The sequence below is a fragment of the Brevibacterium salitolerans genome (assembly GCF_039531405.1).
GTDB lineage: Bacteria > Actinomycetota > Actinomycetes > Actinomycetales > Brevibacteriaceae > Brevibacterium > Brevibacterium salitolerans.
The window spans coordinates 625,752-740,812 of sequence record NZ_BAAAPZ010000002.1; the positions used below are offsets into that span (position 1 = coordinate 625,752).

103 protein-coding genes and 1 tRNA gene (2 of these 104 cut by a window edge) are annotated in these 115,061 nt (G+C 71.4%); 73 read left to right on the forward strand and 31 right to left on the reverse strand.

The window, feature by feature from the left end; translation table 11 throughout:
* The 28 genes from carB to pyk all read left to right on the forward strand — a co-directional run.
* Positions 1-1,190, forward strand: partial view of a carbamoyl-phosphate synthase large subunit gene (carB, locus tag ABD240_RS03900; protein ID WP_344335308.1) — the 3' end only. The gene continues 2,119 nt to the left of window position 1, outside the view; the window shows 1,190 of its 3,309 coding nt (coding positions 2,120-3,309); its start codon lies off the left edge, out of view; the stop codon is at positions 1,188-1,190.
* Entirely contained in the window at positions 1,187-2,041 is an 855-nt protein-coding gene (pyrF, locus tag ABD240_RS03905; protein ID WP_344335310.1) for an orotidine-5'-phosphate decarboxylase, read from the forward strand. Before carB ends, pyrF begins: the two co-directional genes overlap by 4 nt.
* Before the next feature lie 55 nt (positions 2,042-2,096).
* Positions 2,097-2,414: an integration host factor, actinobacterial type gene (gene mihF / locus ABD240_RS03910; protein ID WP_291798117.1), complete on the forward strand. Its 318-nt coding sequence runs from the start codon at positions 2,097-2,099 to the stop codon at positions 2,412-2,414.
* 29 nt (positions 2,415-2,443) lie between these two features.
* On the forward strand, positions 2,444-3,019 hold the full coding sequence (gene gmk / locus ABD240_RS03915; RefSeq protein WP_291798120.1) for a guanylate kinase: 576 nt from the start codon (positions 2,444-2,446) through the stop codon (positions 3,017-3,019).
* Positions 3,016-3,399 (forward strand): DNA-directed RNA polymerase subunit omega, encoded by a 384-nt coding sequence (rpoZ, locus tag ABD240_RS03920; RefSeq protein WP_291798123.1) that lies wholly within the window; start codon positions 3,016-3,018, stop codon positions 3,397-3,399. Before gmk ends, rpoZ begins: the two co-directional genes overlap by 4 nt.
* Positions 3,396-4,658 (forward strand): bifunctional phosphopantothenoylcysteine decarboxylase/phosphopantothenate--cysteine ligase CoaBC, encoded by a 1,263-nt coding sequence (gene coaBC / locus ABD240_RS03925; protein WP_344335316.1) that lies wholly within the window; start codon positions 3,396-3,398, stop codon positions 4,656-4,658. Before rpoZ ends, coaBC begins: the two co-directional genes overlap by 4 nt.
* Positions 4,659-4,667: 9 nt before the next feature.
* A complete protein-coding gene (metK, locus tag ABD240_RS03930; protein WP_291795349.1) occupies positions 4,668-5,873 on the forward strand; it encodes a methionine adenosyltransferase in 1,206 nt (401 codons plus the stop codon).
* Between the two features lie 11 nt (positions 5,874-5,884).
* Positions 5,885-7,942, forward strand: a complete 2,058-nt coding sequence (locus tag ABD240_RS03935) for a primosomal protein N' family DNA-binding protein (RefSeq protein WP_344335320.1) — start codon at positions 5,885-5,887, stop codon at positions 7,940-7,942.
* A 28-nt stretch (positions 7,943-7,970) separates the two neighbouring features.
* Positions 7,971-8,936: a methionyl-tRNA formyltransferase gene (gene fmt / locus ABD240_RS03940; RefSeq protein ID WP_344335322.1), complete on the forward strand. Its 966-nt coding sequence runs from the start codon at positions 7,971-7,973 to the stop codon at positions 8,934-8,936.
* Between the two features lies 1 nt (position 8,937).
* A complete protein-coding gene (locus tag ABD240_RS03945) occupies positions 8,938-10,434 on the forward strand; it encodes an RsmB/NOP family class I SAM-dependent RNA methyltransferase (RefSeq protein WP_344335324.1) in 1,497 nt (498 codons plus the stop codon).
* Positions 10,435-10,485: 51 nt separating this feature from the next.
* A complete protein-coding gene (gene rpe / locus ABD240_RS03950; RefSeq protein WP_291795357.1) occupies positions 10,486-11,151 on the forward strand; it encodes a ribulose-phosphate 3-epimerase in 666 nt (221 codons plus the stop codon).
* Positions 11,152-11,166: 15 nt separating this feature from the next.
* Complete coding sequence (locus ABD240_RS03955) at positions 11,167-11,832, forward strand: nicotinamide mononucleotide transporter family protein (protein WP_344335327.1); 666 nt, start codon at positions 11,167-11,169, stop codon at positions 11,830-11,832.
* A gap of 66 nt (positions 11,833-11,898) precedes the next feature.
* Positions 11,899-12,162 (forward strand): phosphoribosyl-ATP diphosphatase, encoded by a 264-nt coding sequence (locus tag ABD240_RS03960; protein WP_291795361.1) that lies wholly within the window; start codon positions 11,899-11,901, stop codon positions 12,160-12,162.
* 98 nt (positions 12,163-12,260) lie between these two features.
* On the forward strand, positions 12,261-13,109 hold the full coding sequence (hisG, locus tag ABD240_RS03965; RefSeq protein ID WP_344335330.1) for an ATP phosphoribosyltransferase: 849 nt from the start codon (positions 12,261-12,263) through the stop codon (positions 13,107-13,109).
* 28 nt (positions 13,110-13,137) lie between these two features.
* On the forward strand, positions 13,138-13,578 hold the full coding sequence (locus ABD240_RS03970) for a PH domain-containing protein (protein ID WP_344335332.1): 441 nt from the start codon (positions 13,138-13,140) through the stop codon (positions 13,576-13,578).
* On the forward strand, positions 13,575-14,774 hold the full coding sequence (locus ABD240_RS03975) for a CaiB/BaiF CoA transferase family protein (RefSeq protein WP_344335335.1): 1,200 nt from the start codon (positions 13,575-13,577) through the stop codon (positions 14,772-14,774). The genes ABD240_RS03970 and ABD240_RS03975 overlap by 4 nt, the downstream gene beginning before the upstream one ends.
* Position 14,775: 1 nt before the next feature.
* Positions 14,776-16,278 (forward strand): carboxyl transferase domain-containing protein, encoded by a 1,503-nt coding sequence (locus ABD240_RS03980; RefSeq protein ID WP_344335339.1) that lies wholly within the window; start codon positions 14,776-14,778, stop codon positions 16,276-16,278.
* The gene (gene hisF, locus ABD240_RS03985; RefSeq protein ID WP_291795221.1) at positions 16,275-17,045 is read left to right on the forward strand and encodes an imidazole glycerol phosphate synthase subunit HisF; all 771 of its coding nucleotides are present in this window, start codon (positions 16,275-16,277) and stop codon (positions 17,043-17,045) included. Before ABD240_RS03980 ends, hisF begins: the two co-directional genes overlap by 4 nt.
* Complete coding sequence (gene hisI, locus ABD240_RS03990) at positions 17,023-17,370, forward strand: phosphoribosyl-AMP cyclohydrolase (RefSeq protein ID WP_291795223.1); 348 nt, start codon at positions 17,023-17,025, stop codon at positions 17,368-17,370. Before hisF ends, hisI begins: the two co-directional genes overlap by 23 nt.
* The gene (locus ABD240_RS03995; protein ID WP_291795225.1) at positions 17,354-18,895 is read left to right on the forward strand and encodes an anthranilate synthase component I; all 1,542 of its coding nucleotides are present in this window, start codon (positions 17,354-17,356) and stop codon (positions 18,893-18,895) included. Before hisI ends, ABD240_RS03995 begins: the two co-directional genes overlap by 17 nt.
* Positions 18,892-19,398, forward strand: coding sequence for a Trp biosynthesis-associated membrane protein (locus ABD240_RS04000; protein ID WP_291795226.1), 507 nt, complete (start codon positions 18,892-18,894; stop codon positions 19,396-19,398). Before ABD240_RS03995 ends, ABD240_RS04000 begins: the two co-directional genes overlap by 4 nt.
* Before the next feature lie 65 nt (positions 19,399-19,463).
* A complete protein-coding gene (locus tag ABD240_RS04005) occupies positions 19,464-19,724 on the forward strand; it encodes an HGxxPAAW family protein (RefSeq protein WP_291795229.1) in 261 nt (86 codons plus the stop codon).
* On the forward strand, positions 19,721-20,521 hold the full coding sequence (gene trpC / locus ABD240_RS04010) for an indole-3-glycerol phosphate synthase TrpC (protein WP_291795231.1): 801 nt from the start codon (positions 19,721-19,723) through the stop codon (positions 20,519-20,521). Before ABD240_RS04005 ends, trpC begins: the two co-directional genes overlap by 4 nt.
* A 7-nt stretch (positions 20,522-20,528) precedes the next feature.
* Positions 20,529-21,779 (forward strand): tryptophan synthase subunit beta, encoded by a 1,251-nt coding sequence (gene trpB, locus ABD240_RS04015; protein WP_291795233.1) that lies wholly within the window; start codon positions 20,529-20,531, stop codon positions 21,777-21,779.
* A complete protein-coding gene (gene trpA / locus ABD240_RS04020) occupies positions 21,776-22,555 on the forward strand; it encodes a tryptophan synthase subunit alpha (RefSeq protein WP_291795235.1) in 780 nt (259 codons plus the stop codon). Before trpB ends, trpA begins: the two co-directional genes overlap by 4 nt.
* Positions 22,556-23,083: 528 nt before the next feature.
* Complete coding sequence (gene gltB / locus ABD240_RS04025; RefSeq protein WP_344335348.1) at positions 23,084-27,751, forward strand: glutamate synthase large subunit; 4,668 nt, start codon at positions 23,084-23,086, stop codon at positions 27,749-27,751.
* Positions 27,744-29,192, forward strand: coding sequence for a glutamate synthase subunit beta (locus tag ABD240_RS04030; protein WP_291795238.1), 1,449 nt, complete (start codon positions 27,744-27,746; stop codon positions 29,190-29,192). The genes gltB and ABD240_RS04030 overlap by 8 nt, the downstream gene beginning before the upstream one ends.
* A 30-nt stretch (positions 29,193-29,222) precedes the next feature.
* A complete protein-coding gene (gene pyk / locus ABD240_RS04035; RefSeq protein WP_291795240.1) occupies positions 29,223-30,689 on the forward strand; it encodes a pyruvate kinase in 1,467 nt (488 codons plus the stop codon).
* An 89-nt stretch (positions 30,690-30,778) separates the two neighbouring features.
* Here pyk and ABD240_RS04040 read toward each other — a convergent pair.
* Positions 30,779-30,860 (reverse strand) — tRNA-Leu (locus ABD240_RS04040).
* A 107-nt stretch (positions 30,861-30,967) separates the two neighbouring features.
* On the opposite strand from ABD240_RS04040, the gene ABD240_RS04045 reads away from it, so the two are divergent.
* Positions 30,968-31,597, forward strand: a complete 630-nt coding sequence (locus ABD240_RS04045; protein WP_425546984.1) for an ANTAR domain-containing response regulator — start codon at positions 30,968-30,970, stop codon at positions 31,595-31,597.
* Positions 31,598-31,618: 21 nt separating this feature from the next.
* On the opposite strand, the gene ABD240_RS04050 is transcribed toward ABD240_RS04045, so the two are convergent.
* Positions 31,619-32,065 (reverse strand): PaaI family thioesterase, encoded by a 447-nt coding sequence (locus ABD240_RS04050; RefSeq protein WP_344335355.1) that lies wholly within the window; start codon positions 32,063-32,065, stop codon positions 31,619-31,621.
* Between the two features lie 102 nt (positions 32,066-32,167).
* Here ABD240_RS04050 and polA point away from each other — a divergent pair, with 102 nt between their 5' ends.
* A complete protein-coding gene (polA, locus tag ABD240_RS04055) occupies positions 32,168-34,813 on the forward strand; it encodes a DNA polymerase I (protein ID WP_344335357.1) in 2,646 nt (881 codons plus the stop codon).
* Between the two features lie 43 nt (positions 34,814-34,856).
* On the opposite strand, the gene ABD240_RS04060 is transcribed toward polA, so the two are convergent.
* The gene (locus ABD240_RS04060) at positions 34,857-35,693 is read right to left on the reverse strand and encodes a class I SAM-dependent methyltransferase (RefSeq protein WP_291796603.1); all 837 of its coding nucleotides are present in this window, start codon (positions 35,691-35,693) and stop codon (positions 34,857-34,859) included.
* Between the two features lie 252 nt (positions 35,694-35,945).
* Here ABD240_RS04060 and rpsA point away from each other — a divergent pair, with 252 nt between their 5' ends.
* The 5 genes from rpsA (at position 35,946) to coaE (ending at position 42,394) form a co-directional block, all read left to right on the forward strand.
* Positions 35,946-37,424, forward strand: coding sequence for a 30S ribosomal protein S1 (gene rpsA, locus ABD240_RS04065; RefSeq protein WP_344335361.1), 1,479 nt, complete (start codon positions 35,946-35,948; stop codon positions 37,422-37,424).
* 30 nt (positions 37,425-37,454) lie between these two features.
* Positions 37,455-39,329, forward strand: coding sequence for a hypothetical protein (locus tag ABD240_RS04070; RefSeq protein WP_344335364.1), 1,875 nt, complete (start codon positions 37,455-37,457; stop codon positions 39,327-39,329).
* Positions 39,330-39,500: 171 nt separating this feature from the next.
* Positions 39,501-40,766 (forward strand): MFS transporter, encoded by a 1,266-nt coding sequence (locus ABD240_RS04075; RefSeq protein ID WP_291796612.1) that lies wholly within the window; start codon positions 39,501-39,503, stop codon positions 40,764-40,766.
* Positions 40,709-41,419 carry a GntR family transcriptional regulator gene (locus ABD240_RS04080; RefSeq protein ID WP_291796615.1) on the forward strand — a complete coding sequence of 237 codons (711 nt, stop codon included), beginning with the start codon at positions 40,709-40,711 and terminating at the stop codon, positions 41,417-41,419. The genes ABD240_RS04075 and ABD240_RS04080 overlap by 58 nt, the downstream gene beginning before the upstream one ends.
* A 30-nt stretch (positions 41,420-41,449) precedes the next feature.
* Complete coding sequence (gene coaE / locus ABD240_RS04085) at positions 41,450-42,394, forward strand: dephospho-CoA kinase (protein WP_344335369.1); 945 nt, start codon at positions 41,450-41,452, stop codon at positions 42,392-42,394.
* A 35-nt stretch (positions 42,395-42,429) separates the two neighbouring features.
* Here the strand turns inward: coaE and ABD240_RS04090 are convergent, their stop codons facing one another.
* Complete coding sequence (locus tag ABD240_RS04090; RefSeq protein WP_291796621.1) at positions 42,430-42,855, reverse strand: OsmC family peroxiredoxin; 426 nt, start codon at positions 42,853-42,855, stop codon at positions 42,430-42,432.
* Positions 42,856-43,075: 220 nt separating this feature from the next.
* Between ABD240_RS04090 and ABD240_RS04095 the strand changes: the two genes are divergently transcribed.
* Positions 43,076-44,335: an ABC transporter substrate-binding protein gene (locus ABD240_RS04095; protein ID WP_291796624.1), complete on the forward strand. Its 1,260-nt coding sequence runs from the start codon at positions 43,076-43,078 to the stop codon at positions 44,333-44,335.
* A 75-nt stretch (positions 44,336-44,410) separates the two neighbouring features.
* On the opposite strand, the gene ABD240_RS04100 is transcribed toward ABD240_RS04095, so the two are convergent.
* From ABD240_RS04100 to ABD240_RS04115, 4 genes are read right to left on the reverse strand one after another with little or no spacing between them, the layout of a single operon-like run.
* Positions 44,411-45,208: an ABC transporter ATP-binding protein gene (locus ABD240_RS04100; protein ID WP_344335374.1), complete on the reverse strand. Its 798-nt coding sequence runs from the start codon at positions 45,206-45,208 to the stop codon at positions 44,411-44,413.
* Positions 45,205-46,131 carry an ABC transporter ATP-binding protein gene (locus tag ABD240_RS04105; RefSeq protein WP_291796630.1) on the reverse strand — a complete coding sequence of 309 codons (927 nt, stop codon included), beginning with the start codon at positions 46,129-46,131 and terminating at the stop codon, positions 45,205-45,207. Before ABD240_RS04105 ends, ABD240_RS04100 begins: the two co-directional genes overlap by 4 nt.
* The gene (locus ABD240_RS04110) at positions 46,128-47,108 is read right to left on the reverse strand and encodes a branched-chain amino acid ABC transporter permease (protein ID WP_344335377.1); all 981 of its coding nucleotides are present in this window, start codon (positions 47,106-47,108) and stop codon (positions 46,128-46,130) included. The genes ABD240_RS04105 and ABD240_RS04110 overlap by 4 nt, the downstream gene beginning before the upstream one ends.
* A gap of 26 nt (positions 47,109-47,134) precedes the next feature.
* On the reverse strand, positions 47,135-48,568 hold the full coding sequence (locus tag ABD240_RS04115; protein ID WP_291796636.1) for a branched-chain amino acid ABC transporter permease: 1,434 nt from the start codon (positions 48,566-48,568) through the stop codon (positions 47,135-47,137).
* 198 nt (positions 48,569-48,766) lie between these two features.
* Here ABD240_RS04115 and uvrB point away from each other — a divergent pair, with 198 nt between their 5' ends.
* Together uvrB and ABD240_RS04125 are read left to right on the forward strand one after the other, a co-directional pair.
* The gene (gene uvrB, locus ABD240_RS04120) at positions 48,767-50,974 is read left to right on the forward strand and encodes an excinuclease ABC subunit UvrB (RefSeq protein WP_344335381.1); all 2,208 of its coding nucleotides are present in this window, start codon (positions 48,767-48,769) and stop codon (positions 50,972-50,974) included.
* A 203-nt stretch (positions 50,975-51,177) separates the two neighbouring features.
* Complete coding sequence (locus ABD240_RS04125) at positions 51,178-52,167, forward strand: TerC family protein (RefSeq protein ID WP_291796641.1); 990 nt, start codon at positions 51,178-51,180, stop codon at positions 52,165-52,167.
* Between the two features lie 99 nt (positions 52,168-52,266).
* On the opposite strand, the gene ABD240_RS04130 is transcribed toward ABD240_RS04125, so the two are convergent.
* Complete coding sequence (locus ABD240_RS04130; protein ID WP_291796644.1) at positions 52,267-52,554, reverse strand: YciI family protein; 288 nt, start codon at positions 52,552-52,554, stop codon at positions 52,267-52,269.
* A gap of 69 nt (positions 52,555-52,623) precedes the next feature.
* Between ABD240_RS04130 and ABD240_RS04135 the strand changes: the two genes are divergently transcribed.
* Positions 52,624-55,137, forward strand: a complete 2,514-nt coding sequence (locus tag ABD240_RS04135; protein ID WP_291796647.1) for a DEAD/DEAH box helicase — start codon at positions 52,624-52,626, stop codon at positions 55,135-55,137.
* Positions 55,138-55,151: 14 nt separating this feature from the next.
* Here ABD240_RS04135 and ABD240_RS04140 read toward each other — a convergent pair whose 3' ends face one another.
* The gene (locus tag ABD240_RS04140) at positions 55,152-56,045 is read right to left on the reverse strand and encodes a helix-turn-helix domain-containing protein (RefSeq protein ID WP_291796650.1); all 894 of its coding nucleotides are present in this window, start codon (positions 56,043-56,045) and stop codon (positions 55,152-55,154) included.
* 141 nt (positions 56,046-56,186) lie between these two features.
* Between ABD240_RS04140 and ABD240_RS04145 the strand changes: the two genes are divergently transcribed.
* The 13 genes from ABD240_RS04145 (at position 56,187) to secG (ending at position 72,481) form a co-directional block, all read left to right on the forward strand.
* Positions 56,187-56,987, forward strand: coding sequence for an SDR family NAD(P)-dependent oxidoreductase (locus ABD240_RS04145; protein ID WP_291796653.1), 801 nt, complete (start codon positions 56,187-56,189; stop codon positions 56,985-56,987).
* Between the two features lie 66 nt (positions 56,988-57,053).
* A complete protein-coding gene (dctP, locus tag ABD240_RS04150) occupies positions 57,054-58,385 on the forward strand; it encodes a TRAP transporter substrate-binding protein DctP (RefSeq protein ID WP_291796656.1) in 1,332 nt (443 codons plus the stop codon).
* 50 nt (positions 58,386-58,435) lie between these two features.
* A complete protein-coding gene (locus ABD240_RS04155) occupies positions 58,436-60,166 on the forward strand; it encodes a thiamine pyrophosphate-binding protein (protein WP_344335389.1) in 1,731 nt (576 codons plus the stop codon).
* Positions 60,166-61,173: a zinc-dependent alcohol dehydrogenase gene (locus ABD240_RS04160; RefSeq protein WP_344335392.1), complete on the forward strand. Its 1,008-nt coding sequence runs from the start codon at positions 60,166-60,168 to the stop codon at positions 61,171-61,173. Before ABD240_RS04155 ends, ABD240_RS04160 begins: the two co-directional genes overlap by 1 nt.
* Positions 61,174-61,300: 127 nt before the next feature.
* Positions 61,301-64,198 (forward strand): excinuclease ABC subunit UvrA, encoded by a 2,898-nt coding sequence (uvrA, locus tag ABD240_RS04165; RefSeq protein WP_291796665.1) that lies wholly within the window; start codon positions 61,301-61,303, stop codon positions 64,196-64,198.
* Positions 64,185-66,101 carry an excinuclease ABC subunit UvrC gene (uvrC, locus tag ABD240_RS04170; RefSeq protein ID WP_344335394.1) on the forward strand — a complete coding sequence of 639 codons (1,917 nt, stop codon included), beginning with the start codon at positions 64,185-64,187 and terminating at the stop codon, positions 66,099-66,101. Before uvrA ends, uvrC begins: the two co-directional genes overlap by 14 nt.
* Positions 66,091-66,984 carry an RNase adapter RapZ gene (gene rapZ, locus ABD240_RS04175; protein ID WP_291796671.1) on the forward strand — a complete coding sequence of 298 codons (894 nt, stop codon included), beginning with the start codon at positions 66,091-66,093 and terminating at the stop codon, positions 66,982-66,984. The genes uvrC and rapZ overlap by 11 nt, the downstream gene beginning before the upstream one ends.
* Positions 66,985-66,989: 5 nt before the next feature.
* Complete coding sequence (locus ABD240_RS04180) at positions 66,990-68,030, forward strand: gluconeogenesis factor YvcK family protein (protein WP_291796674.1); 1,041 nt, start codon at positions 66,990-66,992, stop codon at positions 68,028-68,030.
* 61 nt (positions 68,031-68,091) lie between these two features.
* Positions 68,092-69,075 (forward strand): DNA-binding protein WhiA, encoded by a 984-nt coding sequence (gene whiA, locus ABD240_RS04185; protein ID WP_291796676.1) that lies wholly within the window; start codon positions 68,092-68,094, stop codon positions 69,073-69,075.
* 73 nt (positions 69,076-69,148) lie between these two features.
* Positions 69,149-70,153 carry a type I glyceraldehyde-3-phosphate dehydrogenase gene (gene gap, locus ABD240_RS04190; protein WP_291796679.1) on the forward strand — a complete coding sequence of 335 codons (1,005 nt, stop codon included), beginning with the start codon at positions 69,149-69,151 and terminating at the stop codon, positions 70,151-70,153.
* 38 nt (positions 70,154-70,191) lie between these two features.
* Positions 70,192-71,415 carry a phosphoglycerate kinase gene (locus ABD240_RS04195; protein WP_344335400.1) on the forward strand — a complete coding sequence of 408 codons (1,224 nt, stop codon included), beginning with the start codon at positions 70,192-70,194 and terminating at the stop codon, positions 71,413-71,415.
* Positions 71,416-71,420: 5 nt separating this feature from the next.
* Entirely contained in the window at positions 71,421-72,227 is an 807-nt protein-coding gene (gene tpiA, locus ABD240_RS04200; RefSeq protein ID WP_291796685.1) for a triose-phosphate isomerase, read from the forward strand.
* A gap of 8 nt (positions 72,228-72,235) precedes the next feature.
* Positions 72,236-72,481: a preprotein translocase subunit SecG gene (gene secG / locus ABD240_RS04205; protein ID WP_291796688.1), complete on the forward strand. Its 246-nt coding sequence runs from the start codon at positions 72,236-72,238 to the stop codon at positions 72,479-72,481.
* A gap of 101 nt (positions 72,482-72,582) precedes the next feature.
* On the opposite strand, the gene ABD240_RS04210 is transcribed toward secG, so the two are convergent.
* From ABD240_RS04210 to tkt, 3 genes are read right to left on the reverse strand one after another with little or no spacing between them, the layout of a single operon-like run.
* Positions 72,583-74,304: a glucose-6-phosphate isomerase gene (locus ABD240_RS04210; protein ID WP_344335403.1), complete on the reverse strand. Its 1,722-nt coding sequence runs from the start codon at positions 74,302-74,304 to the stop codon at positions 72,583-72,585.
* 14 nt (positions 74,305-74,318) lie between these two features.
* On the reverse strand, positions 74,319-75,434 hold the full coding sequence (tal, locus tag ABD240_RS04215; RefSeq protein WP_344335405.1) for a transaldolase: 1,116 nt from the start codon (positions 75,432-75,434) through the stop codon (positions 74,319-74,321).
* Complete coding sequence (gene tkt / locus ABD240_RS04220) at positions 75,431-77,548, reverse strand: transketolase (protein ID WP_344335407.1); 2,118 nt, start codon at positions 77,546-77,548, stop codon at positions 75,431-75,433. The genes tal and tkt overlap by 4 nt, the downstream gene beginning before the upstream one ends.
* A gap of 227 nt (positions 77,549-77,775) precedes the next feature.
* Here tkt and ABD240_RS04225 point away from each other — a divergent pair, with 227 nt between their 5' ends.
* The gene (locus ABD240_RS04225) at positions 77,776-78,780 is read left to right on the forward strand and encodes a heme o synthase (protein ID WP_425546985.1); all 1,005 of its coding nucleotides are present in this window, start codon (positions 77,776-77,778) and stop codon (positions 78,778-78,780) included.
* A gap of 95 nt (positions 78,781-78,875) precedes the next feature.
* Here the strand turns inward: ABD240_RS04225 and sfnG are convergent, their stop codons facing one another.
* The gene (gene sfnG, locus ABD240_RS04230) at positions 78,876-80,087 is read right to left on the reverse strand and encodes a dimethylsulfone monooxygenase SfnG (RefSeq protein WP_344335409.1); all 1,212 of its coding nucleotides are present in this window, start codon (positions 80,085-80,087) and stop codon (positions 78,876-78,878) included.
* Positions 80,088-80,371: 284 nt separating this feature from the next.
* Between sfnG and ABD240_RS04235 the strand changes: the two genes are divergently transcribed.
* Positions 80,372-83,008, forward strand: coding sequence for a hypothetical protein (locus tag ABD240_RS04235; RefSeq protein WP_344335412.1), 2,637 nt, complete (start codon positions 80,372-80,374; stop codon positions 83,006-83,008).
* Positions 83,009-83,521: 513 nt separating this feature from the next.
* Here the strand turns inward: ABD240_RS04235 and ABD240_RS04240 are convergent.
* From ABD240_RS04240 to ABD240_RS04260, 5 genes are all read right to left on the reverse strand, one after another.
* Positions 83,522-85,417, reverse strand: a complete 1,896-nt coding sequence (locus ABD240_RS04240) for an ABC transporter ATP-binding protein (RefSeq protein WP_344335415.1) — start codon at positions 85,415-85,417, stop codon at positions 83,522-83,524.
* A complete protein-coding gene (locus ABD240_RS04245) occupies positions 85,414-87,141 on the reverse strand; it encodes an ABC transporter ATP-binding protein (protein WP_344335418.1) in 1,728 nt (575 codons plus the stop codon). The genes ABD240_RS04240 and ABD240_RS04245 overlap by 4 nt, the downstream gene beginning before the upstream one ends.
* Positions 87,142-87,172: 31 nt before the next feature.
* A complete protein-coding gene (locus ABD240_RS04250) occupies positions 87,173-88,129 on the reverse strand; it encodes a COX15/CtaA family protein (protein WP_344335421.1) in 957 nt (318 codons plus the stop codon).
* Positions 88,130-88,362: 233 nt separating this feature from the next.
* Positions 88,363-89,151 (reverse strand): ABC-2 transporter permease, encoded by a 789-nt coding sequence (locus ABD240_RS04255; RefSeq protein ID WP_344335423.1) that lies wholly within the window; start codon positions 89,149-89,151, stop codon positions 88,363-88,365.
* Positions 89,148-90,062, reverse strand: coding sequence for an ABC transporter ATP-binding protein (locus ABD240_RS04260; protein ID WP_291792188.1), 915 nt, complete (start codon positions 90,060-90,062; stop codon positions 89,148-89,150). Before ABD240_RS04260 ends, ABD240_RS04255 begins: the two co-directional genes overlap by 4 nt.
* A 120-nt stretch (positions 90,063-90,182) precedes the next feature.
* On the opposite strand from ABD240_RS04260, the gene ABD240_RS04265 reads away from it, so the two are divergent.
* From ABD240_RS04265 to abc-f, 10 genes are all read left to right on the forward strand, one after another.
* Positions 90,183-90,932: a helix-turn-helix transcriptional regulator gene (locus ABD240_RS04265; RefSeq protein WP_291792191.1), complete on the forward strand. Its 750-nt coding sequence runs from the start codon at positions 90,183-90,185 to the stop codon at positions 90,930-90,932.
* Positions 90,929-92,383 carry a Fe-S cluster assembly protein SufB gene (gene sufB, locus ABD240_RS04270; protein WP_425546986.1) on the forward strand — a complete coding sequence of 485 codons (1,455 nt, stop codon included), beginning with the start codon at positions 90,929-90,931 and terminating at the stop codon, positions 92,381-92,383. Before ABD240_RS04265 ends, sufB begins: the two co-directional genes overlap by 4 nt.
* Positions 92,384-92,444: 61 nt before the next feature.
* Positions 92,445-93,596, forward strand: coding sequence for a Fe-S cluster assembly protein SufD (sufD, locus tag ABD240_RS04275; protein WP_291792194.1), 1,152 nt, complete (start codon positions 92,445-92,447; stop codon positions 93,594-93,596).
* On the forward strand, positions 93,593-93,910 hold the full coding sequence (locus ABD240_RS04280; RefSeq protein ID WP_291792196.1) for a non-heme iron oxygenase ferredoxin subunit: 318 nt from the start codon (positions 93,593-93,595) through the stop codon (positions 93,908-93,910). Before sufD ends, ABD240_RS04280 begins: the two co-directional genes overlap by 4 nt.
* Before the next feature lie 106 nt (positions 93,911-94,016).
* Entirely contained in the window at positions 94,017-94,772 is a 756-nt protein-coding gene (gene sufC, locus ABD240_RS04285) for a Fe-S cluster assembly ATPase SufC (RefSeq protein ID WP_291792199.1), read from the forward strand.
* A gap of 18 nt (positions 94,773-94,790) precedes the next feature.
* Positions 94,791-96,047: a SufS family cysteine desulfurase gene (locus ABD240_RS04290; protein ID WP_344335431.1), complete on the forward strand. Its 1,257-nt coding sequence runs from the start codon at positions 94,791-94,793 to the stop codon at positions 96,045-96,047.
* Positions 96,044-96,565: a Fe-S cluster assembly sulfur transfer protein SufU gene (gene sufU / locus ABD240_RS04295; RefSeq protein ID WP_344335434.1), complete on the forward strand. Its 522-nt coding sequence runs from the start codon at positions 96,044-96,046 to the stop codon at positions 96,563-96,565. Before ABD240_RS04290 ends, sufU begins: the two co-directional genes overlap by 4 nt.
* Positions 96,562-96,897, forward strand: a complete 336-nt coding sequence (locus ABD240_RS04300) for a metal-sulfur cluster assembly factor (protein ID WP_291792207.1) — start codon at positions 96,562-96,564, stop codon at positions 96,895-96,897. The genes sufU and ABD240_RS04300 overlap by 4 nt, the downstream gene beginning before the upstream one ends.
* Complete coding sequence (locus ABD240_RS04305; RefSeq protein WP_344335439.1) at positions 96,894-97,592, forward strand: ribonuclease H family protein; 699 nt, start codon at positions 96,894-96,896, stop codon at positions 97,590-97,592. The genes ABD240_RS04300 and ABD240_RS04305 overlap by 4 nt, the downstream gene beginning before the upstream one ends.
* A complete protein-coding gene (gene abc-f / locus ABD240_RS04310) occupies positions 97,589-99,187 on the forward strand; it encodes a ribosomal protection-like ABC-F family protein (protein WP_344335443.1) in 1,599 nt (532 codons plus the stop codon). Before ABD240_RS04305 ends, abc-f begins: the two co-directional genes overlap by 4 nt.
* Before the next feature lie 2 nt (positions 99,188-99,189).
* Here the strand turns inward: abc-f and ABD240_RS04315 are convergent, their stop codons facing one another.
* Genes ABD240_RS04315 through ABD240_RS04325 form a run of 3 tightly spaced genes read right to left on the reverse strand, consistent with a single transcriptional unit; the run spans position 99,190 to position 100,740 of the window.
* Entirely contained in the window at positions 99,190-100,149 is a 960-nt protein-coding gene (locus tag ABD240_RS04315) for an SURF1 family cytochrome oxidase biogenesis protein (protein ID WP_344335445.1), read from the reverse strand.
* Positions 100,146-100,376, reverse strand: a complete 231-nt coding sequence (locus ABD240_RS04320; RefSeq protein ID WP_344335448.1) for a hypothetical protein — start codon at positions 100,374-100,376, stop codon at positions 100,146-100,148. Before ABD240_RS04320 ends, ABD240_RS04315 begins: the two co-directional genes overlap by 4 nt.
* Positions 100,360-100,740 (reverse strand): DUF3099 domain-containing protein, encoded by a 381-nt coding sequence (locus ABD240_RS04325; protein WP_344335451.1) that lies wholly within the window; start codon positions 100,738-100,740, stop codon positions 100,360-100,362. Before ABD240_RS04325 ends, ABD240_RS04320 begins: the two co-directional genes overlap by 17 nt.
* Before the next feature lie 70 nt (positions 100,741-100,810).
* Here ABD240_RS04325 and fabG point away from each other — a divergent pair, with 70 nt between their 5' ends.
* From fabG to ABD240_RS04340, 3 genes are all read left to right on the forward strand, one after another.
* Entirely contained in the window at positions 100,811-101,545 is a 735-nt protein-coding gene (gene fabG, locus ABD240_RS04330) for a 3-oxoacyl-ACP reductase FabG (protein ID WP_291794289.1), read from the forward strand.
* An 81-nt stretch (positions 101,546-101,626) separates the two neighbouring features.
* Complete coding sequence (gene fabI, locus ABD240_RS04335; RefSeq protein WP_291794287.1) at positions 101,627-102,385, forward strand: enoyl-ACP reductase FabI; 759 nt, start codon at positions 101,627-101,629, stop codon at positions 102,383-102,385.
* A gap of 62 nt (positions 102,386-102,447) precedes the next feature.
* The gene (locus tag ABD240_RS04340) at positions 102,448-102,942 is read left to right on the forward strand and encodes a SixA phosphatase family protein (RefSeq protein ID WP_344335455.1); all 495 of its coding nucleotides are present in this window, start codon (positions 102,448-102,450) and stop codon (positions 102,940-102,942) included.
* Here the strand turns inward: ABD240_RS04340 and serB are convergent.
* Positions 102,906-103,637, reverse strand: a complete 732-nt coding sequence (gene serB / locus ABD240_RS04345) for a phosphoserine phosphatase SerB (RefSeq protein WP_344335458.1) — start codon at positions 103,635-103,637, stop codon at positions 102,906-102,908. The two genes, ABD240_RS04340 and serB, sit on opposite strands and share 37 nt — an antisense overlap.
* Positions 103,634-104,443 carry a hypothetical protein gene (locus ABD240_RS04350; protein WP_291794282.1) on the reverse strand — a complete coding sequence of 270 codons (810 nt, stop codon included), beginning with the start codon at positions 104,441-104,443 and terminating at the stop codon, positions 103,634-103,636. Before ABD240_RS04350 ends, serB begins: the two co-directional genes overlap by 4 nt.
* 24 nt (positions 104,444-104,467) lie before the next feature.
* On the opposite strand from ABD240_RS04350, the gene ABD240_RS04355 reads away from it, so the two are divergent.
* The 5 genes from ABD240_RS04355 (at position 104,468) to ABD240_RS04375 (ending at position 107,713) form a co-directional block, all read left to right on the forward strand.
* A complete protein-coding gene (locus tag ABD240_RS04355) occupies positions 104,468-105,253 on the forward strand; it encodes an ABC transporter ATP-binding protein (protein WP_291794279.1) in 786 nt (261 codons plus the stop codon).
* Between the two features lie 37 nt (positions 105,254-105,290).
* On the forward strand, positions 105,291-106,109 hold the full coding sequence (locus ABD240_RS04360) for a sulfite exporter TauE/SafE family protein (RefSeq protein WP_344335463.1): 819 nt from the start codon (positions 105,291-105,293) through the stop codon (positions 106,107-106,109).
* A complete protein-coding gene (locus ABD240_RS04365) occupies positions 106,106-107,035 on the forward strand; it encodes a TrmH family RNA methyltransferase (protein WP_425546987.1) in 930 nt (309 codons plus the stop codon). Before ABD240_RS04360 ends, ABD240_RS04365 begins: the two co-directional genes overlap by 4 nt.
* 153 nt (positions 107,036-107,188) lie before the next feature.
* Positions 107,189-107,458: a type II toxin-antitoxin system Phd/YefM family antitoxin gene (locus ABD240_RS04370; protein WP_291794274.1), complete on the forward strand. Its 270-nt coding sequence runs from the start codon at positions 107,189-107,191 to the stop codon at positions 107,456-107,458.
* A complete protein-coding gene (locus tag ABD240_RS04375) occupies positions 107,459-107,713 on the forward strand; it encodes a Txe/YoeB family addiction module toxin (RefSeq protein WP_344335466.1) in 255 nt (84 codons plus the stop codon).
* A 32-nt stretch (positions 107,714-107,745) separates the two neighbouring features.
* Here ABD240_RS04375 and ABD240_RS04380 read toward each other — a convergent pair whose 3' ends face one another.
* The 4 genes from ABD240_RS04380 to arsB form a co-directional block, all read right to left on the reverse strand.
* Entirely contained in the window at positions 107,746-108,144 is a 399-nt protein-coding gene (locus tag ABD240_RS04380) for an arsenate reductase ArsC (protein WP_344335469.1), read from the reverse strand.
* Between the two features lie 65 nt (positions 108,145-108,209).
* Positions 108,210-109,433 (reverse strand): chromate efflux transporter, encoded by a 1,224-nt coding sequence (gene chrA / locus ABD240_RS04385; RefSeq protein WP_344335472.1) that lies wholly within the window; start codon positions 109,431-109,433, stop codon positions 108,210-108,212.
* The gene (locus ABD240_RS04390; RefSeq protein ID WP_344335475.1) at positions 109,430-110,482 is read right to left on the reverse strand and encodes a metalloregulator ArsR/SmtB family transcription factor; all 1,053 of its coding nucleotides are present in this window, start codon (positions 110,480-110,482) and stop codon (positions 109,430-109,432) included. The genes chrA and ABD240_RS04390 overlap by 4 nt, the downstream gene beginning before the upstream one ends.
* The gene (arsB, locus tag ABD240_RS04395; protein ID WP_344335621.1) at positions 110,479-111,624 is read right to left on the reverse strand and encodes an ACR3 family arsenite efflux transporter; all 1,146 of its coding nucleotides are present in this window, start codon (positions 111,622-111,624) and stop codon (positions 110,479-110,481) included. Before arsB ends, ABD240_RS04390 begins: the two co-directional genes overlap by 4 nt.
* A gap of 256 nt (positions 111,625-111,880) precedes the next feature.
* On the opposite strand from arsB, the gene ABD240_RS04400 reads away from it, so the two are divergent.
* On the forward strand, positions 111,881-112,684 hold the full coding sequence (locus tag ABD240_RS04400) for a phosphatase (protein ID WP_425546988.1): 804 nt from the start codon (positions 111,881-111,883) through the stop codon (positions 112,682-112,684).
* A 10-nt stretch (positions 112,685-112,694) separates the two neighbouring features.
* Here ABD240_RS04400 and ABD240_RS04405 read toward each other — a convergent pair whose 3' ends face one another.
* The 3 genes from ABD240_RS04405 to ABD240_RS04415 form a co-directional block, all read right to left on the reverse strand.
* Positions 112,695-113,045: a PKD domain-containing protein gene (locus ABD240_RS04405; RefSeq protein ID WP_291794264.1), complete on the reverse strand. Its 351-nt coding sequence runs from the start codon at positions 113,043-113,045 to the stop codon at positions 112,695-112,697.
* 553 nt (positions 113,046-113,598) lie between these two features.
* Entirely contained in the window at positions 113,599-114,174 is a 576-nt protein-coding gene (locus tag ABD240_RS04410) for a hypothetical protein (RefSeq protein ID WP_344335478.1), read from the reverse strand.
* A 399-nt stretch (positions 114,175-114,573) separates the two neighbouring features.
* Positions 114,574-115,061, reverse strand: partial view of a YbaK/EbsC family protein gene (locus ABD240_RS04415; protein ID WP_291794260.1) — the 3' portion only. It continues 76 nt past the right edge of the window; 488 of the gene's 564 nt are visible here — the last part of the coding sequence; its start codon lies off the right edge, out of view; it ends in the stop codon at positions 114,574-114,576.

Genomic DNA, 115,061 nt, shown 5'->3' on the forward strand with positions numbered 1-115,061 from the left:
CGGAGGGGATCGGCTACCCCGTGCTCGTGCGCCCCTCCTACGTCCTGGGCGGGCGCGGCATGCAGATCGTCTACGACCGCGAGCAGCTGCTGAGCTACATGGCGACGGCCACGGAGGTCTCCGCGGACCGTCCGGTGCTCGTCGACCGGTTCCTCGAGGACGCCATCGAGATCGACGTCGACGCGCTCTACGACGGCGAGGACGTCTACATCGGCGGCATCATGGAGCACATCGAGGAGGCCGGCATCCACTCCGGCGACTCGGCCTGCATCCTGCCCCCGCTCACGCTGGGCGAGGCGGTGCTGGAGCAGGTCCGGGCCGCCACCGCGCGGATCGCCGCCGGCACCGGCGTGCGCGGCCTGCTCAACATGCAGTTCGCCGTCTCCGCGGACGTGCTCTACGTCATCGAGGCCAACCCGCGGGCCTCCCGCACGGTGCCCTTCGTCTCGAAGGCGACGGGTGCGCCGCTGGCCAAGGCCGCCGCGCTGCTCGCGGCGGGCCGCTCCATCGCGGACCTGCGCGGCAGCCTGCTGCCGGCCTCCGGCGACGGCTCCCGCCTGCCGCTCACCCACCCCGTCGCGGTGAAGGAGGCCGTGCTGCCCTTCCGCCGCTTCCGCACCGTGGACGGCAAGGCGGTCGACTCCGTGCTCGGACCGGAGATGCGCTCCACCGGTGAGGTGATGGGCATCGCCCCGACCTTCCCGCAGGCCTTCGCGAAGGCGATGCTGGGCGCGGGCACGGCGCTGCCGACCACGGGCGCGGTGTTCGTCTCCGTCGCCGACCGTGACAAGCGGGCGCTCGTGCTCCCCGTCAAGCAGCTCGCCGACCGCGGCTTCGAGATCGTCGCGACGGCCGGCACGGCCGGGGTGCTGCAGCGCTACGGCATCGAGGTGCAGACGGTGGCGAAGAACTTCGAGGCGGCCGCCGGCGAGCGGACCGTCATCGACGACATCGTCTCCGGCCGGTTCGGCCTCGTCGTCAACGTGCCCGGCGGCCGCGCCGAGCGCGCCGACGGCTACGAGATGCGCGCCGCGGCCACCTCCTCCGCGGTGCCGCTGCTCACGACCGTGGCGGAGTTCGCGGCCGCGGTCTCGGCCATCGAGTCCATCCGCAGCGGGGACGCGGACGTGCGCTCCCTGCAGGACTGGGCCGTGGACGCGGACTGGGCCCCGGCGGCGAGCGGCGCATGAGCGGCGCACCCGCCCGCCTGCGGACCGCCCTCCTCGGCAGCCCGCTCTGCGTGGGCCTCGACCCGCACCCCGGCGAGCTCGCCTCCTGGGGTCTGCCGGACACGCCGGCGGGCGCCCGCGAGTTCTCCCTGCGTCTGCTGGGGGCCGTGGGCGCCTCCGGCCGGTGCCGGGTGGTGAAGCCGCAGGTCGCGCTCTACGAGCGGTTCGGCTCCCGCGGCTTCGCGGTGCTCGAGGAGGTCCTCGCGGCCGCTCGCGAGGCGGGCCTGTTCGCCATCGCGGACGCCAAGCGCGGGGACATCGGCTCGACCATGGCCGGCTACGCCTCCGCCTGGCTCTCGCACGAGTCGCCGCTGCAGGCGGACGCGGTGACCGTCTCGCCGTACCTCGGGTTCGGCTCGCTCGCTCCGGTCTGCGAGGCGGTGACGGAGTTCGACGGCATGGCGTTCGTCCTCGCGCTCACCTCGAACCCGTCCGGTCCGCAGGTCCAGCACGCCCGCACCGCGGACGGCGGATCCGTCGCCGGGACGGTGGTCGCCGAGGCCGCGGCGGCCAACGCCGTAGCGTCCGCGCCCCGCCTCGGGCTCGTCGTGGGGGCCACGGTGGGCGGGGCCGCACGGGAGCTCGGGATCGGCCTGGCGGACTTCGCCGGACCGATCCTCACCCCCGGCTACGGGGCCCAGGGCGCGAGCGCGGAGGATCTCCGCGCGCTGTTCGGCGAGGCCGGGGCGCAGGGCCGCCTGGCGGTCAACAGCTCGCGCGGGATCAGCGGCCTCGGCCCCTCGGACTCCGCGCTCCGGGAGGGGATCGTCCGCGCGGCGGATGACCTGGCGGCGGCGCTGGGCGTAGACTGAGCGGCAACCGCACAGCTCCACGCTCATCCACCACCTCACCAAGGAGACTGAAGCCGTGGCACTTCCGGATCTGACCCCGCAGGAGAGGGAAGCCGCACTGCACAAGGCGTTCGCGGCCAGGCAGGCGCGCGCCGCAGTGAAGACGGCCCTCAAGAACGGCGAGACCACGCTGTCGGACGTCCTCGCACGTGCGTCCGGCGACGAGGCGCTCGAGAAGATGAAGGTCCACGACCTGCTGAGGTCGATGCCGAAGGTGGGGGACCGGCGCGCCGCCGCCCTCATGGAGGAGTACGGCATCGCCGCCTCCCGGCGGATCAAGGGGCTGGGCGTCCATCAGCGCGCGCGCCTCCTCGAGCACTTCGAGGGCGCGTAGGCGCTTCCGCTTCCCGAGAGACAGGCCGAATGACACGACTGACAGTACTGGCGGGCCCCACCGCCGTGGGCAAGGGGACCGTCAGCTCCTACATCCGCGAGCACTACCCCCAGGTCTGGTTCTCCGTCTCCGCCACCACTCGCGCCCCGCGCCCGGGTGAGGTCGACGGGGTCCACTACCACTTCCTCAGCGAGGAGGAGTTCGACCGGATGGTCGAGTCCGGGAGCCTGCTCGAGTACGCCGTGGTGCACGGCCGCCACCGCTACGGCACGCCGCGCGCCGCCGTGGAGGAGGAGATCGCGCGGGGCGGGTCCCCGCTGCTGGAGATCGACCTGCAGGGGGCCCGGCAGGTGCGGGAGGCGATGCCCGAGGCGCTGTTCGTCTTCCTCGCCCCGCCCAGCTGGGAGGAGCTGGTCCGCCGGCTCGTGGGACGCGGCACGGAGACCGCCCAGGAGCAGGAGCGCAGGCTCGCCTCCGCGAAGGTGGAGCTGGCGGCCGAATCCGAGTTCGACCGCACCGTCGTCAACACCGACGTGAGCACAGCCGCGCGTGAGATAGTAGAATTGATGGGCTTGCAGCCGCAGACAACGAGGGAGAACCCGTGACCAGTACGCCCGAGGGAATCACCAACCCGCCGATCGACGATCTGCTCGACGTCACCGAGTCGAAGTACGAGCTCGTCGTCGAGGGCTCGCGCCGCGCGCGCCAGATCAACGCCTACTACGCCCAGCTCCAGGAGGGGCTGCTGGAGAACGTGGGCCCCCTCGTGACGCCGGAGCCCAACGAGAAGCCCCTCTCCATCGCCTTCCGCGAGATCCACGAGGGCAAGATCATCATGCGGGAGCCCACCGAGGCGGACTTCGCCCCCGTGGAGGAGCCCGTGTTCGCCGACGACTACGGCTTCGCGGACGCGCTGGGCGGCGAGACCCTCGACGCCTTCCCCGCGGCGGAGGACACGGACACCGCGGCCGGCGACTCGATGTGAGGATCGTCCTCGGAGTCGCCGGGGGCATCGCCGCGTACAAGGCGGCGCACGTCCTGCGGGGGCTGAAGGAGCGCGGACACGAGGTGCGGGTCGTCCCCACCCGGGCCGCGCTCCGGTTTGTCGGCGCTCCCACCTGGGAGGCCCTGAGCGGCCAGCCGGTCTCCGTCGACGTGTTCGAGCGCGTCGACGAGGTCGAGCACGTCCGGGTGGGCCACGAGGCCGATCTGGTGGTGCTCGCGCCCGCGACGGCGGACCTGCTGGCCCGGGCGCGCACCGGCATGGCCGACGACATGCTCACCGCGACGCTGCTCACCGCCACGTGCCCGGTGGTGGCCGCCCCCGCCATGCACACGCAGATGTGGGAGCACCCGGCCACGGCGGAGAACGTGGCCGTGCTGCGCTCCCGCGGTTGGACCGTCATCGAGCCCGCCTCCGGCCGGCTCACCGGCGCGGACTCCGGGCCCGGCCGCCTGCCGGAGCCGGAGGAGATCGTCGCGGCCGCACTCGCGGCGGTCGCAGACGCTCCCGCACCGCAGCCGGCAGAGCCCCCGGCCCCACCCGGCCCGCTGTCCGGCCTCATGGTCGCCGTCTCCGCAGGCGGCACCCGCGAACCGCTGGACCCGGTGCGCTTCCTGGGCAACCGCTCCTCCGGCAAGCAGGGCGTCGCACTCGCGGCGGCCTCGGCCGCCGCCGGTGCGGAGGTGGTCCTCGTGAGCGCCAACGTGGACACGGCCGTCCTGTCCGCGCTTCCCGCCGGGGTGCGGGTGGAAGAGGTCGAGACCACCCAGGAGCTGCAGGCCGCCATGTCCGGCTGTCAGTCCGACGCGGACGTGATCATCATGGCCGCCGCCGTCGCCGACTACCGGCCCGCGGCCGCGGCGGACCACAAGATGAAGAAGACCGGGGGTGCCCTGGGCCTCGACCTGGTGGAGAACCCGGACGTGCTCGCGGGCCTCGTCGCGGACCGCGAGGCGGGGCGGGCGCGCAGCGCGCAGACGCTCGTGGGCTTCGCGGCGGAGACGGGCAGCCCGGAGAAGCCGGCCGCCGTCTATGCGCAGGAGAAGCTGCTCCGCAAGGGCTGCGACCTGCTCGTGTTCAACGACGTCTCCGGCGACCGTGCCTTCGGCGCCGATTCGAACGAGGTCACCGTCTACCGCCCTGCGCAGGGCCGGGCGGAGGTCGTCGCCTCGGCCGCGGGCACCAAGCGCCAGGTGTCGGAAGAAGTCATCGCCGCGATCGCGGCGGTCCGCAATCGTTAGGATGACCCGGTGACCACATCACCTCTGCGCCAGTTCACCTCGGAATCCGTCACGGAAGGGCACCCGGACAAGATCTGCGACCAGATCTCCGATGCCGTCCTCGACGAGCTCATCCGCCAGGACCCGGATGCCAAGGTCGCCGTCGAGACGATGGTGACCACCGGTCTGGTCCACGTCGCCGGCGAGATCAACACGAGCGCCTACGCGGACATCGCGGGCATCGTGCGCCGCACCATCACGGACATCGGCTACGACTCCTCGGAGAAGGGCTTCGACGGCCACTCCTGCGGCGTCTCCGTGTCCGTGGGGGAGCAGTCCAGCGACATCAACTCCGGTGTGACGCTGTCCTACGAGCGGCGCACCGGGGCGGACACCGGCGACTACACGACCTCCCTGGGCGCCGGCGACCAGGGCCTCATGTTCGGCTATGCGGACAGTTCCACGGACGTCCTCATGCCGCTGCCCATCCACCTCGCCCACCGTCTCTCGGAGCGCCTCACCCACGTGCGCAAGGCCGGCATCCTCCCGGACCTGCGGCCGGACGGCAAGACACAGGTGACGATCGGCTACGACGGGGAGACCCCCGTGACGATCGAGGCCGTGGTGGTCTCCACCCAGCACGGCCTCGGCTACAGGGACGACCAGGGCGGACTGCGGGAGGCCCTGCACGAACACGTCATCGACCCGGTGCTCGACACCGTCGATCTCGACCGCTCCGGGACCCAGCACTTCATCAACCCGGCCGGTCCGTTCATCACCGGCGGCCCCATGGGCGACGCGGGGCTCACGGGACGCAAGATCATCGTCGACACCTACGGCGGCTACGCCCGTCACGGCGGCGGTGCGTTCTCCGGCAAGGACCCCTCGAAGGTGGACCGCTCGGCCGCCTACGCCATGCGGTGGGTGGCGAAGAGCATCGTCGCCGCCGGCCTCGCGGCACGCGCGGAGGTGCAGGTGGCCTACGCGATCGGCGTGGCGGAGCCCGTGGGGCTCTATGTCGAGACCTTCGGCACGGAGACGGTGGCCCCGGAACGCATCGTCGCGGCGGTGCGTGAGGTGTTCAACCTCCGTCCCGCGGCGATCATCCGCGATCTGGAGCTGCTGCGGCCGGTCTACCGGGAGACGGCGGCCTACGGGCACTTCGGCCGGACGGGCGAGGGCTTCACCTGGGAGACGACCGCCCGGGCGGCGGAGCTCGCGCGGCTCGCCGCCTGAGTCCGGCGAGGATGGACGAGCCGCTGCCGCTCGACCTGCCGGCACCTGCCGTCGCGGCGGGGGTGCGGCTGCGCGGGGGAGCGGAGCCCGCGGAGGAGCTGCCGGTGGCGCAGGTGCTCCTGGAGGCGAGCGTCCCCCACCTCGCACGCCCCTTCGACTACGGGGTCCCGGCGACGCTGGACGCGGAGGCGGTCCCGGGGGTGCGCGTCCGCGTGCGCTTCTCCGGCCGGCTGGTGTCCGGGTTCCTCGTCTCCCGCAGCACGGAGACCGCGCACACGGGCGAGCTCGCTCCGCTGGAGCGCGTCGTGTCCGCCCTGCCCGTCCTCACCCCGGCGGTGCTCGCACTGCTGCAGGCGGTCGCGGACCGCTGGGCAGGCACTCTCCCGGACGTCCTCCGCCTGGCCGTTCCCGCCCGGCACGCCGCAGGGGAGCGGTCCGCGCTCGCGGCGCAGGCACCCGCACCGCCGGAGGAGCTGAGCCGGCCGGAGAGGCGGACCGAGAGCTTTCCCGTGCCGGCGGACCAGACGGCGGACGTCCATGCGTTCATCGCGGCACTCGGGGAGTGGGCCGCTGCCCGCTCCGAGGCGGAGGGCTCCGCGCCGCCGCGCGCGGCAGCCGCACTCACGCCCGGCGACGAGCCCGGGACCGGCTGGATCGGCGTGGGGCTCGCAGCCGCAGCGGCCGTGCTGGCGGCCGGGCGCTCGGTGCTGTGGGTCGTCCCGGACCATCGTGAGCTCACCGCGCTCACGGCGCGCCTGGGGCCGCTGGGTCCGCTGACGGTGCGTCTCTCCGCGGACCAGGGGCCCCAGGCGCGATGGTCGGCCTGGGTGCGCGCGCACACCGGTGCGGCGCGCCTGGTGATCGGCACGCGGGCGGCGTCGCTGGCCTCTCTCCCGGACCTCGGCCTCGTGCTGCTCCTCGAGGACGGGAGCGACCACTACGCGGAACCGCGCGCCCCCTATCCGCACGCGCGTGAGATCTGTCTCCTGCGCTCACGACTGCAGGACGCGGCCCTCCTGCTGTTGGGCACAGACCGGACGGTGGAGGTGCAGCGGCTGGCGGAGAGCGGCTGGCTGGCCTCGCTGGAGCGCGGCAGGGCGGAACGGCGGGAGACCGCACCCCTCGTCCTCATCCCGCGCGCGGAGTCGGCGGCGGAGAGGATGCCCCCGGACGTGTTCGAGGTCATCCGCGACGCGCTGGGCCGCTCCAAGCGGGAGACGGCGGTGGGTCCCGTGCTCGTGCAGGTGCCGCGCGCCGGCTACCTGCCCGTCGTCGCGTGCGCCCGCTGCGGAGACCTGCTCGTGTGCCCGCGCTGTGAGGCGCACCTGTCCGCCGCCGGTCCCACCGGTCCCTTCGCCTGCGCCCGGTGCGGACTCCGCACCGGGCACGCGCAGTGCGGGCGATGCCGCTCCGAGCGCTTCCGCGCCGTGGTGCGCGGGGTGGAGCGCACCGTCGAGGAGCTCAACCGGGCGTTCTCCGGCTTCCCCGTCCTGCGGTCCGCGGGGGAGGAGATCCTCCACAGCGTGCCGGACGAGCCCTCCGTCGTGGTGGCGACGACCGGTGCGGAGCCCTATGCCGAGGGCGGCTATGCGGCGGCGGTGCTGCTGGACACCCTGTGGCCGGGGCCGGGCCTCGACGGGATCGAACGCGCGGTGAGCCGGCGTCTGCGCGCGCTCTCGCTCGTGCGCGCGGCCTCCCACGGCGGCCGCGCGCTCGTGCTGGACGACACGCCGGCGGTGGTGCGCACGCTCCAGACCTTCGATCCCGTGGGCGCGGCGGCCGCGGTGCTGGCCGACCGGCGTGCCACCCGCCTGCCGCCCGCCGTGCGGACGCTGCAGCTGCGCGGCGAGCGCCGCGACGTCACGGCCTTCCTCGCGGAGGTCGAGGCGCAGGTGCCGGCGGCGCTGCGCCTGCTGCTGACGGAGGAGGAGCCCCACAGCAGGCTCCTCGCCTTCGACTACGGCTATGCCGCGGAGGTGTGCGCGGCGGTGCGGGCGGTCTCCCTGCGGCGCTCTGCGGCCGGCGAGCCGATCGTGCGCCACGTCGTGGACCCGCACCGGGCGCTGTGAGTGCGGCCGACTGCGTAGAATCGGCCGGGTGAGAATCGCCTTCGCCGGAACCCCCGCAGTCGCCGTACCCGCACTGAGAGCCCTCGCGGCCTCGGACCATGAGATCGTCGCGGTGCTCACGCGGCCGGATGCGCCCGTGGGGAGGAAGCGGGTGCTCACCCCCAGCCCTGTGAAGAGCGCGGCGGCGGAGCTGGGGCTGCGCGTCCTCGAGGCGGAGCGCCTCCGCGGCGAGGTGCTCATGGAGCTCGAGGGCCTCGACCTGGACGCCGTCGCCGTCGTGGCCTACGGCGGCATCGCCGGTCCCCGTGCGCTGCGTGCCGCGCGTGCCGGCTGGTTCAACCTCCACTTCTCCCTGCTGCCCCAGTGGCGGGGTGCCGCACCCGTCCAGCGTGCGCTCATGGCCGGTCAGACGCGCTCCGGGCTCACGGTGTTCCGCATCGACGAGGGCATGGACACCGGTCCCGTGCTGCTCCAGCGGGAGCTGCCGCTGCCGGAGGCGGACGCCGGCAGCGTCCTCGCGGAGTACGCGGAGGCGGGTGCGGGGCTCCTCGTGGAGGCCTTCGACGCGCTGGCCGCAGGCACGGCGGACCCGCAGCCGCAGACGGGGGCCGCCACCCATGCGGCGAAGATCGATCCCGCCGAGGCCCGCCTGGACCTCGGCGCCCCCGCCGCATCCGTGCTCGCGCGGTACCGCGGAGTGAGCCCCGCCCCCGGTGCATGGGTGGAGAAGGACGGGAAGCGCACCAAGCTCGCCGGGCTCACCGCCGCGCCGGCGGGCGCTCCCGTACCCGCGCCCGGCCGCCTGGAGCCGTGGGAGGAGGCCGCCGTGCTGGGCACCGGCGGGGGAGCCGTGCGCGTCGCGCGCGTCCAGCCCTTCGGCAAGCCCATGATGGACGCCTCCGCCTTCCTCCGCGGGCACGGCCCCGTGCAGTTCGACATGCTGGCAGCGGCATCCACCGAGTCAGCCGCATCCACTGAGACAGAGGAGGCCTGAGATGGCGCAGCAGCGGGCACAGCGCGGCCGGCACGGCCGGGACGAGTGGCGCGGCAGGGGCGAACGGCGGGAGTCGCCGCGGAGGCCCCGGACCGCACGCGAGGTCGCGCTCACCGTCCTGCGCGAGGTGGAGGACGCCGATGCCTACGCGAACCTCCTGCTGCCGGGGCGGCTGCGGAACGCGGAGCTGAGCCCCCGCGACGCCTCGCTCGCCACGGAACTCACCTACGGCACCCTGCGCATGCAGGGCCTCTACGACGCGGTCGTCCGCGCGGCTGCGGACAGGGACCCCGCGGATCTCGACCCGCTCACCCGGCAGGCGGTGCGGATGGGTGCTCACCAGCTGCTGAGCATGCGCATCGCGGACCACGCGGCGGTCTCGGAGACGATCGACGCGCTCCGCGCACTGGGCGGCGCACGCGCCTCCGGTCTCACGAACGCCGTCCTCCGGCGGGTGGCGGAGGCCTCCGCGGAGGAATGGCTGGAACGGCTCACCGCCGGGGCGGGGGAGACGGAGGTCCGCGCGCTGCGCACCTCCCATCCGGGCTGGATCGTGCGGGCGCTGGCACTGGCCCTGCGCAGGCACCGCCGCCCGGACGCCGAGGACGGCGGCCTCGACCGCCTCCTGACCGCGGACAACACCCCTGCCCGGGTGACGCTCGCCGCCCTGCCCGGCCTCGCGGATCCGGACGAGATCGCCGCCGGCGCCGGGCACCGGGGCGCGCTCTCCCCGCTGGCGGTCGTCCTGGAGTCCGGTGACCCCCGAGAGGTGGACGGGGTGGCCGAGGCCCGCGTGCGGGTGCAGGACGAGGGCTCGCAGCTCATCGCCCTCGCTCTCGCCGAGGCGAGCATGCAGGCCGATGCCGAGGACGAGGCGGCGGAGGGCCCGCGCTGGCTCGACCTCTGCGCAGGCCCCGGCGGCAAGACCGCCGTGCTCGGCGCGCTCGCGGCCCAGCTGGGCGGCTCCGTCGACGCCGTGGACTCCTCCGCACACCGGGCCCGCCTCGTCCGCGATTCCGTGCGCGCGAGTGCGGACGCCGTCGCGGTCTCGCAGGCGGACGGCCGCGAGTTCGCCGCGGCCCGCCCCGGTCGCTACTCCGGTGTGCTCGTGGACGCGCCGTGCTCCGGCCTCGGCGCACTCCGCCGGCGCCCCGAGGCGCGCTGGCGCAGGCGCCCGGAGGACATCGCCGCACTCGCCCCCGTGCAGCGCGGGCTGCTCTCCGCGGCTCTCGAGGCCTGCCGCCCCGGCGGCGTCGTCGCCTACTCGACGTGCTCGCCGCACTGGGCGGAGACGGGCGTCATCGTCGACGAGGTGCTCGCGGACGTCGAGAACCTCGAGGTCCTCGACGCGGCCGCAGTGCTCGCGCGCGTCACCGGCGGGGACGCGGACTCCTTCGCCTCGGCCCCGCGGGCGGGCGGGAGGTTCGCCCAGCTGTGGCCGGACGTCCACGGGACGGACGGCATGTTCCTCGCGCTGCTGCGGAGGAAGCGGGACTGAGCGGGGCCGGAGAGGCAGGCGGAGCGCGCGGAGCCGGTAGGATCTCCAGCCGTGGGCATTCACATCAATCCGAGCATCCTGTCAGCCGACTTCTCCGACCTGCGGACCGAGCTGGGGCGCATCAGCACCGCGGACATGGCGCACGTGGACGTCATGGACAACCACTTCGTCCCCAACCTCACCTTCGGCCCGCCCGTGGTCGAGCGGATCCGGGCCGTGTCGCCGATCCCGCTCGACGCACACCTCATGATCGCCGACCCCGACCGCTGGGCACCGGTCTATGCGGACCTGGGCTGCGCGTCCGTGACCTTCCACCTGGAGGCCGCGGCCGCCCCGGTGCGGCTCGCCCGTGAGCTGCGGGCGCTGGGTGCCCGCGCGAGCGTGGCGGTGAAGCCGGCCACTCCCGTCGAGCCCCTCCTCGACCTCCTCCCGGAGTTCGACCAGGTGCTCGTCATGACGGTGGAGCCGGGCTTCGGCGGACAGAAGTTCCTCGACGTGTGCCTGCCCAAGATCACCCGCCTGCGCCGGGCCATCTCCGCGGAGGGCCTCGACGTGGCCCTCCAGGTGGACGGCGGGGTCTCCGAGGCCACGGTGGACCGCGTGGTGGATGCGGGCGCGAACGTGCTGGTGGCGGGTTCGGCCGTCTACGCCGCGGACGACGCCGCGGCCGCCGTCGCCTCACTCCGCGGACGCGCGGAGGCGCGCGCGGGGGCCTGAGCGTACCCTGGGCACGTGCACATCCTCGACCTCCTCAACACCCCCGTCTTCACGCTCGGCTCCGTGCCGGTGCCGTGGTCCGATCTGCTCGGGAACATCGCGGCGATCGCGACGGTGTTCCTCGCGCTGCGGCGGAACATCCTCTCCTGGCCGGTGCAGATCGCCGGCTCGATCCTCCTGCTGAGTGCCAGCATCGGCGCGGGGCTGGGCGGCAACGCCTCCCGGCAGGTGGTCATCATCGCCGCGGCGATCTGGGGCTGGACCCGCTGGAAGGCCGCGAAGGAGGAGGCCGGGGAGGTCCAGGTCCGCTGGGGTACCTGGACGGAGCGCATCGTCCTCGTCCTCGTGCTGGGGCTCGGCACCCTGGGGTTCGGCGCGCTCCTGGACTGGGGCGGCTGGTCGTGGAACCCCTACCCGGACGCCTACATCTTCATCGGCTCGCTCGTGGCGATGGTGGCGCAGGGCCGGGCCATCGTGGAGTTCTGGCTCGTGTGGCTGGCGGTGGACCTCGTGGGCATCCCGCTCGCGGTCTCCGGCGGCCTGCTGTTCTCCGGCGCCGTCTACCTCGTCTTCCTCGTGATGGTCGTCATGGGCATCGTCGACTGGAGCCGCCGGTCCCGCCAGCGCATCTCCTCGCCGCACGAGATCGCGTCCGACATCTCCCGCCCGGATCCGGAGTGACGGCCCCGGATCCCGCGTGACGGCCCCGGCTCACACAGCCGTGCCGGTCTGGACTACCCTGGCCGTGTGAAGGACTTCGACTCTCTCTACGCCGAACTCGCTGAGAAGGCGCGCACCAGGCCCACCGGATCGTCCACCGTCGCGGAGCTCGACGCGGGCGTCCACCAGATCGGCAAGAAGATCGTGGAGGAGGCCGCGGAGGTCTGGATGGCCGCGGAGTACCAGAGCGACGAGGAGCTCGCGGAGGAGATCTCGCAGGAGCTCTACCATCTGCAGGTGATGATGCTCGCCCGCGGGCTCACCCCTGCGGACGTCTACCGCTTCCTCTGACCGCCCCCACTTCCTCCGCATCCGCGGACGGGCAGGGGAGCCGCCCCGGTTCCGCCGACCGCCCCGTCCGCCTCCCGCCCGCCCCCAGGAGCCCACACATGCTGCGCATCGCCGTCCCCAACAAGGGCGCACTCTCCGAATCCGCCACCACCATGCTGCGCGAGGCGGGATACTCGCTCCGCACCAGCGCCAAGACCCTCGTGAGCCGTGACGCGGACGCCGGCATCGAGTTCTTCTACCTCCGCCCCCGCGACATCGCGGTGTACGTGGGCGAGGGCATCCTCGACCTCGGCATCACCGGCAGGGACCTGCTGCTGGAGTCCGAGGCCTCCGCGGGTGAGATCCTGCCGCTGGGCTTCGGCCGCTCGCGCTTCCACTACGCCGCGCGCGCCGGGGCCTTCTCCTCGATCGACGAGCTCGCCGGCCGCACGATCGCCACGAGCTACCCCGTCCTCGTCGCCCAGGACCTCGCCGCGCGTGGCCTCGACGCCCGCACCGTGAGCCTCGACGGGGCCGTGGAGGTGTCGATCGAGCTGGGTGTGGCGGATGCGATCGCGGACGTCGTGGAGACCGGCACGACGCTGCGCCAGGCCGGCCTCGAGACGTTCGGCGAGCCGCTCATGCACTCCGAGGGGGTGCTCATCTCCCGGCACGCCCGCGAGGAGCTCTCCGCCGAGGCGCAGATCGTCGTCCGCCGCATCGAGTCCGTCATGGTGGCCCGCAGCTACGTGCTCATCGACTACGACATCCGCACCTCGCAGCTCGCGGACGCCGTGGCCGTCACCCCGGGCTTCGAGAGCCCCACCGTCTCGCCCATGCGCGATCCGGAGTGGGTGGCCGTCCGCTCGATGGTCTCCGTGTCCCAGCAGCACGCCGTCATGGACCGCCTCTACGAGGTGGGCGCCCGTGCCATCCTCGTCACCTCGATCGCGGCCTGCCGTGTCTGAGGAGCCGAGGCCGGAGGAGGCGGAGCTCGTGATCCGTCCGCGCCAGGTCCGGATCATGGGCCTGGTGCTCGCTCCCGTCGTCGTGCTGGCCTTCGTCGCGGCCTCCGTCGCCTTCAGCGTGCGGGAGTTCCCCGGCTGGCGGCCGGAGGTCGATCCCGTCTGGATGACGGGCCTCGGCGTCCTGCTGGCGGCCGCGCTCCTGCGGTTCGCGTCGATGTGCGCCCGGGCGCGCCCGGAGGGCCTGTTCGTCCGGAACCTCCTGCGCGCGCGGACCTACGACTGGAACCAGATCGTGGGGCTGACCTACTCCGCCCGCAGCGGCGACTCGTGGGCCCGCATCGACCTCGTCGACGGCACCACCGCGGCGGTCATGGCGATCCAGACCGCGGACGGCGCGCGGGCGGAGGCCGCGGCGGAGCGCCTGCGCACACTGATAGACCACCACCTGCCCTCTGGAGGAGACTCGTGAGCATTCCCACCACACCCCGCACCGCCGGCCCGCTGGCCGGCACCCTCGTCGTCGACCTCTCCCGCGCGCTGGCCGGCCCCCACGCGGGTCAGATGCTGGGCGATCAGGGCGCCCGCGTCATCAAGGTCGAGACCCCGGGCTCCGGCGACGACTCGCGCAGCTGGGGACCGCCCTTCGTCGGCCCCGAGGAGCAGCCGGAGTCCACCTACTTCCTCTCCTGCAACCGGAACAAGGAGTCCATCGCGCTGGACCTCAAGAGCGAGGACGGCAAGGAGGTCCTCACCGGTCTCGTCCGCCGTGCGGACGTCCTCATCGAGAACTTCCGCACCGGCGTGCTGGAGCGGCTGGGCTTCTCCACCGCCGCGCTCATGGAGCTCAACCCGCGCCTCGTCGTCCTCTCCATCACCGGGTTCGGCCACGACGGGCCCGAGGCCGCGCGCGCCGGCTACGACCAGATCGCCCAGGGCGAGGGCGGGCTCATGTCGCTCACCGGCTCCGGGCCCGGCGACATGCAGCGCGTGGGCGTGCCGATCGCGGATCTCCTGGCCGGCATCCACGGCGCCTACGGCGTGCTCGCCGCACTGCTGGAGCGCGAGCGCACCGGCCGCGGCAAGATCGTCCGCACCTCGCTCATCGCCGGCATGGTGGGCGTCCACGCCTTCCAGGGCACCCGGGCGACCGTGGCCGGGATGACCCCGGAGCCGGGCGGCAACCACCACGCCACGCTCGCGCCCTACGGCCTGTTCTCCTGCCGGGACGGCGCGGTGCAGATCTCGGTGGGCAACGAGAAGATGTGGACGCGGTTCTGCGAGGCGTTCGGCCTCGACCCGGCCGCCCCCGGCTTCGAGGACAACGGCTCCCGCTTCGCCCACCGCGACCGGCTCATCGAGGTCATCGAGGGCGTCTTCGCGGACTACGACGGCGAGGAGCTGCTGGCCAAGCTCGACGCCGCCGGCATCCCCGCCGGCGTGGTGCGCACGCTGCCGGAGGTCTACGCCTGGGACCAGGCGCTCTCGCAGGGCCTGAAGATCACCGCCGAGCACACCTCGGCGGGCTCCATCGACCTGCCCGGACCGCCGCTGCGCTTCTTCGACGCCACGGAGGCCGGCGAGCGGGAGACCACGGTCACCGAGCATCTGGCCCCGCCGCGCCTGTCCGAGCACGAATCCGTCATCCGCAGCTGGCTGGAGGACTGACATGGCCAAGCGACTCAGCTCACGCGAGCTCATCGACATGGTCGTCGACACCGGGAGCTTCGTCTCCTGGGATTCCACCCCCATCGTCCCCGGCGCCGGCGTGAGCGAGGAGTACGCCTCCGAACTCGCCGCGGCACAGGAGAAGTCCGGGGTGGACGAGGCCGTCGTCACCGGCGAAGGGCTCATCCACGGCCGCCGCGTCTGCGTCATCGCCTGCGAGTTCCGGTTCCTCGCCGGCTCGATCGGGGTGGCGGCCGCGCAGCGGCTCGTCGAGGCGTTCGAGCGCGCCACGATGGAGGGCCTGCCGGTGCTCGCGGGACCGGCCTCCGGCGGCACCCGCATGCAGGAGGGCACGGTCGCGTTCCTCTCCATGGTGAAGATCACGGCGGCCGTCACGGCCCACAAGCGCGCGGGACTGCCGTTCCTCGTCTACCTGCGTCACCCCACCACCGGCGGCGTGTTCGCCTCCTGGGGCTCGCTGGGCCACGTGACGGTGGCGGAGCCGGACGCGCTCATCGGCTTCCTCGGCCCGCGCGTCTTCGAACAGCTCTACGGCAAGGAGTTCCCGGCCGGCGTGCAGTCCGGCGAGAACCTCCAGCGCCGGGGCCTCATCGACGCCGTGCTGCCGCCGGAGCGGCTCCACGTCACCGTCTCACGGGTCCTCGAGGTGCTGCTGGGTGCGCGCGAGCTCCCGGCGGCGGTGCCGGATCCGGACTCCCGGCCGCACGAGCCGGACGAGCGCCCCGCGTGGGACGTCATCACGGCCTCGCGGCGGGCGGAGCGGCCGGGCGTCCGTGACCTGCTGCGCCACGGCGCCACTCACGTCCTCCCGCTGCGCGGCACGGGCGAGGGGGAGAAGGACCCCGGTCTGCTGCTGGCGCTGGCACGGTTCGGCTCCGCCCCGTGCGTGGTGCTGGGCCAGGACCGCTTCCGCCAGGACCGGCGCGAGCCCATGGGCCCGGCCGCCCTGCGCGAGGCCCGCCGCGGCATGCGCCTGTCCGCGGAGCTGGGCATCCCGCTGGTGACGATCATCGACACCCCCGGTGCGGCGCTGTCGAAGGAGGCCGAGGAGGGCGGCATGGCGGGCGAGATCGCGCGCAGCCTCGCGGACCTCATCAACCTGTCCGCCCCCAGCGTCTCCGTCATCATGGGCGAGGGCTCCGGCGGCGGTGCGCTCGCGCTCGTCCCGGCGGATCGCGTGCTCTCTGCCCAGAACGGCTGGCTCTCGCCGCTGCCCCCGGAGGGCGCCTCGGCGATCGTCCACCGGGACACCGAGCACGCCGCGGAGATGGCGCAGCAGCAGCAGGTCCAGGCCGCCGCGCTGGAGCGCAGCGGGGTCATCGACCGGATCGTCGCGGAGCCCGTCGACGCCTCCGACGATCCGCGGGGCTTCGTGGAGCGCCTCTCCGCGACACTCGAGTACGAGCTCATCACCCTCATGCGCACTCCGGCCTACCTCCGCCAGGACACCCGGATCGCCAAGTACCGGAGGCTGGGTCTGTGACCGCGGTGCGGGTGATCCCCTGCCTGGACGTCGACGCCGGCCGTGTGGTCAAGGGCGTGAACTTCACGGACCTCCGCGACGCGGGGGACCCGGTGGAGCTCGCGCGCGGCTACGACGCGGCGGGCGCCGACGAGCTCACCTTCCTCGACGTCACCGCGACCACCGGCGACCGGTCGACGACCTATGACATGGTCACCCGCTGCGCGGAGCAGATCTTCATCCCGCTCACGGTGGGCGGGGGAGTGCGCACCGTCGCAGACGTCGACCGGCTGCTGAAGTCCGGTGCGGACAAGGTGGGAGTCAACTCCGCAGCGGTGGCCCGGCCGGAGCTGGTCGCGGAGATCGCCCAGCGGTTCGGCAACCAGGTCCTCGTGCTCTCCGTCGACGCCCGGCGCGTGCCGGCGGGCGAGCCGGGCACGGCCTCGGGCTTCGAGGTCACCACCCACGGCGGCCGCCGGGGGACCGGCATCTGCGCCGTCGAATGGGCGGCACGGGCCGCGGAGCTGGGGGCCGGTGAGATCCTGCTCAACAGCATCGACGCGGACGGCACGAAGGCCGGCTTCGACCTCGAGATGCTCGCCGCAGTGCGCGCGGCGGTGGGCGTGCCGCTCATCGCCTCCGGCGGCGCCGGGGAGCCGGCGCACTTCCCTCCGGCGGTCGCCGCCGGGGCGGATGCGGTGCTGGCGGCCAGCATCCTGCACTTCGGCCAGACCACCGTCGCGGAGATCAAGGAGGCGCTGGCGGATGCCGGACACGAGGTTCGCTGAACTCGCCTTCGACGACCGCGGGCTCGTGCCCGTCGTCGTGCAGGAGACCGCCACGCGGGAGGTGCTCATGCTCGCCTGGGCGGACGCCGAGGCCCTCGCGCTCACGCTCGAGACCGGCCGCGCCACGTACTGGTCGCGCTCCCGGCAGGAGATCTGGGTGAAGGGCGCCACCTCCGGCCACGTGCAGGAGGTCGTGGCGGTCCGCACGGACTGCGACGGCGACACGCTCCTCTACGAGGTCCGGCAGACGGGCCCGGCCTGCCACACCGGCACCGCGACCTGCTTCACGGGAAGGGAAATCCGCGCGCATGACCACGCATCCTGAGGGCGCGCCCGCGCTCACGCCGTCCGCGGAGGAGTTCCGCCGGATGGGCGCACGGCACCGGCTGGTGCCCGTGCACACCACCGTGCTGGCGGACGAGGAGACGCCGCTGAGCCTCTACCGCAGGCTGGCGGAGGGCCGCCCGGGCGGCTTCCTCCTCGAGTCCGCGGAGCAGGGCGCGTGGAGCCGCTACTCCTTCGTGGGCCGCAGCCCCATCGCCACGCTCACGGAGGAGGACGGGGAGGCGATCTGGCTGGGCACGCCGCCGGCGGGACTGCCCACGGGCGGGGATCCCCACGCCGCGCTGAGCGCTGCGCTGGAGCTGCTGCGCGTCGAGGAGCTCGCCGACGGGCTGCCGCCCATGGTCGCCTCCTTCGTGGGCTACCTGGGCTGGGACTCGGTGCGCAGGTTCGAGGACCTGGGTCCGGGCCCGCTGGCGGAGCACCCGGTGCCGGAGCTCTCCCTCTCGATCCCGGGCGATCTCGCGATCCTCGACCACTACACCTCGCGGCTCACGCTCGTGTCCAACGCCGTGAATGTCGACGGGGCGGAGTCCGGCATCGACGCGGCCTATGCGCGTGCCAGCGCGCGGATCGAGGCGATGCTCACGGACCTCGCCGCGCCCCTGCGCTCCTCCGTCGCCGTCCACGGCCTCCCCGACCCGGAGGTGAAGCCGCGCACGCACGCGGACGACTACCTCGCGGCGGTCGCCGAGGCCAAGCGCGAGATCGTGGACGGCGAGATCTTCCAGGTGGTGCTGGGACAGCGCTTCGACTCCTACGTCGACGCCTCCCCGACGGACGTGTACCGCATGCTGCGGACCACGAACCCCAGCCCCTACATGTACCTCCTCGACGTGCCCGTGCCGTCCGGCGGCCCGCTCACCATCGTGGGCTCCTCGCCCGAGGCCCTCGTGACGGTCTCCGGCGGGCGGGTGCGGACCAACCCGATCGCCGGATCCCGCCCCCGCGGCGCGACGCCGGCGGAGGACCGCGCGCTGGCCGCGGACCTCCTGGCGGACGAGAAGGAGCGGGCGGAGCACCTCATGCTCGTCGACCTGGCCCGCAACGACCTCGCGAAGATCAGCCGGCCGGGAACGGTGGACGTCGTGCAATTCATGGAGATCGAGCGCTACAGCCACATCATGCACATCGTCTCCACCGTCACGGGCGAGACCGCCGCCGGCGTCGACGGGGTGGACGTGCTGCGCGCGACCTTCCCGGCCGGCACGCTGTCCGGGGCGCCCAAGCCGCGCGCCCTGGAGATCATCGACAGACTCGAACCGACGGCGCGAGGGGTCTACGGTGGAGTCGTGGGCTATCTCTCCTTCACCGGCGACCTCGACGTCGCGATCGCCATCCGCACCGGCATCATGCGCGAGGGCCTGCTGACCGTGTCCGCGGGCGCCGGCATCGTCGCGGACTCCGATCCCGAGTCCGAGCTGGCGGAGTGCCGGACGAAGGCCACGGCGGTGCTGCGTGCGGCGGCGGCCGCCCAGACGCTGCGCGCGGCCGGAGGGCCGGCATGAGCGCGCTGCTCACCAAGGGCCGCACCGTCGTGCTGCAGCTCGTGCTCGCAGGGGCGCTCTGGTTCCTGTCCGGGCGTCCGTGGACGGCCGAGACCGTCGACCCCGCGACGCAGGTGCCGGGCGTGGCGCAGACGGCGGCCGCGTCCGGGGAGACCGGACACCCGCTGCTCACGGCCGCCGCGGCGGTCCTCGCGGTGTCCTCGCTGCTCCTGGCGATGCTCTCCCGGGTAGGCCGCTACGTGGTGCTGGGGCTGACGGGGCTGACGGGCCTCGGCGCCCTCGCGGTCGGCGCGGCCGCCGCGGGCACCGCTCCCGCCGCCTCCGTCTGGCCGACCGTCGCCGTGGGGGCGCTCACGGTCGTCTTCGCGGTGTGCGCGGCGCGCGCGAGCGGGAGCTGGCAGACCTCCTCGCGCTACGAGCGCTCCGCGGCCGCGCCGGCGGATCCCGAGGAGGATCCCACCGCGGCGTGGGACGCGCTCTCCCGCGGGGAGGACCCGAGCTGAGCGTGTGCCGCGCGCATGCGACAATGGATCCCAGTCCACCCACCTGACCTCATCCCAGGAGAGACATGTCACCCACCGTCCGCAACGGAGCCCACGACCTCGACAAGGCCTCGATCGACTACGCGGCCATCCAGGACCCCGGCCACGGCAACACCGCAGCCGCCTGGACCGGCGTGTTCATCATGCTCGTGGGCATCTGCATCTCGACCTACGGCAACATCGTGGCGTCCCCGGCCGTGTTCTGGGGCGGCGGGGCCGTCGCCGTGGTGGGCCTGCTGGCAGGCTTCGTCATGCGGCTGGCCGGCAAGGGCAAGCCGCGCCGGTGACGGTTCTCGACGCGATCGTCGCCGGGGTGCGGGAGGACCTCGACGCACGCCGGCGGGCACTCCCGCTCGAGGCCGTCCGCGCACAGGCCGAGCAGGCCCCGGCCGTCCGGCCCTTCCCGGCGGACGAGGAGTTCGGCCTCATCTGCGAGGTGAAGCGGTCCTCCCCGTCCAAGGGCGAGCTCGCCGCGATCCCGGACCCGGCGGCGCTGGCGGGCGCCTACGCCCGCGGCGGTGCCGCGGCGATCAGCGTGCTCACGGAGAGCCGCCGGTTCGCGGGCACGCTTGCGGACCTCGACGCCGTCCGCGCCGCCGTGGACGTGCCGGTGCTCCGCAAGGACTTCATGGTCGAGGAGTACCAGTTCCACGAGGCCCGCGCCCACGGTGCGGACATCGTGCTCCTCATCGTCGCCGCGCTCAGCGACGCGCAGCTGGGGGAGTTCCTCGCCCTCAGCCGTGCGCTGGGCATGGCCGCACTGGTCGAGACCCACACCGCGGCGGAGCTCGACCGCGCCCGGGACGCCGGTGCGGAGCTGGTCGGCGTGAACACCCGCAACCTCAAGGACCTGAGCGTGGATCCCGCCCGCTTCCGTCCGCTCGCCGCACATGCGCCAGCCGGCACCCGCCTCGTCGCGGAGTCCGGCGTGAGCGACGCGGACTCCGTCGCGGCGTACGCCGCGGCCGGTGCCGGGCTCGTGCTGGTGGGTGAGGCGCTCGTGAAGGACGGCGATCCCGAGTCCGCCGTCGCCCGGTTCACCGCCGCAGGCGCGGCAGCCGCGTCCGCCCCCACCCAGGAGTGACCACCGAATGACAGACACGTCCATGCCCGAACAGTTCTCGGCTCCCGACTCCGCGCTGCCGCAGGGCCCGCGGTTCGGCGAGTTCGGCGGGCGCTACATCCCCGAGGCGCTGATCCCGGCGTGCGAGGAGATCGGCGAGGCCTTCTCCAAGGCCGTCCTCGACGACGGGTTCCGGGCGGAGTACCGCCGCCTGCTCACCGAGTACGTGGGCCGTCCGAGCCTGCTCACCGAGGCCCCGCGCTTCGCCGAGCACGCCGGCGGGGCCCGGATCCTGCTCAAGCGCGAGGACCTCAACCACACGGGCAGCCACAAGATCAACAACGCCCTGGGCCAGGGCCTGCTCGCCAAGCGGCTGGGCAAGACCCGGCTGATCGCGGAGACGGGGGCGGGGCAGCACGGCGTCGCCACCGCCACGGCCGCAGCGCTGCTGGGCATGGAGTGCCGCATCTACATGGGCGCCGTCGACGTGGAGCGGCAGGCGCTCAACGTGGCGCGGATGCGCCTCCTGGGAGCGGAGGTCACCTCCGTGGCGGCCGGCACCGCCACGCTCAAGGACGCGATCAACGAGACCTTCCGCGACTGGGTGGCCTCCGTGGAGTCCACCCACTACGTGTTCGGCACGGTGGCCGGGCCGCATCCCTTCCCGCTCATGGTCCGCGAGTTCCAGCGGATCATCGGTCTGGAGGCCCGCGCCCAGGTGCGCGAGCGCACCGGCGCGCTGCCGGACGCGGTCGTGGCGTGCGTGGGCGGCGGCTCGAACGCGATCGGCGCCTTCCACGCCTTCATCGAGGATCCGGGCGTGCGCCTGATCGGCTGCGAGGCAGCCGGGGACGGCATCGACACCCCCCGCCACGCGGCCACGCTCACGAAGGGGACGGTGGGGGTGCTCCACGGAGCCCGCTCGTACCAGCTCCAGGACTCCGACGGGCAGACGCTGGAGAGCCATTCGATCTCCGCGGGCCTCGACTACTCCGGCGTGGGGCCGGAGCACGCGTGGCTGCACGCGAGCGGTCGCGCGGAGTACCGTCCCGTCACGGACGCCGAGGCGATGGACGCCTTCGCCCTCCTGTGCCGCACGGAGGGGATCATCCCGGCCATCGAGAGCTCCCACGCCCTCGCCGGAGCCCTGGCGCTGGGCCGGGAGACCGGACCGGACTCCACCATCCTCATCTGCCTCTCCGGCCGCGGGGACAAGGACGTGACCACCGCCGGACGCTGGTTCGGCTACCTCGACGACGAAGGGGAGCAGAGCGAATGACCACTGCTGACGTGCTCGCGGCCTGCCGCGAGGAGGGCCGTGCCGCGCTCATCGGCTACCTGCCGGTGGGAGCGCCCACGCTCAAGGGATCCCTGGAGGGCGTGCGGGCGCTGGTCGCCGGGGGAGCGGACATCGTCGAGGTGGGCCTGCCCTACACGGACCCCGGCATGGACGGGCCCGTCATCGAGGCGGCGGCCGTGCAGGCGCTGGCGAACGGCACTCGCGTGGCCGACGGCTTCCGGGCCATCGAGGCGGTCGCCGCCGCGGGCGCCGTCCCCGTCGTGATGAGCTACTGGAACCTCATCCTCCAGTACGGCGTGGACGCCTACGCCAGGGACCTCGCGAACGCCGGGGGAGCCGGGATCATCACACCGGACCTGGTCCCGGACGAGGCCGAGGACTGGATCGCGGCCTCGGACGCGCACGGGCTCGACAGGATCTTCCTCGCCGCGCCCTCGTCCCCGGACGAGCGCCTGGTGCGCATCGCCGCCGCCTCCCGCGGCTTCGTCTACGCGGCCTCGACGATGGGCGTGACGGGCCTGCGCGCCCAGGTGGGTGCGCGTGCGGAGGACCTGGTCGCCCGCACGCGGGCCGCGGGCGCGGAGAACGTGTGCGTGGGCCTCGGCGTCTCCACCCGTGCGCAGGCGGCAGAGGTCGCCGCCTACGCCGACGGCGTCATCGTCGGGTCCGCCTTCGTGCGCGCCCTGCAGGACGAGGGCCCGGCCGCCGTCGCCGCGCTGGCCGGGGAGTTCGCGGAGGGAGTGCGCGATCGCTGACTTCGCTCTGCCGGCTCTCCTCGCCTGTCTCGCCTGTCTCCTCGCGGCAGGGGCCGCGCTGCTCGTCGCGCTGCGGCTGCGGAGGCGCCGCCGGCGCGCGGAGGAGGCCCGCCGTCGCGCCGCCGCGGATCCGGGGGATGCCGCCGATACTCCCGCAGCCGCCCGCGGATTCGGCTTCTTCGGTGCCATGACCTCGACCATCTCGATCGTGCCCCAGCTGGACCAGCGGTCCACGCCCGCACCGGGGCGGAAGGACGGGGAGGCACAGGACCGGGACCGCGGCTAGCCTCCCCGTGACCTTCCCGCCGACAGGCCCGTCCGTCACCCCTCACCGCACGCGGTGAGGGGTTTCGTCGTCTGCGGTTTCGCATCCTGAGACGGCGCGTGACTGCGTGCCGCCGAGCGTGTAAAGTTCCCGTCTCAGGAGTGCAGGGTGACTGCCGTCACAGGCGCAGGCCCCGCTCCGCGCAGCACCGACAGCGCCGTTGGCTGTGGACCAGTCCCACGACCAGGAAGGGCGGTGCTCCCATGAGACCTGCCTCCGCACGACCGCATCCCGAGCTCCCCCACTCCGGGAGGCCTCCGGCGCACGGACTTGCTGATCCCACCGACGAGCACGACGCCTGCGGCCTGGCCTTCATCGCCCGCTACCGCGGAGACGCGGACCACGCCGTGGTGACCCAGGCGCTCACCGCCCTGCGGAACATGGAGCACCGCGGCGGCGTGGGCGGCGACGAGGGCACCGGCGACGGCGCGGGCATCAACGTGCAGGTCCCGCACGCGTTCCTCTCCGCCGTCACGGACTTCCCCCTGCCGGGCCCCGGCGAGTACGCCGTCGGCACCGCCTTCCTCGACGCGGACGATCCCGCCTCCGGGCGCGAGCTCGTCGCCGGGCTGGCCGCCGAGGAGGCGCTCACCGTGCTCGGGTGGCGGGAGGTTCCCGTCGACCCCACGGTGCTGGGCGCCTCCGCGCGGGCGGCGATGCCGCACTTCGCGCAGGTCTTCCTCACCGCGGACCCGGCCCGGCCGCTCGCCACGACCGCCGCGGGCGAGACGGACCCCTGGGCCCTCGACCGCCGGGCCTTCGCGCTGCGCAAGCGCGCCGAGCACGCCGGGGTCTACTTCCCGTCGCTGTCCACCCGCACGCTCGTCTACAAGGGCATGGTGAGCACGGGCCAGCTGGAGCCGTTCTACCCGGACCTCTCGGACAGCCGCTTCGCCACGCGCATCGCGATCGTCCACTCCCGCTTCTCCACCAACACCTTCCCGTCCTGGCCGCTCGCGCAGCCGTTCCGCATGCTCGCCCACAACGGCGAGATCAACACGGTGCGGGGCAACCGCAACTGGATGGCCGCACGCGAGTCCGAGCTCGCCTGTCAGCTGCTGGCCTCCCCAGACGGCGACGGCTCCAACGCGGACCTCGCCCGCCTGTTCCCGGTGATCAACCCGCACCTGTCCGATTCCGGCACCCTGGACGAGGTCCTCGAGCTGCTCGTGATGTCCGGCCGCTCGCTGCCGCACGCCATGGCGATGCTCATCCCCGAGGCCTGGCAGTCGGATCCGCACGTCTCCGAGCAGCGCCGGTCCTTCTACCGCTACCACGCCCTCCTCATGGAGGCCTGGGACGGCCCCGCCTGCGTCTCCTTCACGGACGGCGAGCTGGTGGGCGCCGTGCTGGACCGCAACGGCCTGCGGCCGGCGCGGTACACCCTCACGGAGGACACCGTGGTGCTCGCCAGCGAGTCCGGGGTCATCGACCTGCCGGAGGAGCAGGTGCTGGCGCGCGGCCGCGTGCGCCCCGGCCGCATGTTCCTCGTGGACACCCGTGCCGGCCGCATCGTCTCGGACACGGAGATCAAGGCGCGGCTGGGTGCGGAGGCGCCCTACGACGAGTGGGTCGCCGCGACCACGATGGACCTCGGCGAACTCCCCGAGCGCGAGCGGGTCACGTACCCGCGGGCCTCGGTGGAGCGCCGGCAGCGCACGTTCGGCTACACGGACGAGGAGCTGCGCATCCTCGTGGGCCCGATGGCGGAGACCGGGGCCGAACCCCTCGGCGCCATGGGCTCCGACGCGCCCATCGCCGCGTTCGCCCAGCGTCCCCGGCTGCTCTTCGACTACTTCGCCCAGAGCTTCGCCCAGGTGACCAATCCGCCGCTGGACGCGATCCGCGAGGCGCTCGTCACCTCCGTGAGCGTGGGCATCGGCAGCGAGGGCAACCTGCTGGCCGACGGGCCGCAGGACATCTTCCAGGTGGACCTGCCGTACCCCGTCATCGACAACGAGCACCTCGCCGCGTTCGTCCACCTCCCGCAGGAGCGCTCGCACGGCGGGCGGGGGCCGGCGACGACGGTCCTGCGCGCCCGCTACCGTCCGGGCGGCGGCGCGAGCCTGCGGCGGCGCATCGACGACCTCTGCGCGGTGGCGGACGAGGCGATCGCCGCGGGGGCGCGGTTCCTCGTGCTGTCCGACCGCGACTCCAACGCGGAGCTCGCCCCCATCCCGTCCCTGCTCGTCACCTCGGCGCTGCACCACCACCTCATCCGCCGGCGGACCCGCACGCGCGTCTCCCTCCTCGTGGAGGCCGGGGACGTGCGGGAGGTCCACCACGTGGCCGCGCTCATCGGCTTCGGCGCCTCGGCGGTGAATCCCTATCTCGCGATGGAGACGGCGGCGGCCATGGTGCGCGAGGGCCGGGTGACGGGCGTGGACGAGGACACCGCGGTGCGCAACGTGCTCCGGGCGCTGGGCAAGGGCCTGCTCAAGGTCATGTCCAAGATGGGCATCTCGACCGTGCACTCCTACCATGCCGCGCAGACCTTCGAGGCGCTCGGCCTGTCCTCGAGCCTCGTGGAGGAGTTCTTCACCGGGACCCGCGCCCGGCTGGAGGGGATCGGCCTGGACGGCATCGCCGCCGAGGTCGAGGCCCGCCACCGGGCCGCCTACCCCATGGACTCCAATCCGGTGCCGCACCGGCCGCTCGAGGTGGGCGGGGAGTACTCCTGGCGCCGCGAGGGCCCGCCGCACCTCTTCGACCCGGAGACGGTGTTCCGGCTGCAGCACTCCACCCGCACCCGCAGGTACGACATCTTCAAGGACTACACCGGGCGGGTGAATGCGCAGGCGGAGGAGCTGCTCACGCTCCGCGGGCTGTTCGACCTGCGCCCTGCGCCCGGCGGCCCCGTCCCCCTCGAGGAGGTCGAGCCGGTCTCGGAGATCGTCAAGCGCTTCTCCACCGGCGCGATGAGCTACGGCTCGCTCTCGCAGGAGGCCCACGAGACGCTGGCGATCGCGATGAACCGGCTGGGCGCGAAGTCCAACACCGGGGAGGGCGGCGAGGACGTCGAGCGCCTGCTGGACCCGGAGCGCCGGTCGGCCATCAAGCAGGTGGCGAGCGGACGCTTCGGGGTCACCAGCCTCTACCTCACGGAGGCGGACGACATCCAGATCAAGATGGCCCAGGGGGCCAAGCCGGGCGAGGGCGGACAGCTGCCCCCGTCCAAGGTCTACCCCTGGGTGGCACGCACCCGGCACGCGACCCCCGGGGTGGGGCTCATCTCGCCCCCGCCGCATCACGACATCTACTCCATCGAGGACCTCGCGCAGCTCATCCACGACCTCAAGCGGGCCAACCCCGCCGCTCGGGTCCACGTCAAGCTCGTGGCCTCGTCCGGGGTGGGCACCGTGGCCTCGGGCGTGGCGAAGGCCCAGGCGGACGTCGTGCTCATCTCCGGCCACGACGGCGGCACGGGCGCGAGCCCGCTCAACTCGCTCAAGCACGCCGGCGTCCCCTGGGAGCTGGGGCTGGCGGAGGCGCAGCAGACGCTCATCCAGTCGGGTCTGCGCGAGCGCGTGTCCGTGCAGGTGGACGGACAGCTCAAGACCGGTCGCGACGTCGTCATCGCCGCGCTCCTGGGCGCCGAGGAGTTCGGCTTCGCCACCGCGCCGCTGGTGGTGAGCGGCTGCATCATGATGCGCGTGTGCCACAAGGACACCTGCCCAGTGGGGGTTGCGACCCAGAATCCCGAGCTGCGCGGCCGGTTCAGCGGGAAGCCGGAGTTCGTCGTGACCTTCTTCGAGTACATCGCCGAGGAGGTGCGCGAGCTGCTCGCCGAGCTGGGGTTCCGCAGCCTCGACGAGGCGATCGGCCGGGTCGAACTCCTGGACCGCACCCGCGCGATCAGCCACTGGAAGGCCGCGGGACTGGACGTGAGCGACATCCTCACGGTCCCGCGCACCGCGGCGGGGGAGATCGCGGAGGTCCGCAAGCGGACGGTGGGACAGGACCACCGTCTCGGGGAGCACTTCGACACCCCGCTCATCCGCGAGGCCGGGGAGGCCATCCGCTCCCGCCGCCGGCTCGTGCTGGAGCGGCCGGTGACGAACGTGGACCGGTCGGTCGGCACCATGCTGGGCCACCGGGTGACGGTCGAGCACGGCGTCGACGAACTCGACGACGACACCCTCGAGCTGCGGCTCACCGGCAGCGCCGGGCAGTCGCTCGGGGCCTTCCTGCCCGCGGGCGTGACGATCACCCACACGGGCGACGCCAACGACTACGTGGGCAAGGGCCTGTCCGGGGGCATCATCTCCGTGGCGCCGGTCTCCGCCGGGCCGCGGGGCGCCTCCGCGGGTGCGGAGTTCCGGCCCGAGGACCACGTTATCGCGGGCAACGTGATCGGCTACGGCGCAACCTCGGGCAGGCTGTTCCTGTCCGGCCAGGTGGGCGAGCGCTTCCTGGTGCGCAACTCCGGCGCCACCGCCGTGGCGGAGGGCGTGGGCGATCACGCCCTGGAGTACATGACCGGCGGCACCGCGGTGATCCTGGGCCCAGTGGGCCGGAACTTCGCCGCCGGCATGTCCGGCGGCACCGCCTACCTCCTCGACTTCAACCCGGACAGGCTGAACACGGACGACCGGAGGGCGGGCCGCTTCCGGCTGCGCGCCCTCTCCGGCGAGGAGGCCCAGGAGCTCCGCGGCATCCTCACGGAGCACCTTGCCCGGACAGGCTCCCCCCTTGTTACCTCGCTGTTCGCGCGGCTGGACCGCGGGGAGGACGTCTTCGGCCGCTTCACCACCCTCGTCCCCGCCGACTACCTCTCCGTCACCGCCATCCGCGCACAGGCGGAGGCCGACGGCACAGACCCCGATGGTCCAGATGCCTGGACCCGCATCCTGGAGACCACCCATGGCTGACCCCACAGGCTTCCTCACCGTCCGCGAGCGCGAGCTGCCGCCCAAGCGTCCCGTGCCCGTGCGCCTGCTCGACCACCGGGAGATCCAGGAGCGGCAGGACGGCGCCGCATTCATCCGACAGGCGGGCCGCTGCATGGACTGCGGCGTGCCGTTCTGCCACCGGGGCTGTCCGCTGGGCAACCTCATTCCCGAGTTCAACGATGCGATGTGGCGGGGCCAGACCGAGCGCGCCAGCGAGCTCCTCCACGCCACGAACAACTTCCCCGAGTTCACGGGGCGCGCCTGCCCCGCACCCTGCGAGGACTCCTGCGTGCTGGGGATCAACCAGCCCGCCGTGACCATCAAGAACGTCGAGGTCACGATCATCGACCGGGCCTTCGAGGACGGGCTCGTCACGCCGCAGGTGCCGGAGAGGATGTCGGGGCGCACCGTCGCGGTCGTGGGCTCCGGTCCCGCCGGGCTCGCCTGCGCGCAGCAGCTCACCCGCGCCGGGCACACCGTCGTCGTCTACGAGCGCGAGGACCGGGTGGGCGGCCTGCTCCGCTACGGCATCCCGGACTTCAAGCTGGAGAAGCACCACATCGACCGCAGGCTCAGGCAGATGCGGGCGGAGGGCACGCGCTTCCGCACCGGCGTCCACGTGGGCGTCGACCTGTCCTGGGAGGATCTCGCCGCCCGCGTGGACGCGGTCGTCGTGTGCACCGGCGCGGTCGTCCCGCGTGAACTCGCGGTGCCCGGACGGGAGCTCGACGGCGTCCACTTCGCGATGGACTACCTCGTCCCGGTGAACCGGCAGCAGGCGGGCGAGGACGGTCCCGTCATCGATGCGGCGGGCAGGCACGTCGTGGTGATCGGCGGCGGCGACACCGGCTCCGACTGCGTCGGCACGGCCCTGCGTCAGGGCGCGGCCTCGGTCACGAGCCTCGCGATCGGCGTCCAGCCTCCGCTGGAGCGCCCCGACGATCAGCCCTGGCCCACCACGCCCCGGGTGTTCGAGGTCTCGACGAGCCACGAGGAGGGCGGCGAGCGGCGGTTCCTCGCCTCGACCGTCCGCGCGGTGGGCGATGCGGAGGGCCGGGTGCGGGCGCTCAGCGTCGCACGCACGGAGTACACGGACGCCGGTCGCGTCCCGCAGGCGGGGACGGAGGAGGAGATCCCGGCGGACCTCGTCCTCATCGCGATGGGCTTCACCGGCCCGGAGACCCCGGAGCTGGAGGAGTGGGGGCTCGAGCTCTCCGGCCGTGCACTGGCGCGGTCGGCCGACTACTCCACTGCCCTGCCGGGCGTGTTCGTCGCCGGCGACGCCGGACGCGGGCAGTCGCTCATCGTGTGGGCGATCGCGGAGGGCCGGGCCGCCGCGGCGGCCGTGGACCGGCACCTCATGGGGGAGACCGCCCTGCCGGCCCCGGTCACCGCACACGACCAGGCGATAGGGGTCTGACCAGCATCGGCATGGACTAGGCTGGTGCGCATGAGGCATGCGAAGATCGTCGCCACACTCGGCCCAGCCCAGAACTCCTACGAGGACATGCGCGCCCTGCTCGACGAGGGCATGAACGTCGCGCGATTCAACCTCAGCCACGGCACCCACGCGGATCACGCGGTGCGTCTGGAGTGGCTCCGGTCGGCGGCCCGCGACTCGGGTCGCACGGCCGGCGCCCTCCTCGACCTGCAGGGGCCCAAGATCCGCGTGGGCACCTTCGCGGACGGGCAGAGGCCGGAGCTGCGCGCGGGCGACCGCTTCACCATCACCACGGCGGACGTGCCCGGCGACGCCGCGCGCGTCTCCACGACCTATGCGGGTCTGCCCGGCGACGTGGAGCCCGGCGATCCGCTGCTCATCGACGACGGGCGCATCCGGCTGCGCGCCGTCGAGGTCACGGATGCGGAGGTCGTCACGGAGGTGGAGATCGCCGGCAGGATCTCCGACCACAAGGGCATCAACCTGCCCGGCGTGGCGGTCTCCGTGCCCGCGATGAGCGAGAAGGACATCGCGGATCTCCGCTGGGGGCTGCGTGCCGGCATCGACTGGGTGGCTCTGAGCTTCGTCCGCTCCGCCGCGGACGCCGCGGACGTCCGGGCGATCATGGCGGAGGAGGGCGTCTGGGTCCCCCTCATGGCCAAGCTGGAGAAGCCGCAGGCCGTGGACAACCTGCGGGAGATCGTCGACGCCTTCGACGGCATCATGGTGGCCCGGGGCGACCTGGGGGTGGAGCTGCCGCTCGAGGAGGTGCCGATCGTCCAGAAGCGTGCCGTGGAGCTGGCGCGCCGGCAGGCGAAGCCGGTGATCGTCGCCACGCAGATGCTCGAGTCGATGATCGACGCCCCCCGGCCCACCCGTGCGGAGGCCAGCGACTGCGCCAACGCCGTGCTGGACGGGGCGGACGCCCTCATGCTCTCCGGGGAGACCTCCGTGGGCGCGCACTGGCGGGAGGCCGTGCGGACCATGGCGCGCATCATCGAGTCGACGGAGCAGCACGGACTGGACCGGATCCCGCCGCTCGGGACGGAGCCGCACACCCGCGGCGGCGCCGTGACCGCGGCCGCGGTGAGCATCGCGGAGCAGCTGGGCATCGACCTCCTGTGCACCTTCACCCAGTCCGGGGACTCGGTCCGCCGGATGTCCCGGCTGCGGCAGCGCCGCCCGGTGCTCGCCTTCACCCCCGACGAGCGGGTCGCCAACCAGCTCGAACTCAGCTGGGGCGTGACCTCGTACCTGGTCCGCCAGGTCCACCACACGGACCAGATGGCCCGGCAGGTCGACCGCACCCTCCTGCAGCAGGGGATCGCGGAGGAGGGCGAGCTGTGCGTGATCGTCGCCGGCTCGCCGCCGGGGATCCCGGGCTCCACGAACGCCCTGCGCATCCATCAGCTGGGCGATGCGCTCCGCGGCGTGACGGCCGCCTATCGCGACGAGGTGGACGACGAGGGCATCTGAGGGCAGGCCCGCGGCCGGGCACCGGCCGCACAGTGAACAGCGAGAAGCGCCGGGACACCCTGTGAGCGGTGTCCCGGCGCTTCTCGCTGTGCCGGATGAGGGACTCGAACCCTCACACCCGAAGGCGGCGCATTTTGAGTGCGCTGCGTCTACCGATTCCGCCAATCCGGCCGGGCCCCGCGGGATCTCCGTCTGCGAAGGGCCGTTCCAGCAGTGTAGACGAGGTCACGTCCGCATCCGAACTCCTGCCGTGCCGCAGGCGGCCCGTGGGCGGTAGCATGGGGGACGTGAGCGAAACAGAGAAGACTTCCAACTCCGCCCAGGGACCCGTGAAGCGGGTCGTCGTCGCAGAGGACGAGGCCGTCATCCGCCTCGACATCGTGGAGATGCTGCGGGAGGTGGGCTACGACGTGGTCGGCGAGGCCGCCGACGGCGAGTCCGCGATCCGGCTGGCGGAGGAGCTGCGCCCCGACCTCGTCGTGATGGACATCAAGATGCCCGTCCTCGACGGCATCTCCGCGGCCGAACGCATCGCCTCGGCGCGGATCGCCCCCGTGGTCCTCCTCACGGCCTTCTCCCAGAAGGAGCTCGTGGAGCGTGCGCGCGACGCCGGTGCGATGGCCTACGTCGTCAAGCCGTTCTCCGCGAACGACCTCATCCCGGCGCTCGAGATCGCGCTGTCCCGCCATGCGGAGATCTCCGCGCTGGAGTCGGAGATCTCCGATCTCACGGACCGCTTCGAGACCCGCAAGCTCGTGGAGCGCGCCAAGGGACTGCTGATCTCCTCGATGGGCCTCACGGAGCCCGAGGCCTTCCGCTGGATCCAGAAGACCTCGATGGACCGCCGGCTCACCATGCGCGAGGTCGCGGAGACCGTGCTCTCGCAGATCGGCGCCCAGAAGGACTGAGCACCGGGGCGGAGCCGCGGCTCAGCTCTCCAGAACCATGTTCGAGATGCGGACGATCGACAGCAGTCGGTCGTCCGCATCCGTCATCCGCACCTCGTGGCTGAAGAGGCGGCGTCCGCCGTGCAGCACCTCCGCGCGCCCCCGCACGGTGCCGGAGGTGGCCGAGCGGAGGTGGGTGGCGTTGAGGTCGACGCCGACCACCGGCCCGCCGGTGCGCAGCGCCGCGTGCATCGAGGCCAGCGTCTCGGCGAGGACGACATGGGCCCCGCCGTGGAAGAGGCCCGCGGGCTGCAGGTTGCCCTCGACCGGGCAGACGCCCTCGGCGAAGCCGTGGCCGAGCCCGGTGATCTCGATCCCCATCCGCTCCATGAGCGTGCCCGGCATGTCCCGGTAGCCGGCCAGCAGCGCCGTGCACTCCTCGGGGGTGGTCTCGGCGGTGATGCGGGGGAATGCGGGCGGAACGGACATCGGGAGCCTCCGGGGGACGAGCGGAACTGGTGCGGATCTCACTCTAGCGGCGGAGGCGTCCGCGCTCGTGCCCGTGTCCGCGGTGCCGGGTAGTCTGGAGCGGTGACTCAGAACGACAGCCCCACCGCGGAATCGCTCCTCCTCATCGACGGGCACTCGATGGCCTACCGGGCCTATCACGCCCTCCCCCCGGAGAAGTTCTCCACCTCCACGGGGCAGACCACCAATGCCGTGTTCGGCTTCGTGTCCATGCTGCTCACCGCGCTGGAGGCGGAGAGGCCCACCCACGTGCTCGTGGCCTTCGACCGCGGCAGACCCGCGTTCCGGCTCGAGGAGCACCCGGGGTACAAGGCCGGCAGGGCGAAGACGCCTCCGGACTTCCACGGGCAGGTCGAGCTCATCGAGACCCTGCTGGAGGCCATGCGCATCCCCGTCGTGGCACTGGAGGGGGTGGAGGCGGACGACGTGCTCGCCACCTATGCCCGGCTGGGCGAGGAGGCCGGCATCGAGGTGCGGATCGCCTCGGGGGACAAGGACAGCTTCCAGCTCGTCCGCGAGGGCGTGAGCGTCCTCTACCCCAAGCGCGGAATGTCCGATCTCACCCGCATGACCCCGGAGGCGGTGAGCGAGAAGTACGGCGTCACGCCGGCGCAGTACCGCGGCCAGGCGGCCCTCGTGGGGGAGAAGGCGGACAACCTGCCCGGGGTGCCCGGAGTGGGGGAGAAGACCGCGGCGAAGTGGCTCAACAAGTACGGGGACCTGGAGGCGCTGCTCGCACACAGCGAGGAGATCGGCGGCAAGGCCGGTGAGAACCTGCGGGCGCACCGGGAGGCGGTGGAGCGCAACTACCGCGTGAACCGCCTGCTCGACGACGTCGAGGTGCCGTTCACGGTGGAGGCCGCACGCATGCAGGGACCGGACGCGGACGCGCTGAGCGCCCTGTTCGACCAGCTCGAGTTCGCGGTCCTCGGACGGCGGGCGGAGGCGCTGTTCGGCGTGTCCGGGAACGCGGGCGCGGCATCCGCGCAGGAGGCGCCCGTCCCCGCCCGGCCGGACGCGGCCGAGCTGGTGCCCCTGCTGGAGGGCATCGACGCGGAGGCCTGGGTCGCCGTCGCGACGGACGCCACCTACGTCCTGGGTCTGGGGGCGGTGGACCGCATCGCCCTCGCCTGGGGGGAGCGGACGGCGGTCGTGGCGCTCAGCGCGCTCGAACCCGCCGGTGCGACCGCTCTCGAGGAGTTCCTCGCCGGGCACACCCGCCTCGTCATGCACGACGCGAAGCCGCAGCTCAAGGCGCTGCGCGTGTCCGGCCTGCCGCGTGCGCACGCGGACTGGGACACGGAGCTCGCGGCCTACCTGCTGGAGCCGGACCGCCGGGGCTACGCCCTCGAGGAGATCGCGCAGGCCCGGCTGGGGCTGGCGGCGCAGCAGGAGGACGAGGACGCGGACGGCCTCCACACCCGCGCCTGGACCGTGCTGCAGCTGCGGCCGGTGCTCGCCGAGGCGCTCGAGGGCGCGCACCTCACCGGGATCATGACCGGCATCGAGATGCCCGTCCAGGAGGTCCTGGCACGGATGGAGTCCCGCGGCATCGCGGTGGACGCCGCGCGTCTGGCGGAGCTGGGCGAGGAGTTCGGCGCCCAGGCGGAGGCGAGTGCGCAGGAGGCCTACGCCGCGATCGGCCACGAGGTGAACCTGGGGTCGCCCAAGCAGCTCCAGGCGGTCCTCTTCGACGAGCTGGAGATGCCCAAGACCAAGAAGACCAAGACCGGGTACACGACGGACGCGGATGCGCTCGCGGATCTGTTCGTGAAGACGGGGCATCCCTTCCTCCAGCATCTGCTCGCGCACCGCGACCGGATCAAGCTGCGGCAGACGGTGGTGGGCCTCGAGAAGACCGTGAGCGATTCCGGGCGGATCCACACCACCTACCTGCAGACCGCCGCGGCGACGGGCCGGCTCTCCTCCAAGGACCCCAATCTGCAGAACATCCCGGTGCGCACGGAGGCCGGCCGGCGGATCCGGGAGGTGTTCGTGCCGGGTGCGGACAGCGAATCGCTCATGACGGCGGACTACTCGCAGATCGAGATGCGGATCATGGCGCATCTGTCCGGGGATCCCTCGCTCATCATGGCGTTCCGCGCCGGCGAGGACCTGCACGCCTACGTGGGCGGGCAGGTGTTCGGCGTGGCCACGGAGGACGTCACCCCGGAGATGCGCAGCAAGGTCAAGGCGATGTCGTACGGCCTGGTCTACGGCCTCTCCGCCTATGGGCTCTCGAAGCAGCTGGGCATCGGGGTGGATGAGGCCCGCGGGCTCATGGACGAGTACTTCTCCCGGTTCGGCGCGGTGCGCGACTACCTGGGCGCGGTCGTGGAGGAGGCGCGGGAGCGCGGCTACACGGAGACGATGGACGGCCGCCGCCGCTACCTGCCGGCACTCACCTCAGCGCAGCGGCAGGTCCGGGAGATGGCGGAGCGGGCCGCGCTCAACGCGCCCATCCAGGGCAGCGCGGCGGACATCATGAAGCGCGCGATGATCGCCGTGGAGTCCGCGCTGGAGGCCGGCGGCCTCCGCTCGCGCATGCTCCTCCAGGTCCACGACGAGATCATCGTCGAAGTGGCCCCGGGGGAGGCGGGACAGGTCGAGGAGATCCTGCGCCGGGAGATGGCCGGCGCCGCCGAACTCGACGTGCCCCTCGACGTGAACGTGGGCACCGGCGCGAGCTGGCACGCCGCCGCGCACTGAGCGGGGCCGGGCACGTGAGCGGGGCGGCGCGGAGCCGCCCCGCTCAGCCCTTCAGCCTGGCCGAGAAGATCGTGGTGCCGGGCATGAGCTGTCCGCGCAGCGGCGACCAGCCGCCCCACGAGGCCTCGTTGGACTCCGGCCACTCCGGCTCCGTGAGCCCGGTGATCTCGAAGCCCGCCTCCACCAGCAGGCTGATCCAGTCGCCCATCGTCCGGTGGTGTTCGGCGTAGACCGGCTCCCCGGAGGCGTCGAGCTCCACGTACGGCGTGCGGTCGAAGTAGGAGTACTCGACGGTCAGCCCCGCCTCGCCCGGCACGTCCGGGAACATCCACCGGATCGGGTGCGTCACGGAGAACACCCAGAGCCCGCCGGGACGGAGCACCCGGGCGGCCTCCGCCAGCACGGCCTCGGCGTCCTTGACGAACGGCAGGGCGCCGTAGGACGAGCAGGCGATGTCGAAGCTCCCCGAGGGGAACGGCAGGGACCGGGCGTCGGCCTGCAGGAAGGTGGGCGGCACGGCGCCGGCCGTGAGCGGGTTCTCGCGGCTGAGCCGGGAGGCCTGCTCGAGCATGCCGGAGGACAGGTCGACGCCCGTCGCGAGCGCGCCGTGCTCCGCGAGCCAGCGGGTGCACTGCCCCGCGCCGCAGCCCACGTCGAGGACCTGCTTCCGCGTCACGTCGCCCAGCAGGCCGATGTCGTCCTCGCGGACCCCCTCCGGGCACCAGACGAACTCGGAGGCGCCCAGGAAGCTGCCGTGCTCCGCGAGGTACTCCTCCGCCGAGCCGTCCCAGTACGAGCGGTTGGCGCGGACGGACTCCTCGTCCCCGATCGCCAGATATCCGCCGCTGATGATCTCCGGCGAGTACTCTCCCTCGGTCACGTGCACGTCCTTACGCTGATCGGTTGGGGCGGACGCGTGCGCGAACCCCCTCTGTGGTGCTAGCATATTTGACGGTATGCACTCCGTGCACCTGGATCCCGGACCAGCACGAAGAGCATCCAGCACATGCGATGAATGCGGCACCTGCAACACATGCGGCACCCAGAGCATGCGCACACATCAATCCACCACGAGACCGTGGCCTGCCCCGGGATCGCGGGCCGCATTCCATTACACGGAGTCCCTTACCTAATGACCACCACCACGCCGGACGCGGCGAAGCAGACCCAGGTCGCAGTCAACGACATCGGCTCTGCCGAAGACTTCCTCGCAGCCGTCGACGAGACCATCAAGTACTTCAACGACGGAGACATCGTCGAGGGCACTGTCGTCAAGGTCGACCGCGACGAGGTCCTCGTCGACATCGGCTACAAGACCGAGGGCGTCATCCTCTCGCGCGAACTCTCCATCAAGCACGACGTCGACCCCTCCGAGGTCGTCGAGGTCGGAGACGCGATCGAGGCCCTCGTCCTCACCAAGGAGGACAAGGACGGGCGCCTGATGCTGTCCAAGAAGCGCGCACAGTACGAGCGCGCCTGGGGCGACATCGAGCGCATCAAGGACGAGGACGGTGTCGTCACCGGCACGGTCATCGAGGTCGTCAAGGGCGGTCTCATCGTCGACATCGGACTGCGCGGCTTCCTGCCGGCCTCCCTCGTCGAGATGCGCCGCGTCCGCGATCTCGCCCCCTACATCGGCCAGCAGGTCGAGGCGAAGATCATCGAGCTGGACAAGAACCGCAACAACGTCGTCCTCTCGCGCCGCGCCTGGCTCGAGCAGACGCAGTCCGCGGTCCGCCACGACTTCCTGCAGACGCTGCAGAAGGGTCAGGTCCGCCCGGGCGTCGTCTCCTCCATCGTCAACTTCGGCGCGTTCGTCGACCTCGGTGGTGTCGACGGACTCGTGCACGTCTCCGAACTCTCGTGGAAGCACATCGAGCACCCCAGCGAGGTCGTCGCGGTGGGCGACGAGGTCACCGTCGAGGTCCTCGACGTGGACATGGACCGCGAGCGCGTCTCGCTGTCGCTCAAGGCCACGCAGGAAGATCCCTGGCAGCACTTCGCCCGCACGCACGTCATCGGTCAGATCGTGCCGGGCAAGGTCACCAAGCTCGTTCCCTTCGGTGCGTTCGTGCGCGTCGAGGACGGCATCGAGGGCCTCGTGCACATCTCGGAGCTCGCCGTCCGCCACATCGACCTGCCCGAGCAGGTCGTGAGCGTCGACGAGACGATCTACGTCAAGGTCATCGACATCGACCTGGACCGCCGCCGGATCTCGCTCTCCCTCAAGCAGGCGAACGAGGGCGTGGACCCGGAGGCCGAGGAGTTCCTCGACCCCGCGCTCTACGGCATGCTCCAGGAGTACGACGAGGACGGGAACTACAAGTACCCGGAGGGCTTCGACCCGGAGACCAACGAGTGGCTCGAGGGCTACGAGGCCCAGCGCGAGGAGTGGGAGCAGCAGTACGCCGCCGCTCAGCAGCGCTGGGAGGAGCACAAGAAGCAGGTCGCCAAGGCGATCGCCGCGGACGCGGACGCCGCTGCGGATGCCGCCGTGGACGCCGCCGTTCCCTCGGCTGCCTCCTACGCCTCCGAGACGCCTGCGGACGAGGGCACCCTCGCCAGCGACGAGGCTCTCGCGGCTCTGCGCGAGAAGCTCGCCGGCGCCTGAGCGTCGCGCTGAGACGATCAGCCTTCCTCGTTGAGCGCTGAGCAGAAGGACCCCCGGACACCCGTCCGGGGGTCCTTTCGCACCCTCCTGACCTGGTGCGGCTTCGTCGCCGTCCTGGCCGCCGCCGCGGCGCTGGTGTTCCGCGAGGTGCTCGCGGACCCGGCCTCCCGGGTGACCGCCGCCAATGACGACACCTCCCTGTTCATCTGGTGGTTCGCCCATGCCGCCGACTCGGTCGCGTCCTGGTTCGGAGCCGGCACGGGGGAGGGCTCCCTCCTGACCACGGTGCGGATGAATCACCCCGAGGGCGTCAACGGTGCGTGGAACACCTCGGTGCTCGGCCTCGCGGTGCCTGCGGCACCGCTGACCTGGCTGCTGGGCCCGGTGGTCTCCTTCAACCTCTGCATCCTGGCCTCTCCGGTCGCCGCGGGGCTCGCCTGCGGCTTCCTCCTCCGGCGGTTCGCCGCCCCGGCGGCCGCCTTCCCCGCCGCGTTCCTCTACGCGTTCTCGCCGTATCTCATCAGCCAGGCCGGCGGCCATCTCAATCTCAGCTTCGCGGTCCTGCCGCCGCTCGTCGCCGCCTTCCTCCACTCCGCCCTCACGGCGCCTGTGGGCGGACGGTTCCCGGAACGGGTCGTGCGTCTCCTGCCGGCCGGTGTGCTCCTCGCCGCCGCGCTGGGCTGGCAGTTCTACCTCTCCACCGAGCTGCTGGCCGGCACCTTCCTCGCCGCTGTGACGGCGCTGCTCGTCCTCGCCTGCGTGTTCGGGATCCCTGCCGTGCGCTCCCGTGCCCTGCGGCGCGGACTGGTACGGCGGCTGGGTCCGGCCGCTCTCGTGGCAGGCGGTGCGGGAGCGATCGCGCTGCTGGTGGCCGCACCGCTCCTCGCGACGATGGCCGCGGACTTCGGCGCCCCGCGGGAGGGCCTGCGCCCTCACGGCGTATGGGTCAACGACCTCGCCGACGCGGTGGTGCCTCCCTCCTTCGTCCCGTTCGGCGCCGAGGAGGACCTCGTGCCGCGGGTGCTCGGGATCGACCCGGCGGAGGTGGGGGGATACCTGTCCGCCGCATGGCTGCTCGTCGCCGTCTGGGCGGTGCTGCGGACGGCCGGGAGCCGCCGCTGGGGTGCGCTCACCCGCACGGCCGCGGGCACGGCCGCATGCGTCTGGCTCCTCTCGATGGGCGGGAGCCTGCGGGTGGCCGGCGCGGATACCGGTCTCCCCGGGCCCTTCCGGCTGGTGGAGTCCCTCCCGGTGCTGGAGAACGTGCTGCCCATGCGCCTGGCGGTGCACGTGGTGCTGTGCCTGAGTATCCTCACGGCGGTCCTGCTGGAGTCCGTGCGCACGGCGCAGACGCGCCGGCGGACGGCGGCGCGGGTCTGTGCGGTCCTCGGGGTCTGCGCGACGGCGGCCTCCCTCGCGCCGATCGCCGTGGAGGCGCGCACCGTGCCCATCCCCGCGCTGTTCACGAGCGGGGAGCTCCCCGCCGTGATCCCGGAGGACAGCGTGGTGAAGGCGGTGCCGCAGCCGCGTGCGCTGGCGGAACCGGATGCCGCGCAGTCGATGGTGTGGCAGGCGGTCAGCGGCATGCGGTACTCGGAGACCGGCGGATACTTCATCGGCTCGACGCCGGAGATCCCGGTGATCTACCAGTCGCCGCTCGATCCCCTCGACCAGGCCCTGCGGACCGTGGAGGACGAAGGCCTGGAGGCCGTGCCGCCCGAGGACCTCGCGGAGGCGGTGGCGGACTCGGCGCGCCGGGGCACGGACTTCCTGCTCGTGCCCCGGGACGTCCCCCGGCTGCCTGCGGACGGTGACGCACTCGCCCTGCGTCTCGCCGAGGCCTCGGGTGCGGAGGAGTCCCTGCACGGCGGTGTCTGGGTCCTGGATCTGCGGCACCTGCGCTGAGCAGCCGTCCCCGCGCGGCGTCCGCCTTCCGGACAGGTCGTCCCCACAAGGAGAGAAGTCCTACCCTCGGTGTTGTATCCAAGATGGATCCCAGATGGGACCGTCCGAGCACTGCAATGACGGAGGCGCACCCACGATGACCCGCATCACGACATTCCCGGAGGCACTGTCATGAGGGCGCAGCGGCGCGCGCAGGCCGCGCTCATCACGGCGCAGCTGTTCTCCGGTGCGGGCATTGCCTCCGGCTACGCCGTGGGCGGTCTGCTCGCGGAGCAGATCAGCGGACGCACCTCGATGGCCGGATTCGCGCAGATGAGCGTGATCCTGGGAGCCGGTCTGCTCGCCTATCCGCTCGCCGCGCTGGCGGGACGGAAGGGTCGCCGGACCGCACTCACCCTCGGCTTCGGCATCGGCACGGCGGGTGCGCTCGTGGTGCTGGCCGGGGTCGCGCTGCAGCTCCTCCCGGTCTTCCTCCTGGGCATGCTCATGTGCGGCTCCTCGACGGCCTCGGGCCTCCAGGCGCGCTATGCGGCCGTCGACCTCGCGGACCCCGCGGCGACGGGACGCGCCATGTCCCTGGTGGTGTGGGCGACGACGGTGGGTTCCGTCCTCGGGCCCTCCTTCACGGATCCGGGCGCGCACCTCGGCGAGGCGCTGGGCATGCACCCGCTCGCGGGCCCCTATCTCATCTCGATGGCCGCCTTCGCCCTCGCGATGCTCTGTGCCTCCCTCGTCCCGCGGATCGGCGGTGCACGCGGGAGTGCCGCCGCCGGTGCGCAGCGGACCGGCGGCGGGGACGGGACGGCGAGCGCCCCGGCGGCGCAGCTGCCGCTGGGGCCGGCGCTGCGCGTCGCGGCGGCCCGTCCCGCCGCCCTGCTCGCGATCGCCACCGTCATCGCCGGGCAGATGATGATGACCAACGTGATGGTCATGACGCCCGTGCACATGGACCACCAGGAGTTCGAGCTCACCGCGATCGGCGTCGTGGTGAGCCTCCACATCGCCGGGATGTACGCGCTCTCCCCGGTGTTCGGCTGGATGGCGGACCGCTGGGGGCAGGGCACCGTGCTGCTCGTCGGGGCGCTCGTGTTCGCGCTCACCATCGGCCTGGGCGTCTACGACGCCCTCGCACCGGTGTCCTCGATGGGCCTGCTCACGACGGCGCTCGTCCTGCTGGGGATCGGCTGGTCGATGTTCCTCATCGGCGGCTCCTCGCTGCTGACCTCCTCCGTGCCGCCCGAGGCCAAGCTCACCCTGCAGGGAGCGTCCGACTCCGCGATGAATCTGGGCGGGGCGCTCATGGCGGCGATGGCCGGCACCGTGCTGGAGCTGGGCGGCTTCCTCTGGATCAACCTCATGGCGACGGCCGTCCTCGTCGTATGGCTGCTCTTCTTCCTCCCGGCGCTGCGCCGGCTGCGCTGGCCGGGGCGGCCGTGAGCGCCGGGGTGCCGGCGGGCGAACGCGCCTATCGGGCGCTGCGCGACCGCATCCTCGAGGGCGTGGATCCGCCCGGCACCATGCTGGGGGAGGCCGCTCTCGCCGCGGACCTGGGGATGAGCCGGACCCCGGTGCGGGTGGCGCTGGCAAGGCTGCAGGACGAGGGGTGGATCGTCGTCTATCCCAAACGCGGGGCGCTGGTCACCGGTGTCTCCCCGGCGGTGGCGGCGGAGCTCGCGGACGCCCGCTTCGTGCTCGAGTCCACCGCGGTGGACCGGGCCTCGCCGCAGCTGCGTGAGACCCTGGCCGCGCGCCTCGCGGAATCCGTGGAGGGCCAGCGGGAGGCCTTCCGCCGCCAGGACCTGCGCGGGTTCATCGATCTCACTCTGCGCTTCCACCACGGCTTCGTGGAGGCGGGCGGGAGCTCGGTGCTCGTGGAGCTCTACGAGAGGCTGGCGGACAGGCACCGCTTCCTGCTGTTCGCCGCAGGCGACAGGCTGCTCGCACGGTGCGAGGAGATCATCGCGGAGCACCAGGCCCTCGTGGAGCACCTGCGGGCGGGGGACGCGCCCGCCTTCGCCACGGCGCTGCGCGCACACATCTCACAGGTGACGGGAGAGAGGAGCGGCGGGACGGAGGACGCGCACGGGTGAGAGGGCGTCCGCGGGTCGTAGAGTGTGTACATGAGTGGGAGCATCACGGCGGACGGACAGCTGCGGATCGGTCTGACGGGAGGGATCGGGGCGGGGAAGTCCACCGTCGCGGCGCTGCTGGCGGAGAAGGGGGCCGCGATCGTCGACGCGGATGCCGTCGCCCGCGAGGTGGTCGAGCCGGGGGAGCCCGCGCTGCAGGCCCTCGTCCGGGAGTTCGGCCCGCAGGTGGTGGACGACGACAGAGCGCTCGACAGGCAGGCGCTGGCCGCCGCCGCGTTCGTGAGTGCGGAGCGCACGGCCGCGCTCAACGCGATCATGCATCCGGCGATCGCCGCACGCACGCAGGAGCGCTTCGCCGCCCTGGCCGCCAGTCCCGTCGTCGTCCACGACGTCCCGCTGCTCGTGGAGAAGCGGATGGGCGCCGCCTATCACCTCTGCGTCCTCGTCGACGTGCCGGCACCCCTGCGCCTGGACCGCCTGGTGCGCTCCCGCGGGCTCGACAGGGAGGACGCGCAGCGGCGGATCGCCCAGCAGGCCGACGACGCGCAGCGGTACGAGGAATGCGACGCGGTCCTCGACAACGCCGGTGAGCCGGCGGCGCTGAGGCGGGCGTTCGACGCCCTCTGGACGGAGCGCATCGAGCCGTTCGCACTGGCGCTGGACTCCGGGCGTGCGCAGCCCGCTGCGGAGGGTCCGGAGGGCGAGCCCGCCACCGAGGCGGAGGCTGCGGTCCGCGCACACGCTCCTGCCCGGCTGCGGCGCAGGCTCGAGCACTGCCTCGCCGCGGCGGGAGCCAGCACGGAGACGCTGTCCGCCGTCACGGCCGAACCCCTCGGCTTCCGGCTGGAGACCGAGGGGCTCGGGGGCGCCGAGGCCGTGGAGGGAGCCCTGCGCGGTGGCGGGTGGCTCGCCGCGGACCGCGGGCTCCGCGTGTTCGCGGACCCGGTGCAGCCGGGCCGACTGCACCTGCGGTGAGCTGCGGGGCCGCGTTGCGCGCCCAGGCGGAGGGCTCAGCGCAGTGAGGCGCTCAGCTCCACGGGCACGCCCTTGAGCGCCTGGGAGACGGGGCAGTTCTTCTTCGCCCTCTCGGCCTCGATGCGGAAGTCGTCCTCGCTGAGCCCCTCGACCCTGCCCACCACGTAGAGACGGATGCCGGTGATCCCCTTTGCGGGGTCGAAGGAGACGTCCGCTCCGGTGGAGAGGTCCTCCGGCGGCGTGCCGGCGGCCGTGAGGGCATTGGCCAGCGCCATCGAGAAGCAGGCGGAGTGTGCGGCGCCCAGGAGCTCCTCCGGCGTCGTCGCCCCGGATGCGCCGGTCGAGCGCGCGTCCCAGGTGAGGTCGTGGGTGCCTGCGCCCGACGATTCCAGGCTCACGGTGCCGGACCCCTCCATGAGAGGGCCCTTCCAGACGGTGTGGGCTTTCGAGACTGCGGTCATGGGGCCTCTCCTGACGGGGTCGGTTTCCGCAGGCGAGTCTACGCGGTGACGGCCGCTCTGCCGCCTCGCGGCGTTACCCATCTGAAACCTTCGTGGAGTGAGATATGCATCACATTCGACATTCGCCGCTATACACTGTGGGAAGTGAGATGCGTCACATCGTCTCACCGCTGTGCGGGTCCCGCCCGCCGGTCCTCCGAACTCGAGGAAGAAGACCAGGATGCTCACATCACCCACAGGTCGGCGCACCCGTCGCGCCGCCGCATGTCTGGCCGCCGCGGCGGCGCTGGCCCTCACGGCCTCCGGGTGCGCCACCGGAGGCTCAGGGGAGGAGGACGGAGACGGCGGGTCGGGCCCGCTGAAGATCGGCACCCTGCTCCCGCAGACGGGCGCACTCGCGTTCCTGGGACCGCCGGAGATCGCAGGGGTCAACGTCGCACAGGCGGAGATCAATGAGACCGGCGGGATCGGCGGCGAGGACGTCGAGGTGCTGCACCGCGACTCCGGGGACACGACGACCGACCTCGCCTCGCAGTCCACGACGGAGCTCCTCAACGAAGGGGTGGGGGCCGTGATCGGGCCGCCGTCCTCCGGCGTGACCCAGACGGTCATCAACCAGATCACCGGTGCCGGCGTGCTGCAGATCTCCCCCGGCGCCACCTCGCCGGAGCTTACCGACTGGGACGACGGGGACTTCTTCTTCCGGACCGCGCCCTCGGACGTGCTGCAGGGCCGCGTGCTCGGGAACTACATGGTCTCGCAGGGGGCGCAGTCGATCGGCCTCATCGTCCTCAACGACGCCTACGGCACGGGGCTCGCGGAGAACGTCCGGCTCTCCGTCGAGGAGGCCGGCGGCGAGATCGTCGCGGAGTCGCTCTTCAACGAGGGCGACTCGCAGTTCACCTCGCAGGTCGACGAGGTGGTGGGCGCGGACCCGGACGCGATCGCGGTCATCAGCTTCGACCAGGCGAAGTCGATCGTCCCCCTGCTCACGGCGCGGGACGTCACCCCCGATCAGCTGTTCTTCGTGGACGGCAACACCGCGGACTACAGCGCGGACTTCGATCCGGGCACGCTCGAGGGCGCGGCAGGCACCCAGCCGGGAGCCTTCGCCGGGCAGGACCTGCGTGATCGGCTGCTCGAGGACGATCCTGAGCTGGAGAACTTCAACTACGCGGCAGAGGCCTACGACGCCACCGCTCTCACCGCGCTCGGGGCGATCGCGGCGGGTTCGAGCGACCCGGAGGCCATCCGCGACCAGCTGACCGACCTCTCACAGGGCGGGGAGAAGTGCGAGGGCTTCACGGCCTGCCGTGAGCTCCTCGACGCGGATCCGAGCGCGGACATCGACTACGACGGCTACTCGGGCCCGATCAGCTTCTCCGACAAGGGCGACGTCACCGAGGCGACGATCGGGGTGTACGTCTACGACGGCGACAACGTGCCGCAGCCGGACAGCGAGGAGTCCGGCAAGCTCTGAGAGGCGCAAGCCGCACGCTGCGAGGCCCCCGCCGGAAGGCGGGGGCCTCGCAGCGCTGCCGCCGGCACGGCTCCGTCAGCGTGTGCCGTCCTCGTCCGCGTGGTCGGTCCGCTCCGCCAGATCGCCCAGGTAGAGGGCGATGACCTTGGGGTCATTCAGCAGCTCCCGGCCGGTGCCCGTGTGCGAATCGCGCCCCTGGTCCAGCACGTAGCCGCGGTCGCAGATCTGCAGGCAGCGGCGGGCGTTCTGCTCCACCATGATCACGCAGACGCCGGCCCGGTTGATCTCGTGCACGCGGAGGAACGCCTCGTCCTGCCGGACGGGGGAGAGGCCGGCGGAGGGCTCGTCGAGCAGGAGCACGGCCGGGTCCATCATGAGGGCCCTGCCCATCGCCACCATCTGGCGTTCGCCGCCGGAGAGCGAACCCGCTCGCTGCGTGCGTCTGCGGCCGAGCTCCGGGAAGATGTCCGCGACGTAGTCGAAGCGCTCACGGAACGTCTGCGGGCGCTGGAAGACCCCCATCTGCATGTTCTCCTCGATGGTGAGCGTGGTGAAGACGTTCTCCGTCTGCGGGACGAAGCCCAGGCCGCGGGAGACGAGGCGGTCGGCCTTCAGCCCCGTGAGGTCCTCGCCCCGGACGACGACGGTGCCGGAGTGCACCTTCACGAGTCCGAACATCGCCTTGAGCAGGGTCGACTTGCCGGCGCCGTTGGGGCCGATGATTCCGATGAGCTCGCCGGCACGGGCCTCGATGCTGCAGCCGTTGAGGATGTTGACGCCGGGCAGGTAGCCGGCGACGAGGTCGGTCACGGTGACGACGGGCTCCGCCGCGGGGGACGGTGTGCGGGCGGCTTCCGCAGGGGACGTGGTCATGAGGTCCTCTCCTCTCCGACGGGGGAATCGGCGTCCTCGACGAGCTGTGCCTCGAGCCGGGCCGCGCCGTCGCTGGCACCCAGGTCCACGTCGTGGTGCGCCCCCAGGTAGGCGTCCACGACGGCGGGATCGGACATCACGGTGTCCGGCGGTCCTTCCGCCACCACGCTGCCGGCGGCCATGACGACGACCCAGTCGGCGATGTGCCGGACCATGTGCATGTCGTGCTCGACGAACAGCACCGTCATGCCCTCCTCGCGGAGCCCGGTGATGTGGTCGAGCAGTGACTGCTTGAGCGCCGGATTCACCCCGGCCATCGGCTCGTCGAGCATGACCAGCCGCGGACGGGTCATGAGGGCGCGTGCCATCTCGAGGAGCTTGCGCTGCCCGCCGGACATGCTGGCGGCGTAGTCCTCGCGCTTGGCGTCGAGCCTGAACCGCGCGAGGAGCTCGTCGGCCCGTGCGGTGTTCTCCCGCTCCTGCCTCCTCCATAGCCACGGCATGAGCGCGGTGCGCAGCCGCTCGCCGGTCTGCCCCGTGGCCCCCAGCCGCATGTTCTCGAGGACGGAGAGCTTGCCGAGCACCTTCGTGAGCTGGAAGGTGCGGACCATCCCGAGGTGGGCGACCCTGTGCGGCCGCATGCCGGCCAGCGGTCTCCCGTCGAACTCCCAGGTGCCGCTCTGGGGCGTGTCGAAGCCGGTGAGGAGGTTGAACAGGGTCGTCTTCCCGGCGCCGTTGGGGCCGATGAGCGCGGTGATCCGGTGCCGTGGGATCTCGAGGTGGTCGACGTCCACGGCGGTGAGGGCGCCGAAGGTCCGGCGGACCCCGCGGGCCACGAGGATCGGATCGCGCTTGGCGCATCCGGGCCCGGACGCGCCGTCCTTCGCGATGGCCTCGGCGGTGGGTGTCTGCTGCGGGCTCATGAGAACACCAGCTCCTTGCGATTGCCGAATATGCCCTGCGGGCGGAAGATCATGAGGAGCATGAGGGCCACGCCCACCATGATGTAGCGGAGCTGGCCGGCCTGGACGGTGGAGATGATCGTCACCGTCCCGGACTCGACGAGGCCCACGAGGATGCCCTGGGTGAGGGAGAGGACGATCCAGAAGAGCATCGCGCCGACCACCGGCCCGATGATGGTCGTCATGCCGCCGAGGAGGAGGCAGGTCCAGAGGAAGAACGTGAGCTCGGTGCCGAACCGCGCGGGCTGGACGGAACCGGTGCCGAGCACGAACACGAGGCCGCCGAGGGTGCCCATCAGGCCGCCGATCATGAGCGCCTGCATCTTGTAGAGGTAGACGTTCTTGCCGAGCGAGCGCACCGCGTCCTCGTCCTCCCTGATGCCCTTGAGCACCCGGCCCCAGGGGCTGCGGACGAGCAGGGCGAGGACGGCGCCGGTGAGGACGACGAGCGCCCAGGCGACGATGATGGCCCAGAGCTGGTTGGCGCCCACGACCAGCGGGCCGATCGCGTACTGGCCCGGGGGGATCGGGCTGAGCGCGTAGAAGCCGCGTTCGAAGGCGGCGAGCCCGTTGGCCGCCCCGGTGTACTCGGTGAGCTGGTTGGTGGTGACGACGTATCTGATGATCTCCGCCGCGGCGATGGTGACGATCGCGAGGTAGTCCGCCCGCAGCCGCAGCGTGGGCAGTCCGAGCACCAGCGCGAGGCCGAGGGAGGCCGCCAGTGAGACGAGCACCGCCGCCCAGAGCGGCGCGTCGAAGGTGAGCACGGAGACGGCGAAGGCGTAGGCGCCGACCGCCATGAAGCCGGCCTGGCCGAAGTTGAGCAGTCCGGAGAAGCCGAAGTGCAGGGCGAGGCCGAGCGCTGCGAGTGCATAGGCGGCGGTGTTGGGGTTGATGATCTCCCAGGCCGCGTTCGTGAGGATGCTTGAGAAGTCCATGGTGGGTCCTTCGCGGATGCGGCCTCTCAGCCGATCCTGTCCTTTCTGCCGAGCAGCCCCTGGGGTCGGAAGATCAGCACCAGGATCATCATGAGGAGAGCGCCGACGTACTTGAGGTCGGCGGCGAGCCAGATGGTCGAGATCTCCGTGAGGAGACCCACGAAGACCGAGCCGATGAGAGCGCCGTAGATCGTGCCGAGACCGCCCAGCGTCACTGCCGCGAAGATCATGAGGAGGATCTGCTGGCCCATGTTGAACGTCACCCCCGGGCGGTAGAACGCGTAGAGGATGCCGGCGAGCGCCGCGAGCGCGGCTCCGATGATCCACACGAGCCGGATGACGCGGTCCACGTTGATGCCCGAGGCCGAGGCCAGGGCCGGGTTGTCCGCGACGGCCCGCGTCGCCTTGCCCAGGCGCGAGTAGGAGAGGACGAGCGCGATCGCGATGATGATGACGAGCGCGATGAGCATCGAGGTGAGGTTGTTCACCGTGATGCCGAACGGGCCGAACCTCAGCACCTGGGACTGCGCGCCCGGCAGCTGCCGGGTGGAGCCGCCGAAGAAGAAGAGGAGCACATAGCGCATCGTCAGCGCGAAGCCGATCGACACGATCATCATCGGCACCAGGCCGGCGCGCCGGTCCCGGAGCGGCTTCCACAGGACGGTGTCGTTGAGGTAGCCGTAGAGGCCGCCGACCACCACGGCGCCGAGCGCGGCCGCCCAGAAGGGCAGCCCCGCCGCGGAGAGGAAGAAGGCCGCGACGGCGCCGAGGGTGACCGTCTCCCCGTGCGAGAAGTTGTTGAGACCGGTGGTGCCGTAGACGAGCGACAGACCCACCGCGGCGAGGCCGAGGATGAGGCCGAACGTCAGGCCCGCCAGGGCGCGCTCGCCCAGCACCACCCAGAAGCTCCTGCCGGCAGCCGGCGGCGCGGTTCCCTCGGGCTCCGCGCCGGGCTGTGCGGAGTCCGCCTCCCCGGCGGAGCCTCCCGTGCCGGCGTCCCCGCCCGCGTCCGAGGGGGCGGGGGAGGAGGCGCCGTCCTCGCCGGAGCCGGAGCCGAACCGGAAGATCACGCCGGCATTGCTGGTGCTGCCGAAGGAGACCTCCCGGGGATTCGACTCGTCCGGTGCGAGGGAGACGCCGGAGGGTAGTGTGCTCTCGTCGAGTTCGACCGCATAGGTCCCGCCCGCCGGGAAGCGCAGCTCCCAGCGGCCGGCGTCGTCGGTGACCGTCTCCGCGCTGCCGCCCTCGCCCTCGCCGGTGAGGCGGACGCCCTCGAGCGGTTCCCTGTCCTCGTCGCGGAGCGTGCCCTTGATCGAGTAGGCGTCCTCCGTCTCCTGTGCGAGGGGCGAGGCGGCTGCGGGCGGCGCCAGGAGGGTGCCGAGCGCCGCGAGGAGGAGTGCGGCCAGGATCACCGCGGATCGCAGTGGGGCGGGACTCCGCCCGGGTGTGGATGTGTTCACTGGTGGAGGGTCCCGTCCTTCCGAGCGGCACGCGACGCGGGTCGCGGAATGTGCCGCAGATCACATGTGTGAGGGAATGCTACACCGGCCCGAGGTCCTCTCCCGCCCGTATGCGCAGAAGTCTGGTCACAGTTGTGTCTCCGCCTCCCGCAGGACGCCCGCCCGGGCCGTGTCCGTGCCCCGCGCTATCGTGAGGGCATGAGCGCCAAGCCGCAGGATGAGCAGTCGCAGAGGGAGCCCCGCACAGAGCAGCTGAGCAGGGAGCGTGCCGGTGGGAGCGGGGACATCCCGGTCCCCCTCGTCGGTCACCGCCCGGAGGTCGTGCGCTCCGTGGCGCCCTTCGAGGTCGTGAGCGAGTACACCCCCTCCGGGGACCAGCCGACCGCCATCGCGGAGATCACCCAGCGGCTCGCGCAGGGGGAGAAGGACATCGTCCTGCTGGGCGCCACCGGCACCGGCAAGTCCGCGACCACCGCCTGGCTCATCGAGCAGGTTCAGCGGCCCACGCTCGTGATGGCGCCCAACAAGACGCTCGCCGCGCAGCTCGCCAACGAGTTCCGGCAGCTGCTGCCGCACAACGCGGTCGAGTACTTCGTCTCCTACTACGACTACTACCAGCCGGAGGCATATGTCCCGCAGACGGACACCTTCATCGAGAAGGACTCCTCGGTCAACGACGAGGTCGAACGGCTGCGCCACTCCGCGACGAACTCCCTGCTCACCCGCCGGGACGTGGTCGTGGTGTCCACCGTCAGCTGCATCTACGGCCTCGGCACCCCGGAGGAGTACGTGGACCGGATGGTCTCGCTCACGGTGGGGCAGGAGCTCGACCGGGACGCCCTCCTCAAGCGCTTCGTGGAGATGCAGTACACCCGGAACGACCTCGCCTTCACCCGCGGCACCTTCCGCGTGCGGGGCGACACGGTGGAGATCATCCCGCAGTACGAGGAGCTGGCGCTGCGCATCGAGTTCTTCGGCGACGAGATCGAAGCCCTCTACACCCTGCACCCGCTCACGGGGGAGGTGGTGAGGGAGGAGGAGGTCGTCCACATCTTCCCCGCCAGCCACTACGTCGCGGGCAACGAGCGGATGAGCCGTGCCATCGCGGACATCGAGACGGAGCTCGGGGACCGGCTCGCGGAGCTCGAGTCGCAGGACAAGCTGCTGGAGGCGCAGCGGCTGAAGATGCGCACCACCTACGATCTCGAGATGATGCAGTCGATGGGCTTCACCTCGGGCATCGAGAACTACTCGCGCCACATCGACGGCCGTGCGGCGGGCACCGCCCCCAACTGCCTCCTCGACTACTTCCCCGAGGACTTCCTCCTCGTGATCGACGAGTCGCACGTGACGGTGCCGCAGATCGGCGGCATGTACGAGGGCGACATGTCCCGGAAGCGCACGCTCGTGGACCACGGCTTCCGCCTGCCGAGCGCGCTGGACAACCGGCCGCTGAAGTTCGGGGAGTTCCTCGACCGGATCGGGCAGACCGTCTACCTCTCGGCCACCCCGGGGGACTTCGAGCTCGAGCGCTCCCGCGGGCACGTCGAGCAGATCATCCGCCCCACCGGTCTCGTGGACCCGCAGGTGGTGGTGAAGCCCACCCGCGGCCAGATCGACGACCTGCTCGAGCAGATCCGCCTGCGGGTCGACCGCGACGAGCGCGTGCTCGTTACGACCCTCACCAAGAAGATGGCGGAGGACCTCACGGACTACCTGCTGGAGAACGAGGTCCGCGTCGAGTACCTGCACTCGGACGTGGACACCCTGCGCCGTGTGGAACTGCTCTCCGAGCTGCGCGCCGGCGACTTCGACGTGCTCGTGGGGATCAACCTCCTGCGGGAGGGGCTCGACCTGCCGGAGGTCTCGCTCGTCTCGATCCTCGACGCGGACAAGGAGGGCTTCCTGCGGTCCGCGACCTCCCTCATCCAGACGATCGGCCGTGCCGCCCGCAACGTCCGCGGTGAGGTCCACATGTACGCGGACACGGTCACGCGTTCCATGCAGGAGGCGATCGACGAGACGGACCGCCGCCGCGCCGTGCAGATCAAGCACAACGAGGACCACGGGATCGAACCGCGCGCGCTCACCAAGAAGCTCTCCGACATCACGGAGAGACTCCGCCGGGAGGACGAGGACACGCGGGAGATCCTTGCGGAGTTCGACTACGGCAAGGGCAAGCGGGGTTTCAACGCGGCGCTCACGGACGAGCAGCGTGCGGCGCGCGCGGGCCGGGACACGGTGACGCCCCCGGCCGAGGACCTGGTGGAGCTGATCGGCACGCTCACGGACCAGATGCACCAGGCGGCGGCGGATCTCCAGTTCGAGCTCGCGGCGCGACTGCGCGACGAACTGGGCGATCTGAAGAAGGAGCTGCGGCAGATGAAGGACGCGGGGCACGCATAGGTGAGACGCCGGCACCCGGTCGGTGTACCATGAAGCGTTCGGTGAAGGGGAGTATCCCACCCTGGTCCACACTCGTCAGCTCGATCCGGACGGTGCGCGTGCTCTGAGGGCGTGCATCCCGGGTCCGGGTGTGGAGCGGTCTGCCAAGGCCGTGGGAGAGACTTTCGACCGCGTCCATCACGCTCCTCTCTCGAAAGGCATCCATGCTGGAGTTCTTCCAGGACCCCTACCACGTGTTCGAGGTCGTCTCGTCCGTCGTGCTGGTCCTCATCCTCGTCGCCGACCTGCTGCTGGTCGTCAAGCGCCCCCATGTGCCCTCCATGAAGGAGGCGACCCTGTGGGTGGTCTTCTACGTGTCCCTCGCCCTCGTGTTCGCGGGGATCCTCTTCGCGATGGGCGATGCCGAGCACGGCGGGCAGTTCCTCGCGGGCTGGCTCACGGAGTACAGCCTGAGCATCGACAACCTGTTCGTGTTCATCGTGATCATGACCGGGTTCTCCGTGCCGCGGAAGTACCAGCAGGAGGTGCTCATGGTGGGCATCATCCTCGCGCTCATCTTCCGCGGCATCTTCATCGTCGCCGGCGCGGCGGTGATCGAGAGCTTCATCGAGGTCTTCTTCCTGTTCGGCGTCTTCCTCCTGTGGACGGCCTGGCGGCAGGCCTTCAGCGAGGAGGACCCGGATTCGGAGAACGGCCTCATCCGCATCCTGCGCAAGCGCATCAACATCACGGAGGAGTTCCACGAGAACAAGCTGCGCGTGAACATCGACGGCACCAAGTACTGGACGCCGATGCTCATCGTGTTCATCGCCATCGGCTCCACGGACATCATGTTCGCCCTGGACTCGATCCCCGCGATCTTCGGCATCACGCAGGATCCGTTCCTCGTGTTCACCGCCAATGTCTTCGCCCTCATGGGCCTGCGTCAGCTCTACTTCCTGCTGGGCGGTCTGCTGGACAAGCTGCCGTACCTCCACTACGGGATCGCTGCGATCCTCGCGTTCATCGGCGTGAAGCTCGTCCTCCATGCCCTCCACGAGTCGGACTGGTTCCCGGAGTCCTTCCGCCACAGCGTCCCGGAGATCAGCACCTGGACGTCGCTGGGCTTCATCATCGTCTCGATGCTCGTGGCGACGATCGCTAGCCTCATCGCCATGCGGCGGGCGGAGGAGAAGCCCCTCCACCGCGACTGAGCAGGTCAGCGCAGACTGCCCCGCCGCACGCAGCCCCTCCGCACCATCCGGTGCGGAGGGGCTGCGTGCGTGCGGAGCGCGGGTTCTGCGCGAGGAGCCTCAGGCCGCGAAGGGCCCGAACACCGGCGTCCAGGCGCGGATCGTCGTCTCTGCGATGACCCCGGCCTCGGCGTAGGGGTCCTGGCCGATGATCGCGGCGACCTCCTCCTTGGACCCGGCGGAGACGATGAGCAGTCCGCCCGGGGTGAGCTCGTCCTCGAGGGGGCCTGCCGCCAGCAGCGTGCCCTCCTCGTAGAGGCGGCCCAGGGTCTCGCGGTGCGCGGGGCGGATGCCCATGCGCTTCTCGGTGTCCGGTCCGTAGACATAGGTGACGGCGAAGACGGCCACAGTGCCCTCCTGGTGATCGTAGGATTGAGTGGTCCGAGCCTATCTCCCCTTCCGCTAGGAGCTGCACACGTGCCCCGTCTCGTCCCGATCCCCGAGGACTTCGCCACTGCGGACACCGTGTGGGAGGCGTTCGAGGAGCACCTGCGGGACCAGGGGATCACCCCCTACCCGGCGCAGGAGGAGGCGATCCTCACGGTGCTCGCGGGGGACAATGCGATCGTCGCCACGCCCACGGGCTCCGGGAAGTCCACGGTGGCCCTCGCCGCCCTCTACTACGCGGTGTCCACCGGCAGGACCGCCTACTACACCGCGCCGCTCAAGGCGCTCGTGAGCGAGAAGTTCTTCTCGCTCGTCGAGGCGCTGGGTGCGGAGAACGTGGGAATGGTCACCGGCGACACGGCCGTGAACGCGGACGCCCCCGTCATCTGCGCGACGGCGGAGATCCTCGCCAACCATGCGCTGCGACAGGGCGCGGAGCTCGACGTCGCCCTCGTCGTCATGGACGAGTTCCACTACTTCGGGGATCCGCAGAGGGGCTGGGCCTGGCAGGTGCCGCTCCTCGAGCTGCCGCAGACGCAGTTCGTCCTCATGTCCGCGACGCTGGGCGACACCACGGAGATCGAACGCCGGCTCACGGAGCTCACCGGCCGCGACACCGCCTGCATCAGCTCTGCGGAGCGGCCGGTGCCGCTGGAGTTCGAGTACTCGCAGAAGCCGCTGCTGGACAAGCTCTCCGAACTCGTGCGCGAGGACCGGGCGCCGGTCTACGTGGTGTCCTTCGTGCAGGCGCGCACGGTGGAGCTCGCGCAGTCGATCCTCAGTGCCAACCTCACGAGCCGCGAACAGCGGGACCGGATCGCAGAGGAGGTGCGCGGCTTCCGGTTCGGCAAGGGATTCGGGGAGACGCTGCGCCGGCTCGTCCTCGGGGGCGTGGGCGTGCACCACGCCGGCATGCTCCCGCGCTACCGGCGCCTCGTCGAACATCTGGCGCTCACGGGTCTGCTGAGCGTGGTGTGCGGCACGGACACGCTCGGTGTGGGCATCAACGTGCCCATCCGGACCGTGCTGCTCACCTCGCTCACCAAGTACGACGGGCGCCGGGTGCGGCAGCTGCAGGTGCGCGAGTTCCTGCAGATCGCCGGTCGCGCGGGCCGCGCGGGATTCGACTCGGTGGGCTATGTCGTCGCGCAGGCGCCGGAGCACGAGATCGAGAACGTCCAGGCGCTCGCGAAGGCCGGGGACGATCCCAAGAAGCGGAAGAAGGTGCGGAAGAAGCAGGCGCCGGAGGGCTTCGTGGGCTGGTCGGAGCAGAGCTTCCGGAAGCTCGTCGACGGCACGCCGGAGCTGCTCCGCTCGCACATGCGGATCACCCACTCGACGATCGTCAACCTCCTGGCGCGTCCGCACGCGGGGGTCGACACCGTCCGCGACTTCATCGAGCGCACGCACGAGAGCCGCGACCGCCAGCTCGACCTCATGCTGCGGGCGCTGCAGATCGGTCGGACGCTCCTGGCCGGCGGCGTCGTGGAGCGCGTGGAGGTGCCCGGGGGTGCGGAGTACCGGCTGAGCGAGGAGCTGGGCCCGGACTTCGCGCTCAACCAGCCGCTGAGCCCGTTCGCGCTGGCCGCACTCGATCTCTTCGACCCGGAGGGCGAGAGCTGGGCGCTCGATGCGCTCAGCGTCATCGAGGCCACCACCCAGATCCAGTACCACATCCTCCGGGGCCAGCTGGACCGGATCAGGGGCGAGGAGCTCGCCGCGCTCAAGGCCGAGGGCGTCGAGTACACGGAGCGCATGGCGATCCTCGACGAGATCGACGTGCCCCGGCCCAACCGGGAGGTGCTCGAGGAGGCGTTCGAGGCGTACGCGGCCTCGGCTCCGTGGGTGCGCGAGATTGGGATCGAGCCCAAGGCGATCGTCGCGGACATGATCTCGCAGTCCATGAACTTCTCGCAGTTCGTCGCCTACTACGGCCTGGCACGCGTGGAGGGCGGTCTGCTCCGGTACCTGCTGGACGTGGTCCGGGGACTCACGCAGACGGTGCCGGTCGACCGGCGGGGAGAGGAGCTCGAGAGCATCATCACCTGGCTGAGCGACCTGGTGGTCCGCGTGGACTCGAGCCTCGTCGAGGAATGGGAGAAGCTCACGGATCCCACCGAGGCCGTCCCCGAGGAGGCGCTCACCGCCCTGCGGCAGACGTTCACCTCCGATCGCCGCCGGTTCGCCGCGGCCGTGCGCAATGCGCTGTTCCACCGGGTGCTGCTGGCGGAGCGCGCCGCCTACCGCGCGCTGGGCGACCTGGACTCGGGCTCCGGCTGGGGCGCCCGGGAGTGGGAGGACGCGATCGAGGACTTCTACGAGGAGTACGGGGAGCTCGGCATCGACCAGGCCGCCCGCAGTCCCCGGCTGGTGCAGATCGAGGACGGACCCGGGGCGCGGGAGTGGACGGCACGCCAGATCCTCAGCGACCCGCAGGGCGACCACGACTGGGCGATCACGGCGGTCGTGGATCTCGACGCCTCCGACGAGGCGGGCGAGGCGGTGCTGCGGATCGAATCCGTGGGCCCGCTCACGGGGAGCTGAGGGCGCGTGGGTCCTCAGCGCGCCCCGGCAGCGGCGGAGAGCCGAGCGGCAGTCTCTGCAACCTGTTGACCGATCTCCGTGAGCTGGCTACCGCTGAGAGGGCCGCGCAGATCTGTCACGGACAGGCACATGACGGCGCGCCCCTCCAAGTCGATGACCGGGGCGTTGACGGTCAGCGGCCAGTACTCACGCTGCGGCTCGATCTCCGCCACCGCGAACGCGCTGCCGAACCGATCGAGCTGATCCTGGATCAGGTGCGTCGCACGCGCGGAGCCGTACAGGTCCCCGGCCAGCCGTTCGACGATCTCGCCGAGGCCTTCTGGTGCGGGGACGAACTGTTCGACGCCGAACCCCCTCATCCGAATTGCAGCCAGCACGCTGCGCAGGTGTGCGCGACCGGTTTCACCGTCCGGGGACCGGGCCAGCCAGGATTCGGCCTCCTCCTCGGAATGGGCGACGAAGGGAGCGGCGAGCGGAGGCCGGAACGCGAGGACGTCGCCGGTGCGCATGCCGATCGCCGGCGGACGCCCGCCATGCGCCGAGTGGCCCGCGCCGGTGATGTCTGCCAGCACGATGTTCTCGCCAGAGCGTGTGAAGGTGAGCACGGTCGCATGCAGTTCTTCTGAAAGGGGAAGCGTGTGGGAACGCGCGATTTCGACGAGGTCGAACGCGTCCCTCGCCGCATCGCCGATCGGTACGAGGCGCGGCCCGAGGTGGTAGGTCTTGGCACGAGGGTCTCTGGTCAGCCATCCCACTCGGGTCAGCTCGGTGAGCATCGGGTGGAGGGTCGCCTTGTCCACGCCGAAATGGCGGGCGAGCTCTGCAAGCGTGCGGCCAGTGCGGCCGGTCGACGCGAGCAGCTCGATCGTCTCCGTGAGGCGTTCGGTCTGCGGTGAGCGGCGAGCCATGGTCTGCTCCCATCTGTAGGTGTGCCCCTCATCGTAGAGGGTGGCATAGTGCCACGATTGACATGCATATTCCCACCCTTTAGGTTCGTAACAGGTTCATCGGACTGCGCGATCAACGGAGATCGCAGAAGGCAGACGGATATGACTGACCCACAGAAGACGGCTCCACAGGACATGGCAGAGTCCGAGGTGCTCGCAGGCAGAAGGGCCGTCATCATCGGCGGCGCCTCCGGGATCGGTTGGGGCGCTGCTCAGCGGTTTGTCCGGGCCGGTGCGCGAGTTGTGATCGCAGACCGAGACGCCCAGGGCGCTCGTACCAGGGCCGAGCAGCTGGGCCGTGGTGCGGAGTGGGCTGAGGCAGACGTGGCGGAAGAACTCACGCTCGAAAGGCTGTTCGCTAAGCACGACACCGTGCACTCGGTCCTCAACTGCGCGGGAGTGAATATCCCGGGCAGGTTGATCGACTACCCATTGGAGAGCTGGCGAACCGTCCTCGAGGTGAGCCTCACCGGTGCATTCCTGGTGGCCAAACATGCGGGTCGTGCCCTCGCCGACGGCGGCACGCTCACCAGTATCGCCTCGCTCAATGCCCGTCAGCCGGCGGCTGGATTCGGAGCGTACTGCGCAGCGAAGGCGGGCCTGACGATGCTCACCGAGGTCGCGGCGCTCGAACTCGCACCCCGCGGCATCCGAGCGAACGCCATCTCGCCAGGGCTCGTGGAGACGCCGCTGGTCACCGGTCTCACCTCGGTGCCGGAGATCCAGGCGGAGTTCACGGACAACACCCCGCTCGGTCGCAACGGCACCGTCGAAGACATCGCGGAGGTCGCCCTGTTCCTGGCTTCGGACGCCTCCTCCTGGATGACCGGTGAGGTGCTCGACGTCAATGGGGGAGCGCATCTGCGCCGCTACCCGGACGTGATGGCCAAGCTCTCGCGCTGACTGCGCCTTTCCTTTCCCATTCATCTCTTTGTGCCGCCTCAGGCACCTGTACATCGGAGACCAGCGATGACGCTCACCGCTCCCACCCGCTTCTGGCCGCCCAGCTCGTCCCGTCCGTCCCGGACAGTCGCCACTACTGCCGGTCTCAGCGTGACAGCGCTGCTGCTTGCGGGGTGCGCCGGCTCGCTCAGTACCGGAGCCGGCGGTGAGGGCGCTGCCGAAGGCGTGTCGTATGGTGCCTCCGCCGAGGAGTACCAAGCAGCTCTGCAGGATCTCGAACCTATCTCCCTGACCTACCAGAGCAATGCGACGGGTCCTGAACGGTACTTCGGCCAGCGGGAGGTGGCGATGGCGGAGAGGGTCGAAGAGCTCTCCGGAGGCATCGTCACCGTCGACGTCAACTGGGCCGGTGCGATCGCGCCCACCGCGGAGGTCGACGACGCCCTCGCCGACGGACGTCTCGACATGGCGTCCTTCAGCTTCAGCTACGAGCCCAAGCTCTATCCGGTGCTCAACGCCGTCGCAGAGTCATCCGTCGATGGCTCGCCGTCCCCGCTCACCGGTGAGCTGGCCTCGCACGCAGCGATGGCGGAGACCGCCTGGAACACTCCGGAGGTGCACACGGAACTGGAGGAGAAGGGCCTCACCCCGCTGATCCCGCATGTGCCCGGCGGTGCCACCGCGCTGGCATGCAAGGAGCCGGTGGAATCGGTCGACGATTTCAGGGGCAAGCAGATCCTTGCCAGCTCGGAGACCCAGATCGCCCAGCTTGAGGCACTTGGCGCGACTCCCGTGAGCATCGATTACACGGAGGTCTTCGACGCGCTGCAGAGGGGAGTGCTCGACTGCTCCTTCACCGCAATGACCGTACATCTGGGAATGGGGGTGCTCGACGTGGCCCCCTATGTGACTCTCCCGGTGACCACCAACTTCGTGCTGGGACCGACTGCCGTCCTCGCGGGCTCTTCCTGGGAGGACCTGCCGCTCCCTGTCCGCCAGTTGGTGTTCGACCAGATGACGGACTGGTCCGTCGATCAGCACCAGGGGTACTACCTCTATGCGCGTGACGCTCTCGAGGCCGTGGGCGAAGCCGGCGGCGAGTTCCTGCAGCTCGATCCAGCTGCCGACGTCCGTCTGCAGGAAGTCAACGCCGAGGTGCTCGCACAGGTCGAGGCATCCTCGGCGTTCGACGGGGCCGCCTACCTGGAGCGCCACGAGGAGGCACAGAGCCGGTGGGCGGACACCGCCGGAGACCTCGGCTACACGGACGCGGGCACATACGCGGACTTCGCCGACTGGTATGAGGGCGACCTCACCGACCTCGCCAGCTCCGGCTACCTGCGGGACTTCTACTCCGTCTACGGCGAGGAGGTCGCTGCTGCCCACCGGCCGGAATGATTTGTCTTCTCGCACGGCCTGCACCTCAAGATTCAGGAGAAGAAGTTCTCATGCACACGTCCTCAGACCAGCGCACCGGCGGCTCCCTGCTCGCCGACTCCCTCCACCGCCTCGGCCTCACCACGGTATTCGCCCTGCACGGAGGGCATCTCGACGCCTTCCTCGTGGAGTGCGCCGACCACGGCGTCACCCTGCTGGACACCCGGCACGAGGCCTCGGCGGGACACGCCGCGGATGCCTATGCCCGTGTGACCGGTGAGCCCGGCGTCTCCGTCACGACCTCGGGGCCCGGCTTCCTCAACACCGTGACCGCTATCGGCAACGCCTACCTCGACCGGGTGCCGATGATCGCGATCGTGGGCGCCCCGCCGCTGCGGGAGACGGAGACCAACCCTCTGCAGGGCGGGATCGACCAGATCGCAGTGGCCGCGCCGATGACGAAGTGGTCCTACCGGGTGACGCATCCCTGGCGGATTCCGGAGATCCTCGCCCTCGCAGTGGCGAAGGCGAAGGGTGGGGTACCCGGCCCCGTCCTTCTCGAGATCCCCATCGATGTGCTCTTCGACACCGCTCCGGTCACCGAGGTGCGGTTCCCCGCAGTGGGCACCGTCGCCTCGGGCGGCCACGCTGCTCCCGCACAGGTCGAGCAGATCGCACAGGCCCTCTCCGAGGCCCAGCGCCCGCTCATCGTGGCGGGAGGCGGAGTGAGCTTTCCGCGTGCGCAGGAGGAGCTGCGGGCGCTCGCCGAGGCCCTGCAGATCCCGGTACTCACCCCGAACAAGTCCGAAGGGGTCATCCCCTCGAGCTCTCCGCTCCATGCCGGTGGGCTCTCCACACTGCTGGCATGCGTCGCGGCGGGGCAGGCACCTGACGTGGTGCTGGTGCTCGGCCAACGACAGGGGATGTTCACCGGCGGGCGGGCGTCGCTGTTCCCCGGTGCGCGGGTGTTCCAGGTCGATCAGGATGCCGCGGAGATCGGTCGGATCGCCGATGTGGAGCTGGGGGTGGTGGCAGACAGCCGTGCCGTACTCGTCCAGCTCGCGGAGGCGCTTGTCGGGCGGCCGACGGCCGGCGAGCGCGCCGCCTGGCTGGAGCAGGTGCAGACGGGACGTGCCGCGCATGCGGCGCAGTTCGCGGACTCGACTACGCAGAGCGGTCGGATGCACCCTTACCACGCGGCGAAGGCGGTGGTGGACGCCGCACCGAACGGCTCGACCTTCGTGCTCGACGGGGCTGAGAACGCCTCGTGGGCCTCCTACCATGTCACCTCCGAGAACGCTGGCGATGTCCTCCGCCTCGGCTATCTCGGCTGCCTGGGCATCGGCCCCGGCTTCGCCATCGGGGCACATTCGGCGACCGGTCGGCCCACCGTCGTGATCACCGGTGACGGTGCTGCCGGCTTCAACCTCCAGGAATTCGACACCATGGTCCGGCATGGGCTCCCCATCGTCACAGTCGTGTTCAACAACACCGTTTGGGGCATGTCCGTCCACGGTCAGGAAGCGGTCTACGGCGAACGCGGAGTGGTGGTGAGCGAGCTGGCCGACACGGACTACCACGAGGTCTGCGCGGCCCTGGGCGGATATGGCGAGAGGGTGCGCACCCTGGAGGAGATCCCCGCGGCCATGCGGCGCGCGCTCGACTCGGGGTTGCCCGCCTGTCTGAATCTGGAGATCGACCCTGACGTGGTGCACCCCACCACGCTGCGGATGCTCGGCGATGTCGATGCGGAGGATGAGGTCGTCATCCCCTACTACCAGAACTTCAGGAAGCAGGCCTGATGAACCGCCCCGACACCGTGCGCACGGTGCGGATCGCCGGCCCAGGAGCACTCGAACTCACGGAGGTGCCGCGTCCGGTCCTGGGCGTCGGCGAGCTCCGGGCCCGTGTGGAGGCTTGCGGCATCTGTGGCTCCGACGGGATGTTCGCCGGCCTCGGCCGGATCCCCGCGACCACCCCGTTCGGTCACGAGGTGGTCGCCGAGGTGGTGGAGACCGGGCCGGGCACCGACCCGCAGTGGCAGGGAAGGCGTGCGGTGCTGCTGCCCTTCGGCAGCTGCGGGACCTGCGTGCAATGCCGGCAGGGCGAGGAGACTCGGTGTACCGGCGGGTTCGGGAACTACGCCGCTGGGTTCGCCGACGAGGCCGTGGTGCAGGCGGCTGCCGTGCCGGACTGGTGCGTGGTGCCTGACGGCGTCTCCAGCACCGCGGCCTCCCTGCTGGAACCGCTGGCCGTGGCGGTGCGTGCGGTGCACAAGTCGGAGGTGCTGCGAGAGGAGCGCTCCCTTCCGGTGCAGGTGGCCGGTGCCGGGCCCATCGGTCTGCTGGTGGCATATGTTCTGCTGCGGTTCGGGTTCTCCCGGGTGACGGTGGTGGAGCGCAACGAGGGCAAGACCTCTCTGCTCCGTGAGCTGCTGCCGGGGGCGCGCATCCTGACCTCCCTGCCGGAGGAACCGGTGCACTGCCTCTTCGAGTGCGCCGGGGCGCAGCCCGTGCTGGACCACGCGGTGACGCAGGGGGTGGAACGCGGCGGCCGGATCTGCCTGGTGGCGGCCTACAAGGCTGCGCCCACGCTGGATGCCCTGCAGTTCATGGCACGCGAGCTGACGATGATCGGCTCCTTCTCCGCTACCCTCGCCGACGCGGAGTCGGCCTCTCGGATCCTATTCGCCGAGGCGGATGTCCTGCAGTCGCTGGTGACGGATACGGTTCCGCTCGAGGATGTCCAGGGCGCCTTCGACCGGCTCCGCGCCGGTGGCCTGTTGGGCAAGTGCGTGGTCCGGCCATAGGAATGCCCCCGGAGGCAGAGTCTCGGACAGCCCGCTCACGGGGAGGTGAGGGCGCGTGGGTCCCGGTGCGCCGTGGGCTCGGTCACGGTGGGGGTCCTGTGTCCGTGCCCTTCACTAGAGTGGGGGCGTGACTTCGCAGACGACCTCCGCAGCAGCGGTGCTCCCTCATCCCGACGCTCCCACGATCCGCGTGGAGGGTGCACGCGCGCACAATCTCAAAGACGTGTCCGTGACGATTCCCCGGGACGCGATGGTGGTGTTCACCGGGCTGAGCGGCTCCGGCAAGTCCTCGCTCGCCTTCGACACCATCTTCGCGGAGGGGCAGCGCCGCTACGTCGAATCCCTCTCCTCCTACGCCCGCATGTTCCTGGGGCAGGTGGACAAACCGGACGTGGACCTCATCGAGGGACTGTCCCCGGCGGTCTCCATCGACCAGAAGTCGACCTCGAAGAACCCCCGGTCCACCGTCGGCACCATCACCGAGGTCCATGACTTCCTCCGCCTCCTGTGGGCGCGCGTGGGAGTCCCGCACTGCCCCACGTGCGGGGAGCGCATCGAGAAGCAGACGACGCAGCAGATCGTGGACTCGCTGCTCCAGCTGCCGGAGCGCACCCGGATCGCGGTGCTGGCCCCGCTCGTCCGCGAGCGCAAGGGCGAGTTCAAGGATCTCTTCTCCTCCCTGCTCTCGCAGGGCTACTCCCGCGCGGTGGTCGACGGCGAGCAGATCAGGCTCGACGATCCGCCCGTCCTCAAGAAGCAGTACAAGCACTCCATCTCCGTCGTCGTGGACCGCATCGTCATCCGCTCAGGCGTCCACCAGCGCCTCACGGACTCGGTGGAGACCGGACTCGCCGCGGCGGAGGGGCGCATCGACGTCGAGCTCGTCGACGACGGCACGGTGCGCACGTTCTCGGAGAACTTGCGCTGCCCCAACGACCACCCCCTCGTCCTCGACGAGATCGAACCGCGCACCTTCTCCTTCAACTCGCCGTTCGGCGCCTGCCCGGAGTGCGACGGGATCGGCACCCGCCTGAGCGTCGACGAATCGCTCGTGGTCCCGGACGACGACCTCTCGCTCACGGAGGGCGCGATCGCGCCGTGGTCGGCGGGCAAGAACGTCTCGCAGTACTTCCTCCGCATCATCGCGGGCCTGGCCGACGAGCTCGGCTTCGACCTCACCACTCCGTGGAAGGACCTGTCCGCGCCCGTGCGGAAGGCCCTGCTGGAGGGCAAGGACTACAAGGTCCAGGTGAAGTTCAAGAACCGGTTCGGCCGCGAGCGCACCTACTCCACCGGCTTCGAGGGCGTCTACCAGTACATCCTCCGCAAGCACGAGGAGACGGAGTCGGACTCCTCGCGCGAACGCTACGAGGCGTACATGCGGGAGGTGCCCTGCCCCGTCTGCCACGGTGCCCGTCTGCGGCCGGAGGTCCTGGCCGTCACGGTGGGCGGCAGGTCCATCGCGGAGGTCTCCTCCCTGCCCATCGACGAGGCGGCGGAGTTCCTCACCGGGCTCGAACTCTCCTCGCGGGACGCGCAGGTCGCCGCCCAGGTGATGAAGGAGATCACCGCGCGGCTGCAGTTCCTCCTCGACGTGGGCCTCGACTACCTCAGCCTGGACCGGACCGCCGGCACCCTCTCCGGCGGAGAGGCGCAGCGCATCCGGCTCGCCACGCAGATCGGCTCCGGCCTCGTGGGCGTGCTCTACGTGCTGGACGAGCCGTCCATCGGCCTGCACCAGCGGGACAACCGCCGCCTCATCGAGACGCTGCTGAAGCTCCGCAACCTGGGCAACACCCTCATCGTCGTCGAGCACGACGAGGAGACCATCGAGGCGGGCGACTGGATCGTGGACATCGGCCCGCGCGCCGGTGAGCACGGCGGTGAGATCGTCTACTCCGGACCGGTGGCGGGCCTCACGGACGAGCAGAAGTCCCTCACCGGCGACTACCTCGCGGGCCGGCGTCGGATCCCGCTGCCGGCCGCGCGCCGCCCGCTGGACAGGGAGCGGACGCTCACCGTCGTGCGGGCCAACGAGAACAACCTCCGGGACCTCACCGTCGACTTCCCCCTGGGGGTCCTCACCGTGGTCTCGGGCGTGTCCGGCTCCGGCAAGTCGACCCTCGTCAACGACATCCTCTACACGGAGCTCGCCAACAAGCTCAACAACGCCAAGCGCGTGCCCGGCCGGCACAAGTCGGTGAAGGGCCTCGAGCACCTCGACAAGGTCATCCACGTCGATCAGTCGCCCATCGGCCGCACCCCGCGGTCCAATCCGGCCACCTACACCGGGGTCTTCGACCACATCCGCCGGCTGTTCTCCGAGACGGAGGTCGCGCGGATCCGGGGCTACCAGCCGGGGCGCTTCTCCTTCAACGTCAAGGGCGGACGCTGCGAGAACTGCAAGGGCGACGGCACCATCCGCATCGAGATGAACTTCCTGCCGGACGTGTTCGTCCCCTGTGAGGTGTGCGGCGGCGCGCGGTACAACCGCGAGACGCTCGACGCCCGCTTCAAGGGGAAGTCGATCGCGGAGGTCCTCAACATGCCCATCGAGGAGGCCGCGGAGTTCTTCGAGGCGGTGCCCGCCATCTCCCGGCACCTGCGCACGCTCAACGAGGTGGGGCTGGGCTACGTCCGGCTGGGACAGCCCGCGACCACCCTCTCCGGCGGCGAGGCGCAGCGCGTGAAGCTCGCGGCGGAGCTGCAGAAGCGCACCCGGGGCCGCACCGTCTACGTGCTCGACGAGCCCACGACCGGTCTGCACTTCGAGGACATCTCCCGGCTGCTGGGGGTGCTCCAGGGTCTCGTGGACAAGGGCAACTCGGTCATCGTCATCGAGCACAACGTCGACGTCATCGCGGCGGCGGACCACATCATCGACATGGGTCCGGAGGGCGGCCGCGGCGGCGGCCAGGTGATCGCACAGGGCACTCCGGAGGAGGTGGCGCGCGTGGAGTCCAGCCACACGGGGCGCTACCTCGCCGAGCTGCTCGAGCGGAGGGCGGCCGGTGGATCCGAGTGAGTACCGGCCCCGCACGGGCGAGATACCCACGTCGCCGGGCGTCTACCGCTTCCGCGACGAGGACCGCCGTGTCATCTACGTGGGGAAGGCGAAGAACCTCCGGCAGCGCCTGAACTCGTACTTCGCGGACCCCGCGAACCTGCACCCCCGCACCTTCCGGATGGTCCACACCGGCGCCTCCGTCGAGTGGACCGTGGTGGGCACGGAGGTGGAGGCGCTCCAGCTGGAGTGGACCTGGATCAAGGAGTTCAGCCCCCGCTTCAACGTGATGTTCCGGGACGACAAGTCGTACCCGTATCTGGCCATCACCTCGAAGGACCGGTACCCGCGCGTCTTCGTCACCCGCGGCAGGCGCAAGCCGGGCATCACCTACTTCGGTCCATTCGGCCAGGCCTGGGCGATCCGGGAGTCCCTCGACCTCCTGCTCAAGGTGTTCCCCGTGCGCACGTGCACCAAGGGCGTGCTGCAGCGGGCCGAACGCAGCGGCCGGCCGTGCCTGCTGGGCTACATCGGCAAGTGCTCGGCCCCCTGCGTGGGGCAGGTGAGCGAGGAGGAGCACCGCGAGCTGGTGCGCGGCATCACGGACTTCATGTCCGGGAACACCGGCACCATGATCACGGACCGGAAGCGGCGGATGGCCGCCGCGGCGGAGGTCTACGACTACGAGACCGCCGCGCGTCTGCGTGACGAGATCGCCGCACTGGAGAAGGTGCTGGCGAAGAACGCCGTCGTCCTGTCGATGAACGCCGACTGCGACCTGTTCGCCGTCCACTTCGACGACCTCGAGGCCTCCGTGCAGGTCTTCCACGTGCGGGGCGGGCGCATCCGGGGCGAACGCGGCTGGATCGTCGAGAGGCTCGAGGACTCCACCCCGGCCAGCCTCGCCGCGGACTATCTGCGTCAGGCCTACGGCGAGGCGGATCCGCAGGCCGTGCCGCCGGAGGTCCTCGTCGACACGCTGCCGGAGGAGCCCGAGAGCCTGAGCGACTGGCTGCGGGACCGCCGCGGCGGTCGCCGCGTGGATCTGCGCGTGCCGGAGCGCGGGGAGAAGCGCGCGCTCCTCGAGACGGTCCGGCAGAACGCGGAGCAGGCCCTCATCCTCCACCGCACCCGGAGGGCGTCGGACCTCACCACCCGCAGCGAGGCCCTCAAGGAGATCCAGGAGCATCTGGGGCTGGAGGAGCCGCCGCTGCGGATCGAGGCGATCGACAACTCGCACACGGGCGGCCAGGACGTGGTGGGCTCCCTCGTGGTGTTCGAGGACGGTCTGCCCGTCAAGCGCGACTACCGGCACTTCGCCGTCCGCGGCGAGGCCGCGCGGGACGACACCTCCTCCATGTACGACGTGGTCTCCCGCCGGTTCACCCGCTACCTCGAGTCACTGGCCTCGGACGAGCCGGACGAGAGGTTCGGCTACCGGCCCTCGCTGCTCCTCGTGGACGGCGGCCCGCCGCAGGTGGCCGCGGCGCGGCGCGCCCTCGACGATCTGGGCCTCGCGCAGATCGCGGTCGCAGGGCTCGCCAAGCGGCTCGAGGAGGTGTGGCTGCCCGGCGACGACTTCCCGCTGGTGCTCCCGCGCGGCTCCGAGGGCCTCTACCTCCTCCAGCGCGTGCGCGACGAGTCCCACCGGTTCGCCATCACCTACCACCGCAAGCGGCGCGGGAGATCGAGCACGGCCTCGGCGCTGGACTCGATCCCGGGACTGGGACCGGCGAAGCGGAAGGCCCTCCTGGCGGAGTTCGGCTCCGTGGCCGGCATCCGCCGCGCGGGACCGGAGGAGCTGCAGCGGGTGAAGGGTGTGGGACCGAGCCTGGCGGATACCATTCAGCGAGAGCTGAACGGCGCGCAGCGACAGGCGGGCGGCGCCCAGCCCGGGGGAGAGGAGTCCGAGAGTGACGAGTGAGAACGAGACGAGACCGGATCAGGTGGACGTGCTCCTCGTGACGGGCATGTCCGGCGCCGGCAAGACCACGGCGGCGCGCGTGCTCGAGGACCTCGACTGGTACGTCGTGGACAACCTGCCGCCCCAGATGATCGCCCCGCTGCTCGAGCTGGTGGGCCGTGCCGACGGAGCGCTGCCCAAGGTGGCGGTCGTGGCGGACATCCGCGGCCGCAGCACGCAGCGCACGGATCTCGACCACGCGGTCGACGAGTACCTCAAACAGGGCATCATGGTCCGCGTCCTCTTCCTCGACGCGAGCGACGACGTGCTCGTGCAGAGGTTCGAGTCCGTCCGCCGCCCGCACCCGCTGCAGGGCGAGGGGACGCTGCTCGACGGCATCGCGGCGGAGCGGGAGGCGCTGGACAACCTCCGGCACCGTGCCGGAGTCGTCATCGACACCTCGGAGCTCAACGTGCACGAGCTCGGCCGGGAGGTCCGGCAGGCCTTCAGCTCGGAGGACGCGGAGACGCTCCGGCTCACCGTCATGAGCTTCGGCTTCAAGAACGGCGTGCCCAAGGACGGCGACCACGTCGCGGACGTGCGCTTCCTGCCCAATCCCCACTGGGTGCCCCATCTGCGGCCCTTCAACGGCACGGACCGCGAGGTGGCGGACTTCGTCTTCGCGGACCCGGGTGCGGGCGAGTTCCTCGACCACTACACCGCGGCGCTGCGCATCGCGATCGAGGGCTACCTCCGCGAGTCCCGCGGCTACGCGACGATCGCGGTGGGCTGCACCGGGGGCAAGCACCGCTCGGTCGCGATGGCCGAGGAGCTCGGCCGGCGTCTGCGCGAGCAGACGCCGGCGCGTGTCACCGTCCGCCACCGGGATCTGGGAAGGGAGTGAGCGCCATGACCGCTCAGCACGAGGCCGGCGGGGCTCCGACCACGGAGGAGCTGCCGCTCTCGCTCCGCGGCAGGGCCGCCGGACGCGGCTCCGAGCCCAGGGTCGTGAGCTTCGGCGGAGGCCACGGGCTCTACGCCGCCCTGCGCGCCTTCCGCCTCATCACGGACTCGCTCACGGCGGTCGTGACGGTCGCGGACGACGGAGGCTCCTCCGGACGCCTCCGGCAGGAGATGGGCGGCCTGCCGCCGGGCGACCTGCGCATGGCGCTGGCCGCACTCTGCGACGACGGCGAGTGGGGGCGCGTGTGGCGCGACGTCATCCAGCACCGCTTCACGTCCTCGGGCAGCCTCGACGGCCATGCCGTGGGCAACCTCCTCATCGCCGCGCTGTGGCAGATCAACGACGACCACGTCGAGGGGCTCGACTGGATCGCCCAGCTGCTGCGGGCCCACGGCAGGGTGCTGCCGATGTCGTCCGTGCCGCTCACCATCGAGGCGGACGTGCACCCGCCGGACGGCGGACCCGTCACGGTCATCCGGGGGCAGTCCGTGCTCGCGACGACGCCGGGAAGGGTCGCCCAGGTCCGGCTCGTCCCCGGTGCCCCGCCCGCGCGGGCGGAGACGATCGAGGCCGTGCAGGAGGCGGATCTGCTCAACCTGGGCCCGGGATCCTGGTACACCTCCGTCATGCCGCACCTGCTGGTGCCGGAGCTGGCCGAGGCGATCTGCGCCTCCACCGCGCTCAAGAGCCTCACCCTCAACCTCGGCGCCGCGCCGGGGGAGACCGCGGACCTCACCCTCGTGGACCACCTGCAGTCGCTGCACCTGCACGCGCCGGCGCTCACACTCGACTACGTGCTCGTGGACGCCGTGGCGGCGGCCAAGGAGCCCGCCCTCCCGGAGATCGCGGAATCGCTGTTCGGGGCCCATCTGCGCACCCACCCGCTCACCTCGCGCAGACCGCGCCAGCATGACAGCCTCAAGCTGGCGGCCTGCTACCGTGACATGCTGCTGGACTCGGGGCTGCTCGAGGAGGACCAGTGGTGAGGGCCGGGTTCCGTCCCGGACCGGTGGTGAGGCTCATGAAGTGGGGAGACGAGAGGCGAACATGGCGCTGACGGCTGCGGTCAAGGACGAGCTCGCTCGCTGCGAGGTGACGCGGATCTCGGCGCGGAGGGCGGAGGTCTCCTCGATGCTGCGCTTCGCGGGTGCGCTCCACCGTTCCGGCTCTGCGGTCCTCGTGGAGGCGGAGCTGGACACCGCGGCGGCGGCGCGTCGTCTCCGCGCGGAGATCCGTTCGCTCTACGGCCCGGTCGCGGAGATCGTGGTGATCTCCGGCGGCGCCCGGGGACGGGGCAGCCGCTACGTGGTGAGGATCACGCGCGACGGTGCCTCGCTGGCCCGGCAGTCCGGGCTGCTGGACGCCCGCGGCCGGCCGGTGCGCGGGCTGCCGTCCGCCATCGTGGGCGGCACCGCCGCGGACTGCGAGGCCGCCTGGCGGGGCGCCTTCCTCGCCCACGGTTCGCTCACGGAGCCCGGGCGCTCCGCCGCGCTGGAGATCACCTGTCCCGCCCCGGAGGCGGCGCTGGCCCTCGTGGGTGCGGCGCGCAGGCTGGACATCACCGCCAAGGCGCGCGAGGTCCGCGGCACCGATCGCGTGGTCATCCGCGACGGGGATGCGATCGCCGCCCTGCTCACCCGGATGGGGGCGCACGAGGCCGTGCTCGTCTGGGAGGAGCGCCGCATGCGCCGCGAGGTCCGGGCCACCGCCAACCGGCTGGCCAACTTCGACGACGCGAACCTGCGCCGTTCGGCACGGGCGGCCGTGGCGGCGAGCGCGCGGGTCGAGCGGGCGCTGGAGATCCTCGGCGACGACGTGCCGGAGCACCTCCGCTATGCAGGCGCGCTCCGCATGACGCACAAGCAGGCCTCCCTCGAGGAGCTCGGCCAGCTCGCGGATCCCGTGATGACGAAGGACGCGGTGGCCGGCCGGATCCGCCGTCTGCTCGCGACTGCGGACAAGCGCGCGGAGGAGCTGGGCATCGCCGGGACGGATGCGTTCGTCACGCCGGACATGCTCGAGGAGAACTGAGGCACCCCGTCTCGATAGGATGGGAGCGCGGGGCCACCCGCTCCGCACGTCGCCTCAGGAGGGAAGCACACGCATGACCATCCGCATCGGCATCAACGGCTTCGGACGCATCGGCCGATCCTTCTTCCGCCAGTCGCTCACGTCCCCGGACGTCGAGGTCGTCGCCATCAACGACCTCACGGACAACGCCTCGCTCGCACACCTGCTCACCTATGACTCCGTCTGGCGCAGGATCGACGCGGAGGTGAGCCATGACGAGGACTCGCTCATCGTCGACGGCCGTCACGTGCAGGCGTTCGAGAAGTCGGTGCCCGCGGAGATCCCGTGGGGCGAGTACGGGGTCGACGTCGTCATCGAGTCGACCGGACGCTTCCGGTCCGCGGACCAGGCCTCGGCCCATCTGGAGGCCGGAGCCGGCGTGGTCATCATGTCCTCGCCGGGCAAGGGCGTGGACGGCATGTTCGTCATGGGCGTGAACGAGTCGGAGTTCGATCCCGCTCGCCACCGGGTCGTCTCCAACGCCTCGTGCACCACCAACTGCCTCGCGCCCGTCGCCAAGACGCTCCACGAGACGGTGGGCATCGCCTCCGGCCTCATGACCACGGTGCACGCCTACACCGGCGACCAGCGTCTGGTCGACGGCAATCACAAGGACCTCCGCCGCGCGCGGGCCGGGGCGGTCAACATCGTCCCCACCACGACGGGCGCGGCCGGTGCCGTGGGAAAGGTGCTGCCGGAGCTCGCCGGCCGCCTGCACGGCATGGCGATCCGCGTGCCCGTGCCCACGGGCTCGCTCGTGGACCTCACCTTCGTGCCGGAGCGCTCCACCACTCCCGCGGAGGTGAACGAGGCGCTGCGCACGGCGGCTGAGGGCCCGCTCGCCGGGATCCTCGGCTACACGGAGGACCCCATCGTCTCCTCCGACATCGTCATGGACGACCACTCCGCGATCATCGACGCCACGCTCACCGAACAGGTGGGCGAGCAGCTCAAGGTGATCGCCTGGTACGACAACGAGTGGGGCTACTCGCACCGCCTCCTCGATCTCGCCGCCCACGTGGGCCGGCAGCTGCGCTGAGAGCGGACCGGCCGCACCGAACACCGAAAGGGAACCGAATGAAGACTCTTGAGAGCGCGGGGCCGCTCGCGGGCAGGCGCGTCCTGGTCCGCAGCGACCTCAACGTCCCGATGGACGCCGGGCGCATCACGGACCCGGGCCGCATCACGGCCTCGGCGCCCACGCTCCGGCGGCTGGCCGAGGCCGGTGCCCGGGTGATCGTCGTCGCGCACCTCGGCCGGCCCAAGGGGCAGGTCGTCGACGAGCTCTCGCTCGCACCCGTCGCGCCGGCGCTGGCCGAGGCGGTGGGCCGCGAGGTGGCCTTCGCCGCGGACACCGTGGGACCGCAGGCCCACGCTGCGGTCGCCGCACTCGGCGACGGCGGGATCGTGCTCCTGGAGAACCTCCGGTTCGACCCGCGCGAGACCTCCAAGGACGATGCGGAGCGCGCTGAGTTCGCCGATCAGCTCGCGGAGCTCGCGGACGTCTTCGTCTCGGACGGATTCGGCGTCGTCCACCGCAGGCAGGCGAGCGTGTACGACATCGCCACCCGCCTGCCGGCCTATGCCGGTGACCTCGTGAGCGCGGAAGTCGAGGTCTCGACGCGCCTCCTCGAGGACCCGGCGCGGCCCTATGCGGTGGTGCTGGGCGGGTCGAAGGTCTCCGACAAGCTCGGGGTCATCGACAGCCTGCTGGAGCGGGCGGACACGCTCGCGATCGGCGGGGGCATGGCGTTCACCTTCCTCGCCGCGCAGGGTCACGCGATCGGCAGGAGCCTCGTGGAGTCCGATCAGCTGGAGACCGCTCGCGGATACCTGCGCAAGGCGGCCGAACGCGGTGTGGAGATCCTCCTGCCGACGGACATCGTGATGGCCGCCTCGTTCGCCGCGGACGCGGAGCACTGGGTCGCGCCGGCGGACGCTCTCGAGTCCACCCCCGGCGGCGCCGAGGCGCTGGGCCTGGACATCGGTCCGGAGACCGCCGCGGCGTTCGCCGCGCGGATCACGGCCGCGCGCATGGTGTTCTGGAACGGGCCCATGGGCGTGTTCGAGTTCCCCGCGTTCTCCGCGGGCACCCGTGCCGTGGCCGAGGCCCTCACCACCGCCCACGGCGGCCCGGAGGCCGGCAGGCTCACGGTGGTGGGCGGGGGAGACTCCGCCGCCGCCGTGCGCACCCTCGGCTTCTCCGACGACCAGTTCGGCCACATCTCCACCGGCGGTGGGGCGAGCCTCGAGTTCCTCGAGGGCCGGACGCTTCCCGGCCTCGACGTGCTGGAGGGCTGAGCGGCATGGCGACGACGAAGACGGCCGGCGGCCGCAGGCGGCTCATCGCGGGCAACTGGAAGATGAACCTCGATCACTTCGAGGCGCTCACCCTCGTGCAGAAGCTCGACTGGGCGCTGCGGGATGCGAAGGTGGACCTGGACGCGGTCGAGGTGGCCGTGCTGCCGCCCTTCACGGACATCCGCTCCGTGCAGACCCTGGTGCAGGGGGACAAGCTCGCGCTGTCCTACGGTGCGCAGGACCTCTCCGCGCACGACTCCGGGGCCTACACCGGTGAGGTCTCGGGGCAGTTCCTGCGCCGGCTGGGCTGCGAGTACGTGCTCGTGGGCCACTCGGAGCGGCGCGAGCACCACGGCGAGGACGATGCGCTCGTCCGCAGCAAGATCCTCGCGGCCGTCCGGCACGAGCTCGCCCCGGTGCTGTGTGTGGGGGAGGGGCTCGAGTCCCGGCAGTCCGGCGACCACGTCGCCGTCGTCCTCGCGCAGCTGGACGCCGCACTGGAGGGCCTCGGCGCAGACGACGTCCCCGGTCTGGTGCTGGCCTACGAGCCGGTCTGGGCGATCGGCACCGGCGAGACCGCGGGGCCGGAGGAGGCCGGGGAGATGGCGACCGCCCTCCGCGGCCGGCTCGAGACCCTGCTGGGCGCTCCCGCGGCCCAGGCCACGCGGATCCTCTACGGCGGCAGTGTGAAGGCCGAGAGCGTCGCGGAGATCGTGGCGGTCCCGGACGTGGACGGTGCCCTCGTGGGGGGCGCGAGCCTCGACCCGGCCGGCTTCGCGTCGCTGATCACCGCCGCACACCGGGTAGACTGAAGGGCACTATGGAGATCCTCAACTGGACGCTCACGGCGATTCTCGTCCTCACCAGCGTCTTCCTCACGATGCTCATCCTCATGCACAAGGGCAAGGGCGGCGGCATGTCCGACATGTTCGGCGGCGGCATGAGCTCCTCGCTGGGCTCGTCCGGTGTCGCCGAACGCAACCTCAACCGCTTCACGACGCTCGTGGCGATCATCTGGGTCGCCAGCATCGTGCTGCTGGGCGTCTCGGTGCGCTTCGCCGGCTGAGCCGCCGCACATGAGCTGAGTGCCGCACGGGCTGAATGCCGCAGAACGAGAGGCCAGGAGGGACGTGTCCCTCCTGGCCTCTCGCGTGTCTGCCCTGCGGCCTACTCGCCCACCCGCTCGGGCGAGGTTCCGGCGGCCGCTGCCAGCAGCTGCTGCAGACCCTCGTCCCGCTCACGCAGCCGGACCCGCAGGACACGGCGTCCCAGGCCCTCCAGCACATCCGCATCGGCCGCGGCCTGCGAGGAGATGAGGCTGCCGAAGCCGAACCCGGCGCCGGGCACCGCCAGATCGTCCTCGGCGGAGATCGCAGCGGTGACGAACAGGAAGGAACCGGTGTCCGGTCCGCCCTTGTGCAGCTGGCCCGTGGAGTGCAGATAGCGCGGACCCCAGCCGAACGACACCGGCGCGCCGTCGGCCCTGTCCGCGAGGACGGGACGCAGTCGCGCGGCCTCGGCGTCGTGCACGGAGCTGAGGTAGGCGCAGACGGCGAGGTAGCGCTCGTCGTCGCGCTCGGGCAGGATCGCACCGAGCAGACCCGACAGCGTGCGCTCGTGGAGCTCGAGGTCGTCGATGAGGTGGACGGAGGCGTACACCTCGACCTCGCCCTCGACGAGGAACGGCGCGGGCTCCTGGGCGGCCTCGGCGGGTGCTGCCCCGCCGTCTGCGTCACCGCCGGTCTCCGGGCTCCCCGCGGCCGCCTGCGTCCTGCGCGCGAGGATCTCCCGCGCCCGTGCCTTGGCGGCCTCGACGTCCGGCTGGTCGAAGGGATCCACGCCGATGGCGGCCCCCAGCAGCGCCGTCGCGGTCTCCCAGATGAGGAACTGCGCACCCAGGGGAGCCTCGCACGAGACCGCGACGCCGGAGACCGGCTGATGCTCGCCGAGCGCCTCGCCGAGGAAGCAGATGCCGGTGCCGGCGTCCGCATCGGCGAAGCCCGCGGCGTGCACGGACTCGCAGGCGATGGGCAGGACGCCGGCCCCGTCCTTGCCCGTGGACTCCGCCACGAGCTGCTCCAGCCAGGCGGGCAGGGCCTCGAGGGCGGGGTCCGTGGCGGCGACGGCGAGGATCCGGATGCTGCGGGCATGGGCGGCGGACAGCGCCGAGGCCAGCTCGACCGCCGGGTTGCCCTCGCGGTCCTCGGCGAGCGCCTCCGCGACGGCGGCCGCCTCTGCGACGACCTGGGCCACGTCCGCGCCCGCGAGGCCGGCGGGCACCAGGCCGAACGCGCCGAGCACGCTGAAGCGCCCGCCCACGTCCGGATCCGCGAGGAACACCCGGCGCCAGCCCTCCTCGAGAGCCTGCTCCGCGAGGGTGGTGCCCGGATCCGTCACGGCGATGAGCCGTTCCGTGGGCTCGATGTCCAGGCCCCGCAGCGCCTGCGCGTAGGCGGAGGCGGCGGAGACCGTCTCGATCGTCGTCCCGGACTTCGTGCCCACCACGAGGGCGGTGCGGGCGAGGTCCGCGGACTCCACGACGGCCCGCACGGACAGCGGATCCGTGCTGTCGAGGACGGCGAGCTCGGCGCCGTGGGAGGCGGCGATGACCTCGGCGCCCAGGGAGGAGCCGCCCATGCCTGCGAGGACGATGCGGTCGACGCCCTCGGCGGCCAGCTCCTCACGGAGGGAGTCGATCTGCTCGACGAGGCCTGCCGAGCGCGTGTGCAGGTCCGTCCAGCCGAGGCGGTGCTCAGCCGTCCGCGCCGCGCCCGGGCCCCAGAGGCCGGTGTCCCGCGCCGCGAGCCGTGAGGCCAGCTTCTCCGCGATCATCCTGCCGCGCTCCGCCCTGTGCTCCTCCGGAGCGGGGAACCCCACTGTCGCACTCATCGCGCTCACTCCTTTCAGACCGAGTCCGAACGCCGCGTCGCAACGACGTCCACCAGTTCGCTCCAGCTCGCGGAGAACTTCTCCAGCCCTTCCGCCTGCAGCTTCTCCATGACCTGGGCGTAGTCGATGCCCAGGCCCGCCAGCGCATCGAAGTGCGCATCCGCCGCGGCGTAGGAGCCGGGCATGGTGTCCGCAGGGACCTCGCCGTGGTCCGCGAAGGCCTCCAGCGTCTTCTCCGGCATCGTGTTGACGGTGTCCGGGGTGACGAGCCCGGACACGTAGAGGGTGTCCGGGTAGGCCGGGTCCTTCACGCCAGTCGAGGCCCACAGCAGCCGCTGCACCCGTGCACCGGCCGCGGCCAGCACCCGGAAGCGCTCGGAGCCGAAGGCCTGCGACTGCACGCGGTGCGTGAGCCTGCAGTTGGCGAGGCCCGCGCCGCCGCGCAGGGCGCGGGCCTCCTCCGTGCCGAGCGCGTCGAGGCGGCCGTCGATCTCCGCATCTACCCGGGAGACGAAGACCGAGGCGACGGAGGCGATCCGTGAGAGGTCCGCGCCGTGCTCGCGGGCCCGCTCGAGGCCGGTGAGGTAGGCCTCCACGACCTTGCGGTACTGGTCGAGGCTGAACACCAGGGTGACGTTGACGCTGATGCCGGCCTCGAGGACGCGGGGGATCGCGTAGATCCCGGCCTCGGTCGCGGGGATCTTGATCATGACGTTCTCACGGTCCACCGCCGCGGCCAGGCGCTTCGCCGCCTCAATGGTGCCCTCGCTGTCATGGGCGAGGGCGGGGGAGACCTCGAGGGAGACGCGGCCGTCCACGCCGTCGGTGCGCTCGTGGACCCCGCGGAGCACGTCGCAGGCGTCGCGGACGTCCGCGACGGTGAGGAGATCGATGAGCTCCTCCGCGCCGGCCTCGGGCCCGGCCGTGCGCACGGCCTCGGCGAGGCGGGGCCCGTACGCCGGGTCCTGGGAGATCGCCTGCGCGAAGATCGTGGGGTTCGTCGTCACGCCCGCGATGCACCGGGTCTCCAGGAGTTCCGCGAGGGAGCCCGAGTCCAGTCGCGAGCGGGAGAGGTCGTCGAGCCAGACGGAGACGCCGGCGGCGCTCAGGCGCTCCAGCGGTGTGCTCATGACCGGCTCCTCTCCGCGACGGCGTCGAGCGAGGCCCGCGCGGCGTCGACGACCGCGGCCGGGGTGAACCCGAACCGCTCGAACAGCTCCGCGCCCGGCGCGGAGGCTCCGAAGTGCTCCAGCGAGACGGGCACGCCGTGGGTGCCGAGCCAGCGGTACCAGCTCTGCGCCGTGCCGGCCTCCACGCTCACGCGGGCGGCGACCGCGGCCGGCAGGACGGACTCGCGGTACTCGGCCGGCTGGGCCTCGAACCACTCCATGCAGGGCACGGAGACGACACGGGCGTGCACACCGGACTCCGCGAGCGTCCCCTGCGCCGCGAGGGCGAGCTGCACCTCGGATCCGGAGGCCATGAGGAGCACGTCCGGCAGGCCGGTGGACTCGTTCACCGCGTCGGCCAGCACGTAGGCGCCCCGGCGGGCCTCGGCGGCGGGCGCGAGCACCGTGCGGTCCAGCACCGGCACGCCCTGACGGGTGAGCACGAGGCCGGAGGGGCCGTCGGTGCGCTCGAGCACCTTGGCCCAGGCGACGGCGGTCTCCGTGGCGTCGGCCGGGCGGACGACGTCCACGCCCGGGATCGCGCGCAGCGAGCTCACGTGCTCCACCGGCTGGTGCGTGGGGCCGTCCTCGCCCACGCCGATCGAGTCGTGCGTCCAGACGAAGACGCTGGGCACCTGCTGGAGCGCCGCCAGCCGCACGGCCGGGCGCTGGTAGTCGCTGAACACGAGGAAGGTGCCGTTGTAGGGGCGGGTGGGACCGTGCAGGGCGATGCCGTTGCAGATGAGGCCGGCGGCGAACTCGCGGACGCCGAAGTGCAGGTTCCGGCCGTAGGGGTTGCCGGAGAACATCGCGGACGAGCGCTCCTCGGGCAGGAAGGAGGGTTCGCCCTTGAGGAGGGTGTTGTTGGAACCGGCGAGGTCCGCGGATCCTCCCCACAGCTCCGGCATGAGGGGGGCGACGGCGTTGAGGACCGTGCCCGAGGCCGCACGCGTGGCGATCTTCTCACCCGCCTCGAACTCCGGCAGAGCCTCGGCGAGACCAGCGGGCAGCTCACCGGACTGCAGCCGGTCGAAGAGCTGCGCGCGCTCCGGGTGCGCACTGCGCCACTCCTCGAAGCGCGCCTCCCAGGCGGCGCGGGCCGCCGCGCCCCGCTCGCGGGCGAGGCGGGTGTGCGCGAGGACCTCGTCCGCGACCGCGAAGGACTCCGCGGGGTCGAAGCCCAGGAGCTCCTTGGTCGCCGCGATCTCAGCGGCACCCAGTGCGGAGCCGTGCGCGCCACCGGTGTTCTGCTTGCCCGGGGCGGGCCAGGCGATGATCGTGGAGAGGCGGATGAAGGAGGGGCGCGGATCCGCCTTGGCGGCCTGCACGGCGGCGTGGAGGGCCTGGACGTCCTCCCTGTACTCGCCGGTGCCGTCGACGCGGCCGGTGAAGTCCACGTGCTGCACGTGCCACCCGTAGGCGGCATAGCGGGCCTCGACGTCCTCCGTGAACGCGATGTTCGTGTCGTCCTCGATGGAGATCCGGTTGTCGTCCCAGATGAGGATGAGGTTGCCGAGCTCCTGCGTGCCGGCGAGCGAGGAGGCCTCCGAGGAGACGCCCTCCTGCAGGCAGCCGTCGCCGGCGACGACGTAGACGTGGTGGTCGAACACCGACTCGCCCGCAGGCGCCTCCGGGTCGAAGAGGCCGCGCTCACGGCGCGCGGCCATCGCCATGCCCACGGCCGAGGCGATGCCGGAGCCCAGCGGTCCGGTGGTGATCTCGACACCGTCGGTGTGGCCCACCTCCGGGTGTCCGGGGGTGAGCGAGCCCCAGGTGCGGAGCGCGCGGAGGTCGTCGAGCTCGAGGCCGAACCCGGCCAGGTAGAGCTGCACGTACTGCGTGAGGCTGGAGTGCCCGGCGGAGAGGACGAAGCGGTCCCGGCCCGCCCAGCGCGGCTGTGCGGGATCGTGCACCATGGCGTGCTGGTAGAGGTAGTAGGCGGCCGGCGCGAGGCTCATGGCGGTGCCGGGGTGGCCGTTGCCGGCCTTCTCGACGGCGTCGGCGGCCAGCAGGCGAGCGGTGTCGACCGCCCTCGCGTCCAGTTCTGACCACTCGAGGGTGCTCGTGCTTGTCATGCGCGCGAAGTGCTCCTTAGATGAAGGCGGTGCAGTGTGCAGTCGATGGCGACGCGCTTCAGCTTACCGGCTGGATCCGCGGTTGCCCTGTCCGTCCTCCCGCGCCTCCCCGACACCCACCGCGCCGCCGTCCGCGCATCGCGGGTGTCGGAAGTGCGGAAGTCTTCTACGAGCGATAGAATCTCCGAGAACGCTCATCGATCACTAGGAAGGTGCCGAGGACGATCGTGTCTCTTTCTCCGCATTCCGCGCACACCCGCACATCCTCGGCGACCTCCGGCGAGCGACCGCTGCAGCGGACCATCGACGAGGAGCGCGCGGGTGCGCGTGGGCGCGGAACCCTGCGGGGCACGCTGCGCGCCTACGTCGCGCTCACCAAGCCGCGTGTGATCGAGCTCCTGCTCGTCACCACCGCGCCCGTGATGTTCCTCGCCGCCCGCGGCCTGCCCGATCTGTGGCTGGTGCTCAACACGCTGATCGGCGGTGCGGCGGCTGCGGCCTCGGCCTCGGTCTTCAACTGCATCGCGGACCGGGACATCGACGCGAAGATGAAGCGGACGGAGAATCGTCCGCTCGTCACCGGCGAGATCACCCCGCGGGCGGCGACGATCTTCGCGTTCGCCCTGGGCTTCGGCTCGATCTTCTGGCTCGGCGGATTCACCAACTGGATGGCGGCCGGCCTCACCGCCGTCGCGATCCTCCTCTACGCCGTCCTCTACACCCTGGTGCTCAAGCGCCGCACCTCGCAGAACATCGTGTGGGGCGGGGCCGCCGGCTGCATGCCGGTGCTGATCGGCTGGTCGGCCGTCACCGGCTCGCTGAGCTGGGAGCCGCTGCTCCTCTTCCTCGTCGTGTTCTTCTGGACGCCGCCGCACTACTGGCCGCTGGCCATCAAGTACAAGGCGGACTACGAGGCCGCGGACGTGCCGATGCTGCCCAACAAGGTGCCGCCCCGCAACGTCGCCGCCCAGATGATCTGGTACACGCTGGCCATGATCGGCTCCTCGCTCCTCCTCATCCCGCTGGCGCCCATGGGCCCGCTCTACATCGCTGTCGCGGTGCTCTCCGGCGCGTGGTTCCTGTGGGAGTGCGTGGGGCTCATCAAGCGGGCGGACAAGGGCCTCTCCGGCACCCGGCTCAAGGCGATGCGCGTGTTCCACGCCTCCATCACCTATCTCTCCGTCCTCTTCCTCGCCGTGGCGATCGACCCGTTCGTCAACCCCTGGATGTGAGCGTGCCGCAGGGCTGATCCGCACCGGGGCCCGGCTGTTCTCCGGAACGGCCGGGCCCCGGTGCGTGTGCGGGGTGGGAGGGGCCTCCCGCCGGCTCAGTCGCCGGCCGGCGCGAACTCCACTCCGTGGTCGGCGGCGAGCTGAGCCTCGAGCCGGCGGACGCGCGGGATGATCTCCTCACCGAAGTGCGTGAGCTCCTCCTGGAAGTGGAGATAGGCGGTGAGGAGCAGATTCACCCCCTGCTTCTTGAATTCCACGATCCGTGCCGCGATCTGGTCATCGGTGCCGATGAGGCCGGTCTTGAACCCGTCGTTGTACTGCACGAGGTCCTCGAACGAGGAATCGGCCCACATGCCCTTGCCGTCCCCGGTGCTCTGCCCGGCCTGCCGGACGGAGGCGCGGAAGCCCTCGACGGCCGGCCGGTGCGCACGGCCCACGATCTCGCGCAGCTGCGCATGGGCCTCCTCCTCCGTCGCGCGGGCGATGACGAAGCCGTTGATCCCGAACCGCGGCCTCGCCGGCGCTGTGCGCTCACCCGATTCCGCCGCCGCGACGACGCCGGCCACGTTGTCCCGGTAGCCCTCGAGGGAGCGGCCGTTGGAGAAGTACCAGTCCGCCACCCGGCCCGCTGCCGCCTGTGCGGCGGTGGAGTTGCCGCCGAAGAAGACGTCCGGGTGCGGCCGGCCGGGAACGTCGACGGGACCGGGGCGCAGGGTCACGCCGTCGATCGCGTAGTGGCGGCCGAACTGCCTGTAGTCCTCCTCCGTCCACAGGCCGCGGAGGGCGCGGATGAACTCCTCCGTGCGTGCATAGCGTTCGTCGTGCTCCAGCCAGGGGAGACCGAACCCCGTGAACTCGTCCTTGAGCCAGCCCGAGACGATGTTGACCGCCGCCCGGCCGCCGGAGAGCTGATCCGCGGTGTTGATGAACTTCGCGAGCACCCCCGGGTGCCACATGCCCGGGTGCACGGCGGAGATCACCCGGAGCTTCTCCGTGGCGAGGAGGAGGGCGAGGGAGAAGCTCGTCGCCTCGTGCTGCTGGGAGGCGCCGTAGCTCGCCTGATAGCGGGTCTGCGTGAGCGCGTACTCGAAGCCCAGGCGTTCGGCGGTCCTCGCGAGTGTGCGGTTGTAGTCGATCCCCCAGTCCGTGCGCTGTTCCACCTCGGAGATGACGAGGCCGCCGGAGACGTTGGGGACCCAGTAGGCGAATGTCAGCGGAGTGGCGAGATCGGCCCAGGGCGAGACGTCCGAGGTGGGTTCCGGAGCGCCGCCGGGCGGGGAGTGGGTGCCGAGGTGCGGAGCGGGCATGCGAGTGGACCTTCCTGTGTGGGGCGACTGCGCTGTCAGTGTGCGGCAGCGAGGGCGAGCGCTGCGTGGCGATCGTCATATTCACGACAGGGGCCTGAACAGGCGACGCGTGTCCGATGCGCTGATCAGGCCAGCGGCGCCGGCTGCGCCGGTCCGCCCATGGCGGGATCACTGTGCCGGCTGCGGTGGAGGTCGCATCGCCGACACATCTGCAGTGAATATATGTCAAAGTCTCTTGTTCGGCTCGGCTGCTCGATGGAATAATAAAACTCAGATGCGAATCCGTGACGATGCGGACGGGCGGGGGTGAGGGTGATGGAGACGCTGCGAGCGCCTCCGGCTCGCCGGTGGACCCGGAGGAGGCGCTCCACGCGCTGCAGGAGCAGTCGCGGGCGTATGGGCAGCTGCGGGCGCAGGAGTACGCATCCACGGCCCGGTTCTGGCTGGGCAGGATCCTCGCGCATGAGGACAGCGGGGAGTGCGCGCCTGCGGGCGAGTCCGGTCTTGCGGCGCTGTTCCGCCCTGAGGATCAGGACGGCGCCGCTCCGGTGGTGGCAGGACAGCGGGAGAGGACCCTGCAGGCGTTCCTGGCGACGCTGCTGCCGTTCGCGGAGCTGACGGCGGTGGCCGGCGCGCTGAGTTCGACCGTGCCGCTGGTGCGGAAGCAGGCGGCGCAGGCGCTTGTGGTGCTCCTCGGCATGCCTGCCCTGCTGGGGGCAGTCGCTCAGGGGCGCAGGCCGGTGGACCGGCTGGAGCTGATTCTGCCGAAAGTGAGGCGTCTGTCGCTCGCACAGCTGCATGTGGTCGACGAGGCGATCGCGGGCCTGGACGAGCGCCTGTCCCTGGGCAGACATCTGGCGGTGGTGACGCAGGTCGTCGCCGGGCTCGAGCTGGCGGAAGCGAATTCCGCACAGGCGAGGCGGACGCGGCATGTGCGTCTGGAGAAGCTCGAGGGCGCGGAGGGCTGCCTGTCGTTCTACGGGCCCTATCTCGAGCTCGCCGCGTTCCACGCGCGCGGGCAGGCGGTGGCCAGAGCGGTGCTGCGCAACCAGATGGGAGCGCTCACGCTTGCTCCGGCACGCCCCTCGGATGCCGCCGGGGGCCAGGCCGGTGGGAACGGGGGATGCGGCGGCAGTGCTGCTCCGGTGGATCCGCGGAACACGGATCAGTTGGTGTTCGATCTGCTCACCGGTGCTCTCCCGCAGACCACGACGGTCCTCGAAGACACCACGTCCGGCGGTGTGCCGGGCCGGCGGAAGCGGGTGGCGGTGACCTGCCCGAGCGCGGGATCGTGGCTGCGGAAGCAGGCCGGGGTGAATGTGACGGTGCCCGTGACGACTCTGCTGCGGGTGGACGACCGGCCCGGGCTCGTCGCCGGCAGCACGCCCCTGCCCGCAGACGTTGCCCGTGAGGTCGCCGGGCATGCCACGGTATGGAATCGGATCCTCACCGACCCCGCCACGGGCGTGGTGCTGGACGAGGCGGCACGGATGTATCTGCCGGACAGAGGCACACGGTCGGTGGTGAACACGAAGTGGCAGCTGTGCACCGCGCCTGGATGCAGCGTCCCTGCGCAGGCGTGCGAGTTCGAGCACGGCGTGCCCTTCGACCACGCGGATCCGTCCTCCGGCGGGCCCACACATCCGGTGAACGGTCATCCGATGTGCCGGAAGCACCACGGACTCAAGACCCGCGGCGTGCTGCGGATGCGCAGGGTGAGTGGGGACGAGATCGTGTGGGAGCTGCCTCTGGGGGTGCAGGCATCGACGGTGGCTGCGCCGGTCGACGCCGGTCCGGCGGTGCCCGGTGATGCGGGCGCGGCACCGGCGGGAGAAGATCCTTCAGCTCTGGCTGCCGGCGAGTACGAGCTGTGGCGGGACGCGGTGGTGAGCGGGGAGGACTCTGCCCGGATCGCGGTGGATGCCACCGAGCAGCTTGTGCGGGAACACGTGCGGGAGGAGGAGCGCCGCTGGCAGACGCGGGCTGCCGTGGCAGCGGCGGAGGCCCGACGGAGGGCGGAGATGTCGGCACAGGAGCGGGACCTCGCCGCGCGCGAGGAAGCGCTGCGGGAGGCTCGGCGTGTGCTGCGTGCCGCGCAGGCGAGGGCAGCGGCCGAGGAGGAGCGGCTGGAGCGGCTGAGGCGCGAGTGCGAAGACGAGCGCTCGGTGTGGGAGTTCTGCCGGCAGCGCCACCGGGAACGCGAGGCCCGTATCCGTCGGATCGAGGACGCGTGGTGGCAGAGCCTGCGTACGCATGTCTTCACCCATCCGGCGCCCGACCGCGCCTTCAGCGCTCCTGTCGTGAAGGGTGCTGCTGACGGCGGCGGCGCCGTCGCCCCCTCACCGGAGGAGGACCAGCCGTTGAGCGAGGCGGAGGAACGGCAGATGGCCGGAACACTGGCAGCACACCGTGATGACCCTGGCTTCGCGGAGTTCCTGCTGCGTCATGAGGCGCTGGGTCAGGAGGACTACTGGGAGCATGTGGGCGAGGAGACCGTGCAGGAGGCTGAGAGCCGCGAGGGGGAAGAGGCTCTCGCCCGTGACGAGGCCCGCAGGCGTGCCGAGCGGGAGGACTGGCGGCGCCGGCAGGCCGCTGCACAGGAGGCGTGGGAACGGGAGTATCAGAGGGAAGCCCGCCGGTGGGGGCGCAGGCGTGCCAGGGCTGAGCATGCGGACCTGCTGAGGGAGGCCTGCCCCGCGGAGTGCTGTGTGGAAGCCAGGACTGCCGTGGAGGGTGTCTTCTCTGCCGGCGCGGAGGGCGCTGACGGTGCGGAGGGCGCGGGTGCGGACACCGCAGAGGGCTCCACGGTGCCGCTCTCGGCTGAGGAAGCACAGGCGGAGCTGCAGCGGGAGAGGTGGAGCCGGTGGAGGGGCGTGCCGGCGGGCGCGAACTTCGCCGATGACACGCCTCCGCCGTTCTGACCGCCCCCTGCGATGCGCGGCTCATGCGGGGGCGTACACAGGAAGATCGTCACGCCACATCCCGATCCGTGTGCCAAAGTCCTCGGAGATCCGCTGCAGCGGCACGGTCGGTCGTCCAGGTCCGCTCCACGACGCTGACCAGCCCGGCCACCGCCAACAGGGCCTTCCGGGCCATCCGCACACCGAGGGCCGGATCCGGCGCCGCGCTGCGCCACCGCTGCAGATGCATCGCGAGATCTCCGTTGAAGCCGCGTGCCGCCGCTGCGTCTCCCGGATACTCAGCATCGCCCCGCACACGATCGGGTCCGAGGAGCGGGACGCAGTAGTGGCGCAGGAACACCCTGTTGCGATAGGCCTCGTCACCGGAGCGGAGGTGACCGTCAGCCGTGATCGCAGCGATCTCCACACTGCGGCAGAGGTGCCTGAATCGGTGCGAGAGAGAAGCACTGAGTGTGGCGACCGCGGCTCCGGTCCTGATGAGCCCCTCCGATGTCAGCCCTTCGCGCGGATCCCTCACACGGTGCCGTCCGCGTACTGTGCGGCCTGCAGGGCGGCGTAGCGCCCGTCGGCGGCCATGAGCTCCTCGTGCGTGCCCTGCTCCACGATGGTCCCGGCGTCCATCACCACGATCACGTCCGCGTTCCTGATCGTCGAGAGCCGGTGGGCGATGACGAAGCTGGTGCGGCCGCTGCGCAGCGAGCCCATCGCCTCCTGGACGAGCACCTCCGTGCGCGTGTCCACGGAGGACGTGGCCTCGTCGAGGACGAGGATGCGGGGAGCGGAGACGAACGCGCGGGCGATCGTGATGAGCTGGCGCTCACCGGTGGACACGTTGTCCGCGCTCTCGGTCAGCACCGTGTCGTACCCGTCCGGCAGATGGGAGACGAAGCGGTCCACGTAGGCGCTGCGGGCCGCGGCGAGCACCTCCTCACGGGTGGCGCCCTCCCGTCCGTAGGCGATGTTGTCGTAGATGGTCCCCTCGAACAGCCAGGAGTCCTGGAGCACCATGCCGATGGGTGCCCGCAGCGACTCGCGCGAGACCGTCCTGATGTCCGTGCCGTCGATGAGCACCGCGCCCGCGTCGACGTCGTAGAAGCGCAGGAGGAGGTTGACGAGGGTGGTCTTCCCCGCGCCCGTCTGCCCGACGATCGCCACGGTGCTGCCCGGTTCCGCCACGAGGTTCATCCCCTGGATGAGCGGAGTCTCCGCATCGTAGGAGAAGTCCACGTCCCTGTACTCGACGCGTCCGTGCGTGATCTCCAGCCCGATCTGCGGCGCGGGTTCCTCATCGGCCTCGTCGAGGACCTCGAACACGCGCTCGGCGCTGGCCGCGGCCGACTGCAGCTGCGCGAATATGCCGCCCAGGCCGGCCAGGGGCTGGGAGAACTGCCGCGAGTACTGGAGGAACGCCTGCACCGTGCCCAGCGTCATCGCTCCGGCGGCCACCTGGACCGCACCCACGATCGCGATCCCGACGAACACCAGGTTCGAGGCGAACTGCATCGCCGGACCCATGGACCCGGCCAGTGCCTGGGCGCGGACGGAGGCGCCGTAGACCTCGGCATTGGTCCGCTCGAACTCCGCGGAGACCCGCGTGCGCGCACCGTGGACGCGCAGCAGCTGCTGGGCCGCGATGGACTCCTCGACGTGGGAGTTGAGCGCACCCGTGCGCTCCCACTGGGCGGTGAATGCGCGTTGGGAGCGCGGCCCGATGAGCGCGAGCAGCAGCGCCGTCACGGGGATGACGGCGAGCGCGATGAGCGCCAGACGCCAGGACAGGGCGAACATGAGCGAGAGCGTGCCGATGAGGATGAGCACGTCCGTGAACAGCTGCTGCGCACTCTGGCTCAGGACGTTGGCGAGATTGTCCACGTCGTTGTTGAGGCGGGAGAGCAGATCGCCCTTCTTCGACCTGTCCACCACGGCCAGGGGAAGGCGGTGGAGCTTCCCCTCCACCTGCTCGCGCAGCCGCTGGAGCGTCCGCTGCACGGCTTCGTTGAGCAGCCACCCGCCGGCCCACATGCACACCTGGGCGACCACGTAGACCGCCGCGGCCAGCAGCAGGGCGCGGCCGAGCGCTCCCATGTCCACACCGGCGCCCGGTGTGAAGTCGAGCTGCGCGAGCATCTCGGCCCGATCGTCCTCGCCCCGGGCGCGCAGGTCCGCGATCACGTCCGCGCGGTCCGTGCCGGCCTCCATGCCCTTCGAGAGCCAGCCGGCGAACACGATGTCCGTGGCCCGGGCGATGAGGAGGGGCGCCCACACGGTGCCCGCCGTCGCGAGCACGAGCACCGCGAAGGCGCAGGCGATGCTCAGGGTGTGCGGCCGGAACAGGCCGATGAGCCTCGCCGCGGTGGCGCGGAAGTGGGTGGCCTTCTGCCCCGGAGGCGCTCCGTGCGGAGTGCTCATGCTGCTGCTCCCGTCTGTGAGGCGACGATCTCCGCGTACACACCGGATGCGGCCATGAGGTCCTCGTGCGTGCCGAGGCCCACCGGCCGGCCGGCGTCGAGTACGAGGATCCGGTCCGCGCCCTCGGCGGCGGAGACGCGCTGGGTGATGAGGAGGACCGTCGAGTCGACCTGCCGCAGCGCGCGCCGCACCGCGGCGTCCGTGCGGGTGTCCAGGGCGGAGAGGCTGTCGTCGAGCACGAGCACCGGCGCCTTCCGCACCAGGGCCATCGCGATGGCGATCCGCTGGCGCTGTCCGCCGGAGAGGTCGCGGCCGCCCTGCGTGAGCACGGTGTCCGCGCCCTCGGGCAGCTGCGAGACGAACTCCCACGCCTGCGCGGCGACGAGCGCCTCGCGGATCTCCGCGTCCGTGGCTTCGGGCGCACCCAGGCGCAGGTTGTCCGCGATGCTGCGTCCGAGCACCTGCGGGGTCTGCGGAACGTACGCGAACTGGGATCCGTAGGCGGCCGGGGAGAGCGCGGACACGTCCACGCCGCCCACCTCCACCGTGCCCGAGGTGGGCTCGAGCAGGCGCAGCACCAGCTGTGCCAGCGTGGTCTTGCCCGAGCCGGTCGCACCGATGACCGCGAGCATCTCGCCGGGGGAGACGTGCGCCGTGACGTCCTGCAGCACCGGCTCCTCGGCCCCGGGGTACCGGTAGCCGACCGCGTGCAGGTCGAGGGCGCCGGGACGGGGGACCGCGGACACGGTGCCGGACTCGGAGTCGATCGCGACCTCCTGGTCGAGGACCTCGACGAGACGGCCGGCGGAGACCTCGGCGCGGGGGATCATCATGCCGATGAAGGCCACGAAGGTCACGCCCATGAGGATGAGCATGAGGTACTGGACGAACGCGAGGACCACGCCCACGTCGATGCCGCCGGCGTCCACGCGGATGCCGCCGAATCCGACGACGGCGACGGAGCCCAGTGACACGATCCCCATGACCGCGGGGAAGAGGACCACGAACCAGCGGCCCACGGACAGGGAGGCGGCGGTGAGGTCCCCGTTGACGGCGGTGAAGCGTGCGCGTTCGCGGTGCTCGGCGGTGAAGGCCCGGATCACCCTCAGTCCGCTGAGCTGCTGGGAGACCACGGAGGTCACGGCGTCGATCCGCTCCTGCATCACGGCGAAGGAGGGCACCATGCGCCGGATGATCAGGACCAGGACGACGATGAGCACCGCGACGGTCGCGAGGATGACCAGGGAGAGCCCGAGGTCCTGCGACAGGGCCATGACGAGGCCGCCCAGCGCCATGAACGGCGCCATGACGACCATCGTCAGGGTCATGACGATGAGCATCTGCACCTGGCGGACGTCGTTGGTGGCACGGGTGATGAGACTGGAGGAGCCGAACGCGGAGGTCTCAGCGCTGCCGAAGCCCATGACCGAGTCATAGACGCCGCTGCGCAGGCTCCGTGCGGCGCGCATCGCGACGACCGCTCCCACGATCACGGCGGCGACGTTGGCCGAGACCTGGCCCAGGGTGACGGCCAGCATGAGTCCGCCCAGGCGCCAGACGAGGCCCACGTCCCCGTGCGCGACGCCGTCGTCGATCACCGAGGCGTTGAGGGTGGGCAGCCAGAGGGTGGCGAGGATCTGTGCGATCTGCAGCAGGACGACCGCGATGAGGAGGCCCTTCTGCGGCAGGACGAAGCGGCGGACGAGTTCGAGGAGCATCCTCATGGAGGCGGTCCTTCCTCAGCGGGCGGGAAGCTCAGACGGAGCTCATGGGTGACGCTGCGTCCGTGCGGGGCGCATCCGCCTGAGCGAAGGACGGCCGACGGTACTGGGAGTCGAGCATGGCGGTGGACGCGGCGAGCACGAGGCAGATGCCGACGATGTGGACCGAGACGAGCATCCACGGTACGCCGGTGAAGAACTGAACGTATCCTACGACGCCCTGCGCGAGCACGACCACGATCGTGACCAGGAGGGGAGCGAGGGTGCGCCGAGCCTCTGCGGGATCGTCCGCCGCCTGTCGCCGGTTGAGGACGAGCAGTCCCAGCAGCGCGGCGCAGAGGACGTAGACGGGCGCGGCGTGCAGACGGGCCATGAGGAGGGTGTCGAGGCCGTTGCGCGCGCTGGCCTCGTCGCCTGCGTGGGGGCCCGCGCCCGTGACGAGCATGCCCATGACCACCGTGATCCACACGCACACGTACGCCGTCCAGGCGAGGATGCGCTGCGCCCGGGTGCCCGCGGGTTCGGCGGGCAGACCGGAGTCGTAGGCCCGGCGGACGAACAGCGCGCTCGCCGCCACGGCGAGGAGCGACGGGACGAGGTGGCCGGCGACGATCCAGGGGTTGAGCTCCGTGAGCACGGAGATCCCGCCGAGGACCGCCTGGACCGGCACGATCGCGGTGAGTCCCACGGCGAACCAGAAGAGGTCCGGGCGCGCACGCCGGGACCGCCACAGCAGGAGGATGGTGAGGACGCCCACCACCGCGAGGGCCACGCCCAGGAGGCGGTTGCCGAACTCGATGGCGGAGTGCATCGACAGCTCGCCGACCGGGGTGAGGTTCCCGTCGTTGCAGGTGGGCCATTCCGCGCAGCCGAGGCCGGAGCCCGTCAGCCGGACCAGGGCGCCGGTGAAGACGAGGACCGACTGCGCGACGAGCATCGTCCAGGCGAGCGATCTCTGCAGCCGAGTGGTGGAGCGGGTGCCGGTGGTCACGTCGTTGATGCCTCTTCTCTGGGTCTGACTCGGTGTGTCTCGGGAGGACGCGGTGCGTCCCGGGCCGTCATCCGTGCGGCAGCATCCGCGCGGCTGTGCAGCCGGAACGTCCTGGGGGAGTGCTCGTGCTCAGCGGGAATCATCGCGCAGTCCGCCGCTCGGCTCAGTCCGTCTCACAGCTCGGCCCCTCGCATCTCGGCCGCACACGGCACGGCTCGGTCGACGGAGTGCCATCAGTCGAAGGAGAACCAGCGGCGCGCGGCCAGGCCGCCCAGGAGTGCCCAGAGGAGGAGAATCGCGAGCGAGGCCCAGTCGACGGTGCCGGCGGTGACCGCGGACCTCAGGGCATCGCCCAGCGCCCCCGGCGGCAGCAGTCCCACCACCGTGCCCCAGACGCCGTCGCGGGCGAGCACGAGGCCGCCCGCGACGGCCATGAGCACCCACAGGAGGTTCGCGACTGCCAGCGTCGCCTCGGGCCGCAGCGTCCCGGCCATGAGCACTCCCCAGGCCACCAGTGCGGCCGCACCGGCGAGGAGCGAGAGCACGAGGCCGGGCCAGCTCACGGGGGCGGCGGAGAAGCCCAGCGCGGCGGCGCAGCCGAGCACCAGCAGGGTCTGCACGGACAGGACGCACAGCACGGCGCCGAGCTTCCCCGCGATCACGCCGCCGGCGCCGAGCGGGGTGGTGGCGAGCTGGCGGAGGACGCCGTACCTGCGGTCGAAGGCCGTCTGGATGCCCTGCCCGGTGAACGCCGTCGAGGCGACCGCGAGTCCGAGCACCCCGGCGGTGGCCGTCTGCGCGGCGTCCGCCCCGCCGGCCGCCGCGTCCGCGCCGCCGAGGGAGGCGAGGATCGACGTCCGCGAGAGCGCGAACAGCGCGATGAGGGGAAGGATGACGGCGAGCAGGAGCTGCTCCCCGTTGCGGAGGACCGTCACGGTCTCGAACCGCGTCTGCGCGAGCACGCGCCGGAGGGGCAGGGGCGAGCCCGCTGTACCCGTCCGCATCGCAGAGGTCTCGTTCATCGCAGGGACCTCCCGGTCAGCTCGAGGAAGACGTCGCCCAGGGAGCGGCCCCTCCACTCCAGGGTGCGCAGCGCGACCCCGTGCGCGGCGACGATGCCGGTGACACGGTGCAGGACCTCGGGCTCCGCCCCGCAGTCGAGGGTGAGGACGGTCCGGTCCGCATGGAGGACGCCCTCCGCGGCCAGCGCCAGCAGAAAGGGCTCCGGGGGCTCGCCCTCCGTCACCATGCGCACGGTCCGCTGGGCGGCCGAGCCCACGACCTCTCCCACCGTGCCGGCCGCGATCACACGTCCGTCGTCGATCACTGTGACGGTGTCCGCGAGCTTCTCCGCATCGGCCATGTCGTGAGTGGTGAGCACGATCGCCACGCCGTCCGCGCGGAGTTCGGCGATGACCTCGTCCACCGCGATGCGCGCCTGCGGGTCGAGTCCCGCGGTGGGCTCGTCGAGGAACAGAAGCCGCGGCCTGCCGACCATCGCCGCCGCGAGCGCCACCCGCTGCCGCTGACCGCCGGAGAGCCGGCGGATGGTGCGCGAGGCGAACTGGTCGATGCCGAGCCGGTGTGCGAGATCGCTCACATCCGCCGGGTCCTCGTAGAGCCGTGCGAGATGCTCGAGCACGGGGAGGGGGCGGGCCGACATCGGCAGGCCGCCGTCCTGCAGCATGACGCCGGCCAGCGCGGCGGTGCGCGCATGCTCCGTGAGCGGGTCCGCGCCGAAGATGCGGATGCTGCCGCCGGCCGGGCGGCGCAGGCCCACGGCGCACGCGACCGTCGAGGACTTCCCGGCGCCGTTGGGCCCCAGCAGCGCGCGGACCTCGCCTGCCTCCACCGTCATCGAGATGCCGTCGACGACGGTGCGGCTCCCGTAGGACAGGGAGAGGTCGTGAATGCACAGGGGCACAGTCGTCATAGCGCATCCACCCTACCCTCACGAGCCCGGCCGGATCTCCAGGCTTAGGGGCTCCTTCGTTTACAATCGCGTATTTAGGTAAGACACTTGTTGCTGAACGTTCGGCTGAGGGAGGTGACAGTGGCAGCTGCGGAGTCCGCATCGTCCGAGGACGGCCGCACGCGTCAGCGCGTGCTCGGCTTCGTCCTCGATCAGGGACCCGTGTCCGCCTCGTCCCTGGCGAAGACGATGGATCTCACGGCCGCCGCGGTGCGCAGGCACCTCGACGCACTCGAGGCCGACGGCCTCATCGAGGTCCGCACGCTCACCGGCCAGAAGGCCGGGCGCGGCAGGCCCGCACGACAGTACACGGTCACGGCGGAGGGCCATGCGAGGATCTCGCACACCTATGATGAGCTGGCGCTCGATCTGCTGACCTTCCTGCGGGAGACCGGCGGCGACGCCCTCGTGGGCTCGTTCGCGCAGGAGCACGCGGGCAAGCTCCGGGAGTCGCTGCGGAAGCGGCTCGACGACTTCCGTCCCGGGGAGCCCGCCCAGGGCACCGTGGCGGAGCGCTCGCGCAGGCTCGCCCGTGCGCTCGCGCAGGAGGGCTACGCCGCCTCGACCACGCCCGTGGCCGCAGGCACTCCGATGGAGGCGCTCCAGCTGTGCCAGGGCCACTGCCCCATCCAGCACGTGGCCGAGCGCTTCCCGGAGTTCTGCGAGGCGGAGCTCGAGGTGATCTCCGAGTACCTGGGCGTGGACGTCCGCCGGCTGTCCACGCTGGCCGGAGGCGGTCACGTCTGCACCACCCACATCCCCACGTCCGCACTGGCCAGGCCCCTTCTGGGCGGGCCGGCATCCGACCACAACCAAGGAGGTTCGCGGTGACCGACACCACAGCAGCCGCAGAGACCACTGAGCCCAACCGGATCATCGAGCTCAACCCGGAGCTCAAGGACATCGGCGCGTACCAGTACGGCTGGCACGACAGCAACGACGCCGGCGCAGAGGCCCGCCGCGGCCTGAGCGAGGACGTGGTGCGCAACATCTCCGCGCTGAAGAACGAGCCGGAGTGGATGCTCCAGCGGCGTCTCAAGGCCCTGCGCCTCTTCGAGAAGAAGCCCATGCCCACCTGGGGTGCGGACCTCACCGGCATCGACTTCGACGACATCAAGTACTTCGTCCGTTCCACGGAGGGCCAGGCGCAGTCCTGGGAGGACCTCCCGGAGGACATCAAGAACACCTACGACCGGCTGGGCATCCCGGAGGCGGAGAAGCAGCGTCTCGTCGCCGGTGTGGCCGCGCAGTACGAGTCCGAGGTCGTCTACCACAAGATCAACGAGGAGCTGGAGCGCCAGGGCGTCATCTTCCTCGACACGGACACCGCGCTCGCGGAGCACCCGGAGCTCTTCGAGGAGTACTTCGGGACCGTCATCCCCTCCGGCGACAACAAGTTCTCCGCGCTCAACACCGCCGTGTGGTCCGGAGGCTCGTTCATCTACGTGCCCAAGGGCGTTCACGTCGAGATCCCGCTCCAGGCCTACTTCCGCATCAACACGGAGAACATGGGCCAGTTCGAGCGGACGCTCATCATCGCGGACGAGGGCTCCTACGTGCACTACGTGGAGGGCTGCACCGCGCCCATCTACAAGTCGGACTCGCTGCACTCGGCAGTGGTCGAGATCATCGTGAAGAAGGACGCGCGCGTCCGCTACACGACGATCCAGAACTGGTCCAACAACGTCTACAACCTCGTCACCAAGCGCGCGATCGCGGAGCAGGGCGCCACCATGGAGTGGGTGGACGGCAACATCGGCTCCAAGGTGACGATGAAGTACCCGGCCATCTGGCTCACGGGCGAGCACGCCCGCGGCGAGACGCTGTCCGTGGCCTTCGCCGGCGCCGGCCAGCACCAGGACACCGGCTCCAAGATGGTCCACGCGGCCCCGCACACGCAGTCCTCGATCGTCTCGAAGTCCGTGGCGCGCTCCGGCGGCCGCGCCGGCTACCGCGGTCTGGTCCACATCCACCCCGGCGCGGAGGGCTCGTCCAATAACGTGCTCTGCGACGCCCTGCTCGTGGACAACATCTCGCGCTCGGACACCTACCCCTACATCGACATCCGCGAGGACGACGTGACGCTCGGCCACGAGGCGACGGTCTCCAAGGTGAGCGAGGACCAGCTGTTCTACCTCCAGTCGCGCGGCATGGAGGAGACGGAGGCGATGGCGATGATCGTCCGCGGCTTCATCGAGCCCATCGCCCGCGAGCTGCCCATGGAGTACGCGCTCGAGCTCAACCGCCTCATCGAACTGCAGATGGAGGGCGCTGTGGGCTGATGCCCGCGCATCCCGCAGGCACACCCGCAGTACGCACCCCTTCACAAGGAGAGACCCCTCAATGACCCAGACCCTCGAATCCGCGCCCAGCGGTGTCCAGGTGCCCGCCCAGGGCAGGGCGGACCGCACGCGCAGCTTCTCCGTCGATGCCTTCCCGGCCGTCACCGGCCGGGAGGAGGAGTGGCGCTTCACCCCGGTCCGCAAGCTCGCGGACCTGCTCGAGCCCGCCTCGCAGACCGCGGCGCTGACGTTCGGCGAGACCCTGCCGGACGGCGTCACGGTGGAGACCATCGACCTCGCGGCCGCCCAGGCGCACGGCGTGCTCGCGCCGGAGGACCGTCCGGCCGCCCTCGCCGCGGCGCACGCGGCCGGTGTGCGCCACTACCACCTCGCGGACGGCGTGGAGCTCGCCGAGCCGGTCATCGTCCACGCGGACGGGAACGACGCGACGGTGCACGGCCACGTCCTCATCACGGTGGGCCGCCACTCGAAGGCCACCTTCGTCCTCGAGCACGAGGGCCGGGCCCGCTACTCGGAGCTGCTGTCCGTGGTCGTGGGCGACGGCGCGGACCTCACGCTCGCCTCCCTGCAGCTGTGGGAGGACGGCAGCGTCCACCTCGGCCAGCACGACGCGCTCGTGGGCCGGGACGCGAAGTACAAGCACATCGCCGTGAGCCTCGGCGGCGATATCGTCCGCCTCAACTCCAATGTGCGCTACTCCGGCCCCGGCGGCGAGGCGGAGATGCTGGGCCTCTACTTCGCGGACGCGGGCCAGCACCTGGAGCACCGCACCTACGTGGACCACAACACCCCGAAGGCCACCTCGAACGTCATGTACAAGGGGGCGCTGCAGGGCAAGGACGCGCGGAGCGTGTGGGTGGGCGACGTGCTCATCCGCCCGGAGGCGCTGGGCATCGACACCTACGAGCTCAACCGCAACCTCATCCTCACGGACGGCGCCCGCGCGGACTCCGTGCCCAACCTGGAGATCGAGACCGGCGACATCGAGGGCGCCGGCCACGCCTCCTCCACGGGCCGCTTCGACGAGGAGCACCTCTTCTACCTCATGAGCCGCGGGATCGGCGAGTCCGAGGCCCGCCGCCTGGTGGTGCGCGGGTTCTTCAACGAGGTCATCCAGAAGATCGGCGTCGAGGAGGTCGAGTCCGTCCTCCACGACCGGATCGAGGAAGAGCTCGCGCGGAGCGTCCTGTGAGCCTCACCCCCGTGCTCGACGCGGACGCGCTGGCCCCCGGCACGGCCGTGCGAGTGATGGTCGCGGACCGGGAGGTCTGCGTGGCGCGCACGGAGGACGGGCAGGTCCACGCCGTCGACGACCTGTGCACGCACGGCGAGGTCTCACTGGCCGAGGGCGAGGTGTCCGGCTGCACCGTCGAGTGCTGGCTGCACGGCTCCGCGTTCGACCTCACGACCGGCGAGCCCACGTCCCCTCCGGCGTTCGAGCCGGTCGAGGTGTTCGAGTGCGTCGAACGCGACGGCCGGATCCTCGTCGACGTCGGCGAGTCCTGAGCACCTGCACCACCGCGCGGCCGCACCAGTGCGCACCCGCGTGAACCGAACCACCCCACACGTCTTGGCGCCCCAGGCGGGGCGCAGCCCGAGAGAAAAGGCTGAAATGAGCACTCTGAAGATCAACGACCTGCACGTCGACGTCGTCACCGAGGCCGGCAGCAAGGAGATCCTCCGCGGGATCGACCTGGAGCTGAACACCAACGAGACGCACGCCATCATGGGCCCCAACGGCTCCGGCAAGTCCACGCTGGCCTACGCACTGGCCGGCCACCCCCGCTACGAGGTCACCGGCGGCACGGTCACGCTCGACGGCGAGGACGTCCTCGCCATGAGCGTGGACGAGCGCGCCAAGGCGGGCATCTTCCTCGCCATGCAGTACCCGGTCGAGGTCCCCGGCGTGACGGTGACGAACTTCCTCCGCACGGCCAAGACCGCCGTGGACGGCGAGGCCCCCAAGCTGCGCACCTGGACCAAGGAGCTCAGCGCCTCGATGAAGAACCTGCGGATGGACCCGGAGTTCGCGTCCCGCAACGTCAACGAGGGCTTCTCCGGCGGTGAGAAGAAGCGCCACGAGATCCTGCAGCTGCAGATGCTCAAGCCGCTCTTCGCCGTCCTCGACGAGACGGACTCCGGTCTGGACGTCGACGCCCTGCGCATCGTGTCCGAGGGCGTGAACAAGGCCAAGGAGGAGACCGGCCTCGGCGTCATGCTCATCACGCACTACACGCGCATCCTCAACTACATCACCCCCGACCGCGTGCACGTGCTCGTCAACGGCCGTGTGGCGGAGTCCGGCGGCCCCGAGCTCGCCGACCGCCTCGAGGCCGAGGGCTACGACCGCTTCCTGGTCGAGGCCTGATCCGTGGAGGCGGCGGAGGTGGCGCGCCTGCGCGGTGACTTCCCGCTCCTGGAGCGGGAGGTGAACGGGCACGGGATCGCGTATCTGGACTCGGGCGCGACCGCGCAGAAGCCGGTCTGCGTCATCGACGCGGAGCAGGACTTCCTCACGCGGTCCAATGCGGCCGTGCACCGCGGGGCGCACACGCTCGCCGTCGAGGCGACGGATGCCTACGAGACCGGGCGGGCGACGCTCGCCCGGTTCGTGGGCGCGGGCGAGGACGAGATCGTGTGGACGAAGAACGCCACCGAGGCGCTCAACGTCGTGGCCTACGGATTCGCCAACGCCTCCGCAGGCCTGGGCGGGGCTCAGGCCGCGCGCTTCCGGCTGGGCCCGGAGGACTCGATCGTCGTCACGGAGATGGAGCACCACGCCAACCTGGTGCCCTGGCAGCAGCTCGCCCAGCGCACCGGGGCGCAGCTGCGCTGGCTCCCGCTCACGGACTCGGGCCGGCTCGACCTCACGGATCTCACCGGCATCGTGGACTCCTCGACGAAGGTTCTCGCCTTCACGCATGTCTCGAACGTGCTCGGCACGATCACGGACACCGCCCCGCTCACCGCGCGGGCTCGGGAGGTGGGAGCGCTCACCGTGCTGGACGCCTGCCAGTCGGTGCCGCACATGCCGGTGGACCTGCGCGCGCTGGACGTGGACTTCGCGGCGTTCTCCGGCCACAAGATGCTCGGACCCACGGGCGTGGGCGCGCTGTACGGACGGGCGGAGCTGCTGAATGCGCTGCCGCCCGTCCTCACGGGCGGTTCCATGATCACGAGCGTGACGATGGAGGGTGCGGAATTCATGCCCGCGCCGCAGCGGTTCGAGGCCGGCACGCAGCCGGTCGCCCAGATCGTGGGCCTCACGGCGGCGGTGGAGTACCTCGAGCACATCGGCATGGACCGGGTCGCGGAGCACGAGCGGGAGATCGGCGCACGGATGCTCGACGGCGTGCGCCGGATCGAGGGTGTGCGCCTGCTGGGTCCGGAGGACCCCGCCGCGCGGATCGGCGCCGTCGCATTCGACGTGGACGGCGTGCACTCGCACGACGTGGGCCAGTACCTCGACGCGGCCGGTGTGGCCGTGCGAGTGGGCCATCACTGCGCCCAGCCGCTGCACCGCCGCTACGGCGTGACCTCCTCGACCAGGGCCTCGGCGGCCGTCTACACGGACACCGGGGACGTGGACCGCTTCCTGCAGGCGCTGGCCGAGGTGCGGGGATTCTTCCGGGTGGGCGCATGAGCGATCTCGCGCGTCTCTACCAGCAGGTCATCCTCGACCACTCGAAGCAGCGCTCCGGTGAGGCCGCTCTGCTGGCGCCTGCCGCCGGTGCGCGCCCGGCCGGGTTCGGCTCCTCGCACCAGGTCAACCCCACGTGCGGTGACGAGATCACCGTCGAGGTGAGTCTGCGCACGGGGGCGGACGGGGCCTCGGGCACGGAGGGAGCCTCGATCCGCTGGCAGGGCGACGGCTGCTCGATCTCCATGGCGGCCGCGTCCGTGGCCAGTGAGATCCTGGAAGAGGACGGCCCGGCGCGGTTCAGGGAGATCGAGGAGGAGTTCCGCACCCTCATGCACTCCCGCGGCCGCGGCGAGCCGGACGAGGAGCTGCTGGGTGATGCCGCGGCCTTCCACGGCGTCGCCCGGTTCCCCGGGCGCATCAAGTGCGCGCTGCTCGCCTGGGCGGCGACGGCGGATGCGCTCGCACAAGCAGAAAGCACCGCTGACGCAGCGGTCACCACCGAAGGAGGACGACCATGACGGATGTCGTCGATGCACCCCGCAACGCCACGCCGGAGGAGGTGACGGAGGCCCTCTACGACGTGATGGACCCGGAGCTGGGCGTCAACGTGGTGGACCTGGGCCTGGTCTACGGCACCAGCGTGGACGAGGAGGGGATCGCCGTCATCGAGATGACGCTCACCTCCGCGGCCTGCCCGCTCACGGACGTCCTCGAGGACCAGGTGGCACAGGTCCTCGACGGGATCGTCCCGGCGTTCCGGCTCAACTGGGTCTGGATGCCGCCGTGGGGCCCGGAGAAGATCACCGAGGACGGCCGCGAGCAGATGAGGGCCCTGGGATTCAACATATGACCCTCACGGCGGCCTGCGACGGATCCGCGCTCGGCAACCCGGGTCCCGCAGGCTGGGCGTGGTACGTCTCCGAGACGTGCTGGGCCGCCGGCGGCATGCCGGAGTCCACGAACAACCGGGGCGAGCTCCAGGCGGTCATCGAACTGCTGGAGTCCGCCCGCGGCCTCGACGCCGATCTCCTGGTGCTGTGCGACTCGAAGTACGTCATCAACTCCATCACCAGGTGGATGCCCAAGTGGAGGCTGAACGGCTGGAAGAAGGCCAACCGGGAGGACGTGCTCAACCGGGACCAGATGGAGGTCCTGGACGCCCTCATGCGCGACTACGAGCACGGCGGCCGGCAGGTCCGCTTCGAGTGGGTCAAGGGCCATGCGGGCCATCCGCTCAACGAGAGCGCGGATGCGCGCGCACAGGCCGCCGCGCGGGCCGTCCAGGCCGGTCTGCCCGTGGACTCAGGTCCGGGCATGCCCTCGGCCGGAGCAGGGGCCGCGGAAGCGGGTGCGGAGACCCCGGCCGCGCCCGAGGAGGAGGCTCCCGCGACAGCGAGAGCCTCCTCACAGCGGCCCCCTGTGGTCGTCTCCTGTCCTCTCGAGGCGGAGCTGGCCGATAGGATCGTCGATCGTGCGCGCTCATCGGGGCGCACTCCGCAGCAGGAGCTCGCGGACGTCATCAGGAAGGGGATGTCGCTGACATGATCGCGGCCAGTGACCTGCAGGTCGTCGTGGGGTCGCGGACCCTCATGTCGGGAGTCTCGTTCCGCGTGGACAAGGGCGACCGCGTGGGTCTCGTGGGGCGCAACGGCGCCGGCAAGACGACGCTCACCAAGGTGCTCATGGGTGAGGTGCTCCCCTCCGGGGGAAAGGTCTCCGTCTCCGGCTCCGTGGGCTATCTCCCGCAGGACCCCCGGGCCGGCGACCCCAAGTCGACGGGGCGCGAGCGCATCCTGGGCGCACGCGACCTCGACGTGCTCGCCCGGCGCATGCGCAGGGCCGAGGCGCAGATGTCCGATCCGGACCCCAAGGTCATGTCGAAGGCGATCGACCGCTACCCGCGGATCGAGGCCGAATTCGTGGCAGCGGGCGGCTACGCGGCGGAGTCAGAGGCGCTGTCCATCGCCGCGAACCTGGGCCTCACGGAGGACCGGCTCGACCAGACGCTGGACACGCTCTCCGGCGGCCAGCGCCGCCGGGTGGAGCTCGCCCGGATCCTGTTCGCCGCGCCGGACACCATGATCCTCGACGAGCCGACCAACCACCTCGACGCGGAGTCCGTCACCTGGCTGCGCGACTACCTCAAGGTGTACGCCGGCGGCCTCGTCATCATCTCCCACGACCTCAGCCTCATCGACGAGGTCGTCAACAAGGTCTTCTTCCTCGACGCCAACCGGCAGGTCATCGACATCTACTCGATGGGCTACCGGCACTACCTCAAGCAGCGCGAGGCGGACGAGCGCCGCCGTCGCCGCGAGCGCGCCAACGCGGAGAAGAAGGCCGCCGCCCTGCACGCGCAGGCGGACAAGATGCGGGCGAAGGCCACCAAGACCGTCGCCGCGCAGAACATGGCCAAGCGCGCGGATCGGATGCTCTCCGGACTGGAGGCCGAGCGTGCGGCGGACAAGGTCGCGAACCTGCGGTTCCCCGCTCCCGCTGCCTGCGGCCGGGTGCCCCTCACGGCGGAGGGCCTGAGCAAGTCCTACGGCTCCACCGAGGTCTTCACCGGTGTGGATCTGGCGATCGACCGCGGCACCCGCGTCGTGGTGCTGGGCTTCAACGGCGCCGGCAAGACCACGCTGCTGCGGCTGCTGGCCGGTGCGGAGGAGCCCGATTCCGGGAGGGTCGTGCCGGGCCACGGACTCAAGCTCGGCTACTACGCCCAGGAGCACGAGACGCTCGACACCTCCCGCTCCGTCCTGGAGAACATGCGGGCGTCCTCGCCGCACCTCGACGACACGGCGGTGCGGACGGTGCTGGGCTCGTTCCTCTTCTCCGGAGACGACGTGCACAAGCCCGCCTCCGTGCTCTCCGGCGGTGAGAAGACCCGCCTGGCGCTGGCGACCCTGGTGGTCTCCAGCGCGAATGTGCTGCTCCTCGACGAGCCCACCAACAACCTCGACCCGGCCAGCCGTGAGGAGATCCTCTCCGCGATCCGCCGCTACGAGGGCGCGATCGTGCTCGTCACCCACGACGAGGGCGCGGTCGAGGCGCTCGACCCGGACCGGGTCCTGCTGCTGCCGGACGCGGACGAGGACATCTGGTCCTCCGAGTACCTGGACCTCGTCACCCTCACCTGAGCTCAGCGCAGCTGCTGCTCCAGTGCCGCGTCCTCATCGGCCTCGGCTCCGGCCCGCCGCCGCGTACGCGGGGGAGTCCTGCGGGAGACGGGGGAGGGCCTGGCGGGGGCCCGGCGGGAGGATGCGGGCAGGACCCCGCCGGCCATGAGCGCGGCCTTGTCCACCACGACGTATTCGGTCTCGGACTCCGTGCCAGGACCCGCCTGACCGCGCTCCCCGCGCCGGATGGCGTCGCGCTCCCGCTTGGCGGCGTAGGCCAGGCCGCCGAGGAACATGAAGGCGAAGGCGATCCACTGCATGGTGTAGCTCAGGTGGGAGCCCGGGTCGGTGTCAGGCGCCGGCAGCGCCTCCGGCGCCTGCGTAGGTGCGGGATCCTCGGCATCGAGGTACCCGTATGCGTGCCGGTAGTGATCACCGGCATCGTCGCCCAGCACCAGATCGGGGTCCACCGCGCGCACCGAGCCCACGGCACCGGCCGAGGCCTCCGTGTTCTCCCCGGCCCGTCCCTCCTGCGCGGGACGGAGCCAGGCGGTGACCGTGACCTCGCCCTCGGGGGCGTCGGGCAGGTCGCCGGCGGCCACCTCGGCCCCGGAGCCCGGCACCCAGCCGCGCGCCACCAGCAGGGTGGGACCGGCCTCCGTCTCGAAGGGCACGAGCACCCAGGAGCCCGCACGGCCGTCCTTGGGCCGGTTGCGGGCAAGCACGGTGTCCTCCGGGCGGTAGGTTCCCTCGACGCTCACGCGGGTCCAGTCCGCTTCCTCGGCGAACGGCGCATCCGGAGAGGGGAGGGCGTGAGCGAGCGGCACCGGGGCAGCACCGTAGTGGGTCTCGATGCGGTCGATCTCCGCGTCCCTGGCCTCGCGCCGGTTGTTCTGCCAGTTGGCGAGGAAGACGCAGGCCACCGCAGCGGCCAGCGTGAGCGCGATGTACCGCAGCCAGCGCCGGGTGAAGAGGAAGCTCATCCCACTCCTTCTGGAATCGCGTCCGTGGGGACGATGTCGTGGAGGAAGCCCCGGAGCGAGAGGAACTCCGCGAGGCTCTCCCTGTGGGCGGGGCAGGCGAGCCAGACCTTGCGGCGCTCCGGGGTGTGGATCCGCGGGTTGTTCCACAGCAGCGCATGGGAGGCGGTGTCACGGCAGGCCTTGGCGGAGCAGATGAGCTCCGGGGTCCGGTCAGGAGTCCCGATCATCCTCGACCACCTCGCCTTCGATCGTCTCGGACTCCGGGGGAGTCGTCCCGCTGCCGGTGCCGGGGGCCGGCTCGTCCGCAGGTGCGTCCGTGAGCGCCTGCGGCGGGGGAGGCGTGTACTCGCTCATGGTGTAGGAGACCTGGCGCTCGTTGGCGGCATTGGCGATGAGCACCGCGACATAGGGCAGGACGACGGCACCGGCGACCATCACCCAGCGCAGCCAGCCCGTGGTCGCGAAGGCGAGCACGAGGCAGATCACACGGATGATCATCGAGATCGTGTACCGGCGCACACGGTTCCGGAAGTCCTTGTCTGCGGACTCCTGTGCCTCAGTGACAGAAGTCGGCTCTCTTCGTTCGACCATAGCTACCACCGATCCTATCTCCGCTAGGCTGATGCGAGCTGACACAGACCCCGGCTTCACAGGAGTGCACATGGCGGACACACCGTCCACGCAGGATCCGAGTTCCCGCGTCGTCCTCGTCACGGGCGGCAACCGCGGCATCGGCCGCACCATCGCGGAGGAGATGGCCGCGGCCGGCCACCGCGTCGCAGTGACCTCGCGCAGCGGGGACGCCCCGGACGGCGTGCTCGCCGTCGCGGCGGACGTCACGGACGCGGCCTCCCTCGATGCGGCCTTCGCCACGGTGGAGGACGCGCTCGGACCGGTGGAGATCGTCGTGGCCAACGCCGGCATCACCGCGGACAACCTGCTCATGCGGATGAGCGAGGACGAGTTCACCTCCGTCGTGGATACGAACCTGGGCGGCGCCTACCGCACCGTGCGCCGTGCGATCACCAACATGGTCCGGGCCAAGTACGGGCGGATCGTCCTCGTCTCCTCCGTCTCCGGGCTCATGGGCGTGGCCGGGCAGGCCAACTACTCCTCCTCCAAGGCCGCCCTGGTGGGCCTGGCCCGCTCGATCACGCGCGAGGTGGGCTCCCGCGGCATCACCGCCAACGTGGTGGCGCCGGGCTTCATCCGCACGGACATGACGGACGCCCTGCCGGAGAAGCAGCAGAAGGAGTACCTGCAGACGATCCCGGCCAAGCGCTTCGCCGAGGCCTGGGAGGTCGCAAAGGTCGTCCGCTGGATCTCCTCCGACGAGGCCGCCTACATCTCCGGCGCGGTCATCCCCGTGGACGGCGGCCTGGGCATGGGACACTGATCCCGGCCACGTGCCCCACGGCTTCCAGACACTTCAGCTGCTCCTCAGCAGAGCTTCTCCACACACAGAAAGGCCCCACACATGGGAATCCTCGACGGCAAGCGCATCCTCGTCACCGGCGTGCTGACGGAGGCCTCGATCGCCTTCTCCGCCGCCCGCCTGGCACAGGAGCAGGGGGCTGAGGTCATCCTCTCCTCGTTCGGCCGCCAGATGAAGATCACCTCCGTCATCGCCGAGCGCCTGCCCCAGCCTGCGCGCGTCATCGAGCTCGACGCGACCAGCGAGGAGGACCTCGCCGCGCTGCCGGAGCGCCTGGGCGGCAACATCGACGGCATCGTCCACGCGATCGCCTTCGCCCCCAAGGACGCACTGGGCGGTGTGTTCCTCGACACGCCGTTCGAGTCCGTCTCCAACGCCGTGCACGTCTCCGCGTTCTCGCTCAAGGCCATCGCCGTGGCCGCCAGGCCGGTCCTCAACCCGGGGGCGGGCATCGTGGCGCTCACGTTCGACGCGACCGTCGCCTGGCCCGTCTACGACTGGATGGGCGTGGCGAAGGCCGCGCTGGAGTCCACCGCGCGCTACCTGGCGAAGTACCTGGGCGGCGAGGGCATCCGCGTGAACCTCGTCTCCGCCGGTCCGCTCAAGACCACCGCGGCGACCTCCATCCCCGGCTTCGAGGGCCTCGAGGCCATGTGGGGCGACCGCGCGCCGCTCGGGTGGGACCAGAAGGACACGGAGCCGGCGGGCAAGGCCATCGTCTCCCTGCTCTCGGACTGGTTCCCGGCGACGACCGGTGAGATGGTCCACGTGGACGGCGGCTTCCACATGACAGGCGCATGAGCTGACGGTCCGCAGCGAGCTCCCCTGAGCTCCGTGCCGCGGCGGGCGGGTACTGTGAGGGCATGCCCCTCCTGGTACTCGCCCGTCACGCATTCACCCCCTCCGCGCCTGCCTCCGGCACCACTGACTTCGAGCGCCCCCTGGACGCGACAGGGCTCGCGCAGGCGCGGCGGATGGGTGCCTTCCTCGCCGCGTTCGCCGCAGGCGAGGGAACGCCGCTGGACACCGTGATCGCCTCTGCCGCGGTGCGGACCATGCAGACCGCGCGTGCGGCGGCGGAGGGGCTGGGGATGGACGCCGAGGCGGTGCGCCCGGACCGTGCCCTCTATGACGCGACCGCAGCGGAGTGGGAGGAGGCGATCGCCACGATCCCCGCCCGGGCCTCGGGTGCACTCGTCGTGGGACACCAGCCCGCGCTCACGGACATCGTCGCTGCACGCTCCGGCGTGTGGCCGCTGCCCGGCCTGCGGCCCAGCACCGTGGCCGTCTTCCGGCTGGACTCGTGGGAGCAGGAGCCGCCCTACGGGGAGCCGGCGGTGCTGCGCGACTTCGTCTGAGCGCGGGCGTGCGGCTGGAGGCGCCCTCTCTCTGCGAGCAGCCGCTGTGCGCCCTCCCAGACCTGCATGAGGTCGCGCTCGTCCACGATGAGGTCCGCGTGCTCCCGCAGGGCGGGCTTGGCGCAGAAGGCGACGCCCACCGCTGCGGTGCGCAGCAGGTCCCGGTCGTTGGCCCCGTCGCCCACCCCCACTGTGCGGCGCAGGTCGATGCCCAGGCGCTGTGCGATCTCCCGCAGCCGCGCGGCCTTGGCCGGACGGTCGACGATCGTGCCCGCCACCTCGCCCGTGAGCACTCCTGCCGCCTCGTCGACGCCAAGGCCGTTGGCCCAGATCTCCGTGATGCCGAGGCCCTGGGTGAACCGCTCTATGACGGCGGTGAAGCCCCCGCTCACCAGTGCCACGGTCCAGTCCGCGGCGTGCGCGGCGGCCACCAGCTCCCGGGCGCCGTGCGTGAGGGTGACGGCACGGGCCGCGGCCTCGACCTCGGTGACGGGGACGCCCCTCAGCACGGCCACCCGTGCGCGCAGGCTCGCGGCGAAGTCCAGCTCACCGGCCATGGCGCGCTCCGTGACGGCGGCGACCTCGGCCTCGCGGCCGGTGGAGCGGGCGAGGAGTTCGATGACCTCCTGGTCGATGAAGGTCGAGTCGACGTCGGAGACGAGCAGGCCGGCCGTGCCGGTGCGGGGAGAGGTCATGCCTCCATCCTAGTGAGCGCCGTGATCACCCGGGCGGCGGCCGCGTGCACCTGCTCCAGGGCCGCGCCCAGTGCCGAGCTCCCGGTCTGGGCCGGCACTGCGAGCGAGGAGAGGCTGTAGTGGACGTGCATGGCGGTGTGGAGTGCGGCGGCACGGTCGTGGTCGCCGAGCACGGCGGCCAGGGCCGTGTGCACGGCATCGCTGCGTGCGCCGCTGAGCTCCCACTGCCAGTCCCGCCAGGGCAGGCCCTCCACCGCGACGGCTCCTGTGCCCTCGGAGCCTGAGTCCTCGGCCTCCACCGCGGCGAGTGCGTGCATGACGGTCTCCCGCAGACGCCGGCTCGCCTCGGCCGCCGTGAGGTGGTCGACCGTGGTGTAGGCGGTGCGGGCGCACGGGACCATCGCGGTGTCCGCCTCCGTGCCGATCGCGAGCACGCCCAGCGAGGCGCCCTCGGCGTCCTCCACCACGCAGAGTGCGCGGGTGCGGGCCGCGGGACGGGCGGTGGCGCGGCGAGCCTCGCGCTCCAGGCGGGGCACGCGCAGCGGGAGGGTCGGGTGCACGGGCTCCGCACGCACCCGTGCGGCACCGCACCGGCGGGCACCGGCCTCCCACAGGAGCAGTCCGGTGGGGACCTCCGCGCCGCCGCCGGCCGGGGGCGCGAAGACGGAGTCGGAGACGAGCAGCGGCACCGGCAGACCGGCTGTGAGGAACGCCTCAGCGGCGGCGTCGGGGGAGATGTCACCGCGCAGCCGCGCGGTGAGCGCGGAGGCGAGCAGGACCGGCAGGAGGGGAGTCGTCTGGAGCATCGCTGGAAGTATAGGGTGAGCCGTATGAGCGGAGTACTCGAATTCGACTCGGTCAGCGTCCGACGGGGACAGTCGTTCCTCCTCGATGACATCAGCCTCACCATCGCCGAGGGTGAGCACTGGGCGGTCCTGGGACCCAACGGGGCGGGCAAGACCACGCTCCTGCAGCTGGCAGGCGCCCGCATGCACCCCACGACCGGTGCGGTGCACATCCTCGAGGAGAAGCTGGGGCGGGTCGACGTCTTCGAGCTGCGGCCGCGGATTGGCTTCGCCTCCTCGAACCTCATGCAGCAGACCCCGCGCTCCGAGCTCGTCCGGGACTTCGTCCTCACCGCTGCCTACGGGGTGCTGGGCCGCTGGACGGAGGAGTACGAGCCCGATGACGTCGCACGCGCCGAGGACCTGCTCGCCGCCTTCCGCATCGGCGAGCTCGCGGACCGCGAGTTCGGCACGCTGAGCGAGGGCGAGCGGAAGCGCGCACAGATCGCCCGCGCCCTTATGACGGACCCGGAGCTGCTGCTGCTCGACGAGCCGGCGAGCGGCCTCGATCTGGGCGGGCGCGAGGAGCTCCTGCAGGCGCTCACGGAGATCGTGGGCTCCAAGCACGCTCCCACCACCCTCATGGTCACCCACCACGTCGAGGAGATCCCGCTGGGCATCACGCACGCCGTGATGGTGCGCGAGGGCGGTCTGGTCGCCGCGGGGCCGCTGGCGGAGGTGCTCACGGAGGACAACCTCGAGTCGACCTTCGGTCTGCCCGTCATCCTCACGGAGCAGGACGGCCGCTACGCCGCACGCGCGCGGCTGTGACGCGGCGTTCTGACGCAGCCCTGAGGGAGCTGGGCTGATGGGGCTCTTCGAGAGCATGGACCTGCTCACCGCCGCGTTCATCCTGTTCGCGGGACTGGGAGCGGGTGCGATCAACGCGGTCGTGGGCTCCGGCACGCTCATCACCTTCCCCGTCCTCGTGGCGGCGGGCATCCCGCCCGTCACGGCGACGATGAGCAACGCGCTGGGTCTGATCCCCGGCAACGTGGCCTCCTCCTTCGGCTACCGGGAGGAGATCCGCGGGCAGGGCAGGCGCCTGCTGAGGCTCGTCCCGGCCTCGCTCGCGGGTTCGCTCGTGGGCGCCTACCTGCTGCTCCACCTGCCGGAGACGGCGTTCGAGTCGATCGTGCCCGTCCTCATCGTCCTCGCACTGCTGCTGGTGATCTTCCAGCCGGTGCTCCAGCGCGTGGTGCGCGAGCGCAAGCAGATGGCCGCGCCGGAGCTCGACGTCCACGGCGGCCTTGCGGCGATGTCCACCGGGCGCTGGGCCGGGGTGATCGCGGTGGTGTTCCTCACCGCGATCTACGGCGGGTACTTCGCCGCTGCGCAGGGCGTCATCCTCATCGGCCTGCTGGGTCTGCTGCTGCCGGATCCGCTGCAGCGGATCAACGGCGCCAAGAACGTCCTCGTGCTGGTGGTCAACGTCACCTCTGCCACGGTCTACACGATCGTCGGGCACGATCGCATCGACTGGGCGGCGGTGCTCCTCATCGCCGTGGGCTCGCTGCTGGGCGGATACTTCGGGGCACGCGTGGCCCGGAGGTTCAGCCCCGTGGTGCTGCGCACCGTCATCGTCGTGCTGGGCCTGGTGGCCTTCTGGAGGATCCTCACGCTGTGAACACCCCCAGGAAGCCCGAACCCACCGACGCGCAGATCCGCGAACTCGCCGCCCGCCACGGCATCGCCGAGGGGCGGCTGCTGTTCCTGGACGACGACCGCGTCCCCGTGGAGTCTTCCACCTCGGCACTCCTCAGCGAGTACGAGAAGCTCACGGACGTGCGTCTGCGCGCGTCCTCGGAATCGAGCTGGGGCCTCTACATCGCGGAGTCCACGAAGATCATCGAACGGGCGCTGGCGGCCGGACACCGCCCGCGGTCGTTCCTCATGACGCGTGAGTGGTTCTCCCGTCTGGCGGAGAGCCTGGGGGAGGCCGGCTGGGGCGCTCCCGGAGCCTCAGGTGCTGAGGCGCCCCTGCTCATCGGGTCCGAGGCGCGCGTGGAGGCCGTCACCGGTTACCACCTGCACCGCGGGGCGCTGGCCTCCATGCACCGGCCGGCACCCGTGCCCGTCGCCGAGGCCGTGTCCGGGGCCCGGCGGGTGGTGGTGGTCGAGGACGTGGTGGACCACACGAATCTGGGGGCGATCTTCCGGTCTGCCGCCGGCCTCGGGGTCGATGCGGTGCTCCTGTCGCCGCGCTGCGCGGACCCGCTCTACCGGCGCTCCATCCGTGTGTCCATGGGCACGGTGTTCCAGGTGCCGTGGGCGCGCATGGACGAGTGGCCGGCGGGGCTGGAGAGGCTCAGGGAGGCCGGATTCACGGTCGCCGCGCTGGCGCTCGAGGACGACTCGGTGAGCCTGCGCGAGTTCGCCGCGCAGGTGGAGGGGCCCGTGGCCCTCGTGATGGGCACGGAGGGCGACGGCCTGCGCCGGTCGACGATCCGCGCGGCGGACGTGACCGTCCTCATCCCCATGGGGCACGGCGTGGACTCCCTCAACGTCGCCGCAGCCACGGCCGTGGCCTGCTACGCCCTGCAGGAGGGGTGAGGTCCCTCAGCTCCGTTCGACGGTGCCGACACCACACGGACGCCGCGAATGTGCTCGCCCCCCGGAAGACCATCGGTGCGACGCACCACGACGGCACCGTCGTCAGTGGTACCATTCATCGGTACCACTCTTGCGACTGCGGAGGTCCTCACCGTGTCCATCAGTGCCAGCGAGGCTCGTAAGACGCTGTTCCCGCTCATCGAACAGGTGAACGCGGATCACGAGGCCGTCGAGATCGTGTCCCGTAAGGGCAACGCGGTGCTCATGCCTGCTGATGAATACGCCGCATGGCAGGAGACCGCGTACCTGTTCCGTTCACCGGCGAATGCAAGACGCCTGCTGGACGCGTACGACCGGGCGCGAGCAGGGAAGACGGAGTCGCATGAACTCGACCGCTCCGACGATCCCGTCGAGGATGCCTGAGTGCGCCTGGTCTGGGATCCTTCCGCATGGGAGGACTACACGCACTGGCAGAAGGCCGACCGACGGGTCCTGAAGCGGATCAGCACGCTCGTCGATGCATGCCTGCGTACGCCTTTCGAGGGCATGGGGAAACCCGAACAGCTGAGGTACGGCGCGCAGGGCGCATGGTCCCGCCGCATCACGGACGAGCACAGGCTCGTCTATCTGGTCGACGGCGATGACCTGGTCATCCTGCAGGCTCGCTACCACTACTGATCCGTGCGGGTACCGGGCAGCTCGCCCGCTGCTCAGCCCACCAGCTCGTCCACGAGCGCCTCGACCCTGCGCCTGATCTCGTCGCGGATGGGGCGGACGGCCTCGATGACCTGGCCCGCAGGATCCTCCAGCTCCCAGTCCTCGTAGCGCTTGCCGGGGAAGATCGGGCAGGCGTCCCCGCAGCCCATGGTGATGACCACGTCGGAGGCCCGCACCGCCTCGGGCGAGAGCACCGCAGGCTGCGCGGAGGCGATGTCGATACCCTCCTCGCGCATGGCCTCGGCCGCGACCGGGTTGATCTGCTCCGCCGGCAGGGAACCCGCGGAGAGGACCGTCACGCGGTCTGCGGCGAAGTGCCGGAGGTAGCCGGCGGCCATCTGGGAGCGTCCGGCGTTGTGCACGCAGACGAAGAGGACGGTGGGTGCGGTCATGAGGGTTCTCCTGGTGTTGTCTCTAGGCGGGGGAGCGAGGCTCCCCGAACGGGGAACTGATCTCCTCAGGCGAGGAGTTCGAGGACGAGGCCGCCTGCGGCCCCTGCGAGGACGACGGCCCACGGCGGGAGCTTCCAGGCGATCAGCAGGACGAAGCAGATCACTGCGAGGCTGAAGGCGCCCGGCCCCGTGATCGCGGTGGTGAAGACCGGCATGTACAGGGCGGCGGCGAGGATCCCCACCACCGCTGCGTTCGCGCCCCGCATGACTGCCTGCGCCCACACCCTTCGGCGCAGCGCCTCCCAGAAGGGAAGGACGCCCACGAGGAGGAGGAATCCGGGGAGGAAGATCGCCAGCAGTGCGATCCCGGCACCGAGCATGCCGCCCGGCCCCGTCGCAGAGACGGCACCGAGGAAGGCCGCCACCGTGAATAGCGGGCCGGGGACGGCCTGCGCCGCTCCGTACCCGGTGAGGAACTCCTGCCCGGTCACCCATCCGGTCTCCACCGTGCCCGCCTGCAGCAGGGGCAGGACCACATGCCCGCCGCCGAACACGAGGGAGCCGGCGCGATAGAAGGCCTCGAACAGGGCGAGCGCGCCGGAGCCGGTGACGAGCACGAGCAGGGGAGTGCCCAGCAGGAGGACGGCGAAGAGGGACAGGCACGCGATCCCGAGGCTGCGGCGCACAGGACTGAGCCGCACAGCAGCGTGCGGTGCGGCCGCGGCGGGCTCGCCCTGCGTGCGGCAGAACAGGCACCCCGCGAGCGCCCCGAGCACGAGGGCGGTGATCTGCCCCGCGGAACCGGGCAGCAGCAGGGCCGCGACCGCAGCGGCGGCGGCGATGGCGGCGCGCTGCCGATCCGGGGCGAGGGTGCGCGCCATGCCCAGCACGGCCTGCGCGACGATTGCGACCGCGACGATCGTCAGCCCCGTGAGCAGCCCCTCGCCCACGGGCCCGGAGAACACCGCCGCGCCGGAGGCGAAGGCGACGAGGAGAACCGCCGAGGGCAGTGTGAACGCGGCGAACGCGGCGAGTGCTCCGTGGAACCCCGCACGGTGCAGACCCAGGGCGAACCCCACCTGGCTGGAGGCCGGCCCGGGCAGGAACTGGCACAGTGCCACGAGTTCCGCGTACTCCCGGTCTCCCAGCCACTTCCGCCGCTCGACGAGTGCGGAGCGGAAGTAGCCGAGGTGCGCGACCGGTCCGCCGAAGGAGGTGAGGCCGAGCACGAGGAACACGCGGAACACCTCCCACGCGGACCGCCTCGGGCCCGCCTGCGCGCTCCTCATCCGGTCTCCTCCTGCCCGGAGTGCAGGGAGGCGAGGAGCACGCGGACCCGGGCCTCGAGGTCGTCGCGGATGGCGGCGACCCCCTCCGCCGAGGCCAGCGCCGGGTTGCCGACGGCCCAGTCCTCGTAGCGGACGCCGGGGACGACCGGGCAGACGTCGCCGCACCCCAGCGTCACCACCACATCGGCGGCGCGGACCGCCTCATCCGTGAGCGGCTTGGGGAAGACCGGGTGCTCGTCGCCGACCAGCTCGTCGAGCAGCGCCCGGACGGGCGGATGCACCCGTGCCGCCGGCGCGGCACCGGCGGAGCGTGCGATCACGGACCCCTGGGAGAGATGATGGGCGAGCGCCGCGGCGAGCTGCGAGCGCCCGGCGTTCGCCGTGCACACGAACAGCAGCTGCGGCCGCGGTGCGGTCCCTTCCGGTTCGCTCCGTGCCGGGTGGTTCGCGCGTGTGCGGTCACGCACCAGGTCGGCCAGGCGCTGTTCGGCGAAGGCCGCCGTGAGCGGCAGCAGATCCGCGGAGACGCGCCCTGTGCGGGCGAGCGCTGCGAAGGAGTCCCTCACCGTTCCGGTCACGAGCTCGGCAGACAGCGCCGAGGTGCGGACGGCGAGCCTCTGCGCCAGCAGGGTCACCTGCGCGTCCAGGTCCGGCCCTGGGCCGTCCTCCGGGTCCGCGCCCGCCCCGGCAGCGGTCTGCTCCAGGAGCGTCGCGGGCGCGAAGGCGTCGAGGAGGGCGGTCACGGCAGAGCGCCGGCTCGCGTCGATCCGGTACCAGACCCAGGTGCCGCGGCGTTCGGAGGTGAGCACTCCCACGTCCCTGAGGACCCTGAGGTGGTGGGAGACGGTGGGCTGGGAGACCTCGGCGAGTCCGGCGAGGTCGCAGACGCAGGCTTCGCCTCGGGGATCGGCCGCGAGTGCCGAGAGCATCCGCAGGCGGAGCGGATCCGCCAGCGCCTTGAGCACCCCGGCGAGCGCGGTCGCGTGCTCGGTGCCGATCGCGTGTGTGACGACGGGAGTGCAGGTCTCCTCCGCAGGACCGCCGTTCATGCGCGGTCCTGACCCTGCACGGCGGTCTGTTCCTGCATCACGTCCTGCTGGGCCGCGGTGTCCCGCTCCCGGACAGGGGAGCGCGAGGGCTCTCCGGGGAGCGGCCGCGGCTCGGTGCGGAACACGGTGCGCGCAGCCCACAGGGAGACGTAGACCAGCCCCACGAGCACGGGAACTTCGATGAGGGGTCCCACCACTCCCGCCAGCGCCTGTCCGGAGGTCGCGCCGAACGTGCCGATCGCCACCGCGATGGCGAGCTCGAAGTTGTTGCCGGCAGCGGTGAAGGCCAGTGAGGCGGACCGCGCGTAGCCCAGGCCGAGGACCCGGCCGAGCAGGAGGCCGGCACACCACATGAGGGCGAAGTAGACGAGCAGCGGGAGCGCGATCCGGGCGACGTCGAGCGGTCTTCGCGTGATCGCCTCGCCCTGGAGGGCGAACAGCATGACGATGGTGAACAGCAGGCCGTACAGGGCCCAGGGACCCACGCGGGGGACGAAGGTGCGCTCGTACCAGTCCCGGCCTCGGCGGCGCTCTCCGATCAGCTGGGAGACGAAGCCTGCGACCAGGGGCACACCCAGGAACACGAGGACGTTGAGGGCGATCTGGCCGACGGAGACCTCGAACCCCTGCGTATCGAGGCCGAGCCACCCCGGCAGGACGGTGAGGTAGAACCAGCCGAGCAGGGAGAACGCGAGCACCTGGAAGATCGAGTTGAGCGCGACGAGGACCGCCGTGGCCTCCCGGTCGCCGCAGGCGAGGTCGTTCCAGATCACCACCATCGCGATGCACCGCGCCAGACCCACGATGATGAGACCTGTGCGGTACTCCGGCAGATCGGGGAGGAACAGCCATGCGAGGGCGAACATCACGGCAGGTCCGGCGACCCAGTTGAGCAGCAGCGAGGAGAGGAGGAGCCTCGTGTCCCCGGTCACCGCGGCGATCCTGTCGTAGCGGACCTTCGCCAGGACCGGATACATCATCATGAGCAGGCCGAGGGCGATGGGTACGGAGATCCCGCCGAGCTCCAGGCGCGACAGGAGCGGGGCGATGCCGGGAACGAGGCGGCCCAGCAGTAGGCCGGCCACCATCGCGAGGCCGATCCAGGCGGGGAGCCAGCGGTCGAGAGCGGACAGGGGGCGCATGGTGGGCGCGGTCGCGGGCGGAGTGGCCGGCGGGAGGCCGGTCTGATTCGACATGTTTCTATATTGATGGATCTCTAATCAATGGGCAAGGCGGGAGAGCGGCTGAAAGGGATGGGGCGGGCCCGGATAAGCTGAGCGACGTCTGTCGCCATCGTCTCCCGCCCGTGGGGCCCTGCCTGCGGGCGGGCCCTCCCTGACGGACGCCGGCCAGGATGATGCACACGACGCCGATGCACACGACACCCGAGGAGCATGCGTGACCCTGCAGTCCGAATCGGTCCTTCGCACCCAGCTGGCCGCCCACCTCGATGCCGCGCGCATCACGGGCGAGGTGGGGACGCCGCGGGAGAACAACCTCTCGCACATCCACCGCTTCCTCGCACAGGAGCGGCAGTTCGACTTCGGTGTGCCGCTGGAGCGCGACTGGGACTACGCCTCCGTCTTTGCGCTCATGGTGGAGCGTGCGGGCCTGCGGCCGGACCCGGCCTTCACTGAGGGTGTGGACACGATCTCCGCGGAGCTCTGCATCGCGGCGCTCGACCGCATGCGCGCGGTCCTGCAGGAGACGGTGGAGGCCGCGGGGCGGATCCTCTTCGCCTCCGGGCATCCCGCCGGCCTGCTGCCGGTGCACCAGGCCGTGGCCGAGTGGGCACAGGCGCGTGGGGCGCAGGTGATCACCGCCGAGGCCTTCACCGCCGACCCCGCCACCCTGCGCCTGCCCGTGCCGGAGCCCACCGGCGGTGACGTCCGCCGGCTGGGCCTGGTGCACGTGTGGCATCAGCACGGGGGAGTGCCGCACACGCATCTGGCCGAACCCATGCAGGCGCTGCTGGCGGCACTCGACGCCGCCGGCGCGCCCCGGCCGGACCTCGTGGTCGCCGACCACGGCTGGGCCGGCGCCGCCGGGGCAGCAGGGCTGCGAACCGTGGGCTATGCGGACTGCAACGACCCGGCACTCTTCGTCGCCGAGGCGCAGGGCCAGCTGGAGGTGACGGTGCCGCTGGATGACGACGTGGTGCCGCAGCTCTATCAGCCGATGATCGACTACCTCCTGCGGTGAATGCCCCTGTTCAGCAGTCGGGGCCGTGGGGTGCTGCCCGGCAGTCCTCACCCACGCGGTACTTGTGGTAGCGGTACACCGTCATGGGGAGCGGGTCGCTGGGGACCGCGGCGGTGCCCGGGATGGGGCTCCAGCCCGTGCCGTAGCTGAATTCTCCGGTGTAGACAGTGGTGAGAGTGACGGAGTACTCGCCCTTCTCCGTGTAGGTGTGCGTGATGCTGCCGTCCGCCGGACGTCTGGGCTCGCGCCCCGGGCTCTTCGACCGGTCTCCCGAGCCATCGCCGAAGTCCCAGAGGAACTCGACCGGTGTGGCCCGCACCTGCAGCGGGAAGCCCAGGAGTTCGGCGTCGAAGACCTTCACCCCGGCGTCCGCCCAGAAGGCGGTCTCCTTCCCGGAGACGGTCCAGTCCCGCGGAAGCGCGTGAGGGACGGACGGCGGAATGGGGAAGGAGGCGAAATCCGATTCGTCGGGGATGGGCGGAGGCGCAGGCTCCGGTGCCGGACCGGGCCCAGGCTGCTGCGGCGGCCGAGGCTGCGGGGCCGGGATCTCCGGGCGGGGCGCTCCGCACGGCGCACCGAAGTCACAGCGCGGACCGTGATCCGGATACTGCGGAGCGCGAGGTCGTTCCGGCGGGCGACTCCCACCCCCTCCGCCACCGTTGCCGCCTCCTCCGCCGTCGCCGTGGTTGCCCCCACCGCCGCCTCCACCACGATCAGGCCGGTCGGGCCGCTGCGGGGGCGGAGGTGGCTTGCCTCCAGGCTGGTCCCTCTGGCAGTCGACGCGACTGTCGCGAATTGTGCACTCCCGTGATGCTAAAGCCAATGCTGTTGTACCCGTGGCAGGTAGTAATGGAGAGGGTAAAAACAGTGCAATTATCGTTATAATAGTTGTGCGAAAATAATGAAGGCCGGGGTCAAAGAATTTCATCGCAGTTCGACTCATAATATTCTTCTTTGGTGAGAACCCAGTCACTTGCCCTCAGGTCTGCAGAGTGTATAAATAGGCGTTCGGAATCCTCTTTGTCTACTTCTTCTGTTGAGCTTTCATTCTTGCGCATCCATTTATAGTTGGTGTAATCTACACACGTCCATATCTGGGCATCCGAGCCCTCGTTGTATAGGCCAACCAGGGAGTTTTTGATAGATATGGTTCCGCGGGTTGTGGCTTGGGCCTCACTTTCCGCGTTCAGTGAATCCTGGTGCTTCTTTGCGAAATCGGCAGATAGCCGAGGTGTGAGGGACTCAAATCCCGCGAGGTGATAGTCGGTGGTCCCTGACGCATATTCAACCCACTCGTCTATGAGTAGTAGCAGCTCGTCAATCTGTTCGCGATCTTCGCTGGAAAGCTCAACGGCGCTTGTGTATGGAGGGATCGTCGGCTCGTAGGTGGGCTCCGGGTCAGCTCCTGCGGTGGGGCCTACTGTGGCAGGAGCCTCGGGGTCGCCTCCGCAGGCGGTGAGCAGCAGGACTGTTGCGAGCGCTGCGGTCACGGAGCCGGTCGCACTCACGCGCCCGGAGCGCGTCCTGCTGCGAGGCCTCTGCCATGCGTGCTCTCGCGCACTTCCATGCTGCGAGCATCCGTGCCGTGCGCGCCCGTTCCCACTGGGCTCGCGTCCGCGTTCGTCAGCCTTCCCATCCACCCCAACCACACCCCATCGCCGCTCCTCACCACACTGTGAAGATCGCACCATCCCTTGCGAAACTAGTGCGTTCTCGCGCGGCCGGAAAGGCGGAAGCGGGAACCTGTGGACGGAAGTCCAGAGGTTCCCGCTTATAAGAGTGCTGCCGGTTCGCTCGCTCCGGGGCACACCGCAGGCCTGTCGTCTCGGCGAAACAGCAGTGAAACCGCAGCGACGGTGAAGCAGTCCGCGGCGGGGGCCGAAGGAGCCTCAGCCGGCCTCGACGGCCAGGTCCTCGATGACATCTGCGCCGGGGATCCGGGCAAGAGCGGCTCCGGGGAGGATGATCTTGGAGCCGCGGATGCCTGAGCCGATCACCACGGCCTCCTGCTCCACCACACGGGAATCGAGCAGCAGCCTCCACCCCTCCGGGAGGCCGATGGGCCCGATCCCGCCGTACTCCATGCCGGACTCCTCCACGGCACGGTCCATCGAGAGGAACGAGGCCTTGCGGGCGTCCAGCAGCTTCCGGATGCGCCTGTTCACATCCGCCCGGGTGGAGGCGAGCACCACGCATGCGGCGATCTGCTCGTTCTCGCCGCGCGTGCCGGCCACCACCACGCAGTTGGCGGAGGCCTCGGCGGGCAGGGAGAACGCCTCCATGAGCGCGGCGGTGTCGGCGAGCTCCGGGTCGATCTCGAAGACCTCGGCCCGGCCCGTGAAATCGGGCGCGGAGGCCGCCGCCCGCGCGACGGAGG

Excerpts from the sequence above, each read along its gene's own strand:
- pyrF (WP_344335310.1), top strand. The coding sequence starts at position 1,187 with ATGAGCGGCGCACCCGCCCGCCTGCGGACCGCCCTCCTCGGCAGCCCG.
- gmk (WP_291798120.1), top strand. The coding sequence starts at position 2,444 with ATGACACGACTGACAGTACTGGCGGGCCCCACCGCCGTGGGCAAGGGG.
- ABD240_RS03935 (WP_344335320.1), top strand. The coding sequence starts at position 5,885 with ATGGACGAGCCGCTGCCGCTCGACCTGCCGGCACCTGCCGTCGCGGCG.
- ABD240_RS03945 (WP_344335324.1), top strand. The coding sequence starts at position 8,938 with ATGGCGCAGCAGCGGGCACAGCGCGGCCGGCACGGCCGGGACGAGTGG.
- hisG (WP_344335330.1), top strand. The coding sequence starts at position 12,261 with ATGCTGCGCATCGCCGTCCCCAACAAGGGCGCACTCTCCGAATCCGCC.
- ABD240_RS03980 (WP_344335339.1), top strand. The coding sequence starts at position 14,776 with ATGGCCAAGCGACTCAGCTCACGCGAGCTCATCGACATGGTCGTCGAC.
- hisI (WP_291795223.1), top strand. The coding sequence starts at position 17,023 with ATGCCGGACACGAGGTTCGCTGAACTCGCCTTCGACGACCGCGGGCTC.
- ABD240_RS03995 (WP_291795225.1), top strand. The coding sequence starts at position 17,354 with ATGACCACGCATCCTGAGGGCGCGCCCGCGCTCACGCCGTCCGCGGAG.
- ABD240_RS04000 (WP_291795226.1), top strand. The coding sequence starts at position 18,892 with ATGAGCGCGCTGCTCACCAAGGGCCGCACCGTCGTGCTGCAGCTCGTG.
- ABD240_RS04005 (WP_291795229.1), top strand. The coding sequence starts at position 19,464 with ATGTCACCCACCGTCCGCAACGGAGCCCACGACCTCGACAAGGCCTCG.
- trpB (WP_291795233.1), top strand. The coding sequence starts at position 20,529 with ATGACAGACACGTCCATGCCCGAACAGTTCTCGGCTCCCGACTCCGCG.
- trpA (WP_291795235.1), top strand. The coding sequence starts at position 21,776 with ATGACCACTGCTGACGTGCTCGCGGCCTGCCGCGAGGAGGGCCGTGCC.
- gltB (WP_344335348.1), top strand. The coding sequence starts at position 23,084 with ATGAGACCTGCCTCCGCACGACCGCATCCCGAGCTCCCCCACTCCGGG.
- ABD240_RS04030 (WP_291795238.1), top strand. The coding sequence starts at position 27,744 with ATGGCTGACCCCACAGGCTTCCTCACCGTCCGCGAGCGCGAGCTGCCG.
- pyk (WP_291795240.1), top strand. The coding sequence starts at position 29,223 with ATGAGGCATGCGAAGATCGTCGCCACACTCGGCCCAGCCCAGAACTCC.
- ABD240_RS04045 (WP_425546984.1), top strand. The coding sequence starts at position 30,968 with ATGGGGGACGTGAGCGAAACAGAGAAGACTTCCAACTCCGCCCAGGGA.
- ABD240_RS04050 (WP_344335355.1), bottom strand. The coding sequence starts at position 32,065 with ATGTCCGTTCCGCCCGCATTCCCCCGCATCACCGCCGAGACCACCCCC.
- rpsA (WP_344335361.1), top strand. The coding sequence starts at position 35,946 with ATGACCACCACCACGCCGGACGCGGCGAAGCAGACCCAGGTCGCAGTC.
- ABD240_RS04075 (WP_291796612.1), top strand. The coding sequence starts at position 39,501 with ATGAGGGCGCAGCGGCGCGCGCAGGCCGCGCTCATCACGGCGCAGCTG.
- ABD240_RS04080 (WP_291796615.1), top strand. The coding sequence starts at position 40,709 with ATGGCTGCTCTTCTTCCTCCCGGCGCTGCGCCGGCTGCGCTGGCCGGG.
- coaE (WP_344335369.1), top strand. The coding sequence starts at position 41,450 with ATGAGTGGGAGCATCACGGCGGACGGACAGCTGCGGATCGGTCTGACG.
- ABD240_RS04090 (WP_291796621.1), bottom strand. The coding sequence starts at position 42,855 with ATGACCGCAGTCTCGAAAGCCCACACCGTCTGGAAGGGCCCTCTCATG.
- ABD240_RS04095 (WP_291796624.1), top strand. The coding sequence starts at position 43,076 with ATGCTCACATCACCCACAGGTCGGCGCACCCGTCGCGCCGCCGCATGT.
- ABD240_RS04100 (WP_344335374.1), bottom strand. The coding sequence starts at position 45,208 with ATGACCACGTCCCCTGCGGAAGCCGCCCGCACACCGTCCCCCGCGGCG.
- ABD240_RS04105 (WP_291796630.1), bottom strand. The coding sequence starts at position 46,131 with ATGAGCCCGCAGCAGACACCCACCGCCGAGGCCATCGCGAAGGACGGC.
- ABD240_RS04110 (WP_344335377.1), bottom strand. The coding sequence starts at position 47,108 with ATGGACTTCTCAAGCATCCTCACGAACGCGGCCTGGGAGATCATCAAC.
- uvrB (WP_344335381.1), top strand. The coding sequence starts at position 48,767 with ATGAGCGCCAAGCCGCAGGATGAGCAGTCGCAGAGGGAGCCCCGCACA.
- ABD240_RS04125 (WP_291796641.1), top strand. The coding sequence starts at position 51,178 with ATGCTGGAGTTCTTCCAGGACCCCTACCACGTGTTCGAGGTCGTCTCG.
- ABD240_RS04140 (WP_291796650.1), bottom strand. The coding sequence starts at position 56,045 with ATGGCTCGCCGCTCACCGCAGACCGAACGCCTCACGGAGACGATCGAG.
- ABD240_RS04145 (WP_291796653.1), top strand. The coding sequence starts at position 56,187 with ATGACTGACCCACAGAAGACGGCTCCACAGGACATGGCAGAGTCCGAG.
- dctP (WP_291796656.1), top strand. The coding sequence starts at position 57,054 with ATGACGCTCACCGCTCCCACCCGCTTCTGGCCGCCCAGCTCGTCCCGT.
- ABD240_RS04155 (WP_344335389.1), top strand. The coding sequence starts at position 58,436 with ATGCACACGTCCTCAGACCAGCGCACCGGCGGCTCCCTGCTCGCCGAC.
- ABD240_RS04160 (WP_344335392.1), top strand. The coding sequence starts at position 60,166 with ATGAACCGCCCCGACACCGTGCGCACGGTGCGGATCGCCGGCCCAGGA.
- ABD240_RS04180 (WP_291796674.1), top strand. The coding sequence starts at position 66,990 with ATGACCGCTCAGCACGAGGCCGGCGGGGCTCCGACCACGGAGGAGCTG.
- whiA (WP_291796676.1), top strand. The coding sequence starts at position 68,092 with ATGGCGCTGACGGCTGCGGTCAAGGACGAGCTCGCTCGCTGCGAGGTG.
- gap (WP_291796679.1), top strand. The coding sequence starts at position 69,149 with ATGACCATCCGCATCGGCATCAACGGCTTCGGACGCATCGGCCGATCC.
- ABD240_RS04195 (WP_344335400.1), top strand. The coding sequence starts at position 70,192 with ATGAAGACTCTTGAGAGCGCGGGGCCGCTCGCGGGCAGGCGCGTCCTG.
- tpiA (WP_291796685.1), top strand. The coding sequence starts at position 71,421 with ATGGCGACGACGAAGACGGCCGGCGGCCGCAGGCGGCTCATCGCGGGC.
- secG (WP_291796688.1), top strand. The coding sequence starts at position 72,236 with ATGGAGATCCTCAACTGGACGCTCACGGCGATTCTCGTCCTCACCAGC.
- ABD240_RS04210 (WP_344335403.1), bottom strand. The coding sequence starts at position 74,304 with ATGAGTGCGACAGTGGGGTTCCCCGCTCCGGAGGAGCACAGGGCGGAG.
- tal (WP_344335405.1), bottom strand. The coding sequence starts at position 75,434 with ATGAGCACACCGCTGGAGCGCCTGAGCGCCGCCGGCGTCTCCGTCTGG.
- tkt (WP_344335407.1), bottom strand. The coding sequence starts at position 77,548 with ATGACAAGCACGAGCACCCTCGAGTGGTCAGAACTGGACGCGAGGGCG.
- sfnG (WP_344335409.1), bottom strand. The coding sequence starts at position 80,087 with ATGCCCGCTCCGCACCTCGGCACCCACTCCCCGCCCGGCGGCGCTCCG.
- ABD240_RS04240 (WP_344335415.1), bottom strand. The coding sequence starts at position 85,417 with ATGAGCACTCCGCACGGAGCGCCTCCGGGGCAGAAGGCCACCCACTTC.
- ABD240_RS04245 (WP_344335418.1), bottom strand. The coding sequence starts at position 87,141 with ATGAGGATGCTCCTCGAACTCGTCCGCCGCTTCGTCCTGCCGCAGAAG.
- ABD240_RS04255 (WP_344335423.1), bottom strand. The coding sequence starts at position 89,151 with ATGAACGAGACCTCTGCGATGCGGACGGGTACAGCGGGCTCGCCCCTG.
- ABD240_RS04260 (WP_291792188.1), bottom strand. The coding sequence starts at position 90,062 with ATGACGACTGTGCCCCTGTGCATTCACGACCTCTCCCTGTCCTACGGG.
- sufD (WP_291792194.1), top strand. The coding sequence starts at position 92,445 with ATGACCCAGACCCTCGAATCCGCGCCCAGCGGTGTCCAGGTGCCCGCC.
- sufC (WP_291792199.1), top strand. The coding sequence starts at position 94,017 with ATGAGCACTCTGAAGATCAACGACCTGCACGTCGACGTCGTCACCGAG.
- sufU (WP_344335434.1), top strand. The coding sequence starts at position 96,044 with ATGAGCGATCTCGCGCGTCTCTACCAGCAGGTCATCCTCGACCACTCG.
- ABD240_RS04300 (WP_291792207.1), top strand. The coding sequence starts at position 96,562 with ATGACGGATGTCGTCGATGCACCCCGCAACGCCACGCCGGAGGAGGTG.
- ABD240_RS04305 (WP_344335439.1), top strand. The coding sequence starts at position 96,894 with ATGACCCTCACGGCGGCCTGCGACGGATCCGCGCTCGGCAACCCGGGT.
- abc-f (WP_344335443.1), top strand. The coding sequence starts at position 97,589 with ATGATCGCGGCCAGTGACCTGCAGGTCGTCGTGGGGTCGCGGACCCTC.
- ABD240_RS04315 (WP_344335445.1), bottom strand. The coding sequence starts at position 100,149 with ATGAGCTTCCTCTTCACCCGGCGCTGGCTGCGGTACATCGCGCTCACG.
- ABD240_RS04320 (WP_344335448.1), bottom strand. The coding sequence starts at position 100,376 with ATGATCGGGACTCCTGACCGGACCCCGGAGCTCATCTGCTCCGCCAAG.
- ABD240_RS04325 (WP_344335451.1), bottom strand. The coding sequence starts at position 100,740 with ATGGTCGAACGAAGAGAGCCGACTTCTGTCACTGAGGCACAGGAGTCC.
- fabG (WP_291794289.1), top strand. The coding sequence starts at position 100,811 with ATGGCGGACACACCGTCCACGCAGGATCCGAGTTCCCGCGTCGTCCTC.
- fabI (WP_291794287.1), top strand. The coding sequence starts at position 101,627 with ATGGGAATCCTCGACGGCAAGCGCATCCTCGTCACCGGCGTGCTGACG.
- ABD240_RS04340 (WP_344335455.1), top strand. The coding sequence starts at position 102,448 with ATGCCCCTCCTGGTACTCGCCCGTCACGCATTCACCCCCTCCGCGCCT.
- serB (WP_344335458.1), bottom strand. The coding sequence starts at position 103,637 with ATGACCTCTCCCCGCACCGGCACGGCCGGCCTGCTCGTCTCCGACGTC.
- ABD240_RS04350 (WP_291794282.1), bottom strand. The coding sequence starts at position 104,443 with ATGCTCCAGACGACTCCCCTCCTGCCGGTCCTGCTCGCCTCCGCGCTC.
- ABD240_RS04355 (WP_291794279.1), top strand. The coding sequence starts at position 104,468 with ATGAGCGGAGTACTCGAATTCGACTCGGTCAGCGTCCGACGGGGACAG.
- ABD240_RS04360 (WP_344335463.1), top strand. The coding sequence starts at position 105,291 with ATGGGGCTCTTCGAGAGCATGGACCTGCTCACCGCCGCGTTCATCCTG.
- ABD240_RS04380 (WP_344335469.1), bottom strand. The coding sequence starts at position 108,144 with ATGACCGCACCCACCGTCCTCTTCGTCTGCGTGCACAACGCCGGACGC.
- chrA (WP_344335472.1), bottom strand. The coding sequence starts at position 109,433 with ATGAGGAGCGCGCAGGCGGGCCCGAGGCGGTCCGCGTGGGAGGTGTTC.
- ABD240_RS04390 (WP_344335475.1), bottom strand. The coding sequence starts at position 110,482 with ATGAACGGCGGTCCTGCGGAGGAGACCTGCACTCCCGTCGTCACACAC.
- arsB (WP_344335621.1), bottom strand. The coding sequence starts at position 111,624 with ATGCGCCCCCTGTCCGCTCTCGACCGCTGGCTCCCCGCCTGGATCGGC.